Origin of the sequence: Citrobacter sp. MGH106 (assembly GCF_001037495.1) — a bacterium.
Lineage (GTDB): Bacteria > Pseudomonadota > Gammaproteobacteria > Enterobacterales > Enterobacteriaceae > Citrobacter > Citrobacter murliniae.
The window spans coordinates 1671767-1785921 of sequence record NZ_KQ089822.1 but is presented as its reverse complement, the minus strand read 5'-3'; the positions used below and the strand labels follow the sequence as shown (position 1 = coordinate 1785921).

Below are 114155 nucleotides of genomic sequence, written 5' to 3'. Positions count from 1 at the left end.
GGTAAGTTATTTATTACATCTTCAACTTATATTGATGATGACTATTAAAAAAGCCCCGGAAAAATATCTGGGGCTTTTTAACATGTCGAAAACTAGCCAGATCAGAATGGGTAGTCGTTATAACCCATTTGTTCTGAAATTTTACGCGCTGCTGTGTGCAACATCGCGACATACTCATGTAAGCGCTCTTCGGAGAAACGCAAGGTCGGGAATGAAATACTCAGTCCCGCAATCACGACACCGAAACGGTCAAACACTGGTACGCCGATGCAACGCAGACCTTCTTCCTGCTCTTCATTATCTTCGCCGTAGCCCTGCTCACGCACTTTATCTAACAACAACAGCAGCTCATCAGTATTGGTTATTGTGCGCTCAGTGCTGCGTTTGTACTCAATACCATCGAGGATCTGCTTCACTTCCTCACGGTCACGCCAGGCCAGCAGTACTTTACCAATAGCTGTACTGTACAATGGGTTACGGCGACCTACGCGAGAATACATGCGTAAATTGTACATCGAGTCGATTTTATGAATGTAGACAATGCTGTCTTCGTCCAGAGCCCCCAGATGCACAGTCTCTTTTGTCAGACGCGAAAGTTCGCGCATCTGAATGTCAGCGCTTCTAATCAAGTCAACGTTTTGCAACGCGCGAGCGCCCAACTCAAACAATTTCAGGGTCAGCGAATATTTCTCAGACTCCCCTTCTTGTGCCACATACCCCAGCGTTTTCATGGTCTGCAAAAAGCGATAAACGGTGCTTTTCGACATCATGACGCGTTGCGACAGTTCGGTAATACCAATTTCGCGCTCTTCACCCAGCGCCTGCAGGATGCCAAAAACCTTCAGCACGGAAGATACAGAATCGGGTTGTTTATCCAGATCTGCGATAGCCATTTATCACCTCATTACGAGTGTTTTATAAAAATCAGAACCGGTTTTTATTATAATTTCACGCAATGCCCCTCGCAATCCATCTTTGCTTACTTAGTTACAAATCTGCGACATAACGCCTGAATATCAATGCTAATATCATTATTCTCATCATCATACCCGACAACATTGACTTCCTATGGAAAGAATCCAGGCCGATGGCCTGCCATTGCCCCAGCGATATGGCGCAATTTTAACCATTATTATTGGTATCTCTATGGCAGTGCTGGATGGTGCAATTGCTAACGTTGCTCTTCCGACGATTGCCGCAGATCTTCAGGCCTCCGCAGCCAGTTCAATTTGGGTCGTTAACGCCTATCAAATTGCGATTGTCGTCTCACTCCTGTCACTCTCATTTTTGGGCGATATGTTTGGCTACCGACGTATTTATAAATGTGGGTTGGTCATTTTTCTGTTCGCTTCATTATTTTGTGCCTTATCAGATTCCTTACAAATGCTAACGCTGGCGCGAGTGGCTCAAGGTTTTGGCGGGGCAGCGCTAATGAGCGTTAATACGGCGCTGATAAGACTTATTTATCCCCAACGCCAGCTTGGCCGGGGGATGGGCATTAACTCCTTTATTGTGGCGGTCTCTTCAGCAGCCGGTCCTACAATTGCCGCGGCAATACTGTCCGTTGCGTCATGGAAATGGTTATTTTTGATTAACGTGCCGTTGGGGATTATTGCGTTACTACTGGCAATGCGTTTTTTACCGGCCAATGCTGCCCGGCAGTCAACACCACGTTTTGACTTACCGAGCGCGGTGATGAATGCCCTGACCTTCGGATTGCTGATTACCGCACTCAGTGGATTTGCGCAGGGACAGTCTTTGACGCTCATTGGTATAGAACTGGCGATGATGATCGTGGTCGGTTTTTTCTTTATTCGCCGTCAACTGTCATTGCCAGTCCCTCTGCTGCCGGTCGACTTGCTGCGTATCCCACTTTTCTCATTGTCTATCGGCACGTCTATCTGTTCTTTTTGCGCTCAGATGTTAGCTATGGTGTCACTCCCCTTTTACCTGCAAACCGTGTTGGGTCGCAGTGAAGTGGAAACAGGTTTGCTATTGACTCCCTGGCCGCTAGCCACCATGGTCATGGCCCCACTTGCTGGCTATTTAATTGAACGGGTACATGCCGGACTATTGGGGGCAATGGGGCTGGCGACAATGGCTGTTGGCCTTTTCTCGCTGATGCTACTACCCGCTTCACCGTCTGATTTTAATATCATCTGGCCGATGATACTTTGTGGCGCCGGATTTGGCCTTTTCCAGTCACCAAATAACCATACTATCATCATGTCGGCCCCCCGGGATCGTAGCGGAGGCGCAAGCGGTATGTTGGGGACGGCACGTTTGCTGGGACAAAGCAGCGGTGCGGCGTTAGTCGCGTTGATGCTGAATCAGTTTGGTGACAGCGGGACGCACATGTCGTTAATGACGGCAGGTATTCTGGCCACGGTAGCCGCGATTGTGAGTGGTTTACGTATTACGCAACCTCGGGTTCAGGGGTAAAAAAAAAGCGCGTCCAGGGACGCGCTTTTCTCTCATGCTTCCGCAGGTTATTTCAGGTATTCCCCACTGCGCAACGCTTCAATACGTTTATCCAACGGAGGGTGGGTCATAAACAACTCACTCAACGATTTAGATTTACCATTGATGCAGAACGCCATCATGCTGGTTGCTTCCTGTGGCTCATAGCTGGTTTTCAGACGCTGCAGTGCAGCAATCATTTTCTCACGACCAACCAGTTTTGCTGAACCCGCATCCGCATGGAATTCACGATGACGCGAGAACCACATGGTAATAATGCTCGCCAGAATACCAAACACCAGTTCCAGCACCGTCGCTACCGCAAAATAAATTAACGGGTTGCCGTTGCTGCCCTCACCTTCTTCACGGTTTCCGCCCATAAAACCAGCGGCAATCTGCGCGAGAATACGCGAGATAAAGATTACGAAGGTGTTCACCACGCCCTGAATCAGCGTCATGGTGACCATATCGCCATTGGCAATGTGGCTTATCTCATGTGCAATAACGGCTTCAGCTTCATCCGGGCTCATGTTTTGCAGCAAGCCCGTACTGACCGCCACCAGTGACGCATCACGGCGCGCACCAGTTGCAAACGCGTTAATATCTGGCGCATGGTAGATAGCAACCTGCGGCATAGCGATACCAGCCTGACGAGCCTGTGTGGCTACAGTATTCATCAGCCAGCGTTCTCTTTCATTACGGGGCTGTTCAATCACTTCCCCGCCAACGGACTTTAACGCCATCCATTTGGACATCAGCAGCGAAATGAAGGAACCACCAAAACCAAACAGCAGTGCCATGATCAACAAGCCTTGAACGCTGCTTGACTGGATCCCTGTCAGGCTCAATACCAGCCCGAAAACGACCATCACAGCCAGGTTCGTCAGCAGGAAGAGCGCGATTCGCATCATAATTTTCTTTTAACCTCAATTTAACAAAACGCACTATGCGATTACCCATATCGTATGGGTCTTACAGCTATTTTCAAGCATGCATACGTGCTAAGTCACCAGAAAGACACAACTTTACATTTTATCGTATCAGGCTGACGACTTCATGCGCTTGTTAAAAAAAACAGGCACAATTTCTTGTGCCTGTTTGTTTTTACTGACTTGTTGCGGGCTGTTCCGCTGGCTTATCTTTTTCCAGATGCGCCAGATCGAGCGCGATTTTAACCGTTTCATCCAGGTACGGATCCGGCTCCTGGTAATCCTTCGGCAGATCGTCCAGTTTCTTCAGCGGCGGCTTGCCTTCACGTTTAAAACGATCGTTTATGCGCGCCAGACGCATCGCGTCATCTTCGTTATTCTCTTTCTCACGCTGGGCGTAATTAAGAGAAGCGATGTTGCGCTTATCCTTCATTGCATTGAAACGGGCAATATCTTTCATGATGTACTGGAACTCAGGATCGTTCGCAATACGTGCATTATGCTCTTTCAGCAATTCAGGACCGAACGGCGTCAAATTATCCGACTTCGTATAGGTCGCCGCATCGATGCTATCCCAAGGCAAAGCGTTATCTTCAAACTTCTCACCGGTTTCTGTTTCTTCATTACCTGTCGGCATGATGATATCCGGCGTAACGCCCTTACGCTGCGTACTGCCACCGTTTACACGGTAGAACTTCTGAATAGTGTACTGAACTGAACCCAACGCAGGCCATTCCGGACGTAACATCTGATCGTAGATACGGTTCAGAGAACGGTACTGCTGTACCGTGCCTTTCCCGAAGGTCGGTTCACCGACAATCAACGCACGACCGTAGTCCTGCATTGCCGCAGCAAAAATCTCCGATGCCGAGGCACTGAAGCGGTCAACCAACACCACCAGCGGACCTTTGTAGTAAACAACGCCGTCGGTATCGCTGTCTTCGCGCACCTTACCGTTATTATCACGAACCTGAACAACCGGACCAGAAGGAATAAACAGACCGGAAAGCGAAACGGCTTCAGTAAGCGCCCCACCACCATTAGTACGCAGATCGATAATCACACTGCTGACATTCTGTTTTTCCAGCTTCTGCAGCTGAACTTTGACATCGTCCGTCAGACCAACATAGAAGCCTGGAATATCCAGTACGCCGACTTTTTCTTTGCCAACGGTTTTCACGGACATTTTAACAGCACGATCTTCCAGACGAATGCGTTCACGCGTCAGCGTTACAGTACGCGTCTTAGTGCCTTTACCGGCAGGCAGGATCTCAAGACGAACCTTGCTGCCTTTTGGTCCTTTGATCAGCGCTACAACGTCATCAAGACGCCAGCCAATGACATCAACCATGCCTTTACCCGACTGACCTACGCCGACAATGCGATCGCCTACGCTAATCGCCTTGCTCTTGGCCGCCGGGCCACCCGCAACCATAGAATTAATGACGGTATAGTCATCATCCATTTGCAGAACGGCACCAATACCTTCCAGAGACAAACTCATTTCGGTATTGAACTGTTCAGTGTTACGCGGGGACAAGTAGTTAGTATGCGGATCGATTTCGCGCGCAAAAGCGGTCATAGCCAGTGAGAACACGTCTTCACTGTTAGTCTGCGCCAGGCGGCGGATCGCAAATTTGTAACGACGCGTCAGCGTTTCACGAATTTCTGCATCGGTCTTGCCGGTCAGTTTCAGGCTAAGTTCATCGAATTTAACTTTGCCGTCCCACAGAACATTAAGCTCTGCTTCGCTTTTCGGCCACGGCGCTTTGCTGCGATCAAGATTAAAGGTGTCGTTACCGGTGAAATCCATTGGACGCGCCAGCACGCTTAATGCGTACTGATAGCGTTCAAATCGACGTTTTTGCGCCAGATTATAGAGGTCGTAAAACACATCCAGCTTGCCCGTACGCAGTTCATCAGCCAGGACGGCTTTCTTTTTGGCAAACTGCTCTATATCACTCGCCAACAGCACGTTATGGCTGTAGTCGAGCAAATTCAGATAGCGGTCAAAAATTTTTGCCGAAAACGCCTGATCCAGATCGAACTGGCGATAATGTGAACGCGTAAAGCGCGATGTTACACGTTCACTCACTGTCGCATGCTGCGTTTCTTCCTTTAAAACGGGGATTTGATCGGCACGCGTGATGTCTTCCACAGCGAATGCCTGGCCTGCTAATGCAAGCAGACCAGCTAACGCGGTAAGCCTAAAAAAAGTGTTCATGCCAGGCCAGGCCTCCGTTTCAGAACACCAGGTGTTCTGCGCGTACAATCAAAGACATACCCGAATTCAGCTGTACACGGACGCCATCTTTGGTGATTTCTAATACGGTGGCATCCATCGCATTATTTCCTGCTTTCACCTTCAAAGACTGCCCTACCTTCAGCACTGAAATATCAGAGACTGGGGTATGCTGTTCTTCACGAGGAGCACGCGGTGCCTGAGCAGCCGGTTTTTCAGCGCGAGGATTACGCGGAGCGGCATCTTTACGACGCGGAGCAGGACGCGGCTTACGCTCACGACGCGGTGCGTCCTCTTTTTCACCCGCAGCAGCGGCCGCTTCGCGTTTTTTCGCCTGTTGCTCTGCACGCTGCGCCTGAACGCGAGCTTTTGCTTCTTCAAGCTGTTTACGCGCATGCTCAACGTGCTGCTCATCCAGCTCACCACATGGGTTGCCGTCGAGATCAACACGCGTTGCGCCCAGCTTAACGCCATACAGATAGCGCCAGCTTGAAGTATATAGACGTAAGGCAGAACGAAGCTGAGTCTTGCTGAGATTCATTTCACCCTCAACACGCTCTACCAGATCCTGAAAAATGCCAATTTTCAGCGGGCGCGCTTCGCCTTCCGCACTAAAACACTGCGGGAAGCGTTCGGCCAGAAACGCGATGACTTCTTTACTACTATTCAACTTAGGTTGATTTTCCATGAAATTTCCTGATTACAACGGACGTAGCCAACAAGCGCAGGCATGAACAGGCGTCATTATAATGACGCCATCAGTAATTGCTACGTTATCCGTTGATTATCCTGCGACGGGAGCAAAGAATTTTTTGTAATCCGTCGTTGCAAGCACGGTTTCAAGCTGTGCCACGAGCGTACGCAGCCCCTGTTCATCTTCTTCAGTAAAGCGACCAAAAGCCGTGCTATCAATATCCAGCACGCCTATTATCTGATTTTCGACCGTTATCGGCAGTACAATTTCAGCGTTGCTGGCCGCATCGCAAGCGATATGCCCATCAAAAGCATGAACGTCTTCAATGCGCTGAACCTGGTTCTGCGCCACTGCGGTGCCGCATACCCCCCGACCAACCGGAATACGTACGCAGGCGATCTTGCCCTGGAAAGGGCCAAGCACCAGCGTGTCGTTTTCGAGCAGGTAAAAACCAGCCCAGTTCACTTCTGCAAGACGGTCGTACAACAAAGCGCTGGTATTCGCCAGCGTTGCCAGAAAACTGGTTTCACCTGCCATTAATGCGCGAAAATCACGGTTCAGATCCGTGTATAGCTCTATTTTGTTCATTATGTAATCACTTAGTTGTCTTACTCAAAACTGCAGCCTACTAAAATAAACATTAAATGCGTTAATGCTCAAGATCATTCCCGTCATGAGTTAAGATAACATTACTCTAACACTTTGATCTGCGATACATGGCCTTAAATACTCCGCGCACCAAGCCATCGAAAAAAATAGCGATCAGGTCCATCGGTGAGGCGCTACCCCGCGCACATTATCAGCGGTGCCCTGAATGTGACACGCTATTTAGCTTGCCGAAAATGCGTTCGCACCAAAGTGCATACTGCCCTCGCTGTCAGGCAAAAATCCGTGACGGACGCGACTGGTCATTGACGCGACTGGCGGCGATGGCCGTTACAATGTTGCTACTGATGCCCTTTGCCTGGGGAGAACCACTGTTACACATCTATTTATTGGGCATCCGTATTGACGCTAATGTGGTACAGGGTATCTGGCAAATGACCCGGCAAGGCGATCCGCTAACCGCATCCATCGTGCTATTTTGCGTAGCCGGCGCGCCGATAATACTCGTCTCCTCAATCGCATATCTGTGGTTTGGTAATATTCTCGGTATGAACCTGCGCCCGGTATTGCTGATGTTGGAAAGACTTAAAGAATGGGTCATGCTGGATATCTATCTGGTGGGTATTGGCGTCGCTTCAATCAAAGTGCAAGATTATGCTTTTCTGCAACCCGGCGTGGGGCTTTTTGCATTTATCGCGTTGGTGATCCTCAGTATTCTGACGCTATCGCACCTCAATGTTGAGCAACTGTGGGAACGTTTTTATCCGCAAAGACCAGCCCGTCGCCCTGATGAAAAGCTTCGCGTCTGCCTTGGCTGTCACTTTACAGGCTATCCCGATGCTCGCGGACGTTGCCCCCGTTGCCATATTCCGCTGCGCTGGCGCAGGAATCAGAGCATCCAAAAGTGCTGGGCTGCACTGTTAGCCTCGATTGTCTTTCTCCTGCCTGCTAATCTGCTGCCTATATCGGTCATATACGTTAACGGATCCCGGCAGGAAGACACTATTCTCTCGGGGATCATGTCTCTGGCCAACAGTAATGTCGGCGTCGCGGCAATCGTCTTTATCGCCAGTATCCTGGTGCCTTTCACCAAAGTGATTGTGATGTTTACTTTGTTGTTCAGCATCCACTTTAAATGTGAACAAGGATTACGCACGCGCATCTTATTACTGCGCATGGTGACCTGGATTGGCCGCTGGTCAATGCTGGATCTCTTTGTTATCGCCTTAACTATGTCGCTGATTAACCGCGATCAGATACTTGCTTTTACTATGGGACCGGCTGCGTTTTATTTCGGCGCAGCGGTAATATTGACTATTCTTGCTGTGGAATGGCTGGACAGCCGCTTACTTTGGGATGCACATGAGTCAGGAAACGCCCGCTTCGCAGACTGAAGCACAGATTAAAACAAAACGCCGCATTTCTCCGTTCTGGCTGCTGCCGATCATTGCATTGATGATCGCTGGATGGCTTATCTGGGGAAGCTATGAAGATCGCGGCAACACCGTAACCATCGACTTTATGTCTGCGGATGGCATTGTACCAGGCCGTACTCCCGTTCGTTACCAGGGTGTCGAAGTTGGTACAGTGCAGGATATCAGTCTCAGCAAAGATCTGCGTAAGATTGAGGTTCGGGTTAGCATCAAATCCAGCATGAAAGATGCTCTGCGTAAAGACACACAATTCTGGCTGGTGACGCCGAAAGCATCGCTGGCAGGCGTCTCTGGCCTTGATGCACTGGTTGGCGGTAACTATATCGGAATGATGCCCGGAACCGGTGAAGCAGAGGATCATTTTGTCGCGCTTGATACGCAACCAAAGTACCGCCTGAACAACGGCGATTTGATGCTTCATCTGCATGCGCCCGACCTCGGCTCCCTCAACAGTGGTTCATTGGTTTACTTCCGCAAGATACCGGTAGGCCGGGTGTATGACTACACCATAAATCCCAACAATCAGGGCGTGACTATCGACGTACTGATTGAGCGCCGATTTACCAATCTGGTGAAAAAAGGCAGCCGTTTCTGGAATGTTTCCGGTGTAAATGCGGATGTCAGCCTCAGCGGCGCGAAGGTCAAACTGGAAAGCCTCGCTGCACTGGTTAATGGCGCGATCGCCTTTGATTCACCGGAGGATTCGCAACCCGCCGTCGCAGACGATACGTTCGGTTTGTACCAGGACCTGGCACACAGCCAACGCGGCGTGATAGTGAAACTCGAACTCCCCAGTGGCGATGGTCTAAAAGCAGGCTCAACAGCACTGATGTACCAGGGGTTGGAGGTGGGCGAACTCACTAAACTGGATTTGAATCCAGGGGGTAAAGTCACCGGTGAGATGACGGTCGACCCCAGCGTCGTCACGCTGCTGCGGGAGAACACGCGTATCGAATTACACAGCCCCAAATTGTCGTTGAGCGATGTGAATCTCAGTTCACTGCTCACGGGTAAAACCTTCGAACTGGTGCCCGGTGAGGGCGAGCCTCGAAGCCAGTTTGTGGTTGTTCCCGGCGAGAAATCCTTGCTTCATGACCCGGGCGTGATGACGTTCACCCTGACGGCACCGGAAAGCTATGGCATTGATGCCGGGCAACCGTTGATCCTGCACGGTGTACAAGTCGGACAAGTTATTGAACGAACCCTATCCAGCAAAGGCGTCTCTTTTACCGTCGCCATCGAACCGCAACATCGCGACCTGGTGCTGGGTGACAGTAAATTTGTGGTCAATAGCCGGGTGGATGTCAAAGTAGGTATTGATGGCGTGGAGTTCCTCGGCGCCAGTGCCAGCGAATGGATTAGCGGAGGCATTCGCATTTTACCGGGTACGAAAGGTGAAATGAAAAGCAGCTATCCGCTGTATGCCAATCTGGAAAAAGCCATCGAAAACAGCCTGAGCGATCTACCGACCACCACGCTCAGCCTGCGTGCCGAAACGCTGCCGGATGTGCAAGCTGGCTCAGTGGTGTTATACCGTAAATTTGAGGTGGGCGAAGTTATTAGTGTACGTCCTCGTGCCGAGGCGTTTGACATCGATCTGCATATCAAACCTGAATATCGCAATCTGTTGACCAGCAACAGCGTGTTCTGGGCTGAAGGTGGCGCAAAAGTTCAACTCAACGGCAGCGGTTTGACCGTTCAGGCATCCCCTCTGTCGCGCGCGCTCAAGGGTGCGATTAGCTTCGATAACCTGAGCGGAGCCAGCGCCAGTCAGCGCAAAGGCGACAAACGTATCCTGTATGCCTCTGAAACCGCTGCGCGTGCTGTGGGGGGGCAAATTACCTTGCACGCATTTGATGCCGGTAAGCTCGCCGCGGGCATGCCGATTCGCTACCTGGGTATCGATATCGGTCAGATCCAGACTCTTGAACTGATCACTGCTCGTAACGAAGTTCAGGCGAAAGCGGTACTATACCCGGAGTATGTCCAGACTTTTGCACGTGCCGGCACCCGCTTCTCGGTCATTACTCCACAAATCTCCGCCGCAGGCGTGGAGCACCTGGATACAATCCTGCAACCTTACATTAATGTTGAACCAGGACGAGGCAATCCACGCCGCGATTTCGAACTACAAGAAGCCACTATTACTGATTCGCGTTACCTTGATGGCCTGAGCATCGTGGTGGAAGCATCAGAAGCTGGATCGCTGAATATCGGTACACCAGTCCTGTTCAGAGGGATTGAAGTGGGAACCGTCACCGGACTGACGCTGGGTTCACTTTCTGACCGCGTAATGATCGCCATGCGTATCAGCAAGCGCTATCAGCATCTGGTGCGTAATAATTCCGTGTTCTGGCTGGCCTCCGGTTACAACCTCGACTTCGGCCTGACTGGCGGCGTCGTGAAAACCGGTACCTTCAACCAATTCATTCGCGGCGGTATCGCCTTCGCTACCCCACCGGGTACTCCACTGGCTCCAAAAGCACAGGAGGGTAAACACTTCCTGTTGCTGGAGAGCGAACCGAAAGAATGGCGCGAATGGGGTACCGCCCTGCCGCGCTAATGTCCCCTGCTCCGGCGTACGCGCGCCGGAGCGTTTATACCCTTCATACTTCAAGTTGCAGGTGAGTTGGTTTCACTCGCTTACCGCGTTACTGGCCTGTGGCTTCGACCCTTAGCGGCCAGCGCAAGCGTTGTTGTCCTGCAACTCGAAATATTCAGGGTATATGCTAAACTGCGCACCTGTTTTTTTGCCGGTGCGACCAAGTGGCTTATTTTCCAGACGCCTTTCTGACTCAAATGCGTGAAGCAATGCCTTCCACGCTCTCTTTCGATGACTTTCTTGCCGCCTGCCAGCGTCCGTTACGCCGCAGCATTCGCGTGAATACACTAAAAATCTCCGTTGCCGATTTTCTCGACCTAACTGCACCTTACGGCTGGTCGCTCACGCCAGTTCCCTGGTGTGAGGAAGGTTTCTGGATCGAACGTGGTGATGAAGAGTCAGTGCCGCTGGGCAGCACCGCTGAGCATTTAAGCGGTCTTTTTTATATTCAGGAAGCCAGCTCAATGCTGCCGGTTGCCGCGCTGTTTGCCGAAGGTAATATGCCGGATCGTGTGATGGATGTCGCAGCAGCTCCTGGCTCTAAAACTACACAAATAGCGGCAAAAATGAATAACAAGGGCGCAATCCTGGCGAATGAGTTTTCCGCCAGTCGCGTTAAAGTGCTGCATGCCAATATCAGCCGCTGCGGGATCAGTAACGTCGCCTTAACCCACTTTGACGGGCGCGTGTTTGGCGCTGCTCTTCCGGAAACTTTTGATGCGATTTTACTGGATGCTCCGTGTTCAGGCGAAGGCGTGGTGCGTAAAGATCCCGATGCGCTGAAAAACTGGTCCGTTGAAAGTAATCTTGAGATTGCCGCCACGCAGCGCGAACTGCTCGACAGCGCATTTCACGCCTTACGTCCCGGTGGCACGCTGGTTTATTCAACGTGCACTTTAAACCGTGACGAAAACGAATCCATCATGCAGTGGCTGATAGAAACTTATCCAGATGCCGTCGAGTTTCTTCCATTGGGTGACTTATTTCCTGGAGCCGAACGTGCCCTCACGCCGGAGGGATTTCTACATGTATTCCCGCAAATTTACGACTGTGAAGGGTTCTTTGTCGCGCGTTTGCGCAAAACCGCCGCGATTCACGCCCTGCCAGCCCCAAAATACAAGGTTGGAAACTTTCCATTCAGTCCGCTGAAAGGACGTGAAACTGCGCAAATCACCGCCGCGGCGAATGCCTGTGCAATACAATGGGATAATAATCTGCGTCTCTGGCAACGTGATAAAGAGGTCTGGCTATTCCCCGTAGAAATTGAAGCGCTGATTGGTAAGGTCCGTTTTTCCCGTCTCGGGATCAAGCTGGCTGAAACCCATAATAAAGGATACCGCTGGCAGCATGAGGCAGTGATCGCCCTTGCTAATCCGAATCACAATAATGCGTTCGAACTGACCCTTGAGGAAGCGGAAGAGTGGTATCGCGGCAGAGATGTCTATCCGCAAACCTCACCGGCCACCGACGACGTGCTGGTCACATTCCAGCAGCAGCCAATTGGTCTGGCGAAGCGTATTGGTTCGCGATTAAAGAACAGTTATCCGCGCGATCTTGTCCGGGATGGCAAACTCTTTACCGGATAACGCACGTTTTTACTGGCGCTTTTGCTGACGTTGACTACGCTGAAAAATGGACGACCTAACTGGTCGTACCACAACCAGCAAATCAACGGAGAGCACGATGATGAAAACCAGTGTGCGCATTGGCGCTTTTGAAATCGACGACGCCGAGTTACATGGCGAATCGCCGGGAGACCGAACGTTAACCATTCCGTGCAAATCCGATCCGGATTTATGCATGCAACTGGATGCCTGGGACGCCGATACCAGCATCCCGGCACTCCTTAATGGGGAACATTCTGTTCTATTCCGTCAGCACTACGATCGTAAGTCAGATGCCTGGATCATGCGTTTTGCCTGATTCAAAAAGAACCCGTCGCCAGGCGGGTTATTTCTTTTCTTAATTTCCCCCTCGCTTCAACCTCTTCTACACTATCGGTACGGCAGTACAATTTGAGGATGTAATGTTCACGCTGGTTCTTTTTGTTTGCTACCTGGATGGCGGTTGTGAAGATATCGTGGTCGATGTCTACAATACGGAACAGCAGTGCCTTATTTCGATGGACGATCAGCGTATTCGCAACGGAGGATGTCTACCTGCGGATGGCTATATCGACAGTTTCTGGCGCCCGGCGCAGGAATACAGCGATTTTTGATTATTGTAACTGCACCAGCGTAAGCTCACCGCCAAACACCGCGCCGGTATCAATATAGTGCAGGTTATCGATATCCAGCCGATGGCGTAGCGGCGTATGGCCAAACCAAAAATTATCCGCCCCACGTATCCCCCCGCGTTTGCTCATCAACCTTTCGCGACCCCAAATAACACCTTGTAAATCAACATCTTTCTGCCACTGATAATTCTCATCAGGGTAATCAGCATGGGCAATAACATGTATACCGGTCTGACAGTGAAGTTCCAGAATCCAGGGTAATTGTTGACAGAATTCAAGTGCGATTCGCGCGCTCGGTTGTGGCGCACGGGTAAACCAGGATCCCCCATTCAGCAACCACAGCAGCTGCTCGCCCGTCGCCAGCGCATCCAGTGCCATCTGCTCGTGATTGCCTCTGACCGCCACAACCCAGGTTTTACGCAGTAATTTCAGGCAGCGGAGGCTGTCTGGCCCACGGTCAATAACATCCCCGACAGACACCAACAGATCCTGCCACGGGTCAAAACGGCACTGGCGCAATTTATCCACCAGCATGGAGAAACAGCCGTGGATATCCCCGACGACCCAGACATGACGCCAGCGTGTACCTTCCACTCTCTGGTAGATATTACCAGGCAGCCCCATTTGACCTCCTGCACAGAAAATTATCTACACATTCAGGAAAACCATGCGCGATACTCACATGAGCCTTCCCTTTCAACGCCTTCATGCAGTTAGCCTGTACGAATTTGTTCAGAAAATCTCTGACAATGTCCAGATTATCTGGCTCTAAATGTCCGCCACCATCCGGGTATTTGGATTATCTTCTCCAGCCAGGGAAAATCGTATTTATTCCCCAGAATAATCGACGTAGTTAGAGTATAGTAAAAGAAATCTGAACAAATTAACGAGACGGTTATTATTTTGTTTAAAAACCTCCACATCATTAATTAATGAGAGATTAAAAAACATATTTACAATCAACTTACACTATACGTTCGAGAAGTTACTTTTTTACTCCCCAGCTCCGTTTCGCAATGACCGAGATATATACGCAATGTCATCATCATGATGATAACATTCATCGAGCAGGAGTCTGCAGGTTGAATGGGCTTACAAACGGGAACTGGTCTGATCAGATTGAATAGACTAAGCTAATCATGCACACTACGCGCCCTCACAACTAACAAGAGGTTACTTTCCTGATGGATCAGGTTGCCATTCTCCAACAGATGTTCGAGCAAGTGAGAAAGGAGTTAAATTTTTCCTGGTTTTATTCTGAATTGAAACGACACAACATTGCGCATTATATCTACTATCTGGCTACAGATAACATCAGGATCGTCACGCATAATGACGACGTTTTGTTAATAAGAGGATACAGAAGCTTATTAAAAATCAGTACGATTAAGAACGTCGAACTTATAAAAGAAGCGGCACGGATTCATATCTCCGGGAAGTCAACATTTCGGGAGTACTGCATCACACTTGCCAGTGCTGGTGTTTTTCGCTGGGTAACCGATGTCAATGATAATAAACGTTGTTATTATTCTTTTGATAATTCACTTTTATATATTGAAGATATCGAGAACAATAAACCCCTCATATAATGCTTTGGGCCCTTGGTCTGGGGCCCTTAATGTAAACGGCAGAATGTAAAAAATCGCAGGTGCATTTTGCATCTGCGACTGTGAAAATACATCCTGATAGTCAGTTCTCTCAATACGCAGACGTCACCGAAGTTGTTCAGGCTTCGGCAACCTGCTAAGCGTATCAAGTGAGAGGAGGAATTACCCCACACCCGGTTCATGCGGTGATCTTAGAGCCTATCCCATTGGGCTATTTTATTTAATGTACTGCGCTTCGCGATAACAAATTAATAATGAGAACACCTGCACAAATTAGTGCCATTCCGATAATAGCGGGCAAATCCAGTCGTTGCCCATGTATAACCCAGGCAAGAAGACTGATCAGCACAATACCCACACCAGACCAGATAGCATATGCAATTCCTGTAGGTATATGCGCCAGCGTCTGGGAAAGCAGCCAGAATGAAGCACAGTAACACACAATCGTACCAACAGAAGGCCATAGCCGAGTGAACCCATCGGTAAACTTCATTAACGTTGTCCCGGTCACTTCAGCCAGAATAGCCGCACCAAGATAGATATAAGTATTCATAACCATTCATTTTTTAAACAAGACAAAGAAAGATTCTACTATATCTTCACCTTACATGATCTTTTCTTGCTGCAGCTTCTTTCTGTATACATATGTTGCGGTTTCGAAAGAACATGGAAATTCGGCTGTTTTCGAGATCCTGTGTGCTAAAACCGGGAGAGAGCTTCACGGTTAGCATGGTATTAAAAATTATGCTTCATACCTGCCATAGCACAGCTGTCCCTGTACCCCTTATTCCTCATCCGAGCTCTATGTGCTGATCTAATTTTCTGCGCAAATGAATTGTGATTGTTAAAAAACGTGTGGTATAACGAATGAACAGCAAAGATCAGAATTCGGACAGATTTCGGGCATAGAACCTTAAGTGTTTGAAATCAAAGTCTGATAAAAAGAGACCGAATAAAGCTTCACGAACAACAAGCCAGGAGTTGGAAGTGACGGTCGGAACAATTCAGTCAGATAAATTTCAGCTTGGATATAAGGTCATTGGCTCAGGGGCTGCGGCAATCATTGTTGGTAGCAACCTGTATTATTCCCGCACTTTCTCGACTGACCTGGCAAAGCGTTTTTGCCTATACTTTATCGATCATCGAGCCTATGCTCCGGCGAGCAAACCCGTTCAAGAGGATGATTTCTCCTTAGATAAGGTCGTTAGTGATATTGAATTGTCTCGTGTTGCCCTTGGCGTTGATAGAATGACGATCATCGGGCACTCTGGAAACGGATTCATGGCACTGGAATACGCACGTCTGTATCCTAGCCGGGTATCACATGTAATACTCATTAGCACTCCACCCAATTTGAGCGCCGATCTCAATGATAAATCGGAACAAAGATTCAAGACAGAAGCGTCTAAGCTCCGTCAGGAAATATACGATAAAGAAATATCCCTGCTTTCATCGGATGCAAAAAAGCACCCGCAGGAGCAATTCAAATATCTTCTCCTCCGAACCGGTCCCCGGTCTTGGTTAGACCCATTTTTTGACGCGGCTCCACTCTGGCGTGATGTTATCACGCACGATGTCGGATTTGACTTGCTCTGGGGAAAGGTATTTCCCGACTTCGATATGAAATGTGTTGCAGCAGCGATCAGCGCGCCCGTTTTCTTGGCCCTTGGTCGTCACGACTATATCAATCCACCTATCGAATCGTGGAAAGAGTATCAAGGCTATTTCAGAGACATTGAGATCGAAATTTTTGAGAAAAGCGGCCACACGCCGCAACTTGAAGAACCGGAGAGGTTCAACGAGGCCCTGATAAGATTCATTCAACGCCATCAATAGGGATTGTCGCGGAAATACTGATTATCTGACTGGATCGCCGCAATCTGATTTCGTTCAACAATTGCTATCGCAAAACCGTCCTTGCGGCGACGTCTCCATTCATCAGAGCGGGCGCTTTTTTCCGGCATGCCGCCTTTGTAAATCAGTAAACATCGACTCTCTGGCAGATAATTTCCGCGTACGTATCGATACTGTGCAGGATGTTGGCAGCGCCAAAGCACTCCGAACTGATATCGAAAGCGCGAAGGTTACGCTGGGTTCAGCCTTGTTCACCGAATTGAAGAACAAAGCAGTTAAGCGCTATTACCTGGTGGATGCACATAACAAGGTAGAAGCCGCGATCAACTCCCTGCCTACTCCGGACGAACCGGATGCAGCAGAACGGTTTGGGGAAGTTGAGCGAGTTCTTGTAACGGCGAAAAGTCACAGGGTGGCGAACTGCACGATCAGTTCAGCATCCTCCTGGCAGATATGAAATCGGTAATATGTGGGCTAACTGAGCTGGAATGGGTCGCCCTCCCCTTGAGGAGATGTAATGCGACTGATTAACCGAGGCAATCAGCAATCCCTGTTAGCGCGTCAGGCATGCGACATCAAGCTGGCCATTCATCACGCTCCGGAACTTCACGGTAAAGAATATAAGGTTCAGCCTGATGCCATCTGTGTGGATCCGAGCAAAACGAATCTTCGTCCCAAAAAATCGACAGGAAAGACGCTATTTCTCAGGCCATCGTGGTCAATAACTACATTGAAAGGAATCCGGCAGAGCCGACAAGAACGCCGACGCCCAAAGTGAAGCGTGAGCGTCTTTTGCTTGAGCAGTCCGAGATAATAAGGGATGCCGCAACCGCCCATTCCGAATGGGCTGCAAATGCATGTGGTCTGGCACTTGTCACCGGGCAAAGAAGAGAGGACGTATCGTTGTTCAGATTCAGCGATATCAGGGATTCTACAGAGTTAAAGTTTGGCCCCAACCCTCCTCCTTTCCATGAGATCAGGAGCTTGGCGAGCAGACTGTGTGAAAGGGAGCGTGGAGAGGATTTCGCACAGAGACTGCTGGGGCATAAAAATTTAACAATGACCAAAAAATACCTGGACGCACGCGGTGCAGAATATGTTATGGTTTAGACAGGATATGGAAATTTCGAGTAATTTTCGTGGGGTTTCGTGAAAGCACCGAGAAAACCCAACGAAAATAAGCTCATAAAAAGAGACCGAATACGATTCCTGTATTCGGTCCAGGGAAATGGCTCTTGGGAGAGAGCCGTGCGCTAAAAGTTGGCATTAATGCAGGCTAAGTTACCCTGCCATTTAAGAATAGATGACAGCGCCAGGTTTTCCAGTCCGTGACTAAAGTGGCCTGAAAAAAAGGACGATTGTCACCCGCAACAACGCAAAAACCGCAAGTTCTCCTGAGAGATCCTTGCGGTTTTTTATTGGAAATCAGAGAGGTATATCTGACAACTAACAGAGCTTTTCTGCACGTTCGATAAACGGCGCAAGGCTCATTTTTTCGCCTGGTTTCGCCGGATCATCAATCTGAATAATGTCGATCGGTTTTGCCGTCGTTTTACCGTTTTCAACCTGCTCTCTGGCAATATCATTCAGTGGGTATTGCACTAACGTGCTGGGATTAATGACATACAGTGCGTTGCCAGGCCGACAGGTCAACATCACCTCTTCACGATTAAACGCCCACTTATCTTTACCAACCTCAAAACGGCTGACGGTAATGACCTGTGGTGCAGCCAGTGCAGCTCCTGAACTTGTCAGGAGTAATAAAGAGATAACTATTTTTTTCATACGTTTGCCAGTCCATCAGAAAGGTTCAAGAGTTGCAAACAGGCTGACAATCGCCAGCACGACAGCCCCTATTCCCCATTCAAGCTTCGTCATCCAGATAAAGTAGAGAGTCATACAGCGGTTATCTTGCTGCATGCGTGGTACGAGAACATACCGATTCACGAGTGCAATCGCCACCATTAGCGCGACCAGGGCACATTTTAACAAAAGCAATTGCCCATACGCTGCGTGCCAGGGGACTGACAAACCGACAATAAACAACACATTCGCCATGCCGGTAAGCAATACGCCGATAACAAAAAGATGCCCGTAGCGGGAAAATCGCATCATAGTGCTAATAGCCTGCTGTCGCCAACGGCCCTTAGCCATCCTCATACAGTAAATAACTGGCAGCAGGCCGCCAAACCAGGCTGCAGCGCATATCAGATGTAACGCATGATTAAGCTGCTGTATAGCCCGCACGACGCCGTCATGTAGGGTTGCATGTCCGACACCAGCCAATAGGATAAACTGGGCAATTGTCATAATCAGCAACAACCGTGACATGCTGTGCGGCACAATGATAGTTACCACCAGCGTGACCAGCGCGAGAATAATCTGCCATAACCACACGCCACCAAACTGCGTTTGCAGAACCGCTCCCCATATTTCTACAGAGATAACATCCTGCCAGCCCGATCCCATTAATCCACCCTGGATCGCCAACATCAGCGTTGCGCTAATAAAACTCCATGTCGCGGCATGCCGTTGCAAACGCAAAAAGCGGCGCATCATCAAGCGACGGACTGAGACAGGAGCCAGCCATGCACCGTAAAGCGCACAGCCAAATACCAGCATTAAAGTGGTGAAATGGATAAAACGCAGAACGACCCAGGTAAGTGCCAGCATGGTTTATTTCACGCTAAAGGTATATTGCCCTTTCGTCTTGTGACCATCCACTGATACAACATGCCAGTCAACCGTATATTTCCCGGTATCCAGTGACTGAGCGAGCGGAATGATCAGTTGCGTCTTATCTTGTTCATTGCGCGTCGGCTTGCCGGTTTTGATCTGTGTCTGTTTTGGGCCTGTAAGCGTTGCGCCACTGAACGCAGGCTCAACGCCTTCAGAAAAATTAAGAGTCAACGCCTGGGGAGAGGCTATGATCTGCGCATCCGCCTCAGGACTTTGCGTTGTCAAATGCGCATGAGCCAGCGCTGCGGGGGTTGCCAGAGCGGAAGTCAGTGCGATGAGGGCATAGCGAAGTAAAGATGCAGTAGAAAGCATATCAACTATTCCTTTTTGTTATGTCTAATTTGTAGAGAATAACCTTCTACAATGATCGAGTCGAGAATCATCATTTCTGGCTTGCCATTAATGCACTCTCTTAGTAACTTTTGCGCGCCAATGAATAGAGATAAGGAGAAGCCCATGAACATCAACCTGGCTAAACTTGAACAAGATGAGATGGATAAGGTCAATGTTGATCTGGCCGCGGCAGGTGTCGCATTCAAAGAGCGCTATAACATGCCTGTCGTTGCAGAAGTCGTCGAGCGCGAGCAACCTGAACATCTACGCGACTGGTTTCGCGAGCGGCTGATCGCACACCGTTTGGCATCGGTTTCCCTCTCACGTTTACCTTACGAGCCGAAAGTTAAATAAACCTTATATTACGTTACAATTCCTTACATGGTGGCTGCTAAAGTATAAGCACATTCTTAATCTATAATTTAAGGATGATTGTAGACACTATGAAAAGGAAGTCATTATGTCACACTGGAAAATTGCCGCAGCACAGTACGAACCTCTACAGACAACGCTAACAGAACATGTCGCGCATCACCTGCAATTCATCAGAGCAGCTGCCAAATGTCAGTGTGAATTGCTGGTTTTCCCCTCCCTTTCGCTGTTGGGATGCGTCGATGGGGATGATTTTCTTCCGGCACCTCCTGATGAGGCTCTCCTGCAACCCCTGGCCCATGCCGCTGCGAGTTATCGCATGACCATTATTGCGGGGTTACCGGTTGAACATAACAACCAGTTTGTGAAGGGTATTGCCCTTTTTTCACCCGGGCTGGCGTCACCGTTAACATTTCATCAGAGCCATGGAGCCTGTATTGCCAGACAGCGAAACACCATAAGCGTTGTCGATACTCAGCCGGAGGGCATTGATATTGACCCTGAGTTTTCGCTGTTCACCACCAGTCAGTGTATCAGCGAACCTGAGCTTCTCTCCTCCACCTCGCGACTGCAAAGTTTTTCGCATAAATTCGCCATTGCAGTGCTGATGGCCAATGCGCGCGGCAGCAGCGCTTTATGGGATGAGCGCGGTCGTTTGATTGTGCGCGCCGACCGCGGTTCACTGCTCTTAACCGGTCAACGCACCTCTCAGGGTTGGCAAGGTGATATCATTCCATTACGCTAGTCGTTTTGGTCAGGAGCTTGGCATGTTGCGCATAATAGATACAGAAACCTGTGGCCTGCAGGGAGGCATTGTTGAGATTGCTTCTGTCGATGTAGTAGACGGACAGATTGTCAATCCAATGAGCCACCTGGTGCGCCCTGACCGTCCCATTAGTCCTCAGGCGATGGCAATTCACCGTATTACCGAATCCATGGTGGCGGATAAACCCTGGATTGAAGACGTCATCCCGCATTATTACGGCAGCGAGTGGTACGTAGCGCACAATGCGAGTTTTGACCGTCGTGTATTGCCAGACATGCCCGGAGAGTGGATTTGCACCATGAAGCTTTCCCGCCGTCTGTGGCCGGGAATTAAATACAGCAATATGGCACTCTATAAATCCCGCAAACTGAATGTACAGACGCCTTCCGGTCTGCATCATCACCGTGCCCTTTACGATTGCTACATCACTGCTGCATTGCTGATCGACATCATAAACACGTCGGGTTGGTCAGCAGAGCAAATGGCCGACATCACCGGTCGCCCGGCACTGTTGACCACATTTACCTTTGGCAAATACCGCGGCAAAGCGGTATCAGAAGTGGCTGAACGCGATCCGGGCTATTTGCGCTGGCTGTTTAATAACCTTGACAGTATGAGCCCGGAACTACGACTAACGCTTAAGCACTATCTCGATAACGCCTGAGTTGTTGCCTGCCCGGGTAGTGTCCCTTGCGCCAGTCCTATCAAAAAAGCGAACTCAAGGGCCACGCCTTCATACGATTTAAAGCGACCAGATTTGCCCCCGTGCCCGGAGTCCATATCCGTACACAGTAGCAGCAGGTGGTCATCCGTTTTCAGCTCCCGCAGTTTCGCTACCCACTTTGCCGGCTCCCAGTATTGCACCTGAGAATCATGTAGCCCGGTGGTGACCAACAGATGTGGATAGGCTTGCGCGGTGACATTATCGTACGGGCTGTAGCTTTTCATGTAAGCATAGTACTCCGCGTCCTGCGGATTACCCCACTCTTCAAATTCCCCGGTGGTCAGTGGAATTGACTCATCCAGCATCGTGGTCACGACATCGACGAACGGTACCTGTGCAATAACACCATGAAACAGCTGCGGGCGTTCGTTAATTGCAACCCCCATTAGCATCCCACCAGCGCTTCCCCCCATGCCATAACACAGTGAAGGTGCACCGTAACCCAGTTTTAATAGTGCCTCGCAAACATCGAGATAATCATTAAAGGTATTTTTCTTTTGCAGAAACTTACCATCTTCGTACCACTGCTGTCCCAGTTCACCGCCGCCCCGCACATGCGCGATGGCATAAACAAACCCCCGATCCAGCAGACTCAGGCGACTGCTGCTGAAATCTGCGTCCATGCTAGCGCCATAAGAGCCATAACCATAAACCAGTAAGGGATTTTTCCCTTTGCGAAAATGCTTTTGATGGTAAACCAGCGAGACAGGAACCTCCGTACCATCGCGCGCGGTGATCCACACATGCTCACTGCGGTAATCGGCCGCGTCGAATCCGGGGACATCCGTCTGTTTGAGTACACGTCGCTCTCCGGTGTCCATATCCAGTTCAAACAGGGTGTCCGGCGTCGTCATGGATGAATAGCCATAACGCAGGCGCGATGTCTCCGGCTCGGGATTGTACGCCAGCCACGTTACGTAAGCCGGATCGTCGAAAGCAATCCCGACCACTTCACGCGTTTTGCGGTTGATTTGTCGTAAACTGGTTAAACCGCGCTGACGCTCCTCCACCACCAGCCAGTCGGTAAACAGCGTAAATCCTTCCAGCATGACGCTATCACGCGGCGGGATCAGCACTTCCCAGGCCTGTTCATCACGCACGCGGGTGCGATACAAACCAAAGTTTTTCCCCTGACTGTTAGATCGCAGATAAAACGCGTGCTGATAGTGATCAAGGCTGTACTCATGGTCTTTACGCCGTGGCAAAAAAACCAGCGGCTCGGCATCGGCCAGCTCCGCATCAAGCAACAATACTTCGCTGGTTGTCGCGCTGGCGACATGGATAACAACATAATGCTGCGAGGTGGTTTTGTGCAAACTGACATAAAACATATCGTCAGCTTCTTCATACACCAGTTGATCATGAATGGATGGTGATCCAACGGTATGCCGCCATACCTGATACGGTAATAATGTTGTTTCATGTTTGCGAACATAATAAAAGGTCTGCGAATCGTTCGCCCAGACCAATTCCGGCTCAACATTATCCAGTACTTCCGGATACCAGTTCCCGGTTTGTAGATTGCGAAAACGAATGCCATATTGCCGACGAGACAGGTAATCCTCCGCCAGAGCCATAACGGTATTATCGGGTGATATTGCGAGTCCTCCCAGCGTATAGAATTCGCTGTGGGCTGCACGCTGGTTACCATCCAGCAAGGTATCCCATTCATCCCACTCTTCATTGAGAGCAGACTGACGCTGATAAATGGCATATTCACATCCCGGTTCATAAATATGCCGGTAGCGATAACCATTTTTCACATAAGGAGCAGAAACATCCTGAGGGGGAATACGGTCGATAATTTCTTTCAGCACACGATCCTGCAATGCCTGCTGGGAAGCCATAACCTGGCGGCCATATGCATTTTCTTGTTGCAGATAGTCCAGCACTTCTGGCTGCGAGCGGGTGTCATCTCGCAACCAGTAATAATTATCAACACGAGTATCGCCATGCTGCGTCATGGCATGTGGAATACGAGGAGCTTTTGGTAGCATGTCATTGTTCTTCTGCTTAAACATCCTATAAGGGTGGCAAAAGTCAGCAATGATGCAAGCGAAACGTGCTCCTCAAGCGTAACTATTTAACCCGGCAACGCCTGTTTTTGCTGTTTGAGATCCTGCTCGATACCCTCACGAACATCCTGTGGGATCTTCAGTGCATCACCCAGCGCATTCAGATAACTGCGCTCCATAAAGTGGTCGATATCAATAGCTGCACAGCTCAGGAAGTAAATTTCCAGCGCCTCTTCTTCGTTGCGGATCCCTTGAGCGAGGCGTTGAGGATCAAGCGGTTGTTCAATGGCCCGCTCAATCAGAACACGCCCTTGCTCTTCCACTCCCGCGTCACGCAGCTGTTGTTCGATAGCGGCTCGCTCTTTAGCATCAATATGACCATCGCTTTTAGCCGCAAATACCAGCGCCAGGATCAGACGTTCAGTACGTTCATCCAGCGGTGTACTCTGCGTGCCAAACTGAGGTTCATCCTGGTGCGCTGCGCGGACTTTATCTTTGTATTTATTCCATAAAACGCTACCGGCGATCGCACCGCCACCAACCAACAGTGCGCTGGTACCGTATTTAGTGAGTAATTTGCGTGAGGATTTGTTGGCGACTAGTAATCCTGCCAGACCGCCTAATGCACCGGGAACCAGCAGTTTGCTCAGTCCTTGTTCACCGGAAGATGAACCGGATGATCCTTTTTGCCCAAGAAGAGATTGAAGTTGATTCAGCCAGTTAGCCATTTTGCCCCTCAAGTACAGACGAATAATCATCAAAGCGTACCCGAGGGGATGTCAGGAAGTGTTCAGGTCATCAAAAGATGTGCAAATTCAGCTACTGCCGTTGCAGGTACTCCGCCGTGCCGGCTTTACAATCAAGCTTAACCTGATATTGAATATCGCTGCTTTTCCCACGAACGGTAAGAGGTACCGTCCATTGTCCGTCTTTACCAACAATATCCTGCGGGTTCACCCAGGCAACAGGATCAAGTTGCCCGAGCCTTTTTTGATCGTCGGCCCAACGTACAATACGGTTTTGCAGGTAGTCGCGTTTCACACTTGCCGCGATACCGTCAGCTTTCAAACCTTCACAGTTTGGAAAATTGACTGATTTACTCTCCGTATTAGCCGCAAAAACTGACACGCTGGCAGATAACAGCAGCAGGCTCAACAACGCTCTTGTTTTATTCATTCTTTTCTCCTTTATCCCCTTCGTCTTTCAGTCGCTATTAATGCAACGTGAAATCAGTTGGGTACAGCACAATGATTCAGGGAAAAGCATGGTACAAAACCTCAGGAGCGCAAGTCGGATCAGGCAGCCTGTGTATCATCCTCAGCAGAAGCATCGTTATCGACCACCTGTGGGGATGGCAGTTTGCCGTTTTTCAGGATCGCGCTCAGCACATCTTTTTGCTCAGCCAGCCACAGGGAAAGCGCTTCACGCTGCTCATCTTCCAGCGCGACCGGTGACTGCTCCAGCCACGTATCGAGCAGATCTGCCGTATCAAGCATTTTGTCATAAGCATCGGCTTCCTTTTTACTGGTAAACGACATTTTTTCCTCACCTTCCCGAATGACAACGTATTTAACTTCAACCGCCATTTTTGCAGCCTCATAAATTACCTGTATTTATGTACAGTATATTCTTTTTCACCCTTGAAATCAACCTGGTAATAAAGACAGACGCAAACGTTTTCGTATATACTGCGCCCAGATAAAACAGGGGATTAATTTATGACGTTATTAGGCACAGCGCTGCGTCCGGCAGCAACGCGAGTGATGTTATTAGGATCAGGTGAACTGGGTAAAGAAGTCGCGATTGAATGCCAACGCCTGGGTGTAGAAGTCATTGCCGTGGATCGTTACCCTGACGCACCAGCTATGCACGTTGCCCATCGCTCATACGTAATCAATATGCTGGATGGTGACGCTTTGCGTCAGGTTGTCGCGCACGAAAAACCACACTATATCGTTCCTGAGATTGAAGCCATTGCCACGAGTACGTTGGTAGCGCTGGAGCAGGAAGGTCTGAACGTCGTGCCTTGCGCGCGCGCGACCCAACTGACCATGAATCGTGAAGGTATCCGTCGCCTCGCCGCGGAAGAACTGTCCTTACCGACCTCATCATTCCGCTTTGCTGACAGCGAAACTCGCTTTCGCGAAGCCGTGGCCGAAATTGGATTCCCCTGCATCGTGAAGCCGGTGATGAGTTCCTCCGGAAAAGGACAGAGTTTTATCCGTTCAGCCGATCAGCTTGCCAGAGCCTGGGATTATGCCCAGCAGGGTGGCCGAGCGGGCGCAGGACGCGTTATCGTGGAAGGTGTGGTTAATTTCGACTTTGAAATCACCCTGTTGACCGTAAGCGCCGTCGATGGTGTGCACTTTTGTGCGCCGGTAGGCCATCGTCAAGAAGATGGCGACTATCGTGAATCCTGGCAGCCCCAGAAAATGAGCGAACTGGCGCTGGAACGTGCACAGGAAATCGCTCGCAAAGTGGTACTGGCGTTGGGCGGTTACGGATTGTTTGGCGTAGAGCTGTTTGTGTGCGGTGACGAGGTGATTTTCAGCGAGGTATCCCCTCGCCCACATGATACGGGTATGGTGACATTGATTTCACAGGATCTATCCGAGTTTGCCCTGCACGTTCGCGCATTCCTCGGGCTTCCGGTTGGCGCAATCCGCCAGTATGGGCCATCTGCATCAGCCGTTATCCTGCCACAACTTACCAGTCAGAATGTCACATTTGATAACGTTGACAGTGCCGTTGGTGCAGGGTTGCAACTCCGTCTGTTCGGTAAACCTGAAATCGACGGAACCCGTCGCTTAGGCGTCGTACTGACGACGGCAGACAACGTTGACGAGGCGGTTGAACGCGCGAAAAACGCCGCCGCACAGGTGAATGTAGCAGGATAAAAAAAACGGGCCCGATGGCCCATTTTAAAGTATTCGCAGGCCGGGTCAGTGCAGCACTGCCCGGCACAACAGATCTTACTGCTTCGCGCCTTCTACGGCTTCGCGAGCCAGTTTAGTGATGCGATCGTAATCACCCGCTTCCAGCGCGTCTGCCGGAACCAGCCAGGATCCACCGATGCACAGTACGCTTTTCAGCGCCAGGTAGTCACGGTAATTCGCCGGGGAGATACCACCGGTCGGGCAGAAACGTACCTGGGAGAACGGACCTGCAATCGCCTGCAACGCTTTAGTACCGCCGTTAGCTTCTGCCGGGAAGAATTTAAACTCTTTCAAACCATAGTCCATACCCAGCATCAGTTCAGAAACGGTGCTGATACCTGGGATCAACGGAATAGTTCCTTCAGTTGCGGCTTTCAACAGGGGCTCGGTCAGACCTGGGCTAATCGCAAACTGCGCGCCCGCTTCCGTTACTTCTGCCAGTTGCTGTGGATTCAGAACGGTACCTGCGCCGACAATCGCGTCCGGGACTTCTTTAGCAATCGCGCGAATGGCATCCATCGCACATGCGGTACGTAAGGTCACTTCCAGAACGCGCACGCCCCCTGCAACCAACGCTTTCGCCATCGGCACCGCGTGTTCCAGTTTATTTACCACGATAACCGGTACTACCGGGCCAGTGGTCAGGATTGCTTCTGCACTTGTCTTCCAGTTTTTCATCAGAGTTTTCTCTCGCCTGATTACAAAATTTGTCGTTTAAAAAGTGATACAGGTTGCGCCCTGCTCCGCACCGGACAGCTTTTCGCGCAACGCGCTGAACATCTCACGGCCTGTTCCCACACGCGAAGCGCTGAGGTCAGGAATATGAGGCTGACGAGAGGCAAGTTCCTCTTCATCCACCAGCAGCGTCAATTCACCTGTCTGTCCATTCACACGAATGATGTCGCCATCACGCACTTTAGCCAGCAGCCCGCCATCATAGGCTTCCGGGGTTACATGGATTGCTGAAGGCACTTTACCTGAAGCACCTGAAAGTCGTCCATCGGTAACTAACGCGATTTTGAAACAACGGTCCAATAATACACCAAGTGGCGGCATGAGTTTATGTAATTCTGGCATTCCATTCGCTTTTGGTCCCTGATGGCGCACAACCACCACGCAATCGCGGTCCAGCAAGCCAGCATCGAAAGCAGGTAACACATCATGCTGACTTTCAAAGACAATAGCCGGAGCCTCTATGACCTGGTTCTCTACCGGCACGGCTGATGTTTTCATCACCGCACGTCCCAGGTTACCACTCAACACTTTAGTACCGCCGTGATGCGAGAACGGCTTATCGAAAGTCGCGATCACATTGCTGTCGAGAGACTTCGTGGCACCTTCACGCCAGTCCAGCTCACCGTTGTTAAGCCATGGCTCAAGGGTGTAGCGAGATAAACCAAACCCGGCTACGGTGTTAACATCTTCGTGCAGCAGACCTGCATTAAGCAGTTCACGCATTAATACCGGTACACCACCTGCAGCCTGGAAGTGGTTGATATCCGCCGGACCATTCGGGTACAAGCGTGCCATCAGCGGCACGATATCGGACAGATCGGAGAAGTCATCCCAGTTGATCAAAATTCCGGCCGCGCGCGCCATCGCTACCAGATGCATCGTATGGTTGGTAGACCCCCCTGTCGCCAGCAGCGCTACGATCCCGTTGACCACCACTTTTTCATCGATCATTTTGCCGATCGGCATCCATTCGTTGCCATTTCCGGTAAGGCGCGTTACCTGACGAGCAGCAGCAGCTGTCAGTGCTTCACGTAACGGAGCATCCGGATGTACGAAAGAGGAGCCTGGCAGTTGCATCCCCATAAACTCAACGACCATCTGGTTGGTATTAGCGGTGCCGTAGAACGTACAGGTTCCTGGTGCGTGATAAGACGCAGCCTCGGATTCAAGCAGAGCCATACGGTCCACTTTTCCTTCTGCATACAGCTGACGAATACGCACTTTTTCTTTGTTCGCCAGACCGCTCGCCATCGGACCTGATGGGATAAAGACAGAAGGCAGATGACCAAAGGACAACGCCGCCATCGCCAGGCCCGGGACAATTTTATCGCACACGCCGAGGAACAATGCGCCGTCGAACATATTATGAGATAAACCCACCGCCGCAGACATCGCAATCACTTCGCGGCTTAGCAATGAAAGCTCCATCCCATCCTGCCCCTGGGTCACGCCATCACACATAGCAGGCACACCACCGGCAACCTGCCCTACCGCATTGGCTTCATGCAGTGCTTTGCGAATGATAGCCGGATAATGTTCATACGGCTGATGCGCGGAAAGCATGTCGTTATAGGAGGTAATGATCGCGATATTGTTACGCAACATGCTTTTCAGCGATGCTTTGTCGTCAGGCTGACAGGCAGCAAAACCGTGCGCCAGATTTCCGCATGCCAACTGTGAACGGTGAACAGTTGTCGTTTTAGCCTGTTCGATGCGCGAGAGGTAGGCGGAACGTGTCTCACGAGAACGTTCGATGATACGTTGTGTTACGCGTAACAAATTCGGATTCATAGAGGCTCCTAAAATTTATCTGTCAGAGCGGTCGGATTAACAATGCGTTTCAAGATAGTTAAATTATGCTGAATCGCTTACTAGCCGTAGCTCAGGGGCAAAATCGTTTCAGGCAGTGTAATAAAAAAAGCCTCGCGGGTGAATCCACGCGAGGCTTAAAAGTGCAAAAATTATTCTACAATCTGTGTTAGATCATGTTACCGGTAAAATAACACCTAATGATTAGGTGATATTTTATTCGAATTCATTCCAGGAACGACCGTCACGAGTGATCATCGCCACGGAGGCAACCGGTCCCCAGGTCCCCGCCTGGTATGGCTTCGGCGCGTCGTTATCCATCGCCCAGGCTTCGGTGATGGAGTCAACCCACTTCCACGCTTCTTCTACCTCATCACGGCGTACAAACAGCGCCTGAATACCACGCATGGTTTCCAGCAGCAAACGTTCGTAAGCATCGGCCAGATGCGTTTGATTGAAGGTTTCGGAGTAACTCAGATCCAGCTTGGTGATCTGCAGATTATGCTTGTGGTCCAGGCCCGGTACTTTGTTAAGCACCTGAATATCGACACCCTCATCAGGCTGCAAACGGATTGTCAGTTTGTTCTGCGGCAGATCCTGCCAGGATTCTTTAAACAGATTCAGCTCAGGCGTTTTGAAGTAGACAACAACTTCAGAGCATTTCGTCGGCAGGCGCTTACCGGTACGCAGGTAGAATGGAACACCCGCCCAGCGCCAGTTGTCGATATCCACGCGGATAGCAACAAAGGTTTCCGTATTGCTGCTCTTGTTCGCGCCTTCTTCTTCCAGATACCCCGGAACTTTTTTACCCTGAGCAAAACCAGTGGTGTACTGGCCACGAACCGTTTTTTCACGTACGTTCGAGCGATCGATACGGCGCAGTGATTTCAGTACCTTCACTTTTTCGTCACGGATGCTGTCAGCGCTCAGGTCGGACGGCGGCGACATCGCGATCATGCACAGGATCTGCAACAGGTGGTTCTGGATCATATCGCGCATTTGACCGGCCTGGTCAAAATAACCCCAACGACCTTCAATACCCACCTCTTCCGCCACGGTAATTTCTACGTGATCGATAGTGCGGTTATCCCAGTTGTTCACAAACAGGGAGTTGGCAAAACGCAGTGCCAACAGGTTCAGTACCGTCTCTTTGCCGAGATAGTGGTCGATACGGTAAACCTGGCACTCTTCGAAATACTCGCCCACCTGGTCGTTGATTTCGCGGGAGGTCGCCAGCGACGTCCCCAACGGTTTTTCCATTACCACACGAGCAGGTTTAGCGTTCAGTTTTGCTTCGCCCAAACCTTTGCAGATTGCGCCAAAGGTGCTTGGCGGCATAGCAAAATAGTTAATAGTGGTACGTGCTTTCTGATCCAGCATCTCGCCCAGACGGTTAAATGCCGCGGTATCATTAACGTCCAGATTACAAAACTCCAGGCGACCACTGAGGGTGTCCCACAAACCTTCATCAATCTTTTCTTTCATGAAGGTTTCGAGCGCTTCGCGTACAACCTTGGTATAGGCTGCTTTGTCCCAGTCGGCACGTCCTACCCCTATAATGCGGGTATCCGGGCTAATCTGACCGGCCTTTTCCAGTTGATACAGGGAAGGCAGCAATTTCCGTCGCGCAAGATCGCCCTTCGCACCGAAAATGACCAGGTCACATGCCTGGGCTGTTTGCGTTACCGCCATGTCATTCTCCTCAGTTAAGTGCCTGGTGCTTTTGCCAGACACTGGTTGTAATTTTATTACAGTGCACTGTACTGCTTTTACGTGATTCAGTGAACCGTAAACGCTTATCCAGCCGTGCTGTTACCGTAAACAACGGCTTTGTTGGCGTTTACCGCAGCAAAATGGATAAAAAAGTCGCTTTTTTTCGTAGCCATAAAGAACCAGGAAAACCCGACTCCGATCATGTAATGAAAAAAAACAACAACTTTTCTGTTCATTTTGCCCCGTTCCTTCCTTAGCAGGGGTACTATCTACCAAAATTATCTCTCGATTTCCTGTATCGTTGAAATCGTTTTTGCCCATGACCCATGAGTCCACCTACATCATGAATATGCTGGAAAAAATCCAGTTAAAACTGGAACATCTGAGCAAGTCAGAACGTAAAGTCGCCGACGTTATTCTTACTTCACCCGACCAGGCAATTCATTCAAGCATTGCCACGCTGGCCCTGGAAGCCAATGTCAGCGAACCGACCGTCAATCGATTCTGTCGCAGTATGGACACGCGTGGTTTTCCTGATTTTAAACTGCATCTGGCGCAAAGTCTGGCAAATGGTACCCCTTATGTTAATCGCAATGTGGACGAGGATGACAGCGTAGAATCCTACACGGGGAAAATCTTCGAATCGGCGATGGCTAGCCTGGATCATGTTCGTCAGTCGCTGGATAACTCGGCGGTAAATCGTGCAGTCGATCTATTAACCCAGGCGAAAAAAATTGCCTTTTTTGGGCTGGGTTCATCTGCAGCCGTGGCGCACGACGCCATGAATAAATTCTTCCGTTTTAACGTTCCAGTTATTTATTCAGACGACATAGTTCTGCAACGCATGAGTTGTATGAATTGTAGCGATGATGATGTCATTGTGCTCATTTCCCATACCGGAAGAACAAAGAGCCTGGTGGAGCTGGCTCAGTTGGCACGGGAAAACGATGCTATGGTAATCGCACTGACTTCTCCCGGAACGCCTCTGGCGCGAGAAGCTACGTTAGCTATTACCCTCGACGTACCGGAAGATACTGACATTTATATGCCCATGGTCTCTCGACTTGCTCAACTGACCGTGATAGATGTGCTGGCTACAGGATTTACTTTGCGCCGAGGGGCAAAATTTAGAGATAACTTGAAGCGTGTCAAGGAAGCGCTCAAGGAATCGCGTTTTGATAAAGAATTACTCATCAAGGGTAATGACCGCTAAAAGCAATAACAATGTTCTACCCTTTTATCATCCGGGTCGTTCATTTTTACCGTTAATTTTTGAGAACGGCCGGATCAATGTTCACGCAACACCTAGTTGTTTCAGTCAACGGAGTATTACATGTCCAGAAGGCTTCGCAGAACCAAAATCGTTACCACGTTAGGCCCGGCAACTGACCGCGATAACAACCTTGAAAAAATTATCGCTGCGGGTGCGAACGTCGTACGTATGAACTTTTCACACGGCTCTCCAGAAGATCACAAAATGCGTGCGGATAAGGTCCGTGAAATAGCCGCAAAACTGGGACGCCATGTAGCCATTTTGGGTGACCTGCAGGGGCCTAAAATCCGCGTATCCACCTTTAAAGAAGGTAAAGTATTTCTCAATGTTGGCGACAAGTTCCTGTTAGACGCCAACCTGGGTAAAGGTGAAGGCGACAAGGAAAAAGTTGGTATTGATTATAAAGGACTGCCAGCCGACGTCGTGCCAGGCGATATCCTGCTGCTGGACGATGGTCGCGTACAGCTAAAAGTACTGGAAGTTCAGGGCATGAAAGTCTTTACCGAAGTCACCGTCGGCGGCCCGCTCTCCAACAACAAAGGCATCAACAAACTGGGTGGTGGCCTCTCTGCTGAAGCGCTGACCGACAAAGACAAGGCCGACATTATTACTGCCGCACAGATAAGCGTCGACTATCTGGCGGTCTCCTTCCCACGCTGCGGCGAAGATCTTAACTATGCCCGCCGTCTGGCGCGCGATGCAGGTTGTGATGCGAAGATTGTCGCAAAAGTAGAACGTGCAGAAGCTGTCTGTGACCAGAATGCGATGGATGACATCATCCTTGCGTCTGACGTGGTCATGGTTGCTCGTGGTGATCTGGGCGTTGAGATTGGCGACCCGGAACTGGTGGGTATTCAGAAAGCGTTGATTCGTCGTGCTCGTCAGTTGAACCGTGCGGTCATTACCGCTACGCAGATGATGGAGTCGATGATCACCAACCCGATGCCAACCCGTGCGGAAGTCATGGACGTAGCTAACGCCGTGCTGGATGGCACTGACGCAGTGATGCTTTCGGCAGAAACAGCCGCAGGCCAGTACCCGGCTGAAACCGTCGCGGCAATGGCGCGCGTATGTCTGGGTGCTGAAAAAATCCCAAGTATTAATGTCTCTAAACACCGCCTCGACGTACAGTTTGATAACGTTGAAGAAGCGATTGCCATGTCCGCAATGTATGCCGCTAACCACCTGAAAGGGGTGACTGCTATTATCGCCATGACCGAATCAGGACGTACTGCGCTGATGACTTCGCGTATCAGTTCCGGTCTGCCGATTTTCGCCATGTCCCGTCATGAGCGTACGCTGAACCTGACATCTCTTTACCGTGGCGTCACGCCGGTTCATTTTGACAGCGAAACTGACGGCGTAGTTGCGGCCAGTGAGGCAGTTAACCTGCTGCGCGACAAAGGCTATCTGGTCTCCGGTGACCTGGTTATTGTGACGCAGGGCGATGTCATGAGCACCATTGGCTCCACTAACACCACGCGTATTCTGACCGTAGAATAGTGACGCATTTGTATGTAAAAAAGCCTCTCTGACGAGAGGCTTTTTTTTACTTTTTAGGGTAGAGATCTTTGCGTTTGTACGGCTCAATTTCGCCAGGTTTACGGGTCTTAAGCAACTTTAAAATCCAGGTATACTGTTCGAGGTGCGGAGCGACAAAAATCTCCACCTCTTCATTCATCCGTCTGGCAATGGTGTTGTCATCCGCCGTCAGAATGTCGTCCATGGGCGGGCGAACCTGAATCGTCAGACGGTGCGTTTTGCCATCATACACCGGGAAAAGCGGTACTACGCGAGCATGACATACCTTCATCAGGCGGCCAATCGCCGGCAATGTTGCTTTATAGGTGGCAAAGAAATCCACAAACTCGCTATGCTCGGGACCATGATCCTGATCCGGCAAATAGTATCCCCAGTATCCCTGACGAACCGACTGAATAAAGGGTTTGATACCATCATTACGCGCATGTAAACGACCGCCGAAACGACGGCGTACTGTGTTCCAGACATAATCAAATACCGGGTTTCCCTGGTTGTGGAACATCGCGGCCATTTTCTGCCCCTGAGACGCCATCAGCATCGCCGGGATGTCCACGCCCCAACCGTGAGGAACGAGAAAAATCACCTTCTCGTTGTTCTGGCGCATCTCATCAATGATATCCAGACCTTGCCAGTCTACCCGATGTTGAATTTTCTCCGGACCACGCAGCGCCAGCTCTGCCATCATGACCATCGCCTGAGGTGCGGTCGCAAACATCTCATCGACAATGGCTTCGCGCTCGGCTTCACTACGTTCAGGAAAGCAGAGAGATAAATTGATTAACGCTCTGCGGCGGGAGCTTTTCCCCAGACGACCAACAAGACGCCCCAGCTTCGCCAGAAGAGGATCGCGAAACGACGCAGGTGTTAATGCAATCCCGGCTATCGCCGCCACTCCCAGCCAGGCGCCCCAGTAGCGCGGATGACGAAATGATTTATGAAACTCCGGAATGTACTCAATATTCTTTTTTTTCGTTTCCATGCTCTTCCAGTATCTGGTGCCGCGAAAAGTAAATCTGCTGATAGTGTAGCGGCGCAGTGTGTCCCGTACAAAATAAAAAAAGCCGGCACGCATTGCGTGCCGGCTCCATCAGTATGTTTATTAATCGAAGCGCAGTTGAGGCAGAACCTCTTTCACCTGTGCCAGGTAATCGGTACGATCCGAGCCGGTCAACCCTTCCGTACGCGGCAGTTTTGCCGTCAGCGGATTCACGGCCTGCTGGTTAACCCATACTTCGTAGTGCAGATGTGGACCGGTTGAACGTCCGGTGTTGCCTGAAAGCGCAATACGGTCGCCACGTTTCACTTTCTGCCCCGGCTTAACCAACAGCTTACGCAGGTGCATATAGCGGGTGGTATAGGTACGGCCATGACGGATAGCTACATAGTAACCAGCAGCACCACTGCGTTTCGCGACAACCACTTCACCATCACCCACCGACAGTACCGGCGTCCCCTGCGGCATCGCAAAATCGACACCTTTATGCGGTGCAACGCGTCCGGTTACAGGATTCAGGCGGCGCGGGTTAAAGTTCGATGAGATACGGAATTGCTTCGCCGTAGGGAAGCGCATAAAACCTTTCGCAAGCCCCGTACCATTACGGTCATAGAATTTACCGTCTTCAGCGCGGATCGCGTAATAATCTTTGCCTTCAGAGCGTAAGCGTACGCCCAGCAACTGACTTTGTTCACGCTTCCCGTCCAGCATTTCGCGAGACATCAGAACCGAGAACTCATCGCCTTTTTTCAGTTTACGGAAGTCCATCTGCCACTGCATGGCCTTGATCACCGCACTGATTTCAGAACTGGTCAATCCGGCATCTCTTGCGCTGGCGACAAAACTCCCGCCCACGGTTCCTTTGATACGGCTGTTAACCCAGTCGCCCTGCTGCATTTCGCTGCTCATTTTGAAACCCGTCGCGGTGCGATCGTAAGTGCGGGTTTCACGACGAGAAACTTCCCAGGTCAAGCGCTGTAAATCACCTTCCGAACTCAGTGTCCAGGAAAGCTGCTGACCAATTTTCAGGTTTCGCAACTCTTTATCCGCAGCGGCAAGCTGGCTGATATCACCCATATCAATGCCATACTGATTCAGAATGCTGCTCAGCGTATCACCGGTAGAAACAACATATTCATGAACGCCAACCTCGCCAGAGGTTTTATCATCCAGCTCATCCTGTGGAATTGCTTCATCTTCCTGAGCGGCCTGATCGATAGGTTCGCTGGCCTCGGGCAACAGAGAACGGATCTCGCTTTTTTCCAGCTCGATGGTTTTAACAATTGGTGCAGATTCGGGGTGGTAAACATAAGGCCGCCAGACGGCGACGGCCAGTGTAAGAACGGTAAGCGACCCCAGCATAACGCGATGGGGTCGGGGCAGATTATTAAATGCCAGAGCGACAGAGCGGGCTATCTGTTGCACGTATTCACTTCCTCATTAATCTCCTTTCAGGCAGCTCGCATACTGGTTGGCTAATTGGTTCAGAAACGCTGAATAGCTTGTTTTACCCAGTTTGATATTTGTTCCGAGGGGATCCAACGTTCCCATTCGAACGGACGTCCCTCTCGCAACGGCTTCAACGACCGCTGGCCTGAACTGTGGCTCAGCAAAAACGCAGGTTGCTTTTTGCTCAACCAACTGTGTTCTTATTTCATGTAAACGCTGCGCACCAGGCTGAATCTCAGGGTTCACGGTAAAGTGACCAAGCGGTGTTAGTCCGTAGTGTTTTTCGTAGTAGCCGTAAGCATCATGAAAAACGAAATAACCTTTACCCTTGAGCGGCGCGAGCTCGTTACCTACCTGCTTATCGGTTGCGGCTAATTGTGCCTCAAAATCCTTCAGGTTGGCGTCAAGTTTGGCTCGACTTTGCGGCATAAGTTCCACTAATTTTTCATGGATTGCAACCGCTGAAGCCCGCGCTATCTCTGGGGAGAGCCAAAGATGCATGTTGTAATCACCATGATGGTGATGTTCGTCACTTTTTTCACCATGTGCATCACCGTGCCCATGATCGTCATCGTCATCGTCAGCCCCTTTCATGAGCAACGGTTTCACGTCGGAGAGCTGCGCAATCGTTACCTGTTTTCCATTAGGAATATTCTTGACGGATTTTTCCATAAACGCTTCCATTTCTGGGCCAATCCAGACAACTAAGTCCGCGCCCTGTAAGCGTTTTACGTCTGATGGACGTAATGAATAATCATGTTCGGATGCGCCATCAGGCAGGAGAACCTGGGTGTCTGTTACCCCATCAGCAATCGCTGAAGCGATGAAACCTAGTGGCTTGAGAGAGGCCACCACAGCGGCATTTGCAGCCTGTGTTGCACTACCCCAAAGAGCAGCGGATAATGCTGCGAAAAGAAGCGTATTTTTATGTAACATAATGCGACCAATCATCGTAATGAATGTGAGAAATGTGATATTATAACATTCTATAACTTCTGCAAGACTAAAATTGATATGACGACTTTGGTTTCACTGGAAAATGTCTCGGTCTCTTATGGTCAACGCCGCGTCCTTTCTGACGTATCGCTTGAGCTTCGACCCGGTAAAATTTTAACGCTCCTCGGCCCGAATGGCGCCGGGAAGTCTACGCTGGTGCGCGTTGTCCTGGGGCTGGTAGCGGCTGATGAAGGAGTTATCACGCGCAACGGACAGTTGCGAATTGGCTATGTGCCACAAAAACTATACCTCGACACCACGCTGCCACTAACGGTAAGCCGTTTTCTACGCTTACGTCCAGACACGCAAAAAGCAGATATTCTTCCTGCTCTCAAACGCGTTCAGGCCGGACACCTGATGAATGCGCCGATGCAAAAGCTGTCTGGCGGAGAAACACAGCGTGTTCTGCTGGCCCGCGCATTGCTAAACAAACCCCAGTTACTGGTGCTTGATGAGCCGACTCAAGGAGTCGATGTGAATGGTCAGGTCGCTTTGTACGACCTTATTGATCAACTGCGACGTGAACTGGACTGTGCCGTACTGATGGTTTCTCATGACCTGCATCTGGTGATGGCAAAAACAGATGAAGTACTGTGTCTGAACCATCACATTTGCTGCTCCGGCACGCCGGAAGTGGTTTCTATGCATCCGGAATTCATCTCTATGTTCGGGCAGCGCGGCGCCGAACAACTCGGAATATACCGCCACAACCATAATCATCGCCACGATTTACAGGGTCGTATCGTATTACGTCGGGGAAATGGTCACTCATGATTGAATTGTTATTGCCCGGTTGGTTAGCCGGGATCATGCTGGCCTGCGCTGCCGGCCCGCTCGGCTCGTTTGTTGTCTGGCGTCGTATGTCCTATTTTGGCGATACACTGGCGCATGCCTCACTGCTGGGTGTCGCCTTTGGCCTGCTGCTGGATGTTAATCCTTTCTATGCCGTCATTGCTGTCACGCTAATGCTGGCCGCTGGCCTGGTGTGGCTGGAGAAACGCCCTCACCTCGCGATCGATACTTTACTCGGCATTATGGCGCACAGTGCGTTGTCACTGGGTCTGGTTGTCGTTAGCCTGATGTCCAATATTCGCGTGGATCTGATGGCTTATCTGTTCGGTGATTTGCTGGCTGTTACGCCGGAGGATTTGATCTCCATTGCCATTGGCGTTGTGATTGTTCTGGCAATACTTTTTTGGCAGTGGCGCAACTTACTGTCGATGACCATCAGCCCGGACCTCGCATTTGTCGATGGCGTGAAGCTGCAGCGCGTTAAATTGCTGCTGATGCTGGTGACAGCGTTAACTATTGGTGTCGCGATGAAGTTCGTTGGGGCTCTGATTATTACCTCACTGCTGATAATCCCGGCAGCAACCGCACGTCGTTTCGCTCGTACGCCAGAGCAGATGGCAGGCGTTGCTGTTGGAGTGGGAATAATAGCGGTTACAGGCGGGTTAACGTTCTCAGCCTTCTATGATACGCCAGCAGGTCCTTCAGTAGTGCTGTGCGCTGCGCTGCTGTTTATCTTCAGCATGATGAAGAAGCAGGCTAGCTGAGTGCGCTGCATTAGCGAATAGTGATGCTGATGTATCTTATCCGGCCTACAGAATTGTAGGTCGGATAAACGTATAACGCTGACTCAGGGCATTGCAGGCGGTGTAATACCGAAATGGTTCCACGCGCGAACCGTCGCCATGCGTCCTCGCGGCGTACGTTGCAGAAACCCTTGTTGAATCAAATACGGTTCCAGCACGTCCTCAATGGTTTCGCGTTCTTCCCCAATCGCAGCGGCCAGGTTGTCCAGCCCCACTGGTCCACCAAAGAATTTATCGATCACTGCCAGCAACAGTTTGCGGTCCATGTAGTCGAACCCTTCGGCGTCAACATTGAGCATATCCAGCGCCTGGGCAGCAATATCCGCTGAGATTGTTCCGTCATGCTTCACTTCGGCAAAATCTCGCACGCGACGTAGCAAGCGGTTGGCTATACGCGGGGTGCCACGTGCACGACGAGCCACTTCCAGCGCCCCTTCGTCACTCATTTCCAGCCCCATGTAACGTGCGCTACGCCCGACAATGTGCTGAAGGTCCGCAACCTGATAGAACTCCAGTCGCTGCACAATACCAAAACGATCGCGCAATGGGGACGTTAACGACCCGGCACGGGTTGTCGCGCCGATCAACGTAAACGGTGGCAAATCAATCTTAATAGAACGCGCAGCCGGCCCTTCGCCAATCATGATATCCAGCTGATAATCTTCCATCGCCGGATACAGAACCTCTTCCACAACGGGCGATAAGCGATGAATTTCATCGATAAACAGGACATCGTGAGGTTCAAGGTTGGTGAGCATTGCTGCCAAATCGCCTGCTTTTTCCAGTACCGGGCCGGAAGTGGTACGCAGGTTTACCCCCATTTCATTGGCAACGATATTGGCAAGTGTCGTTTTTCCGAGACCGGGAGGCCCAAAGATCAGCAGGTGATCGAGGGCATCGCCGCGCAGTTTCGCTGCCTGGATAAAGATTTCCATTTGCGAGCGAACCTGAGGCTGGCCGATATACTCCTCCAGCAATTTGGGGCGGATCGCGCGATCCACCAGGTCTTCAGGCGTGGTGCTGGCAGCCGAAATCAGGCGATCTGCTTCAATCATCCTTTACCTCACAATGCAGCGCGGAGCGCTTCACGAATCAGGGTTTCACTGCTGGCATCAGGGCGGGCAATTTTGCTCACCATGCGACTGGCTTCCTGTGGTTTATAGCCTAACGCCACGAGCGCAGCAACCGCTTCCTGCTCAGCGTCATCCGTTTCCGGACCAGCAGGTGACGTCAGCACCAGATCGGCTGCCGGCGTGAAGAGATCGCCATGCAGACCCTTAAAGCGGTCCTTCATCTCGACAATCAGGCGTTCAGCGGTTTTCTTACCAATACCCGGTAGTTTGACCAGCGCGCCTAGCTCTTCGCGTTCAACGGCATTAACGAACTGCTGCGCAGACATACCCGAGAGAATAGCCAGTGCCAGCTTGGGTCCAACACCGTTGGTTTTTATTAACTCTTTAAACAGTGTACGTTCCTGTTTGTTATTAAAGCCGTACAGCAACTGTGCGTCTTCACGTACGACAAAATGCGTGAAAACAATGGCTTCTTTTCCTGACTCCGGCAGCTCATAGAAGCAGGTCATCGGCATGTGGACTTCATAGCCTACACCGCCTACTTCTAACAGTACCAGCGGGGGTTGTTTTTCGAGAATGATGCCTCTGAGTCTGCCAATCACGTGACGCTCCTGCGTTAAGGGCTAAAAGGTAATGCGCTATCATAAAAAAAGGCTGGATAGATATCCAGCCTCATTTATCACTAACGTAATCGACCACGCGCTAAATTCAGCCGGGTATCGCTCATTTGCATGGCGTTCTGGCTGACGTGGCAGTGGGTGATGGCAATAGCCAGCGCATCCGCAGCATCTGCCTGGGGGGTTGCCGGGAGTTTAAGTAACGTGCGCACCATGTGCTGTACCTGACTTTTCTCCGCGCTGCCTATCCCTACGACGGTTTGTTTCACCTGCCGCGCAGCATATTCAAACACCGGAAGGTCCTGGTTTACAGCAGCAACAATCGCTACTCCGCGCGCTTGCCCGAGCTTGAGCGCCGAGTCAGCGTTTTTCGCCATAAAGACCTGCTCTATCGCGAAATAATCTGGCTGAAACTGGGTGATGATTTCCGAAACGCCCGCATAAATCAGCTTCAGGCGAGACGGCAGATCGTCAACTTTAGTGCGAATACACCCACTACCGAGATAGGTTAGCTGTCTGCCAACCTGACGGATTACGCCATAACCGGTGATGCGCGATCCCGGGTCAATGCCGAGAATAATAGACATCACGCATCTCCTGTTAGTTTATGGCTTAACCACATCATTCTAACGTAGCGGCAACCTCATCAGAGATCTCACCGTTATGATAAACTTCCTGAACGTCGTCGCAGTCTTCCAGCATATCGATCAGACGCATCAGTTTCGGCGCAGTTTCTGCATCCATATCCGCTTTGGTTGACGGGATCATCGTCACTTCAGCGCTGTCTGCTTTCAGACCTGCAGCTTCCAGTGCATCACGCACTTTACCCATCTCTTCCCACGCGGTGTAAACGTCAATTGCACCGTCGTCGAAGGTTACAACGTCTTCAGCACCCGCTTCCAACGCCGCTTCCATGATGGTGTCTTCGTCACCCTGCTCGAAGGAAATCACGCCTTTTTTGCTGAACAGGTAAGCAACGGAACCGTCGGTGCCAAGGTTGCCACCGGTTTTGGTGAACGCATGGCGCACTTCCGCAACGGTACGGTTACGGTTATCAGACAGGCATTCAATCATGACCGCAGTGCCGCCAGGACCATAACCTTCATAGATGATGGTTTCCATGTTCGCATCATCATCACCGCCGACGCCACGCGCGATTGCACGGTTCAGGGTGTCACGCGTCATGTTGTTAGCCAGTGCTTTATCAACCGCTGCGCGCAGACGCGGGTTCGCATCCGGATCGCCGCCGCCAAGTTTGGCCGCCGTCACCAGCTCACGAATGATCTTGGTGAAGATTTTGCCACGCTTAGCATCCTGCGCTGCTTTACGATGTCTGGTGTTGGCCCATTTACTATGACCTGCCATAAATAATATCTCCAAAAAGCGTGCCTTCTCAGGCGACGTTAATTACAAATTCTTCAATCGCCTGCCGGTTACTCCACGACTTGGTTAACTGTGCAGCCTCTGCTGCATCAACCCAACGATAGGTCAGATGTTCGGTGAACACGATCTCTCGTTCAGAGGGAAGTGCCAGGCAAAACCAGGATTCCGTATTTCGTTCGATTCCCGGTGCGTAGCGATGACGTAAATGACTAAAAATCTCGAACTCCACCGTGCGCTGGCAGTCAATTAAGGTCAGTTGCTCGCAGGCAACATCAATGGTGACCTCTTCCTTTACTTCGCGCATGGCGGCTTGCGACGCGGTTTCACCTTCTTCAAGGCTGCCGGTGACCGACTGCCAGAAATCAGGATCGTCGCGTCGCTGTAACATCAGCACTCTCCCGGTGTCCTTTGCATAAATCACGACTAACACCGAGACAGGCTGTTTGTACTTCATATCAGTTATTCTCTGCCTTCTTCACAACCTGGATGCTCAGTTCCGCCAGCGCAGCTTCGTTGGCAAAACTTGGCGCTTCGGTCATCAGACACGCGGCAGCCGTCGTTTTCGGGAAGGCAATAACGTCACGAATGTTGTCGGTACCGGTCAACAGCATGGTCAGACGATCCAGACCAAATGCCAGACCCGCATGCGGCGGAGTACCGTATTTCAGCGCATCCAGCAGGAAGCCGAACTTCTCGCGCTGTTCTTGCTCATTAATACCCAGAATACCGAATACAGTCTGCTGCATGTCACCGTTGTGGATACGTACAGAACCGCCACCCACTTCATAACCGTTGATAACCATATCGTAAGCGTTGGCAACCGCATCTTCCGGCGCAGCTTTCAGCTCTGCGGCAGTCATATCTTTCGGTGCGGTAAACGGATGGTGCATCGCGGTCAGACCGCCTTCGCCGTCGTCTTCGAACATTGGGAAATCGATGACCCACAGCGGCGCCCATTTGGATTCATCTGTCAGGTTCAGGTCTTTACCCAGTTTCAGACGCAGTGCGCCCAGGGCATCAGCAACCACCTTCTTGTTGTCGGCACCAAAGAAAATCATATCGCCGTCTTGTGCGCCGGTACGTTCCAGAATCGCTTCTACGATTGAAGCATTCAGGAACTTAGCCACCGGACTGTTGATCCCTTCCAGACCTTTCGCACGCTCGGTGACTTTGATGTAAGCCAGACCTTTAGCGCCGTAGATCTTAATGAAGTTACCGTAGTCGTCGATCTGCTTACGACTCAGAGCGGCACCGCCAGGTACGCGCAGGGCAGCTACGCGGCCTTTCGGATCGTTAGCCGGGCCAGAGAACACAGCAAATTCGACAGATTTCAGCAGGTCAGCAACGTCGACCAGTTCCATCGGGTTACGCAGATCCGGCTTATCGGAACCGTAACGACGCTCAGCTTCGGCAAAGGTCATGATCGGGAAATCGCCCAGGTCCACACCTTTTACTTCCAGCCACAAATTACGCACCAGAGCTTCCATCACTTCACGCACCTGTGGTGCAGTCATGAAGGAAGTCTCAACATCGATCTGGGTAAATTCAGGCTGACGGTCAGCACGTAAATCTTCGTCACGGAAGCATTTGACGATCTGGTAGTAACGGTCGAAGCCGGACATCATCAGCAGCTGTTTAAACAACTGAGGAGACTGCGGCAGCGCGTAGAATTTACCTTTATGCACACGTGAAGGCACCAGATAGTCGCGCGCGCCTTCCGGTGTAGCTTTGGTCAACATCGGGGTTTCGATGTCGAGGAAGCCATGGTCATCCATAAAGCGACGCACCAGGCTGGTAATTTTAGCGCGGGTCTTCAGACGCTGCGCCATTTCCGGGCGACGCAGATCCAGATAGCGATACTTCAGACGCGCTTCTTCAGTATTTACATGGTTAGAGTCGAGCGGCAGTGAATCTGAACGGTTAATGATGGTCAGATCGGACGCCAGAACTTCAATTTCGCCGGTCGCCATATCGGCGTTGACGTTTTTCGCATCACGCGCACGTACAGTGCCCGTAACCTGAATGCAGAACTCATTACGCAGTTCGGAGGCCAGCTTTAACGCGTCCGCACGGTCCGGATCGAAAAACACCTGCACGATACCTTCGCGGTCGCGCATATCGATAAAGATCAGGCTACCAAGATCACGACGACGGTTGACCCAACCACACAGAGTCACCTGCTGCCCCTCGTGGGACAGGCGTAGCTGTCCGCAATATTCTGTACGCATGAGATATCCCTTAACTTTGCCGCAGGCGGATTGTCACCTGCTTTGCAGATGACGAAGTCGCAGCTTTAGCTGAATGTCACAACTGAATGAAAAAAGGCGGCTATTATACTGGAAATTCTGCCGCACGATAAGTCCGGTACTGACTGTACGCGTGTTTCCTACGCGGGTATTGCGTAATCTCACAAAAAATAACAAAAATTGTCGCCCCTTTCACACAGAATCGCGATTAAGGTGTAACGGAATTCTTTTTTTACTGGAGTCACCATGCTGGAACTGAACCCTAAAACTACCGCCCTTGTCGCAATTGACCTACAGGAAGGGATTTTGCCCTTTGCCGGTGGTCCTCACACAGCTAACGACGTTGTGGCCCGTGCGGCAAGCCTCGCGGAAAAATTTCGTGCTCACGGTTCGCCAGTAGTGTGGGTTCGCGTCGGCTGGTCTGATAATTATGCCGAAGCGTTGAAACAGCCGGTTGATGCACAGATCCCGGCAAAAGCATTACCCGACAACTGGTGGGATTACCCGCACGCTCTGGGCAAATGTGCCAGCGATCTGGAAGTTACCAAACGCCAGTGGGGAGCATTCTACGGCACTGACCTTGAGCTACAATTGCGCCGTCGCGGCATCGACACCATCGTCCTGTGCGGCATCTCCACCAATATCGGCGTCGAGTCAACGGCTCGGAACGCCTGGGAACTGGGTTTCAGCCTTATCATTGCGGAAGACGCCTGTAGCGCCGCCAGTGCCGATCAACATCAGGGCAGCATGACGCATATTTTCCCGCGTATTGCTCGCGTGCGCAGCGTTAACGAGATCCTGCAAGCGCTATGATCTATATCGGCTTACCGCAGTGGTCGCACCCGAAATGGGTGCGCCTGGGTATCACCAGTCTGGAAGAGTATGCCCGCCACTTTAACTGTGTGACGCGGGTATTTTAAAAATCACTAAAGAACGCCCAAGAGCATGAGTTTTCTTTAGTGTATTCAAGATATTAAAAAATGACATCTCATGAAATTCGGTAAACTTCATGTGTGCATTAATGTCCCATATATGCCCCATAATAGGCATTTTTGTCCCATCCTTGCCCCATAAGTCCACCGCCTGCCGCTTATAAATTCTATACTTTCTGTCTGTTATAAATTGGGAGGTTTCTATGTGTGGACGCTTTTCACAGTCAATGACGAGTGAAGACTACCTCGCCCTTCTCGCTGAAGAAGTCGAACGAGACATTCCATACAATCTCGAACCAACTAGTCAACTATATTCGGCACGAGATATTAAAGTTCAGCTGTTAAATTTATATGGTACACGGTTACACGTATCTTATATAAAATTAAACAATAAAAACAATGCAATACATATTAAACCCCATTAATATCATTTACTAACTTTGTCAATTTATCTATAGATAGTGGCTGTGAGTAATACCATCCTTGGACACCGCACTCAGGGAACATTTCAGTTAAATATTTCACCTGAGTTGATGTCTCGACACCTTCGAAAACGACTTTGTTAGTTATATCTTTAAAAATCTCCACCAATCCTGATACGATATTATTATTTACAGAGGGTTCACCAATAGAATCTGTAATTGACTTATCAATTTTAATTTCATCTATTTGTAAATTTGATAGCCAGTTTAAATTTGAATGACCAGTCCCGAAATCATCAATAGCTATTGATATACCTTTATTATTAAATAAAGAAATAACCTTTTGGAGGGAATTTATTTCCGCGCTCTGCCTTTCTGTTAACTCCATCATTATCATACCTGGTTTTATATTTGATTCATCAATCATCTGAAACACTTTTTCTTGAAATGATTCCGACAGAAGGTCTTGAGAACTAACATTAATGCTTATAAAAATATCAAATTCCTCAGAAAGAGACATGGTTTGCTTTACTACCATTCGAAATACAAAATCACTTATTCCCTGGATTAAACCATGCTTCTCTGCAATAGGGATAAAAATATCAGGAGGAATGCTACCAATATCATGATCATCCCATCTAATTAGTGCTTCCACACCAATAATTTTTCCGGTTTTTATTTTATAAATAGGTTGATACACAAGATATAATGATTCGCTTCTTATCGCATTTTTTAATCTTGAAACTAATGATTGCTTACGTGCAACTCTTTGATTATAAAAACCACCCAGAAGAACACCAGTTACAATAGATGTAAAGGAAATCAACAACATCGTTAACCAACTATCGAAACTCATCCACGGAAATTTAACTCCCCCCATGACACAGACATTATTATTTTTATTACAGCTTTGCGTGGTAATAAGTCCTAGTTGGTAGGATTTATCATGCTGAGCCTCTTCAAGAAGATCGACCTGCTCACCAAGTTTGAACAAATGAAGTGAATGATCTCTGTCACCTACAATTGCAGAAAACCCCTTCTCTTCATGGTCTGTAACAAATCTATTAAATGCAAATGGTGAAATCGTTATGGCTAATTTTTGATTGCTTAGCAAATCAGCTTTTACATTATTTTCCAGTAACACACCAAAAAACCAAGTTACATTGTCCTTTTCAACTTTTCTATCATAGATATTGAGAAGCAATGGTGCTGGCAACACTCCCCATAAAGCACTACATATGACTGCACCATTTGAAATAAATGATATATCTTTTATAAGAGCATAGGGCCATAAGGCCACTCTTAGAGCATGAAGTTGTAGTTCACTACAAGGACTATAAGCATTAAATATTTCATAACTATCATTTATTTTATCAATCTGTTGAATGAGACTAACGCTTCTATTCAAAACTCGTTCTGTATATGATGCAATCCTCTCCTTGTATATATAATACATTGAAATCTCAGACAATGAGAAAAAAATAAAAAATGAAAACGTGATTGATATCACATAAGGCTTAATTCGTTTTAAATTGTGGTTATTCTTCACACCGACCTCTTTATATGCCTGACCCTATGTAACAACATACATTCTACTATCTGTCGTGAATCAAATACATACAGTTAAAACAGATTATCGGCTAAAACAAATATATCTTTATGTTTTTTATTAGAAAAGAACGTTATAAAATAACACAAAACCACATCCAAGTTAGATTTGTGTTTGCATTTTAGCCAAATAAGTGGCACTTCATCTTGTATTCATAGGTCTAATGTAAAGGATGTAATTCTAAGGGAAATAAGTGTGAAACCGCGCCTTTTCCCGATACTGGTACTTAGGTAAAACCGATGATGACACTGCCGGCGATCAACACTGACACCAGCAAGCACGAGAAGGAACAGATTAGCCGTACTGTTCAGGAAATGTTTGAAGAGGCTGATATGCGGCTGGTTTCAGATTAAACGCCCTGAACCGTCATATTGCTTAAGTACAATCCGCTGCGACTGGCAATCATTCAATACTCGCACTATCGAACGTTCGCCAGTTCGCCGCCGCCCGCTCTTGCATACGACGTGACTGCGGCAATTCATATCACAAGAAAGGCATCACACACTGCTGTTCTGAAGTTCAGTAATTTGTTTCTGTAATGCCTGAATTGATAACGTCAGTTTGGCAATCATTGCTGTCTCATCCAGAGAATATGCGTCGGTAGTATCATTCTCATCATATCCATCTTCCAGACCTTTTCCCTTCACACACTCCGGGGACGTCACCACCAGGTCATTTGCGATAAATCCAAGCTTCGTTTCGCTCTCAGGAATAATACCTCGCTTCTTAAACCTGAACGTCGCGGGCTTCCACTCCATAACTTCATTCAGTGCTGTGGTAGCTGCGGACAACTCACCCATCACGTTTTTATCCGAGAGATATTTTATTTCTTTTTTAAGATGTATGTCGGATGTGGTTGTTAGCTGGAGTGCCCCCATTCGCGAATTATCAACCCATAAATCTACAGGCCCGCCAACGAAATTAAGGAAGGTTGAGTACATTTGCGGACCACCATAAATACCGGGCTGGCATAAAATGCCTCCGTTGGCGTAAAACACGGTACGCCTGTTCCCAACGGAATCAAGGTTCAGGATCACACGGTTAGTACCATCGGTAAAATCAGCACGTGACCCACGGAGTCTGGCCGCTTCCTGTCCGGGGATTACATCAAACCCCAGAGAGTGAGAGAAAACGCCATCCGTTCCCCATGCCAGATTCACACCACTATTAATTTGACCGCCGGTTTTACCATTTATGGTGTTCAGACGCGAATCATCACCACCTGCAACCGTTCCCACTGTCGTGCCAACGTTCCTAGTGGCGCTATCTCCTAAATCGAGGTTTGAGCGAGCGCCAGATGCAGTGGTAGAACCGGTGCCGCCCTGATCAACAGGTACAGCCCCGTCCGACTTTGTAGCCATATTGTCAGACAGATATTTCCATGATGGTCCTGTATATGAACTTCCATCCGGCAGTTTTACTGTGATATTTCCCGTACCACTGAATACCTGCTGCCAGTTTTGCTTGTCGTAGTTCAGGCCACGAAGTGCTTCAGCACTTTGGGTTACCAGCGCCGCGGTAACCATATTCAGCGCCACGCGGGGAACGGCAGACCAGGCCGCGCCGGATTGTGTTGGTCCAGTGAAATTGCTAACCAAAGTCAGCCCTGTACCACTTTCCACGGACTTAACCGGGAGCGTATAGGGAATACCACCGACAGTAACAACAATAAAATCTCCTGCCGCCACCTCAGTAGTAAACGCGGTCCCGCTGCCTGCGACCGCAGCAGAGTTATTCGTTAGGGTTAAGGTTCCTGCTGACATAGTTTTTCCTCAGTACATATTCGGAAGAATAAGAATGGGCATGGCGATATTTCTGTTTCGGGTCATATCCCATGCGCCAGAATTGCGGTCCGCAAATACTTTGTTGTAGGCTGACCTGACGCTACCGCCTGACATGACCACGCCTTTAGTTCTGATATTTCCCCATCCGCTGAGCATACGTACCTGAACGCCGGTATAGACTATCTGGCAAAACCCGCCGCCAATATCCTGAAAGGCATCGGTAATCTGGATTTGTCGGTCATATACAAAGGGGCGTTTCAGCGTGGAGAACGTGACCTGGCCTGCTGCGTTGGTCATCGTGATACCGTCGCCGCCGACTGGTGCTGTCTGATTGAATATCACCAGGTCAATCGTCGCCGTTCCGGCCACGTCGTCCCGCCCTGTGTAGGAAATATCGCGAACGATGATGTTGCCGCCATCAAACCCCACCGACACATTTGGGTTATCCCATTTACCAAAAGGAATACCGCCCACCGGAAGCGGAGCGCTGCCGTTAACCGTAATGCGCCCGGAATAAGCGCAGGTCATCAGCGCGGCCTGGTTGGATATGGCGGTGAAGTCAGTCGAGTTCGAAACCAGTAATCCTTCGTTATAAGTGGCTGCTGGCAGCAGCTCCATGACATAACCAGACCAGTCCGGTGTGAGGGCCTTACCCCCGATGGTTTCTGCACCAATGATGACCCCGGAGTCCCCGTTTCGGGTGACCCCCGTCATAATGGCCACATCAAATTCAGCAAAGGAATAGATGTAAATGGGATTGGTGGGCACCACGATGACCTGTGAACCGGGAACAAGTGGCGTATTGACCGGGTACTGCATTGACTGGGATGACCAGCCCGAGAAGGTTGTGCAAAAACTGGGGGCTCGCAGCCCTGCAGTAATTGCCATTACCGGACGTCCATCGTTATAGTCGATTAATATCCCTTCCGGCATTATGACCACCTCCCGACGACAACCCTGCCACCGCCAGAGAGATTTACAGTGATCCCATTGCCGTCAATGCGAGTAACGTTATTCACTCCGTTAAATGCAAATTCACCACTGTCAGCATAGAGTTTCCCATGGAATTCTGGGCTACCAGATTTCGGTAAATTCCATCCACGTCCACCACCACCGGGGACGAAGTTCGCAGACTGAAGTGAGTCGGTAATTTTCGCAAAATCGATGGATGCTTCCTGAATTAATGCGCTGCGAATAAATACCTGCCCGTTATAGACGAAAAATGCAGCCTGCCAGTTACCTGGATTGTTACCGGAATAAATACCGAACTGATCGGCGGCAAATACAACCGTGGATTTATAGCTGTTTCCATCAGGTTCGATGGACATACCGAAACCCGTGTTGTATTTAACACCATTTCTTACGATACCCATGTTCAGCGTGTAGGAGGCTTTGGCTGTTCCGTCGCTGTTCACCACCGCAGTCATTTTCTGGTTTACCGCAGAGGTCAGACTGCCATCAGGTCCTATTTGAGCCTGGACATAAGTGGATAAGTCAGCGAGCCCCTGCTCAGCAGTAGCCACCGTGGTTTTTACGACCAGAATATCAGCGCGTACCTCACCATATTGTTGATACTGATGCTCAACGGTTCCATGGTTCGCCAGCGCATTTTCCATAATGCCTTCCAGGTTAGTATCAACCCCATCCTTAATATTCTGAAAGGCATCAGAGTTCTGAATCTGGTCATCAATGATGTCAATCAGCCCGCCTGTGTCCATAGAGCACAACGCCGGAACTTCGATAAACCCGGATGCACCAAAGGCGTTAACCGTTCTGATGTACCAGTAGTAGGTATGTCCAACCTGTAGCTGATTGCTGGTCCAGGTCGTTCCCATCCCCTCGCGGCTGGCATTCCCTTCCACGGTTGCTGTTGAGGTATTTGGCAGTTTCGTTTCACCTGACGTCCAGAAATCGAACTGTGTGGAAACATTAGTAATTGCCGCCAGACGCGGGATCAGCGTGACGGAAAAGAAGCCCTGCTCAATATCAACATGGGAAGGTGCTGGCGGGGCTTCAATGCTGAATTCCAGATACCCTTCTGGCGACTCTGCCCCCATCTGGTTTACAGCAATAACGTGGGCTGTGTAGGTATTTTTCGGTAACCCGGTAAGACGCGTGAACGTCCCCGGAACCTGGACGGACATGACCATCTGACCATTACGGCGAATGATCACTTTGTTATAGACAACCTGCCCGATGTTCTGCCAGGACAAAATTCCCTGTACAACCTGACCGATTTCCTCCACGGTGTATTTCAGGTTCTGCGGCTGCGCCACTCCGCCGGATGGCAACTGAGTGAACGGCGGTCGCTCAATCGGTTTGCCAACGGCGTCGCCCCAGACATCTGCGGTTTCCTGCTTCAGTGTCAGTTGCACGCCATTCTGAACACCGAACTTCCAGTCAGTTACCCGCATCTCAACATTCACGATACCGATAGACGGGAAATTCACCTTCACATACATTCCCGGGCGGTAACGGTACCCGCTCAGGTTTAACGTAACGTTCATGGTTCTGGCGATGCGGGTGCGCTTTAACTTCACGTCTGCAAGACGCTGGGCCTGAAATTCAGATGTCACAAATCTCAGTTTCATATCCTGCGATATTTCCACGCCGTCTTCCGTCACCCATTCACTGACAGACACTGAGGGGAAATCCGCTTCGGTATAACCCTGCTGCGGATCGACAAATGTCCCCTTGATGGTGTTAACACGTTCCGCCTGAGAGACTTCCGGCATGATTTCGATATCACCTGCCAGCTGGCTTTCAGTGATCACCTCTGTCGCAGGACCATAATAGGCCCCGACCAGAAGACCATGTTTACCAGCGGTATACGTTACATCACCGGCGCATGCCGCCAGCATTCCTTCCAGAATACTGACTTTGTTTTCACTGAGATCGAACTCACCGTTAATCGTATAACGCTTCTCAACGGTATTACCGCCAGTAATCACATCCTCATCACAGATGTTCGCCGCTTCCTGAAACTGGTCCCAGAGAATATCGGTGTCGGGCACTTTCAGGTAATTGCGGTAATAGTCCAGGATAACCAGCGCCGCGTTATTGCTGTAACCCGTCAACCCGGTACGCGGGTCATAAACGGCACGCCCGTACTTTTCGATCTTGATATTCGGGATGCCTGACGGGAATTTTTCTGCGCTGAATTTGAGAGACACACGCAGCCAGGTGATCCCCTTTCCGATCATGTCTTCTTTCCATGACGGACAGTTTGCCAGCATGTACGGATCTACGGTCTGGCGATTGGTATGCAGTTCAAAAGACGCATGTTCCGGAAAACTGCTGATCGGTTCGTCACCCAGCCAGACGGTTCCAATACTTGATAATGAGTGACCTGCCAGAGCAACAGCCAGGTGTAGCATTTCACCGTCATCCTGTTGCCCCGACTCTTCTTCTGAAAAGAACAATGTTCCCGCTGTCGTGGTGTGACCATAAACAACCGTTTTGGCGCTGGCTGCGGCACGAAGGACCTGTTTACGTTCCGATGTGTCACGGTATGAATCCAGTGATGGTTTTTTGGTCAGTGCCTGAGTTGCCACCTGAGCGGCCACGGTGATAGCCATTGCAATCCCGTAATACTGATATGAGGCGGCAGCACCTGCAGCGACGGTCGCAATGATAGGAATAGCAGCAGGCATTAACGCACCCTCCAGACACTCAGCGGCTTAACCCGCAGACTGACAAGACCATTTTCGCCAGGCACCCATACAACGCCGGAATACACCACCCCGGCACACCGCGATCCCGCATTTTCAACAACGGCAACATCACCACGCTGCGCCAGCTTCACCGGTACTTCATCGAGATACCGGGCCAGCACCTTTTCAAGCGAGCCGCCACCGCACAATATCGCCTTTTTTGCCCCATGTTCGCTGTCGTAGGTTCCGCGCCAGGCCGCCGCAAAATCCTCGCCGCACATGGCCTGAGCACAGTCAGCCGCGAACAGGCAGCAGTCATGACTACCCCATAAAAAAGGCCGCTTTTCAGCGGCCCTTATCACGGTGATTAATCTGTTATGCCAGTCCGGATGCTTCATGCTTCCTCACTTATAGGTAAATCCTGGTGCATCTTTTTTATTGCCCCAGTAAATTGAACGTTCAGCCATCTGCGCCACATAACGGAATATGTGATCGCCGGGATAAGCGGCCTGTTGCGATTCATCGGTATAGCGATCGGGAAAAGGACGTTGCCAGTCTTCAAAAATATTACTGAGGGTGTATTGCAGGGCGTTCGTCTCTCCGGCTGTCGCCCCCGTACTGGACACCTTCCCCTTGAACAGGAGATCAGCAACCTGGACAACGCCGTTATCATCCATGGCCACCAGATAGATTTCAGCATTTCTACCCACACATCGCTCATTCAGCGTGGTGGCAAAGAGGGCCATATCCAGACCTGAGAGGGTCATTTTGACCTGAGTCGGGCTGGTCGTGCTGGTTTCACTGGCATCATCAACAGAACCCATGCGCCCCATGCCGTAATAGACATGACCACCAAGAACCAGTGTACCGGTACCGGAATGCACATAGACGGTGCCGGATTCAAACTGAATATTGGCGGCGATCGCGACCGTCACCCTGTCGCGGGATAACCAGTCCACCATCGAATCAGAAAAGGGGGAAAACAGCATTAAAATGCCTCCTCAAGTTCCAGGGTATAGCTGGTAAAAACACCCGGCACACGGTTACCGGCGCCCTGCTGGTTATCCTTCAGTTTGAAAATACCGTAGGGTTTCGCAACTTCAATGGCAGCATTAGCAGGTGGCGAGCTGCGCATCATCGGGGCAAATACAATTATTGCGGTACCGTTCGCCGCGCTCGTCACGTCGGCTGTAACCATCTTCAGTTCATCGTTAACAGTGAAATAATCGCCCTGTCTGAGCACAACTGTTCCCGGCGTCCAGCCCTTACTCTGAAGCTGGACTCCTGTCTGATTAGCACCATCAACAACGGGCGCACCAGCAGGCGCTCTGCCACTTCTCCCCCAGTCACGGACTTTTACCCTTCCATATTCGCCATCAAGGGAAGCCACCAGGGCATCAATACGCCTGGATTTTTCGTCAGTAAGGTTATTAAAAGTCAGGGAACATACCCAGCGAGTACCTGGGAAGCGTGCGGTTTGTGATGATCCATTGAAGGGGGAACGAAAGGTTTTGGTGTTACTCTCTGGTCGCCAGGTCAGCGATGCAGGACAGACATCTTCGGGCCATTCAAGTGCAGCCATACTTCACTCCCGTCTTATACACCAAGTAGTCGCCTACCCTGTCCACGATTAGAAAAATCTTCGAGCATTGCCTGACGAGCCTGTTTTGCGCCATCATTAGCTCCTTTTCTTGCCGCCTCTTCCATGGCTTGTTGAAGCGCAGCATCTCCATTACCTGAAATATTGAAATGCTGGGTGATGTGAATTTCTCCATTACCAGTCGCTGCTGGCTGACTGCCAACCATGCGAACCCCCAACGAACCATCAGCTGATCGTGTCAGTGGCATAATGGCTTCCGGCCCCGCCTCCCCCATAAGCCCAGCACCTTTTGCAAAAGCAAAATATGTCGGTGTGTTAACAATGCTGTTGCTGTAAGCGCTCAGACTTTCAGAGGCATATGCACCACCTTTTGCATTCAGCTTTATGCCAGATGCGGCAGAGTTATAAGCGCCAGAAGGAGTGCTGCCAGATGCAGCGCCAGCCCCCGCCCCAAACATGCCGCCGATCGAACTGAAAAAACCGCTGTTACTGGCTGAGCGCAAAGAATCCACCAGCATCGCATTGAGGATAATTTTCTGCATAGACTGAAGCACCGAACTAGCCCAGTCTTCCCAGTCAACCTTATTACCGGCCAGTGCATCAGAAATATTACCCACCAGCCCGGACATTGCGTTATTCACCAGGTCAGCGGACTGAGATGCGTAATCAGAAGCAGTGTCAGCCCAGTTCGCAAAACCTTCACGCATACCCGTTGTCCAGTCACTGCGCTGGGCATCAGAGGCTGAGTAGTAAGATTCCTGATCTCGTAACCTTTCATCGAGATAACGTTTATTCAGTGCAAGTTCCTGACGGTATAGATCTTCAGAAATATCACCTGACTGGTACTGCCGCTGCAGATCAACGTTCTTTTGCTGAAACTCTTCCCGGATACGCAGCATTTCCTGCATCCGTTCACGCATTCGGCTTCCCTGTCCATATCCGGTAAGTTCTGCTTGGTTAGATGCTCGCGCGCTGGCGTTTGAGTCAGCGAGGTTGGCTTCATACGCCGCTAATTGTTCGCGGATTTTCTGCTGATCAATCAACGCGGCATTCTGCAACAGGGTTTGTTTTTGCGCTTCCGTGAGGGAAGTAAGTTCACCCAGACTAACCTGATATTTCAGTTTTGCCAGTTCGGTATTCTGACCAGCCAGAGCGATTTGCTCTTTCTGCTGCTTAATGAGTTTGTCGTAAGTATCCGCTGTTTTTTCGGCTTCTGTTTTTCCACCTTTTGCTTTCGGCTTGTTAGCCTGATTATTCCGCCACTCTTCTAAGCCATTGTTAATTAACTCCTGACGGCTGGTCTGATAACGAGGGTCATTAGAAGCGAAGCCAAGATCATCAGCAGAATAACTTAATCGTAAGCGTTCTCTCTCCTCACCTTTACGGCGAGATAATTCAAGTTCACGCCTACTTTTTTCAATCGCATCCACCTGTTTAGTATTAAGGTCAGCCTGAGGTGATCTTAACGGAGAGTTAACCAGTCCCTGACGAGACATAAGCAGTGCATTTCCCAACCCTAGCAGACGGTTAAACTCTGTATGCTGGCCGTTCATAATTAATAATGACTGATAGGCTGAATTCTGTTCTGCTGCCTGCTGACGTATAAGCGCAATACGACGATGCTCTACCCCCTCAAGAACCTCCTGAATAGACTGCGATTTGGCCTGCATCTGTGCCAGGCGTTCTTGCTCAATAGCTAAAGCATTAGTGGCATCAGAAAGACCTCGAGTAGCATCATCTATGCTCTTAAGATGGTTAACCATGTAACCTGCAACTGTAGGACCAGGGTTAGCCAACATGTGCTGGTAACCGGAAATTTCTTCCCGTAACTGCCTAACCTTTTTTGCCTGCTCATCAATAAGTCGGTTTTGCTCGTCTAATGCCTGCCTGGTCTTGGCTTCATTATCTGAAGCCTCAGGTAATGACATGGTTTTTGTTTTAGAGCGTATCTGATCAATAGTATTTGCATAGTCTTGTGCGGATCGGCGAGCTTGCTCCTGATTCTGATACATGGTGTACCATGCACCAGCTCCCAGCATAACCAAACCAGGAATCCCGCCAACCAACCCAAGAGCGCCCCCCATCAACCGAGAGCCTAATGATGTCACATTATTTAGGGCTTCCTGCGCTGCGGTCCTTGCCGAAATATTTCTGGTTAATGATGCTTGAGCATCAGATAACCTTTTCTCCGCTGCTGCCTGAGCATCAGTTCCCCTGGTAGCAATTAAAGCTTGTTGTGCCCGATACACAGCTGCACGAGCGCGAGCCGTGGATATTTGAGTACCTCTAACTTGCGCTTCAGCAAGCGCAATCTCACTCTTTGCTGCATTTAATAACCCTGATGTTGCTGAAAACGCTCCTGATGCCATGTCTCCAAACCATCGCGCTGCGCCAACAGCAACAAGAACACCTGCGGCAGTTGCAACTTCATCAATATTATCTGCAATCCCATTTAATGCGCCTGTCAATGTCCGGCTAACACCACTTGCTTCATTTGCGCCGCCAACCCATGCCATAAAAGCGTTTTCAATTTTTGTTGTTGCCGCAGATACAGTCTGCGGCATTGCGTTGTATTCTTCACGAAGTGATCCGAGCTGGCTGATTAATGCCGGAACAACCTTGTCAGCAGTAAGTTGACCTGCATCAGCCATTGCTTTTAAGTCTTTTCTAGCGACCCCCATCCCAGAGGCAAGAGCCCTGATAACACGATCGCCATTCTCATTAACTGAGTTAAATTCCTCACCACGTAAAACCCCCTGAGATAGTGCCTGGCTGAATTGGGTAATAACAGAACTCGCCTCTGCTGTGCTTGCGCCAGAAAGCTTCAATCCGGTAGAAATAGCCTCAGTAACATTTAATACTTCTTCGGAGCTATAGCCGAATTCACGCATTGATGCAGCTGAGCGAGCAAACAGGTTTGCGTTATCTGAAAATGTGGTTCCTGTTCGCTGGCTAATATCCATCAGAGAGCGTTGTGACTGGTTGAAGTCATCAGTTGATTGAGAGGCCTGTTTCAATCGTGCATTAACCGAACTCCATTCATCCGCAAGGGATATCAGGTGCCCGGTGGCGTATGCACCAGCGAAAGCACCAGCAAGCCCCATCGCAGAGGATTTTGCAGAATTAAGTTGGTTTGTTACTTCTGCCAGAGCTCTCTGCGTCTCTCTTGATGCAGAGGCCGCCTGACGACCACCATTCTGCATGGTTTTGTAATAATCCTGCCCCATACGTGAAGCGCGAGAAATTTCTGTCTGGAAAGATTGTGAATTTGCGGATACTTTAATAATCAGTTCTCGCAAGGTAGCCATTATTCATTCTCCAGAAACAAAAAAACCGCCGAAGCGGTTTGTATTATTATTTTTCCCAGACTTTTCGTCGGGCTTCCTCAAGATATTCTTCATCGGTTTTTGTGGGATGATCACTTGATAACAAATCACTACCACAATGCTTGCATTTGATGGCTTCTTTTTTTATTAATTCAGCACAGAACGGGCATTTTTTCATACCATCAAATTCCAGCTTCTCTTTTTCTTCAAACTGTACATCTTTTTTAATAACTAAAGAGTGAACTAAGGCAACAATGAATAACAGAGCCCCATAAATCCACCACCCCAAAAAAGAGCGCCCCTTGCTACTTGCAATCAATGCAGGTATTAGACCAATAACAATTGAAATAAGTAAGATTTCCATGACCTTCCCCTAAACATCATCAATGAGGTAAATCCTATTATCTTACTGAATAAATGTCACTGAGTTGCTGCTGTTAATGCAGCCTCAAGCCCTGCAAACGGGTCCTTCGGTGCTGATTGTTCATCACCGCCCCAGCGCAGGATCGCATCGTCCAGCGGTACTTTCGCCCCCTGTGAGCCGTAGATAGCAGAGACGATCTGAGCTGCCTGAATATCACCACGAATATCGCCGATGGGGCTTTGTCTGTCGAATTCAATCCACATCAGAAGCTCACTTGCCGTCATGGTCTGCCGAAGCTCTGAGAGCGTGCGCCCCATGCGGAGCGCAAGCGCCATCAGAAACTTTACGCCGGGGGTTGCGACTTTTCCCGCGCTTCGTCCGCGCTGTTGATGAGGTCAAGCGCCTGTTTGAGAAGGCGTGAGTGAACGGGCCCGTAAATTTCACGAACCTGGTCTTCTTCATCGACGCTGAATACCGGTTGCTTGTTGGTATCGCAAAGGACATCAATGAACAGCACCACGTCAGCACAAAGATTACGGTGTGCTTTTTCTGATACAGACACCTCGCCTTCTTCATCTGCGCCAGATTTTGCAATTTCCTGCCAGCGTAGCCAACCTTCGCCAGAAGGTTCCCGTAGAACAACCTTCACACCATCCCATTCAGGGACCGTAATGATTTTATGACGAAAGCCTGACATTTTAGCCAGCGCCAGTTCTTTAAGACTCTTTGCCATTTTTTATCCCTGATTAAAGAAGATGAATTATGCTACCGTTACGACGCAGGTTGCTGAGGTGACTTTTCCAGCAGGTGTGGAGGCATCGGTAACTTCACAAACGTAATCACCGGCATCACCTGCAGCAGCGTTTGCCTTGTTGAACGTTGCTGTCGTCTGTCCACTAACCGCGCTGCCGCCTTTCTTCCAGACGTAGGAATAAGGTGCCGTTCCCCCGGCAGCTACGACCGTCAGTGACAAAGCCGCACCAGAGGTAACAGATTTGGTGTCAGGCAGGTCGGTGGTCAGGCGCAGCGCGTTATCAATTTTCGTCGGCTTACCTTTCAGGCGTAACGAGAACGTTGCAGCCACCACGCTGTTTGTCCCTGAAGACCAGGTGTGCTGACGAACTTCAGACAGGAACTGGAAGCCAATACCAGACGGGAAGACAATCCGAAAACCATACGTGGTGTCGTTATCGTAAGCATCACGCAGCGCATCCTGTGCCGGGTTAACATAAAAGTTACCGGACATAGAGATTTCTGACTGAGCGCCCAGGCCGTTGATGTTTTCCTGCTCGGTTGAGCACAGAGTTGTGACATCAATGTCCTGCTTCTGACCACCAGTAAACTGGACTTCTTTGATAGTACAGTGCAAATCCAGCCAGGTTGCGGCGCCAATCGTATCCAATGTCGCTGGCGCAGAGGTGATCTGAATTTTAGTACCCTGCGATTTTTCATACAGTGAGGACATATTTGTCTCCTGAAAATAGAAAACCCGCCGTAGCGGGTCTGTGAGTTAGTGGATTTGTCAGACAGTGACCTGAAATTCCAGCGTCGTCCGGTAATACCGGTTCTCTGGTTCATAACCAGGGGTTTTGCTTATATTGGTGGGATTGAGTGGCTTAACCACCTGAAGCGCCATATCACGAAGATTCCGCGCCTCTTTGAGAGTCAGTGAGTAAACATCCACCTGGACCGATATCCCTGATTCGGCCTGCCCACAAAGAACATCAGCGGTCACATCAGAAATAAGTGAAAAAATAACCCATGGCGGTGATATCGAGGGCTGGCCATCACTACCCAGCGGCGCAACGTAAGGATAAACTTGTCCACCGGCCAGAGGCTTCAGCAAAAGATAAAGGTCATCTTCCGTCATTTACTCAGCACCTCATCAATGGCCTGGTTCATGCGTTTCATAGCAACCTGCGTCGCCAGTTCTTCGCGGGTATCAAACGCAGGACGGACAAAAGGATGTGGGGGCATATTCACTGTGCCCATTTCGACAAATCGCCAGTAAAACGCGTTACGTCGATCGGAGGCTTTCATTGAATTATCGCTGTTACCCGTTCGCATGTTTCGACCACGAATATGAACACCGGATGAAATATCACCGCGTTTACGTGATCGCTGCGTCAGCACCACAACGTTTTTCTTCAGCTTGCCGGTTCGTTCAGGCGCTCTTACTATCACCTCATCTTTCAGAACCTCAGCACCAGCTCGAGTGGCATCACGCAGAACTTTGTTGTTTTCGGCGCGACTCAGTAATTCCAGATCGCGGGATATCTCTTCAAGGCCAGAAAAATCCAGACCGATATCAATCATTTTTCCGCTCCATTTTTACAGAGTATTTCCAGCCTGGTGGCTTTACTGTCAGGTATGGGGGGACTGATGATATTCAGTACCGCGCCTTTAAATGGTCCTGTGAGCACCTTTAATCTTGACGCAGCAGTCACATCACGCCGGAAACGGATCCACACCCGAATTGTTGCCTGTGCCGTTTCTGCTCCTGATTGCAACTGCTCACGACCACTGATACCCAGCACTTCCGCCCATATGATCTTTCCCTCCTGCCACTCTTCAACCGGCTGGCCTGTCGTATCGCGAAAAGAAGTAAAGTTCAGGATAGTAACGCGATGGCGTAATCGACCTGCCTGCATATACCCCCCTTATGTTCCCGGGTGCTTCCGGTGCGGCCCCAGGAGAGCCTGAACACCAAACGGCAATGTGCTTGTAATATTGCCAATATTTACCGGCTCTCTGTTCTCGTACCAGTGGCTGACAAGAAGCATTAACGCTAGCTTGATATCGTCGCTGATGATGATGCCATCAGGGTCACTGTCCGGGATGCTCGTATCGTATAGAGCCCTGTTTACAATTTTCTCAGCATGGGACTTTGCTGCACTGAGATATATCGCCAGTGTCTGATCTTCAGAAACATCATCGCTGTCTATCCGGCATTGCTGCCGTAATTCGGCAATAGACGGTTTCATTTGGTCTTCCCACGTTTTGTTTTCGGTGGTTCTGGCTCTGGCTCTGGCTCTGGCTCTGGCTCTGGCTCTGGCTCTGGCTCTGCAGGAACATGAACACCGCCACTACCAAATTTGATAATGCCTAGTTCGGCAGCAATTTCCTCAGCGCGGACAGGTAGCTCACCGTCCGAATACACCCCTGCGGGAATGGATTCGACAATACAACCATCTGGGGACCACTTAAGTTCACGCAATAATTCAGGCATAAATCACCTCGAAAAATCGGGGCCGAAGCCCCAGAGAATTAAGCGCCAGTGCCGATCTGCAGCAGTTTAATGGCCTGAGAATCCACCAGCATTCCCCCGGTTCGTTTGGTGGTGTAGAAACCAACGAATGGTTTTTTGGTGTAGGGGTCACGAAGAATGCGGGTGCCGATGCGGTCAACAATGGTGTAACCACGCTTGAAATTGCCAAATGCAATTGCTTTAGCATCAGCCGCGATATCCGGCATCTGTTCGTTCTCTGCCACACCGTACCCGGCCAGAGAGGAAGGCTGACCCAGTTCCAGACCAGGACGCCACAGGTAGTTGCCTTCTGAATCTTTCAGGATTCGGATAGCAAACAGACTGTTGTTGTTCATCATGAACTTAGCGCCATTACGATGCACTTTACGCAGCGTGTAGACCAGTTTGATGATCGCATCAGCCGTTACGCCTGCCGCAGCGCCAGAGAGAATGTGCTGGAGAGTACCAAATGCACGAGTCTTGTCCGGATCAAGCGTGGAAGCGTATGCCAGAAAACCTTTCGGCTTCTTCGTCCCGTTACCGCTGGTAAAGGCGATTTCTTCCTGCTCTGCAAACTCAATTGCCAGTTCGCTGTTGATCCAGTCTTCGACGTTGAAAAAGGCATCATCCAGCATGGTTTGAGTCGCCTGCGGGTTACCGTAAATTTCTCCCATGAACGGCTCAATCTGACCGAGTTTAGACGCATCGGTTTCCGGGCGGGCATCAGTTTCACCAACCCAGCCGGAAGCCGTACCGCCGAGATTAACCAGTTTTTTATAGTTAGCGCCGCCGACTGTGATGGTTGTCGCCTCCTGGCGCATCACCACTTCATCTTTCAGAAGATTAAGGATCGTGCGATCCAGCTCTTCCGGCACGGCATAGCCACCATCTTCATCCACACCGACCTGCAGAGCTTTGCGTTCAAGTTCGCGCAGCCCGTCATCTTTACCCTTGCGCATAAAGCCAATGAAAGCGGTTTTATGTTCGCTTGCGGCTTTGCTCTGAGGACCACCGGCTGGACGTTTAACCTGCTTCAGTTCCTCTTCCAGCGCAGATTTAAGCTCATCCAGTTCAGACAACTTGCCGTTTAAGGTTTCAACCTCCCCCGCCAGCTTGCCCTTTTCCTGTTCAACTGCTTCCAGGCGCTTATCGTTCTTTTCTTTGAACGCATCAAACTTCGCCTGCAGTTCCTGCGCGACCTGCTCTACGTCTTTAACGTCAACTGACATAATTAACTCCTGATTAAAATTTGATGTTTTTCAGTGCATCCAGTGCGGTACTCACCTCATCAACATCACGCTGTGAAAGTGAGCCATACCCCCCGGCCATGAATGCTTTAGCCTGGGTGCGTGAGAGCCCAACATCGCGCAGGACTCGTTCAATACTTTTTTGAGAAGGGATTTCTCCGCGGGAAAATGCGCTTTTGACATCACTTACCCGCGCTTCATCGTTCGACGGAAACGTGACGAGACTGACTTCCCACAGGTCAATCTCTTTGAGAAGGAACACGCCCTTAACGCGGTCGTACTCCCAGTCTTTCAGCATGTAACCAATAGAAAGGCCGGTTAAAGAACCGGCCTTCATGTGGGCGTGTGCGCGTTTCGAAAGGGGGTCGTCATCAATGAGTAACCGGCCTTTAACATAAAGGCCAACCTCATCCTCTTTCATCTCAGTGTAAATACCGATGGGTTCATCCATACGGTGCTGCCAGAGTAATGCAGGGAGAGCATTCTTTTCTTTCCATGCCTGAAGGGAGGCCGAAAAAGCGCCTGGCACAACAACATCATCGTAGCTGTCCTTTACGCCAAAAACAGAGCCATAGCCTTCAAACTCCCCGCTGTCGCTGACAGACTTTAGCTGTAGCGGAATATCCAGCCGCTGTTTAGTCATCGGCATTATGTTGTTCCTCGGTTGTTTTGTTCTTGCTGCTGTCTGACGGCTTCGTCGTCATGTTCATTGGCGTAAGGTAAATATCTCCGCCTGCGCGTGGGTTAAGTTCTTCAAGTTCCCGGCAGTCATTTGGTGAGTAAATACCCCAGTTAATTCCTGTTGAATACGCCTCAAATCGCGACTTCATATCCCCGCGCAGCAATGCGCCGGCATTGAATTTTGCGTAGTACACACCCTGCTTTGATTCCTTCACCAGCCCGATGTTGATTCGCTGCTCAATGCGGGTCATATACGGAACGAGTGAATAATTGATAAACCCCATGCCGAGGTTTTCAATATTGTTAAACGTCGAGCGGTCAGTGTTCTGCACCATATGCATCGGCACCCGGAACAGGCGGCATATTTCCTCCAGCTGGAATTTCCTGGTCTCAAGGAACTGACTGTCTTCCGCATTGAGCGCCATCGACTTCCAGTCCAGTCCCATTTCTAGAATCATTGGTCGGTGCGCGTTGCTCAGCCCGAGGTGACGGTCCTCAAAATCCTTTTTCAGCCTTGCGTAAGCAGCGTCAGTGAGCGTTTGCTCAGTGCGGAGTACGCCGGAGGTAACCGCGCCATTTGAGAACAACCGCGCCCCATGTTCCTCTGTTGCCATTCCCAGAGATATTGCTTCTCTTGCATAGGCTATAGGGTTCAGTCCCACCAGCCCGTCAAAGGTAAGCGTCCTGACATGCCAGATATCATCCTGCCCAAGCACGTCTGTTGAGCCATCGGGGAATGTTACCTGGTAAACCGGCTGCCACTGGCTGTTAAGCTTTGGTTCAACACACCCTGGGTCAATGGGAAGAAGCTCCACCACCTCGCCAAGCGCTTTAACTTTGTAGGCGTAAAAATTACCGCGAAGACAAAGACACACAATGACCAGTTCCCAGAACTCCTGGGGGGTCATGTAATCATTTGGCTTCATCGTCAGTAATTTATGCAGCCTTTCGGAAGTCGCTTTTTGTTTACTATTTCCGGTTATCTTGTACAGGTTACAGGGCAGCATGCCCATCGACTCAGCAAGAACCCTGATACAACCGAAAACCGCTGTAAGCCGCATGGCTTTCTGGCTGCTTACCCTTTTCCCTGTATAGGTGTCGTAAGTCATTCCCACTGCTTCAGCGAGTTCTGCCGGAGTAGTGACAGGGGCGTCACTTTTTTTGAACATTCCGGGGAAAAACATCAGTCAGTCCCCCCTCGCAATGTTTTCCCGGCCAGCGAAAGCGTGCGGGAAACCAGCCATGACCAGATAAGGCAAAGCATACCGGCACTGATTAAGCCTCCTGGCGGATAAATCATCCATACACCAAACGAAAGCAAAATAGCGCCCATCACCCCGATCAGTGGGGCGAGAATCATCAGGATCATAACTGCCTCTTTATAATGAACGGACGCCGTAACTTTCCAGATGGTCAGAGAGGCTGTCCTGTTGTTCGCCGCCGTTTACAAGCATGCGGCTCATTGCGGTAAACAAGGCGGCAGGCCCGTCTATTTTCGCTTCTGGCGTGGATTTGTTCGGAAAGATATTGTCGTTTTTGTCAGGCTTGACGGTAACGTTAGACATCATCCAGTTCATAACCGGATGATTGCTGTGATGAAAACGCCCACCGTAAACCAGAGACTCCACCTCTTTCATTGACTCAGAAAAGTTTCTGACCGTTTGCGGAACCTCCACCAGCGGCACACCCTCTTCTGCCAGAGCCAGGCTAAACTGCGTTGCGCTCCAGGGGTCGAACCCGGTTTCCTTCAGGTTTTCGCCGCTAATCCATTCCAGAAAATCAGCTTTAATCTGCGCATGATCGATAACATCACCGTCGGTCAGTTCCAGCTTCCCAAGCTCAGCCCATTTGCGATACATCTGCGCCATTTGAGCGGAACATTTTTCCAGCCTCCCTTCGGGTAACCAGAATTTAAAGTCTGCATGCGCGTGGCCGTTGTCTGCCCGCCAGAGTTTTACTGCTGCGCAAATATCAATCTTGTGGGCCAGATCCACACCAGCCCACATCGGGTAGGTTTTCAGCTCATGACGGGGGGCTATAAACTCACATTTTTCCCACTTAATCATGTCCATCCAGGCTGACTCAGCGGTCACCCAGATATTCATGTGTTTGGTGAAAAAGTTAACCCTGGCGGAAACCTGTTCTTTGGCCTTCTTTGCCAGGCGGCGAAGATCATCCCAGCGCTTACAGATACCCAGTCCGGGGTTAGCCTTTTGCCAGACCGTTTCATCAAACGGATCATCATCTTTATCCAGGGTGAAGATGATGGCGAAAAAGGTATCGTCTTTTACCGCGCCTTCCACTTCGCTGTTATAACCACGCAGCACCTTAATGGCATAATCGCGCAGCTCGTAACAAATCCCTTCTTTGTTAAAACCCGCTGTCGTTATGCCAAACAGAAGAGACTGCAATCGTGCGCCGGTTGCAGTCTCCAGAACGTCCCAGACATCACGGGTTTTATGCGCGTGAAGTTCGTCGACGATGCCACAATGGATATTGAGACCATCCAGATTGTTGGCATCAGAAGAAAGCGGTTCAAACTTTGATGCTGTCTGCTCCTGGTAGATCGCCAGTTTATTGAATTCAAACAGTCGCCCCAGTGTGAGTTTCGCTTTTTTAACCATGTTTTTCGCATCTTCAAAAACGATGCGAGCCTGATCCCGCGTTGTCGCTGCGGAATAAACCTCTGCCCCGCCCTCACCATCGGCGCCAGCCATATAGAGACCAACGCCAGAGGATAATGTCGACTTGGCGTTTTTACGGGCTACCTCGTTATATGCCGTGCGAAACCTGCGAACCATCACCGGACGACCACTGCCATCATTACGCAGAACAATTTCGCCTGTTTCTTCATTTACCAGGGGGATAACAAAACCGAAGATGTTGATCAGAATGAAAACATGCCAGTCCATCAACTCAATCGGCTGGCCTGCCAGTGCTCCTTTAACATGAGGCACGAATTTATAAAAATTGAGGATATGCTGTGCGCGGGGCTCACTGAAATAGATGCCACGTTCTTCACCGTGCCTCAGATCATCAAGAAATCGCTGGCAGGAAAGACGGACAAACTCACAGGCAATAACGTCCCCGGCAACGACGCGTTCGGCGTAACGTATGCCATCAGTAACTTTTGCCATCAGTCCCTCGAATTTAGAAATTGACTTAACAGATCATCATCGTCTGGTTTTTCTTTACTGACCTTAGACCTGCTGGAAGGAGTCATACCAAACTCCGCTAACATCGCGCGAAGTCGCTTCCAGGCATCAGCTTTCATCATGGCTGCCGGATGCGGCTTGATCATTCGAATTTCACGTTCTTTCCCTTCATCAGCATCATCATCGCTGTATACCGCATAGGTATAACCTTCCCGATCCAGCGTTTCACAATGATGGCGGTATTCCGTATATGCCTCTACCAGCAACTCCAGAGCCCTGGCATCCAACTGAGATATGACGCCAATGGCATCAAGTTCTTCGGCCATCCGCTTAAACCAGTACTTCCCCTGCTTGTCGAAATGCTTGGGAACTGGGGGTACCCCTTTAGGTGGCTGCGGCTCGTTTTTGTTGATAGGCCGTTTGGATGGGTTACCCCTCACCAAACGCAGATGGGTAGGGGTTTTCGGCGGTCCTGACATAATCGAAAACTCCTATTAATCATCGGCTGGGGGAACCCAAAAAAAGTTTTCTAACCTGCGGCGATGTGAAGAAAGGCTAGGCGGCGGTCCTTTTGGCGCCCGGCTACAGGGATTTGACCTCCCCCTCCCCTCCACATCCGTTGATGGTAATCATTATCATTTGAAGCGTTCACGCCCTGTTTTCGAGCGGTGGCAAGGCCAGCACAGGCTTTCAAGGTTCGAATCATCATCGGTACCCCCATGAGCCTTAGCCTTGATATGGTCAACGGTTGTGGCCGCGACAGCGCGTCCAGTACGCAGGCAGTTCTGACACAGATGGTTGTCACGCTTCAGGATACGGGCTCGTTTGATATCCCACTTACTGCCGTAGCCACGCTCATGGCGACTCTTACCCTGCTGGTGCTGTTGCCAGCCCTCATTGCGATGCTGCTCACAGTAGCCTGAACGGTCAGTAGTCGTACCGGGACAACCTCGCTTGCGACATGCGCGAGGGATTAACGCTGGCATGGTTCAATCCTCACGGAACCGTAAAGCGTGTGCCGCTTCACTTCACCGTTCTCTGCTACCATATAACCACGCTCATCGAGAACAGCAGCGATTACTTCGCCCTTTTCATCGTCAGCAGTGAAGACATGCTTAATCTCAATGCCATCGAGAAAAACAGCGTATCGCTCTACACCGAGATTAATCTTCCTGCCGGGATCGTCATCTAATACAGTTAGACGCATATGACCTCCTGCTATTTAAACCCCAAGAAGGCGACGGAGTTTACCGTTACTTCTGAAATCTCTTTCCACCGCAGCTAAAGCCTGCTGTACACCTTCGCTAGCAGCGTTCTTCATAGCATCGCGCAAGCGCTCAACTTCTTCGTTGGCTGCCAGAGCATTACGCAGAACTTCTTCGACGTTTGCATGGATACTTATTTCATTGGTGCTAATGGCTACCTTATTCCGCACCGGCTCATCACTCCGGATACCAAGGCTGATGTTGTAGATATTGGTCACCGGATGAGGTGTTTCGATTGCCGCTCCGTGGATAGCACCACTGGCGATAGTGGCGTCCTTGATGAATGACTCTCCATTGTGAAGAAGTTCGAAGGCGAGGGTGTTACGGTCAATGCGCTGGTATAGCTCGTCGATTGTCTTTTGTGCGGCAGAGGTATCAAGACCAACGTCAATCATCATCGAAGCGCAATATTGCTGCTTACCAAAGCGCGTATTGACCAGGTGTTCAACGGCAAATTTCTGCCCTTCTGATGTCAGAAAGGTAAAGTGATTTTCTTTCTGGTATTCAGTTGCTGTATGTCTGGTTTCAGCAAAACCCAGCTCGCGTAATTCAGCGGCACCAGATTTAGACGGCAGGTCACCTGACAGCAACGCGCCACGGAAAAAGAGTGCATACAGCACGTCAGTAGCAGCGCCAGACAGCGTAATGATTTTGTTACTCATGATACGTTTCCTTTTAGACGTGAGCCTGTCGCACGGCAATGCCGCCCGAGAGGTAAACGCAACCTAACGGCATCACCCAGGCTCACTACTGAAAGACTCTCTTTGATGTGCGCGTGCGAAGCGCAATAAAAAAAGCCCCGCGTTTGCAGGGCTTTATGTTTACTTTTTTGTTCGTGAGGCATTATTGCTCAAGGAGGCCATCGATTTTCTTTTGAACATATCCATCAAATAGACGCTTGGATACATCAACCAAAGTCCCAATGCTGGCATCTTTAAAACCGGTTTTAACCGTATTCCATACTTCTTTATTTCTCATGGTTTCAAGGAAGTCATGTCCATCAGCAGTAAGCCTCAAGGGCATTACAGCCCATGATCCACCTGAATCTGAAGCTTCTGAGAATCCAAACCCCATACCACCATTAGTTCGAGAAATTAAATATCTGTCTGCAAGCAAGCGCATATGGAACAAGAACTCAGGGGTTCGATAATCATATCCTTGTGCAAGCAACAGTTTTATGTTTGTTTGCGGTTCTCCTGAATCTTCAAAAGCCTCAAGAAGTCCTTTTAAATAATCATGGTCTATCTTCATGCCAACTCCTTCATGTGTGAAGGACTAATTTAGCATTATCACAGGCACTCAATGAATGCCTGCTGAATGCCACTAATCGTCGAGTTGCAATACACCGTGCTCAAGTGACTCTGAGTAGGCGATCATCCCTGTGTATTCAGGGATAATCTCGCCATCATCCGCTTCAAATTCCGGGATCGTGCCAGTGGTGATGGTGTATTGGGGCTGCCCATCTTCTTTCGCGAAGGCTGCCAGGTCTTCAATCTGCGTAGCTGTAAGAACTACTGTCATGCGCATACCTCAGTTGTTAAAAAGCCCCGCTATTGCGAGGCCTAGGGTTATTTGTATCGCGACCGACTACCTGTGAATGATAAAAAGCGATTTACACTTTGGGCAAAGTAATACCTGTTGCTGACGTACTTTCGTGGTCGACTGAGTAGATTTATGTCCACATATCGGACACGTGACAGTCATATTGGCTACAAGCCCAACACGCTGCATTGCGTAATCGAAGAATGACATGATGGCTGACCTTTTAATGAATGTGGTTTATCATACCGCATTCCGTTCAATTATTAACCAATTGCTGTCATCCAACTAGCAAATGTGGATGCATAATGTACTCATGCTCAACAGCCAGTACATGCTTATTCTCTTTCATCTGGCGACTGCTGATTGCGAAGCTCATTGTTGGCTATTTGACTCTCTCACCGAGTCATGAATCCGCTCACACGTCATTCCAGCGCGGTAGCTTTCGTCAGCTCGTCCAGCATAATATCGAGCTTCTTCTGCAAGGCGTCCGAGCATGTCGGCGAGCACTGCGGCGTCGGCTCCGGCTGTTTTGCTTCTGACGGCAGCGGCAAGATCTGCGGTGTGCTTTGCGGCGTCCAGGCGGGTGGCAAGTTTTGTTGCTTCGGCGCGCAGCTGGCTAACAGTGGCAGACAAACCAGCAGCAGTAGCGGCCGATTTAGCGGCTTGTGCTTGTGCATCTCTTACAGCCTCATCACGGGCAATAATACGCCCTTGTTCAATCATGCGGGCTGCGGTCTGTGCGTTCGCTGTTTGCGATGATTCCGCGCTATCACGTTCCGCCCACTTCTTTTCCCAACCACGGTTACTCCATACGTTTCCCGCGATGAATGCGACAGCCGTCAGCAGCGAAATGGCAATAAACCTATAGCGCAGGCTCACTGGTCTAACCCCCAGCACGCCAGCGCGCTTTCCTGGTCTCGCCTTTCTACCTGTCCGTAGCAGCCGCTTTTCTGGCCTTTGGTCAAACGACAGTCGCGGCCACCGTCTTTAATCCACCAGCGGATCGCTTCACAGGCACCTCTACGGTCGCCCGCATTAATTCGCTTATAAAACGTAGATGGGAAACATTTTCCGGGGCCGATGTTATACGGACAAAAAGATGCGATCCCAGCCTTCTGTGGTTCGGTCAGTGGCACCTTGATGTTTCGCTCAACCCACGCCAGCGCCTTGTCGCGTTCTATGGCGTTCACCTTGGAACATTTCTCAGCAGACAGCTTCATTCCATGAACTACTGGCTTACCATCAATCACCGTGGCACCACGGCAAATAGTCCATATTCCACCGCCGTCGCGATATGCTGTCAGTCTGTTACCCTCTTTCTCATCCAGAAACTGATCGAGAATCACGGGCGCGGAAGCCCCCGCAAGAATCAGACCAACGACCGCTGCGCTCAGCTTATTCCTCAGCTTTTGTGGCATAGCCATTGCGACGATCCTCCCGTTCTTTCCAGCGGAAATACCAGTTCACTGCACAGGTAATAACGGTGCATGCGATACCGACAATAATTGCCCAGTCGCTCAGGCTTAACCCTGCAATTCTGTCGGCCAACATCCAGGACACCTCTTTTGCTGTTTTGGCTGTTTCGGCATATGCCTTCGCTGATACACCGCAGCCGGTCAGCGTGGTTCCTGTTCCATATGAAAGTCTGCTGTAAATGGTGCTCATTCTGGTCATAGCCTCACCTCCGATTATTCGGATGGCGCTGTGTGTTTGAAAAGGGTCAGGCTTCACGGGCTGGATTTATCAACAAAGCACGTAGCGGATGATTCCCGTGAGCCTGAATACGAAAAAGGCCACGCAAATGCGCAGCCTGTAACCAGAAATCAATATTGTCTTTACATCAATTTTTCTTAAGGTTAAATTCTTCTGACAAGTTGATGAAAGACAACTTGAATATTAGCTATTTGTTCTCTGTTATGCCCGCAACCCAATGCGGGCTTTTTTTCGCCCTGCTAAAAGTTCCACCGTTGTGAGCCTTTTTGCTATGCAATAATGGATGCGTGGTGCCGGGTGTCTCCCGGTGATCCTTTGGCTGACAACCCATGCCTCAGGAACATTTCACAACGGGATATAGAAAAGGCCATGCATTTGCATAGCCCTGAAAGATGTTTATGCTTTATTAATTCGCTGGAATATCTGGCATGGCGCGATCCATAGAAGAGCTAATTAACGCCTTAATAGCGTTGCATACCTGATAAAATCCACCCAGCTGAGATGAGACAGAAAAACGGGAGACGTCGTCTCCTGAGCCTACTTCAGCATAAAATGATGAGTTCTCATACCAGAGTGAGATGCTTACGCCCTGCCTGTAGCCACCTGTTAGCGGAGAATCATCAAGAGTGGTTGCAATCACGAAATTCAAGTGGTAACGGCTGTCCATATTGAGTTGGGGGATTAAGACAGGAAAGAACTTCCCCTCCTCCTCCCAAATACCAATGTCCACATAAGGCCATCTTGTTCCGTCAGAACCAGTCCACTCACGAGATGTAAGATCAAGAGAACCTGAATACTCTCGTAGTAGTTCGCTCGCCTTCTCCTGAAGTTTATCCTGTAACTTCCATTGCGCCTCGACCAGTTTAGTGCGTTTTTCTTTCAGATCCTTAAATGTTAATTCCATGCCACTCTCCAGACAACTTTTGAAAGGAATCTGCATAGTAACTCACCCTGAAAGCACATGGTTATATTTCACTTACACTGAGTGCGAAAAGCAAAAACCCCGCCGAATGGCAGGGTTCCAATGATTAGGCTGTGTGTCGAAGTGACGCTCATTACGCTGCTAAACTGTGCTGTTCTTCAATCAGCGGCTGGCGATGATTGCGATCAAATACACCCTTTAGCGCCTCTTTGCGCTGCTCAAAGTCCCAGCCCATGCCAATGAAAACTGTATTGGCCCGCTGCAACTCAGTTACGCAGTGGATCTGCTCCGGCGTCAGGTAGTCACGGATGTTCTCTTTTTTGTCGAGGTCGTGGTAAACACGAAATTTTGCCGCCGTCATACCGAGCGCGATGCGGTTAATCAAATCGGCTTCGTTGCTGAAGTGGTAAGGCTTGATTTCTTTACCCTGCACTTCACGCTCATGCTTAATGGCATCGCTCATCGGGCGATATTCCAGACGGGCGGTGTTGCGATCCATTTTTTTGCCCGCCAGAGCGCCACGCATGCGGAAGAACTCAGCAACCAGTTTCTTTTTGAACTTGCGGACAACATCGTTATTACGCATGTAGGTGATCAGTAGAGTGGTTTGCTGTTCATTCAGTAGCGCCACTCGACGCTTTTGAAGACCACCGTCAGTTTGAATGGTTCGGATTTCAAATCCGACCCTTCCAAATTCTTCAAGATCAGCCTTGTTACGGTCCACTAACTTAATGACGGTGTCATGATCACGCCCAACCCCGTCAGCAATAGAGACAGTGCTGGTTACAAGGTCGAGTTTTTTAATTTCAACTAATTGCATGGCGTTTACCTTACTTTGAGATGAACCTTTGCCGCACAGGAAATCAGCCCGTCGAGGCTCGCCAGCGCTAACCGACTTCCTCAAAGGCTCATTTCAAATGGATTGGTTCGACGTGATGGATGCGCGGGCGGTGCGCAGGAAATGCGGATACAAAAAAACCCGCTCACTGGCGGGTTTATAAAACTTTGGCAACATATCAAATATGCTTCAAATATGGCTTATTTTGTTGCATTTTGCAAGCGCGTTTGAAGGAGATAGTGAAATTTACTTCTCATTTCTGCCACTTTGAGGGCTTCTTCTTCCTCATAGTATTCAAGAGCCATTGCCAACGCAGATTCATCAAGCTGGGTAAAAGCAGCCTTTAACCCAGCCCAGTGCCCTGAATAGACACGCAACCACGTTGAACGGTCAACGCTAACCATACGGGCCAGTGCCGCACCAGCGTAGTCTTTATAGGTTTCATTGTTTCGGGTTGCGGCAATTTCCTGCCCTGCCAGCCATACCAGACCTATCAGTTTCTTTACTACGCGCTCCTGAAGGGAATTATCACCCAGGCATTTCTGATAAGTTTTCCAGACGTATTCACACATCATCACCTGGTGCTTATAGCTAAGGTCAAAACCGTAGCAGTACCGCAACCAGGCCTGCTGGTATCCACTAAGCGCGGACACAGCCCTACGCCACGGCGCGGACTCAAATTCCGCATCTTTTATCGGCGGCATTGGCCTGCGGCGGCTGCGTGTTTCCAGTACATACAGTGGCGCGGAAAGCGAGTTAACAAAACGTGGCCCCTTCTCTCCTTCGAGTTCGACGAGATGAATTCCACGGCGCGGGGTGGCATTTTTGTCTGCTGGTGGGTGTTCACTGAAAGCCTCAAGCTGCCCTTTTGTTCCCCCAGAGAGGTCAGGTAGCGCGCGGCGCAATTCTATTCTTACAAAATTCAGGTCTTGCTGATTCATGCTTCTTTGCGCTCCATACACTTAAGCTTTCGCAATTACGCCGATCGCCAGCGCCCGATCCATAAAACGCAGTAGCAGCTCAAGCTGCGTACCATGCTTCTGCTCGAATGCCGGTACATCGGCGTGCAGCTCATCGTGGCACTCTCTGCACAGAGGGATCACGAAGAGGTCATGGGCTTTTGTTGCTGTACCACCCATACCGTGCCCTACGATATGGTGCGGATCATCTGCTGGCCGTCGGCAACACTCACAGGGTTGTGTTTTTACCCAGCGGGTGTAAGTCTCATTTATCCAGCGGCGTCGCTTTGGCCTGAGCATGAAAGATTCTGGAGACTCCGGATCAACAGAGAGAGTGAGGATCTTCTTCGCCTTCTCCTGCACGATGCTGGCTGCAGAAGCGGAAGGCACAATGTCGCTTTCCCTCATGACCGAGCGGATCTTCTCATCCGGAAGGCGTAGCCCCTTGTGCGCAACGCTTTCCGGAATAACATCAGCCAGGTCGTTTCTGACCATCCACCAGCACAGTTCCGGAAGCGTAAGGATATGCGACTCGGGAAAACCAGAATCACGCCGAATGACTTCCAGAATCCAGGATACCAGGTTTCCTGCCGCTATACCTGCAAGCTGTTCGGTATGCTGCCCCGACAAAGTGTGATCGCAATGCCAGCACAGGCGAATACTTCCTGGTGGGTGCCGCATTGTTGTGAAGTTCTTGTCGTGCCACGATGAATGTGGCCACTGGCATTCAAACCGATTACTCAACCATTGCTCAAGGGAAGGAAGCCCACCGGCACGTTGAATAACCCGATCATTCTCGAAGACCTGCCGCATTACCGGATCATCAGCCAGCGGCTGAATGGCGGCGGGAACAGCTCCTGTACTGAATGACGCCATTTCTTCTGGTTCAGGCTCGAGCAGAACGCGACCGCGCATAAAGAGGTGCATCAGTTCCGCGCCGGGACGAAACAACACAATCCCCATGCGATGGGCGACTTCAGGAGTTAACAAAGCCCTCACGCCGCCTGCCCCCCTGCAATATGTTCAGCCCACAAACCACCAATCCAGCGTACTCCCTTGGCAGTGAAACGCGTCTGGCTGAATGCGTGATTGGATGTGCTCGATGTTCCCGTCTTAACTTCAAATCTTCCCCCGGAAATGTGCTGCGCCATGGGGGTAAGTGTGCCGCCGAGTCGATACAGGATATTGCGTTCAATAAGGAACAGACGAAACTCAGTTTCTTTTGCGTTAAGCAATTTGGCTACCTGCCGGAATGACATGGAGCCTTTTGCAGAGCAATAACGATCAACAAACTCCACTTTTGGCGCCGCGGCTGCCAGCTGGATCGTCAGTTGCTCTTTCTGCTCGGCTAAATCAGCAGCCAGGCGAAGCGCTTCCGGTAATGAGCGGGGAACACTGACACTCTGTCCTTCTTCCAGTTCCTGCCAGCGATCGACGACCGCGGCGGTAAATTCAGGTGATAATCTGGCAACAATCACCAGAGAGTCGCGTTTGTTAAAACGATACTCCTGGTACACATTACCGTTATGCTCAAAATCGAACTGCGCCAATGGCGCGGTTAAAATTCCCGCAGCAACAAGACGCTCAGCCGAGCGTTTCACGTCACTGTGTTTACTCTGAACCAGATCCGCAATATCACGGCTGGACATTGTTACTACACCATTCACGATTAACTGGCTCATACTTTTCTCCATATCAGGCGGCTGCACCCGCCGGTTCATATCTGCTGATCGTTATCTCTACCCGACCTTTCGGCACTACGGGTCCCCATTCCACCAGCATGCGCTTAATCTGGCTGTCGTCTTCCCAGACACCCGCATGCGTCAGCGCGTCAAACAGGGCTTTGTTGTAATTATCGATATCCCGGCGGCGCGCATCCGGCGGGTACAGAGTGATTTCTACCGCTGCCAGTTCAGTCGATGGCTTCGGGAGACGTCGTAATTGCTCAATGATCGCCACGCAGGCAGCGCTCTGGTATTTACGGCCATCAGCGCTAATGAGGTGACGACCGGCCAGTGGCCCCTTGTTAGGGGCGCGCCAGTAAGTGTTTACGCTCGGAGGAAAAGGCAGGATCAGTTTCACGCGGCCTCTCCCCGCATATTGCGAACAAGTTCAGAAGCAGCAGTAATGATTTCGCTGGTGGCCGTACGTTCCAGCCAGAGTTGATTGATGTTGGCTTTCAGTTTGTTCTGCTGGGCCTCGCTCAATACATCAACGCCTTCCACTTGGTTAAACACCAGACCAACCTCGAGAGGCCAAATACGCGATTCAACTTCTGGTGATGTCAGCGGCGCAGGTGGCTGTACTGTTTCTGCCTGCTGGGCCTTGCAAGCGGCAAATGTGACCAGCGACATGAACGCCTTCCCTTTTTCTTCCAGTTCGGTACGGCTGATGTAGCTGAAATGCTCGCCGCGCCAGGACTTATCGAAGACAGCTATAGCACCGGCAAAAAACGCGCTGGTGGGCTTCTGTTTTTCGTCAGCAGGTACAAACCACACAGGCAGATCGAACCCAATGCGCCCGCGAATGAATACAATGTGATCGGCATCTTCCGGCCACCACGTTTCACTCGGCGCGGCTTTTATCAGGAATACATAGCGACCGCCCTTCTCGCGCTGGGCTGCTGCGTACTTCATGATGTGCGTCATACCAGTGATCGCCTGTTTCTCGTGGTACTGCGAACGGCTATACGGTGGGTTGCCATAACCTGCGCCGCCCAGTTCTGCCAGACGTTCAGACCAGTCCTGCGTCAGCGCGTTATCTTCGGCGGTGTACCAGACCGGGCACTTCGCGTTATCGTCGTCAGCAAACAGATCCAGCGTCAGGGGGCCGAACATCGCATTGATGCCCCAAAAAAGCAGATCTGGTGTTCGCCACTGATCGCCAACCTCTTTCAATTCATGGGCTGGTTTGCTGCGCAGTGCTGCCAGCGCCTGGCAATATTTATTTGGCATCATGAGCGGAACCCCGAATTTTCTGGCAGTGAGTAGTCAACATTTTGGAAGTTTGCGCGGCTGGCTGAGTTAGTCGCCCATTTACCGTTAACGCGTTCAGGTCGCCCAGCGGCAGACCATTTGGTCGCGCTTTGCAGGTAACCGGGGAAGTTTTTTGGAATAAACAGAGTTGCCGGGCGGAGGTATTGAGCCTGCTCGCTATCACGCCAATCAGCGTTTTTGTAATCCACCACAAGGCACAGATCATCAACCGTGAATTGTTCCCGAAGACGGGCGCGAATATTCTCCAGCGACGTGCTGCATACCTGGTAGCGTGAGCCAGTAGTCTGATTCAGGTAAGACAAAACCTGTCTGGCCTGATCAGTAATCACAACCTCAGGGTCGGGTTGCGCCGCAACCGGACAAGAGGGTTTTGAAGTTACTTGTGGATCTTGTTTTGATTTTACTGACGGATCCCCGCCAGATTCTGACGGGTCAAAACCTCCGTTTTTGCCAGATTTCGACGGGTCAGTTTTTGAGGCGTCATATTTTGATGCGTCAGATTTTGACGTGTCAGAATCTGACAGTTGAGAAAATGCGGCAGTCTGAAGTTTCGCCACATTCAGCCGATACACGTTCGAAGCATTACGGTTACCATTACGGCGCTGTGTACGTGTGAGCCAGCCATCTTTTTCAAGCTTTGCGATTGCTGTTCTGATAGTGCTCGGGCCTGCGCCAAGCTGGCGAGCAATAGTTTCAATTGACGGCCAGCACACACCTTCATCGCTGCTGAAGTCAGCAAGGCGAGCCATGATCGCAACACTAGACAACTTCATGCCCGACGCTGCGCAACCATCCCATACGTAGCCGGTTAATTTAGTGCTCATGATCGTCCGTTATCTCCCTGAACTTTTGCCTGAAATGCTCAAGTGGGCTGAAGCATTCGTGTGGATAGCCATCTCGCAGGTAGATAACGCGCTGCGTTTCTGGCTCCCAGCGGATAACACGGACTGGCACTCCGCGGTGATCTTTGAACCTTCGGTTAAGTTCGCGCACAGGCGTTTTGCCCTCCGATAGTAGACCCCCACAATTACGGCAGCCTGGCTGTGGTTACATGACACCCAGCGATTTGATACTTTGCATTCATACCGAAACAGCGGAAGACCCGGCACCGGGATCATTCGTAGTTGCGGTAAGTGAGGATTTACGATTAAATTGCTCATGCGGATTATTTCTCCATACTCGAAGAGTTGTTCGCCAAGGCGCCCGGAGCTGCACACTCGCGGGCGTCACTCTTTTCTGGAAGGCAATAGACTCGTGAAATCAGGTTCAGAAACGTCATAAGCGTTACCCGGAACTGGTAGGCGATTTCGTTCAGACTGTCCCACTCCCCTTTATCAACCACACCATCATCGATGTATCGACGATATGCGTTAACCAGGTCACCAAGCCTTCCCACCAGCTCAGCCAGCTTTAAGCCAATCTCTTCGTTCTCTGTTTCTGGTGCCGCGCCCGGGATATGGATCCCGTTATCTGTTTGACGAGAAAACGCGTCAGCTATGTAGCTAACACCGGCGGCTTTCTGTAATACCATCGCCCATCCCATAGGGAAGATCTGATCCCCGTCGACACGAAGGCGGTTAAACAATGCGTTCTCTGTCACGCCCAACCATTCCGCCGCCTCGGCATAACCACCAGGTAGATCGGTAATCGTTCTTTTAATCGCTACCACCAGCCAGGCTGGCTGGCGTTCAACTTTCCAAATAGGTTCGTTACCCACGGTTAACCCCTTATTCCTGTGGTTTTATGTCTGTACTCGCGCCTGTACAGTTCGAATAGCGATGTGGGTAAAGAATTTCTAGCTCATTGATTTTTCCCGAGAAGAAACGGACTAGACGTTCAGCAATATCTAGGGAAGCAATTTGCTGCCCTCGCTCTATCCGACTTAGATTTCCCGGGTCGATATCAACCCCTTTTGCTACACAGGAAAGAGTCATACCTTGCGATTTACGCAAGATTCGTAACGGTGATTGCATATACCCTCCTTTAATTGCGTAATACGCATATTAATTGGAACGTACGACTTGCGCAAGTTGCTTTGCACATCACGCAAAAAAAACATGTAATAGACGCATGAACATAGGAAACCGCATAAGAGAACTTCGCACAGCGAAGGGTCTAAAAATCGCTGATCTTGCTGAAGCCGTTGGTGTCGACGGAGCTAACATCTCGCGCGTAGAAACCGGCAAACAGAAGTCATTTACTGAACAATCACTTAGCAAATATGCTCAAGCTTTAGGCGTTAGCGTTGCTGATCTATTTACTCCAGGCGGAAATAAAACTACTGTATGTGAACACAGTGGTAGTAACCCACATTCTGGAGATGGATCTGTGTTTAGAGTGGAGATTCTTGATGTAAGTGCCAGCGCTGGTGGTGGCTTTATTCAAGGCAGCGATATTATTGATGTCATCAGGTCAATCGAATACAACAATGAACGTGCGCTAGCGATGTTCGGCGGAAGAACGGCAGATCAAGTAAAAGTAATCAACGTTCGAGGCGACAGTATGGCTGAGACTATCGAACCTGGTGATCTTCTCTTCGTTGATATCTCTATTCATGAATTCGATGGTGATGGAATATATGTATTTGGTTTTGATGATAAAATTTACGTCAAACGATTACAGATGATACCTGATAAGTTGTTGGTGATATCGGATAACCCAAAATATAGAGAATGGTCTGTGGATGAGACAAACGAACACCGTTTTTACATTTTTGGGAAGGTAATGATAAGCCAATCTCAATCATTCAAACGCCACGCCTGACACTACATATCAATGTTGAAACCGCCTTTACGGCGGTTTTTTTACGCCTCGATATTGCGCAAATCGCAATTTAATACTTGCGTTATTCGCAATTTAATTTTATTGTCTACTCCATAGCGAACAGGCAGGACGCCCACGAAGTAGCCGCCCGGGGCATATGAAGGCCGGGATGATTAGCTAACACATAAATTCTCAAGGGGTTTAAGGATGAAAGAGAACGAACCACATATTTATGCTGGTAGCATGAACAACGAAGAGCTTTATCAGTGGCTGTGTAAGAAGGTTGAAGCAATGGCGCATCTTCGTCAGTTACATATGGATAAAGCCTCCTGTGTGCGGAGGCTTGAAGAAGTGGATTCAATGATCACTGAAGCTACCCTTGAATCTCAATTAGAAATTTCTCGGACAGCTCAGGGTCCCATTCAGCGTCCAAATAATCAGGGAAGTTAACTGGGTAATTTGAGTGAGTAATGCGCGAGAGATATTCACTTGCTGGCTCCGGAAGAGCAGAGAACTGGATTTCATCGTGCAGGGCAAGCAGCGCATCAGTAAGTGTTAAATCTCGAATTACTGACAGCGGCCATTTGTATTTGAGAAGCAACTTGTGGTGAAGAGCCTGTTTTCCGTTAAGTCCATTGAGTTGATTCCCGTACTTTTTACGGTGCTCATAGAGAATGATGTCGAGAGCACAGATTAGCACAGCGCGGTTTGTGACACAGGAAACTTCAGAGCTATCAACATAGCCACTGATTTGGATACCGCGAAGTTGAGCAATATTGCTTTTGATCTGCGTAAAGAGGTGAGCGATTCCATTAATCATTTTGATTCCTTCGGGGTTGTAGGGACTTTGAAGGATACCACCACGCCTGATGTGGTTAAAAGCAGGCCAAAGCAATAACAAGTAACTCCCTGTTCTGGCGGCCCGGTGTTTTCCCACTTGTCCGGTAACCGCCAGCCTTTTTCAGGGCACAACAGAAAAGGGCATCACCGGGCGACGGGCTCATAACCCAATCCACCCGGGCAAAAGAAAGCGGTCTCTGCAAGCCGCCGACCAATGCAGGTGCCCTTCTCTGTTGTGTATGGAGAAATTTCGGCGGTTGCAGCCGCCTTAACGAGGGTAAAACCATGAGTAATGACCGCATGACCGTAGTGCCAGATTTTCTTGGCGAACTGGATGCCGGCGTGTTCATGAACAAAATCGCGGCAGCACTTAATACCACCGCGCTTGGCGTTCTGAACAATGGCAACAAAGGCAAAGTAGTCCTCACCTTTGATTTTGAGCGCATGGGTAATTCCGTTGAAGAGAAGCGCGTCAAGATCAAGCACAAGCTGAACTACAGCACCCCAACACCACGTGGTAAAGCCTCCGAAGAGGACACAACCGAAACCCCGATGTGGGTCAATAAAGGCGGGAAGCTCACCATCCTGCAGGAAGATCAGGGTCAGCTGTTCGGGATCACTGGCGCGGTGGATGGAAAGCTTAAAGCGGCTCAGTGATCCGCAACAACAAACTCACTGATACCACTTTGATCATCAGTTAATAAGGAATTTTTATGTCTCAGTTAGACAGCGGTACCTTCAAGCAGGTCAAAGACCTGGTTCTTTCCGGTTATCACCTGAATGATATTCATGGCCTGGCTTGCCCGACCGCATTACTGCCAGAGGGTACTGGCATTGAAAGCCTCGAGCGATTTTCTCTGGAGCGTTTCCGCTTTCGTGGCGCAATGACCACAACCAGTATTGACGACTTCGCACGTTATTCTAAAGGTTACGCCAGCGACAGTGAGCCAGCTCGTTGCTTCATTGACGCCGACAACATGACCGCCCGTTCAGTGTTCAACATCGGCACCCTGGATAATCCCGGTCACGCCGATAACGTTGCTTCAATCACCCTGAAGAAAACCGCCCCGTTCCGTGCGCTACTGCAGATCGACGGTCAACGTCTGAAGCAAAAGCAAATCGCTGAATGGCTGGAAGACTGGAGCGATTATCTGCTGGCGTTTGATGCTGATGGCAATACGATGCAGATTTCCCAGGCAGCTCAGGCTGTGCGTCGTATCACTATTCAACAGGCAACCCAGCAGGACCATGAAACTGGTGATTTCGCCGGTAAAAAATCGCTGATGCAAAGCGTTGAAGCAAGCAGCAAAGACGTAATGCCTGTGGCATTCGAGTTCAAATGTGTGCCGTATGAAGGTCTGGACGAACGCCGCTTTAGCTTGCGTAACAGCCTGCTGACCAGCGATGAACCCTGCTTTGTTCTGCGCATCGTCCAACTTGAAGCCCAGGAAGAAGAGATTGCCAACGAATTCCGCGATTTGCTGATCAGCAAGTTCGAAGGTGAATCAGTGGAAACTTTCATCGGTAACTTTAAAGCCTAATTGCTCTGCATTAAATCCCCGGCGCCGCGGGGATTTATTGAAGCGTAATTCCATTAATTATCGCCAACCGGCGAGGGATTCGTGCAACCAAAATCTGCGCGGTGCAGCGCGCCAATATGGAGAAAACCATGAGCTACATTCAGACATTATCCGGCAAAAAATTTAACTACCTGACCGCCACTATCGACGATATCGATGTTGAGGATATCGCTACTGCTCTTTCCAACATCTGTCGATTCGCTGGGCATCTCCCAGAGTTCTACAGCGTGGCCCAGCACTCTGTGCTTGTAAGCCAAATTGTGCCGCCAGAGTTCGCCTTTGAAGCGCTGATGCACGACGCTGCGGAGGCATATTGCCAAGATATTCCTGCCCCGCTCAAAGCCTTGCTGCCTGACTACCAGCGCATGGAAACTTATATTGATGGTCTTATCCGCTTTAAATTCGGTATCTCACTTGAACAAGCTGCTGTCGTGAAATATGCCGATCTAACCATGTTAGCCACCGAGCGCCGTGATCTGGAAATCGATTACGGTTCGAAGTGGGAAATTCTCGAAGGTATTCCCTGCTCTGATCTCGTTCAGGTTATCCCTCTCCGTCCTGGTCAAGCCTATGGCCTGTTCATGAATCGCTTTAACGAACTGGTGGAGCTGCGCCAATGCGCCGCATGAAGGTAAAAGAGCTCGTAGCGGAGGCTTTTGCCTCCGTTACTGAATTGCCACCAAAGCATGCACCGCTTATGCGCGAAGTCGCCACCAGACTGGACGCTACGTTCGCAGCATTAAAAGAGTCCCTGGTGCAACTGGAACAGGAACGTAAAGGTAAAACGCCATGACCGTATTTGAATATCTCCAGGCTCATCCGAATACCACCAGCGGTGAAATAGCTAAAGGGATGAATAAAAAGACGCCTGTGGTCGCCGGTGCATTATCGCAACTCTATGGTACTGGCCGGATCGTGAAGTCTGGTGTTCGCAAAGGCATTCCAACATACCGTGTTAACGATATGCCGTTTGGGTGCAGTAACAGCCTAACCATGATGTTTAACCAGCTATTGAATAGCGCCAGACAGGGAGCATCCCAATGACAGCACTCAACAAACAGGCGCTGCTAATCGAAAACGGTCAACTTGTTGCCGATACGCTACGCCACTTAGCCGATAACGAAATCGATTCTGATTATTTTGCTATCACCTCAACGAATGAGAACGGCACTGAAATTGATCACGAGCTGGTTATCACTGATTACGCTCTACAGGCTGCCGGAACGGTAGACGAATTGGTTAGGGCGCTGGAAGCCGCAGAGAAGCGCATAGCAGAGCATAACTTTGAAAATCGGTTACTGGCTAATGCTGATCGCGATATCAAAGCATTACGACAGCGCATAGCAGAACTGGAGGCGCGGACAGTTTGCCTTCCTAAACTTCCAGTTCTCGGCTCTAACGCTGAGTGGTACGAGGGATTTGCTGCTGGCGCATCCGGTATGAGAAATGAATGCGCCGACGCAATCCGCGCCGCTGGCATTGGTGTGAAGGGGGAGTGAGATATGTGGCGAGGAACGAATCGCGGCGGTAGCCAGATGATACTCACTGCCTACGAATACGACCCAGAAACCAAAAAATCAAAGTCAGTTTACCTGCTACGGCATCACAGCAAAGTTAAGCAGACCACGCTTGAGCAAAAACTTGTTGTTGAGAACGATGCGTTTGGTCGGTTTAAACCGATGGTCGAGCTTACCGACTTTCCAGAAAGATTAAGCGAACGAGAAGCGATGCTGAAGCTGGCCGACTGGCTACACCGACTTGGCGTGGCGATTGAAGATAACTGGAGCACACCATGACAACTAACCACCCGGCGCACGGTCCTGTATCACTCGATCGCCTGCACCAGATACGCGAAATACTCAGCAAAGCAGCAGCACAAAGCGACGGCGGTAATCTCGGCTACGCAATGGCTGATGCTGTGAAGGTGATTGATGGGGTGATGGCGGCGTTTGGTGCGAAGCTTGATGAAAATGGTCTTCTTCCATGCCCGCTCTGCGGAGGAGGCGCTGAGTTTGATTATGATGACGATAATCTCAACTGGATATCTTGCAGCGTTTGTGGAATTTCGACCGATACCGTATATCACACAGATATAGATGCGAGAGATAAGTTGCGTGAGGTATGGAACCGCCGCGCCGCCATGCTTCAGGCTGGCAACTCTCTTGTAACTCATGATGGTTACGTACTGGTTCCGAAGAAACTAACCGCTGAGAACGGCGCAAAGAGTGTGCTGACCGGTGAGTTTTCAGAAACGAAATTTATAAACTGCCCAGAGTGTTTTGGTGATGATGAATGCGAAACATGCGACGGCAGCGGTCGAATTGAGATAACAGTGCCAGTCAGTTGGACGAACATCAAGGCCATTTGGGCTAAAGGTGTCGAGCATTTCGAAGCAGCACCTCAGCAGGAGAATATATAACGTGAACAATTTAATGATCGACCTCGAATCCATGGGCAAAAAACCGAATGCCCCTATCGTCTCCATTGGTGCCGTGTTCTTCGATCCGCAAAGCGGTGAACTGGGTCAGGAGTTTTACACCGCCGTTAACCTTGAAAGCGCTATGGAGCAGGGAGCGGTACCGGATGGTGACACTATTCTGTGGTGGTTAAGACAAAGCTCAGAAGCGCGATCAGCAATCTGTGTTGATGATGCGATGCCGATATCATCTGCCCTATCTGAACTGAGCCATTTCATTAATCGGCATTCTGATAACCCTAAATATTTAAAAGTTTGGGGCAATGGAGCTACTTTCGACAACGTTATATTGCGCGGCGCATATGAGCGTGCCGGCCAGGTTTGCCCGTGGCAATTTTGGAATGATCACGACGTCAGAACCATCGTCACATTGGGCAGAGTTGTAGGTTTCGATCCTAAGCGTGATATGCCATTTGATGGGGTTGCACATAACGCACTGGCTGATGCCCGCCACCAGGCGAAATATGTTTCAGAGATTTGGCAGAAACTAATCCCAACCACCAGCAACAGCTAAAGTTTTCCCCGGGTGCAGCCGGGATAATGGAGAAATAATTATGAGCAATATTTTCCAGTTAGCTCCCAACGATTGGGTTTGTGAAAGCGTTCTGATCGCGGTTACCGGGCTCAAACCCGGAACCATCCTCCGTGCCAGAAAAGAGTGCTGGATGGTTGGGAGGGAATATATCCACGTCTCGCCTGACGGGAATCCAAAACCGTCCAGTGAGTGCATGTATAACAGAAAGGCTGTAGATGCCTGGGTCGCTTCAATGAAATGCAAGCAGCCAGGGTGATTTGATGCCATGAAAAAGGTAAGCTCGTATCGCTCTTGGGCGTCTGGAGGTAACACCAATGGATAAAGTCACATATCCAACAGGCGTCGAAAACCACGGTGGCACTTTACGCATCTGGTTTAATTTTAAAGGTAAGCGTGTCAGGGAAAGTCTCGGTGTCCCTGACACCGCTAAGAACAGGAAGATAGCCGGGGAACTGCGGACATCAGTATGTTTTGCCATCCGCACAGGAACCTTTGATTATGCAACCCAGTTTCCTGACTCCCCTAACCTCAAGGCTTTTGGTGTAAGTAAAAAAGACATTACAGTGAAAGAACTTGAAGAAAAATGGCTGGACCTGAAACGGATGGAAATCTGCGCGAACGCATTCAATCGCTATGAGTCTGTCGCAAGGAATATGGTGCCGAGGATCAGAGGTAATCGCCTGGTGTCAGCAGTAACCAAAGAGGAATTGCTGTATCTCAGGAAAGATTTGCTAACTGGTTACCAGAATCCGACGAAAAACAAAGCCCCGGCAAAAGGGCGAAGCGTTGTTACTGTGAACTATTACATGACGACAATGGCCGGAATGTTTCAGTTTGCTGCGGATCACGGTTACTTAGAGGTGAACCCATTCGAGGGAATTAAGCCTCTGAAAAAAGCCAGGGCAGAACCAGATCCTCTGTCTCGTGATGAATTTATTCGCCTGATAGATGCATGCCGGCATCAGCAGACGAAAAACCTGTGGTCATTAGCAGTGTACACAGGAATGCGTCACGGGGAACTGGTCTCCCTGGCCTGGGAAGATATCGATCTGAAAGCTGGAACAATTACCATCAGGCGTAATTATACGAAACTTGGTGAGTTCACTCTACCAAAAACAGAGGCAAGCACAGATCGAGTGGTGCATCTTATCCAGCCAGCAATCAGTATCCTGAAAAATCAGGCTGAAATGACAAGGCTGGGCAGGCCATATCACATTGAAGTGCAGTTACGTGAGTACGGCCGTTCGGTAAACCATGAGTGTACATTCGTCTTTAACCCGCATATGGTCAGACGCAGTAAGCAGGTCGGATTTATCTACCGGGTCGATTCTGTAGGCGACTCATGGGAAGCGGCATTAAAGCGTGCAGGGATCAGACACAGAAAGGCGTACCAGTCACGGCATACCTATGCGTGCTGGTCATTATCTGCTGGTGCAAACCCGAGTTTTATTGCCAGTCAGATGGGGCACGCTAGTGCGCAAATGGTTTTCAATGTGTACGGCGCATGGATGGCAGACAATAACGCAGAGCAGATCGCAATGCTGAATCAGAAGCTGGGTGATTTTGCCCCATTGATGCCCCATAGACCACAAACTAGCAGTAGAGGATTATTAAAATCAGCAAGTTAACCACTAACGCCCGTCATGTTAACTGTGTGGAAGGCAATACTACTCTGTACGCGCTGCCGAAAGTCGATATCGTTTCTCGCTGGCATGCTCAAACCACAGACGCGTTTCGGTTCTGCTTTAAGTTTCCAGCCACAATTTCGCATCAGGCCGCGCTGCGTAACTGCGACGATTTAGTGCAGGAATTTTTAACGCGGATGTCCCCGCTGGAAGCACGGATTGGGCAATACTGGCTACAGTTACCCGCGACTTTTGGCCCGAGTGACCTCAATGCCTTGTGGCATTTTCTCGATACGCTCCCCGCAACCTTTACCTACGGCGTTGAAGTGCGTCATCCCGCGTTTTTTGCCAAAGGCGAGGAAGAGAAACAACTTAATCGCGGTCTGCATGAGCGTGGGGTCAATCGGGTCGTTTTAGATAGCCGCCCGGTACACGCGGCAATCCCTCATACTGAAGCCATACGCGATGCGCAACGTAAGAAACCGAAGGTGCCGGTTCATGCCGTAGTGACAGCAAACAATCCGATGGTACGGTTTATCGGTAGCGATGATATGCCGCAAAATCAGCAATTTTTTGCCGTCTGGCTGGCAAAGCTATCGCTCTGGCGGCAGACCTCAACGCCATATCTGTTCTTGCATACGCCCGACATCGCACAAGCGCCACAACTGGTGGATACGCTATGGAGCGATCTGCGCACCGTGCTGCCAGAGATCGGATCAGCGCCATCTATTCCACAGCAATCTTCTCTTTTCTGAAAATGCCACCTATCATAGACAGTGCCATCAGCCATTTTAAAGGGAGTTTGTATGGTAAGCGCGCTTTATGCCGTATTAGGTGCGTTATTGTTGATAAAGTTCTCCTTTGACGTCGTTCGCCTGCGTATGCAGTATCGCGTTGCCTATGGCGACGGCGGCTTTAGTGAACTGCAAAGTGCTATCCGCATTCATGGTAATGCAGTGGAATATATTCCTGTCGCATTAGTGCTGCTGTTATTTATGGAAATGAACGGCGCAGAAACGTGGATGGTGCATATTTGCGGGCTTATTTTGATTGCCGGTCGACTGATGCATTATTACGGATTCCACCACCGCCTGTTTCGCTGGCGTCGTTCTGGCATGAGCGCCACCTGGTGTTCACTGTTGCTAATGGTGCTGGCGAATCTTTGGTATATGCCCTGGGAGTTGGTTTTCTCCCTGCATTAGCGCACAATACGCCACTTTATTTTTCCCGGATTTTTACGTTATGTCTCACCGCGACACGCTTTTTTCTGCGCCTATCGCCAGTCTGGGTGACTGGACCTTTGATGAACGGGTAGCTGAAGTCTTCCCGGACATGATCCAGCGTTCCGTTCCCGGCTACTCAAACATCATTTCAATGATTGGTATGCTGGCCGAACGTTTCGTGCAACCCCACTCACAGATCTATGATTTGGGCTGCTCTCTGGGCGCTGCGACGCTCTCGGTGCGTCGCAATATTCATCATGATAATTGCAAAATTATCGCCGTCGATAATTCCCCGGCGATGGTCGAACGTTGCCGCCGCCATATTGATGCCTATAAAGCACCGACTCCGGTCGAGATTGTCGAGGGAGATATTCGCAACATCACTATTGAAAACGCCTCTATGGTGGTGCTGAATTTTACCCTGCAATTCCTTGAGCCAGCTGAGCGCCAGGCATTGTTGGATAAGATTTATCAGGGGCTGAATCCCGGCGGCGCACTAGTGCTGTCAGAGAAATTCAGCTTCGAAGATACCCACGTTGGCGAACTGCTGTTCAACATGCACCACGACTTCAAACGGGCAAATGGCTACAGCGAACTGGAAATCAGCCAGAAGCGCAGCATGCTGGAAAACGTGATGCTGACCGACTCTGTTGAAACTCACAAAGCGCGTCTGCGCAAGGCCGGCTTTGAACACAGCGAACTGTGGTTCCAGTGCTTCAATTTTGGTTCTCTGGTAGCGCTGAAAGCTGAGGTTTCTGCATGATCGACTTTGGTAACTTTTATCAGCTAATCGCCAAGAATCATCTTTCTCATTGGCTGGAAACACTACCGGCGCAAATTGCCGCCTGGCAGCGAGATCAACATGGCTTGTTTAAGCAGTGGTCGAACGCGGTCGAGTTTTTACCGGAGCTGACGCCACATCGTCTGGATTTACTGCACAGCGTGACCGCCGAAAGTGCAGAGCCACTGAGTGAAGGGCAGCGCAAACGCATCGATACCCTGATGCGTAACTTGATGCCGTGGCGTAAAGGGCCCTACTCGCTGTACGGTGTGAATATCGATACCGAATGGCGCTCTGACTGGAAATGGGATCGCGTTTTGCCGCATCTGTCTGATCTAACCGGGCGAACCATTCTTGATGTTGGCTGTGGCAGCGGATACCACATGTGGCGCATGATTGGCGCAGGTGCGCATCTGGCGGTAGGGATTGATCCGACACAGCTGTTCCTGTGTCAGTTTGAAGCGGTACGTAAGCTTTTAGGCAACGACCAACGCGCACACCTGCTGCCGCTGGGTATTGAGCAGCTTCCGGCGCTAAAAGCATTTGATACCGTTTTCTCGATGGGCGTGCTTTATCACCGCCGTTCTCCGCTGGAACATCTCTGGCAGTTGAAAGATCAACTGGTACAAGATGGTGAACTGGTGCTGGAAACGCTGGTGGTCGAAGGTGACGAAAACACCGTGCTGGTGCCGGGTGACCGCTACGCGCAAATGCGTAACGTCTATTTTATTCCTTCTGCGCTGGCGCTTAAAAACTGGCTGGAAAAATGTGGATTTGTCGATGTGCGTATCGCTGACGTGAGTGTTACCAGCACAGAAGAACAGCGCCGTACCGAGTGGATGATTACCGAATCACTGGCCGACTTCCTTGACCCGAACGACCACAGCAAAACGGTTGAAGGCTACCCCGCCCCATTACGTGCGGTTTTGATTGCGCGTAAACCGTAATGGATTGCCAGATAGCTGTTACGTATAGCACCACTTCTCCAAAATAGTTCAAGTTGCAGCAAGGCAGCCAACACCGCTGCGGCTTGGAATATGAAGGAGAAAAAAAGGCCCCTGTTGAAATTGCAGGGGCCTGGTACGAGCAAGCATCATATTGGGCGACATGATGCAACGGTAAAAATCAGCTGGCCTGATGGCATGCAATGATTGCTTTCATTTCAGCAACCGCCGCCCCGTCTACCGCATAGCGGGAATATTCATCCGCTTGTGCATCCGAAGACATCGACAACCCCGAATTGCGATAACGCATGGGTGAAGCCAGCCATACTCCGGCAGAACTGTGGACTTCCTGCACTCCGGCGTCGAGGAACTGCGACAAATTCGCGGCGCGAACCCCCGCTCCGGCCATAATGATTGGAGCACCCTCCTGCGCAATAAGTTCCATTATTTTTGTTAAACCTTGCTGTGCGTCTGATTTTTGACCAGAAGTCAGTACTCTTGCGATGCCCAATTGAGATAAATTTTTCAGTGCATTTAATGGGTTAGAACACATATCAAAGGCCCGGTGAAAGGTGACGCTTAACGGGCCGGCGGCAGCCATTATTTTTTCCATACGCGGCATATCGATATTGCCATCGACATCTAATACGCCGGTAACCACCCCTGAGAACCCCAACTCTTTGACCATAGCGATATCATCAAGCATCGCGGCAAATTCCCCATCGGTATAACAAAAATCCCCCCCACGCGGACGGATAATTGGGTTAACAGGGATGGAAACGTGCTGACGTACTGACCGCAATACGCCCAGAGACGGCGTTAAGCCTCCCTCCTTGGGGGCAGAGCAAAGTTCTATGCGATCCGCGCCATATTGCTGCGCTGTGCGCGCACACTCCATGCTGTAACAGCAGATTTCCAGCAATGCCATACTCACTCCTGTTGTTCGCTTGCCACAATCGCTTCAATTGACCACGGATGAAACTTGATGGTCACATTACCATCGCTAACCGCCAGCGTCGGATTCGGTAAACGCTCACGCTCTCCTTTCGGCGAACTGGTCTTGACGAATATTCCCGGCTGACTTAATCCCTCATCACACAGCAGTGCCAGTGCCCGGGTATTAAGTAATTCCGGGTCGCCAGGCAGAACGATTTCAATATGCTCCCAACCCTCGTGCGGGTAACGCTTCTCACCCGGCCATGGCAACTCGACAACTGTAAACTGCCAGTGTGCTACACAAACCGGCTCATTCAGTTTGAACAGGCAAATGGGTCTGCCGTTAATGATATTTTCCGACAGCAGTTCGCCACACTGTTCGAATCCCCGGCGCCAGCGCTCTGCGGTAGTATTTTGATGACAGCGCAGAGAAATGTGATCGGCTTCAAGCGATGAGATATCCAGACCAAGACGGGTGGAAAGCTCCGTTAACGCCTGAGTGAAATGCGGTAAATCTGCGGAAATATCATGCAGTTCTTCAACAGTCTGCCAGTTAGCCATATTGAATGCTCATATCCATATTCAAAGCCGCTAATTTACTCTGTTGCGCAGCCCCATCCAACTGCTGATTTTTTCAGATACAACATGAATAATTATACGTAATTACATTGTTTATATTTCAGTCAGCCGGCGACACTCGCAATGCTGACGGCAACGGCCATTTGCAGTATACTCCCGCCCTAAATTCTTAAACTGGTGCGGTGTACATCAACCCGCTTCATAAATGTAAGGTATTCCGGTGAATATTCAGGCTCTTCTCTCAGAAAAAGTCAGTCAGGCCATGATTGCTGCAGGCGCGCCTGCAGATTGCGAACCACAGGTTCGTCAGTCAGCAAAAGTACAGTTCGGCGACTATCAGGCCAACGGCATGATGGCAGTTGCTAAAAAACTGGGTATGGCGCCGCGACAACTTGCAGAGCAGGTGCTGACTCATCTGGATCTCAACGGGATTGCCAGCAAAGTTGAAATCGCTGGCCCGGGCTTTATCAACATTTTTCTCGATCCGGCATTTCTGGCGCAACACGTCCAGCAGGCGCTGACTTCCGAGCGTTTGGGCGTCACCCAGCCCGCTAAACAAACCGTTGTCGTCGACTACTCTGCGCCTAACGTGGCGAAAGAGATGCACGTTGGTCACCTGCGCTCTACCATCATCGGTGACGCGGCGGTACGTACACTGGAGTTCCTTGGTCATAATGTGATTCGCGCGAACCACGTCGGTGACTGGGGTACGCAGTTCGGTATGCTCATCGCGTGGCTGGAAAAACAACAGCAGGAAAATGCCGGAGAGATGGCGCTGGCCGATCTTGAAGGTTTCTACCGCGATGCAAAAAAACATTACGACGAAGATGAAGAATTCGCCGAGCGCGCCCGTAGCTATGTGGTGAAATTGCAAGGTGGCGATGCCTATTTCCGCGAGATGTGGCGCAAGCTGGTGGACATCACCATGTCGCAGAACCAGTTAACCTACGATCGTCTGAACGTCACTCTGACGCGCGATGACGTGATGGGTGAAAGCCTGTACAACCCAATGCTGCCTGGCATTGTTGCTGACCTGAAAGCCAAAGGTCTGGCCGTTGAGAGTGAAGGCGCAACCGTTGTATTCCTTGATGAGTATAAAAACAAGGAAGGCGAACCGATGGGCGTTATCATTCAGAAGAAAGATGGCGGCTATCTCTACACCACGACTGATATCGCTTGTGCGAAGTATCGTTATGAAACGCTGCACGCCGATCGTGTACTGTATTACATCGACTCCCGCCAGCATCAGCATTTAATGCAGGCATGGACTATCGTGCGTAAAGCAGGTTACGTGCCAGACTCCGTACCACTGGAACACCACATGTTCGGTATGATGCTCGGTAAAGACGGTAAACCGTTCAAAACGCGTGCCGGCGGTACGGTAAAACTGGCCGATCTGCTGGATGAAGCGCTGGAGCGCGCACGTCGCCTGGTGGCTGAAAAGAACCCGGACATGCCTGCCGACGAACTGGAAAAACTGGCGAATGCGGTCGGTATCGGCGCGGTGAAATATGCAGATCTGTCAAAAAACCGTACTACCGACTACATCTTCGACTGGGACAACATGCTCGCCTTTGAAGGCAATACCGCACCGTATATGCAGTATGCCTACACCCGTGTGCTGTCAGTTTTCCGTAAAGCGGATATCGATGAAAGCGCGCTTGCCAGTGCGCAGGTCATTATCAGCGAAGATCGCGAAGCCCAGTTGGCGGCCCGCCTGCTGCAGTTTGAAGAAACACTGACCGTTGTTGCGCGCGAAGGTACGCCGCACGTGATGTGTGCCTACCTGTACGACGTTGCCGGTCTGTTCTCTGGCTTCTACGAACATTGTCCAATCCTCAGCGCTGAAAACGAAGAGATCCGTAACAGCCGCCTGAAACTGGCACAGTTAACGGCGAAAACGCTGAAACTGGGTCTGGATACACTGGGTATCGAAACCGTAGAACGCATGTAAGCATATTAAAAAATACCAGGCCTGAGTTCGTAATCCGGACTCAGGCCTTTTTTATTTCCGGACATGCTGGTCTGAAACAATTCACAAGGAATGACACATTTCCATCGAGAGATGGAACATCTTTTGTCTGTTATCCCGTTTCAGCCTCCGTATCATTAGGCGGCGAATTAATCGGGTACGGGTCAATGACATTCAGAGATTTTGCAGCGGAAGAGAAACTCTTTCAGCGACGGGTAATGGTGGCCTTTGGCCTGGTGGTCATCTGTTTTGGCATCCTTGTCTATAACCTCTACAACTTACAAATTCGCGAGCACCAGTATTACACCACCCGCTCGAATGCCAATGACATCAAAATGCTGCCTGTCGCCCCAACACGCGGCATCATTTACGATCGCAACGGTATCCCACTGGTACGCAACGTCACCTGGTACGATATTTCAGTTACCCCTTATAAGATCAACGACATGGATACACTGCTAAAACAGTTAACGCCAATTGTTGACCTTACTGCGGATGATATTGACCAGTTTCGCCATGATCTGAAATCCAGCAGCCGCTATCGCCCTGTGGTGCTTAAAAATGCGCTGACCGATGTGGAGATCGCCCGCTTCTCGGTTAACCAGTTTCATTTCAGCGGCGTCACCATCAACAGCTATGAAGATCGCCAGTACCCTTATGGTGCAGAGCTGGCGCATGTACTCGGCTATGTCTCTAAAATCAACGACAGCGATCTAAAAGCGCTGGATAAAAAAGGGCTGGCAGAAAATTATGCCGCCGACCATAACATCGGCAAACAGGGAATTGAGCACTACTATGAAAACGATCTGCACGGTAAAACCGGGTATCAGGAAGTTGAAGTGGATAACCACGGACGCATCGTGCGCTTGCTAAAAGATGTACCGCCTGTCGCCGGTAAGGATGTTCATCTGACGCTGGATTTACACTTACAGGAATATATTGAGAGCCTGTTGGCAGGTCAGCGTGCCGCCGTACTGGTTGAAGATCCGCACGACGGCTCAGTGCTGGCCATGGTGTCGAATCCCAGCTACGACCCGAATCCGTTTGTAAAAGGCATTAGCTACCAGGACTATAACAAGCTACTACAGGATAAAGACCTGCCGCTGATAAACCGCGTCACGCAGGGGTTGTATCCCCCCGCCTCAACCGTAAAACCATACATGGCAATGTCAGCCTTATTGAGCGGAGTAATCACGCCACAAACCAGCTTCTTCGGCGCCCCGACCTGGACGCTACCCGGCACTGAACGCCATTACCGTGACTGGAAAAAAACCGGTCACGGTATGCTGGATGTGACCAAAGCAATAGAAGAATCTGCCGATACATTCTTCTATCAGGTGGCATATATGATGGGCATAGACCGGATACACAACACGCTCAGTCAGTTTGGCTACGGTAAACCCACCGGCATCGATCTCGATGAAGAGTACGACGGTCTGTTACCAAGCCGCGACTGGAAACAGCGGGTACATAAAAAAGCCTGGTATCAGGGTGATACGATTTCAGTCGGCATTGGTCAGGGTTACTGGATAGCCACGCCGATCCAGATGGTGAAAGCCATGGTGGCGCTGATTAACAATGGGAAAGTGATCTCCCCTCACCTGTTACAAGATGAAGAAAGCGGCAAATCCGTCACACCTTATCAGGCACCAAAAACGTCAACACAAATTGCCTCTGCCGCATCTCCCTATTGGGGGCTGGTGCGTCAGGCGATGTTTGGCATGGCGAATGAACCGAACGGCACGGGTTACAAATTTTTCCACACCGCGCCCTACGGTATTGCCGCTAAAAGTGGCACATCACAGGTTTTTAGTTTGAAGGAAAACCAGACCTACAATGCGAAGATGATCCCCATCCGCTTGCGGGATCATGTGTTCTATACCGCTTTTGCTCCGTATAAAAACCCGAAAGTCGCAGTGGCGTTGATTCTCGAGAACGGCGGCAGCGACGGTGTTACCGCCGCACCGATAATGCGTCAAATCATGGATCATCTGTTTGCGCCGCAGGAGAGCAACACACCATCAGATGCCACAGCAACACCAGGCCCGATCATTGCGGCGTCATCGGGCCTCGCCATCAAAAATACTTACGCAAGTATTCGGTAAGACACAACATCGCCATCGCCTGTCCATAAGGCATCGAGGTCAGCGGGATATGGCGATAAAAATCGAGGTTGTGCCCCATCCCGGTACCAAAGGAGGTTTGCAGCAGTTCACCTTCCGGCGAAATATGTTTCACAATGCCTCTGATGGCCTTCTCCGCCACAGCCGCGTATTCCTGACCGACATAGCGTTTACGCACTGCTTTCAGGATCCCATAAGCAAACCCCGCAGTGGCCGAGGATTCCAGATAAGAGTGCGGATCGTCCAACAACGTATGCCATAAACCACTCTCATCCTGACATTTCGCCAGAGCTGCAATCTGCGCGTTCAACACCTGTGCCAGATAGCGGCGAACCGCATTATTTTCCGGTAAATCTACCAGTTCGAGGAAGTCAGGAATAACGATAGTTAACCAGCTGTTCCCGCGCGCCCAGCGCGCGTTGGCGAAGTTATGATGCCCTTCATAGTTCCAGCCGTGAAACCACAGCCCCGTTTCTTTATCCATCAGGTTTTGTACATGCAACAGGAACTGATACGTCGCTTCTTCGACATATTCTGGTCGGTTGAGCAATTGACCAATCTTCGCCAACGGTAAAACCGTCATCATCAGCGTGTCATCCCACATCTGCTGATGATTCTCTTCCGCCAGCGTAATGTGCTGCATGCCGCCGAAGTCAGTACGCGGCATTTCATACATTGCCCACTCAGCCCAGGAATCAAGCCACGGTAAATAAGCGGGATTACGCGTTTCTTCATAGCGATACGCCAGCGTCAAAAACGGTGCCATGGTGTTGACGTTTTTGGTGGTAGCCCCTTCAGCAAAGCGGTCGGCAAACCAGCTGTCGATGGTATCGCGCATCGTTTCATCGCCAGTTTGCTGATAATACTGATACATTCCGTACAAGCCGACACCGTGCGTCCACTCCCATCCAGCCCATCCTTTGGTATCAATGACGCGTCCATCGTCCAGTCGCAACAAGAACTCACCTGTTTGATCATTGATATTGATAAGGTTATGGGTCACCTTCTTAATAAGGTTTTTTAATTCATCTCTGGCAATAAAATGTTCTGGCTGACGCAACAACGGACTGTGTTTCACCGGGTAAACAATCATCTACTTAACCTCTGTGCAATGTCGAATTCAATGCTGTGCCATGTTCCAGCCGTGACGCAGCAGGTTTATTACGATTCAGGTAACCAATATTGTTATTACCCCAAAGCGATTCATACGGCATGCCCGACAGCATCTCTACGGTAGCGCGAACCTGTGGCGTGAGCGTTTCCGGCATCGCCCGACCCGACTCACGCATTTTCGCAGTCTCTTCACGCAGGATGCTATGCGTTTGCAGGTTTAGCTTGAAACGCAGGGAAACGAGGAATCCAAGCGCCAGAACAATCAGCGTCCCGCAACTCAGGATTAACAAGATGGTATGGCTGACCGCCGCAGGTTGCGTGCTTTGACCTGATACAAATCCAGACATCTGCATGACAATCCCCACCAGCATGACGGCTCCCGCCTGTGAGGCTTTGCGCGTTAGCGTCATAATGCCCGCGAAGATCCCTTCGCGACGCTGACCCGTAATCACCTCATCAACATCGGCAATATAAGTGTAGGTATTCCACGGTACGTAATTGATGCCGCCACGCCCCAGACCAGCCATGGCGGAAACCAGCAACAATAAGGTATAAATATCGCTCAACCCGGAGTAATACAGCACTGCGTAAGAGAGTGAACTCAAACCAAACAGCACAACCACCATTCGGTAAGACGGCGCAGGTCCAAAGCGGATGCACAGCGGTATCATGGCGATAACCGCAATAAACTGGAAGATAGCCATCGTCCCCAGCAGATTCGAGGCCATTGAGGCATCCTGCATCAGCACGAAAACAACGTAATAAGTAAAGACTGCATTAAAGACGTCCTGCGCGATGTAGCCACCCAGATACATGCCCAAATGTTGGCGGAAAATCCTGACCCGCAGCGTCGAACTTAGCTCGACAAACAGACGGTTCATACTCTGACCAAAGCTCAGGCTTTTCTTCTCTTCTTCAGCCCGAAGCGCTGCTTCGGTCCATTCCTCACGCGGGCGCTCCCAGGTAAAAAACCATACGAAGGTTAGCATCAGCGCACACAGCACCGAAAACACCAGACTCGCATAGAAAAATGAAACAGGGTTGTCTTTACCAAACAGAGTGAGCAGCACTCCCGGTAAGAACGAGGCAAGAATGGCTGACATTTGCGCCATTGAAATGCGTGCGCCAGAAAACTTGGTTTTCTGTTTAAAGTCATCCGTCATTTCCGGTACCAGTGTTTCATAAGGCACCAGAATCATGGTGTAGACCACATCAAACAGCAGATAAGTCAGCAGGTAATACCAGAACCCCATATCGCCAACCCACATTAGTGAGTAGCTAAAAACACAGGGAATACCCAGAAGAATAAAGAATTTACGGCGGCCAAAACGCTTGCCAAGCCAGGTCGAACCAAAATTATCCGTTAAAAAACCCATTAACGGACTAACCACCGCATCCAGCACCCTGGCGGTGGCAAAAATAAACGTCGCCTCGATAGGTGTCAGTCCACAGAAGGTAGTGTAGAAATAGAGTAACCATGCGGCGGTTAGCGCCGTTGTCCCCGCTCCTAAAAAGTCACCTGAACCGTAAGCAAAATAATTTACCAGACTAATTTTACGCGTGTTCATTGCCGTTACCCCTGCAAATTAATGGGAGGCCCCGCAATCCTCGTTTTGACATTGGGCATCCTTACAGGGTCACAGTAAAAGCTAACAGTAAGTGAAACCTTTCTATTTCTGCCAGCAATTCTGACGAAATGGCAACAGCACAAAGAGTCCGGCAACGTACGTCACCTATTTTATAAAACAGCGTTTCTTTTTAATCAAAGAGGTAGGTCAAAATTGCGAGGAAGCCAGCAGTTTCATCTGCTGGCTGATATAACGAAGGGAATTAACGGTAGTTCACAATCACCTGGTTACTTTGAACCTGCAAAGCCGGGATCAGACGTCCGCCACCGGGGACTTCCCAGACAAAATGCATCGGCTCAACGGCGGGAACATTGTTAAACCCGTGAGTCGTCCCGCTTTGCCCGTCAAGCTCGACACAGCGGGACTGAGAACATAAACGTACCCGTAATCCCGCAGGTGTTGGACCATTCAGCTCGTAACGCCAGGCTACCAGAGTCATCAACCCGGAAACTGGCTGGCTGGAGACAAGCGGTGCTGATGAGGCTGACTCACCACGATAATTTAAGGTAATGCCCATACCGCTTGCCTGCCAGGCGCCTTCTCCGGCGGCCTGCACCGCCAGAGGAAAGAGTAACAGCCAAAGAAACTTGCGCATTATTTACCCCCAATGGTCGCAGTCATGCGGATATGGCGGTTATCGGACAGCTCCATGTTCGACAGCACCACCAGTTGCGGTATGCTGCGACGTAGAAAGCGGGCCAGTAACGGACGCAATGCATGATTAACCAGCAGTACCGGCGGCGCCCCCAGCATCTCCTGACGTGATAATGCTTCCTGAGTCTGCGCCAGAAGTCGGTCTGCCAGCCCTGGCTCCAGACCACCACCGCCCTGTAATGCTTGCAACAGCAAACGCTCAAGTGGCGTATCAAGGCCAATAACCTGAACTTCTTCGTTACCCGGGAACCACTGCTGAGTGATCGCCCGCCCCAGCGCAACACGCACCACAGCGGTAAGTTCATGCGGATCGTTCTGTAAAGGCGCGTGCTCAGCCAGCGTTTCGAGAATGGTGCGCATATCTCGAATGGGCACTTTTTCATCCAACAAATTCTGCAGAACTTTATGCAGCGTGGTCAGCGTCACGACGCCTGGCACTAAATCTTCAGTCAGTTTTGGCATCTCCTGCGAAACGCGATCCAGCAGCTGTTGCGCCTCCTGACGACCAAACAGCTCGGCGGCGAACTGACCAATCAAGTGATTAAGGTGGGTGGCGACGACGGTACTGGCTTCCACAACCGTAAAGCCCTGAATTTGTGCCTGTTCTTTTAGCGCGCTTTCAATCCAGATAGCATCCAGACCGAAGGCCGGGTCGACCGTTTTTTCGCCTGGCAGCGACCCGGCTGCCGTACCAGGGTTGATTGCCAGCCAGCGCCCCGGATAGGCGTCACCGCTGCCAATCTCAACGCCTTTCATCAGAATGCGATAGCGGGCGGGTTGCAGATCCATATTGTCGCGGATGTGTACCACCGGCGGCAGGAAGCCCATATCCTGGGCAAACTTCTTGCGAATGCTGCGAATTCGCCCCAGTAGCTCGCCATCCTGCTGAAAGTCCACCATCGGGATCAGGCGATAACCAACCTCCATTCCCAGAGAATCTTCCAGTTGCACATCGTTCCATGTGGCTTCCACCACCGAGTTATTTTCCGGCATCTTCACCGACTGAGGTTCCTCTGGCGCTTTTTTCTCACGACCGCGCAACCACCAGGCAAGCCCCAGCAACGCTGCGGTAAACATCAGGAATACCAGATTGGGCATCCCCGGAACCAGACCCAATAAGCCGAGTACCGCAGCACTGAGCAACATGACGCTGGGGTTACTGAACAGCTGGGTAACCATCTGTTCACCGACGTCCTGATCGGTACTCACGCGGGTTACGATAACGCCCGCCGCTGTAGAGATAACCAGAGCAGGGATTTGCGCAACCAGCCCGTCACCAATAGTCAACAGGGTATAACTTTCTGCCGCGCTTCCCATGCTCATGCCATGTTGCAATACCCCTACCAGCAAACCGCCGATCACGTTGATAACCATGATCAAAATACCGGCGATGGCATCTCCGCGCACGAATTTACTCGCACCGTCCATTGAGCCGTAAAAATCCGCTTCCTGCGTCACTTCTGAACGACGTTTTTTAGCCTCGTCTTCACCAATAAGTCCGGCATTCAGATCGGCGTCAATTGCCATCTGTTTGCCCGGCATCCCGTCCAGCACAAAGCGCGCGCCGACCTCGGCAATACGCCCGGCACCTTTGGTGATAACCATAAAGTTGATAATGACGAGAATAACGAAGACCACGATACCGATAGCAAAGTTACCGCCAACCAGAAAGTGACCAAAGGCCTCCACTACCTTTCCCGCCGCTGCCGAGCCGGTATGACCTTCCATCAAAATAATACGTGTAGATGCAACGTTCAGCGCAAGGCGTAACAATGTAGTGAACAGCAAAATCGTCGGGAAGGCGGCAAATTCCAGCGTACGCTGGGTAAACATAGCCACCAGCAGTACCATGATCGACAGCGCAATGTTAAAGGTAAACAATAAGTCGAGGATGAAAGCCGGCAGCGGCAGCACCATCATCGACAGGATCAGCAGGATGAGGATCGGCCCGGCAAGAATTTGCCATTGCGTGGATTTCAGATTGTTGGGCAGACGCAGCATCGCGACCAGATTAGCCATCAGTATTCTTCTCGTTCATGAAATCCAGTGCTTCTGGCACTGGAAGATTTCCAGGTTGTGGTGGACGCGTTCCGCCGGCCAGACGCCAGCGTTTTAGCTGCCATACCCAGGCCAGTACTTCTGCGACGGCCGCATACAATTGGCCAGGTATTTGCTGACCAATATCAGCATGGCGATATAGCGCACGCGCCAGCGGCGGTGCTTCTAAAGTGGGAATACGATGCTCAGCGCCAATTTCACGAATACGCAAGGCCACCAGCCCTGCGCCTTTGGCAATGACTCTTGGCGCACTCATTTTATTTTCGTCATACTGCAAGGCGACCGAGTAGTGCGTGGGGTTGGTCACGATAACATCCGCTTTCGGCACATCCGCCATCATGCGACGCTGCGCTGCGGCACGCTGCATTTGGCGAATTTTTCCCTTCACATGCGGATCACCTTCACTTTCTTTAAACTCATCGCGAATATCCTGGCGTGACATCCGCAGCTTTTTAATGTGGCTATAAATCTGGAAAAAGACGTCAAACCCCACCATCGGAATGACCCCAAGCACCACCAGGAGTGCGCACATACCGACTAAATCCAGGGCATTACCCATCGCCGTCACCGGCGACTCGGCCATCAGACGCATCATCTCCGGCCAGTTATGCCAGAGATAAAATCCGGTTACGCTGCCAACCAGCGTGGATTTCAATATCGCTTTTAACAACTCCGCCCCGGTTTGCGCTGAAAACATGCGCTTAATACCCGGCAGCGGATTTAACTTCGAGAATTTGGGTTGCAGCGATTTACCACTGAAGATCAAGCCTCCCAGCATCACCGGAGAGATCAAAGCCACCAGAACCACGCCGGTAATCAGCGGTAACAGCGCAACCATGGCATCTTTAATCAGCAGGATGATTTGGCTGAGGATCAAGTTAGGGTCATTGACCATACTGTGATCAAAGCGCAGACCGGCAGACAACATTCCGGCCAGTTTACGGGCAAGCGACTCCCCACCGATCCAGATAATGCACACGCCCACCAGCAAAATAAGCAGTGAGGTAAGCTCTTTGGAACGGGGGATCTGCCCCTCTTCCCGCGCTTTTTCAAGTCGGTGGGGTGTGGGGGCTTCTGTTTTGTCGTCGTCGCTTTCTTCTGCCACGCATCAGACCCTGGATCGAGAGATAGGCGAGAATGATGCCAGAACAGTAATCCAGCAATGGGAAGAGTAAGCGGTAAAAAAGATGGGATTTATAGCTTTAACGCCAATTAGCAGCTCCGGCCTACATGCAAGTGTAGGCCGGATAAGATGCACGGACATCTCCATCCGGCAAATACGTATCAGAATCCGAGACTATCCAGCAGGTCGTCCACCTGATCCTGGCTTGCCACCACGCCGGCTTTCGAAGTATCAACCTGTGGGCCGTTGAGCAAGCTTTCGTTTTCGCGTTTTGGACGAGCGCCCTGCTCCGGAATATTCTCCAGCAGCACCATCAGCAGTTGACGCTCAATTTCCTGAATAACATCCATCATACGCTTGATAACCTGACCGGTCAGATCCTGGAAATCCTGCGCCATCATGATGTCCAGCAATTGGGCGTTGGTAAAGCTGGTATGACCGGGGACATCGCCCAGGAACTGTCGGGTGTCAGTGACCAGTTCACGGGCATCGGACAGCTCAATAGGATTTTCGAACCATTCATCCCAGCGTTTGGTCAGGGCTTTGGCCCCTTTTTCCATCGCATCCTGGTGCGGCTGCGAGGCTTCCACGCTGTTCAGTGCGCGCTCTGCCGCTTGCGCGGTCATCTGTACAACATAATCCAGACGATCGCGCGCATCGGGAATCGCTTCCGCCGCTTCTGCAATCGCCTGATCCAGCCCCAGTTCACGCAGGCTGTCACGCAGCATTCGGGTTAAACTACCGATGCGCGCGATGATATCCCCTGCTGAATGTTCATCAACAGGTTTAATTTGTGGTTGCATCATCATCACACCCTCACATGCCCAGTTTCTCAAAGATTTTATTGAGTTTCTCTTCCAGCGTAGCTGCCGTGAAAGGCTTCACAACATAACCACTGGCGCCAGCCTGTGCTGCCGCAATGATGTTTTCTTTCTTCGCTTCAGCTGTCACCATCAGCACCGGCAGGGAGGACATGCCACCATCTGCACGAATAGTTTTCAGCAGTTCCAGACCGTCCATATTGGGCATATTCCAGTCGGAAATAACAAAACCAAACCCACCCGCCTGCAGCTTGTTCAGCGCATCCACGCCGTCCTCAGCTTCTTCAACATTGTTGAATCCCAGCTCTTTAAGCAGGTTACGCACAATGCGACGCATGGTGGAAAAGTCATCCACAACCAAAAATCTCAGCTCTTTATCCGCCATAAAATACTGCTCCTCATTAAATACGTATTGCCTGTCCGGCACTGATTTTCGCCAGCATCTGCTGGCTTACCTGGCTAAGATCGACCACTTCGCTCACGCCACCCATATTGATGGCCTCGCGCGGCATGCCGAACACCACACAACTTGCTTCGTTTTGCGCGATAGTCCAGGCGCCAGCCTGGTGCATCGCTAACATTCCGGCTGCGCCATCGTTACCCATCCCCGTGAGGATCACTCCCACGGCATTGCGCCCCGCGTGTTTTGCTACCGAATGAAACAGCACATCCACAGAAGGCCGGTGCCGGTTCACCGGCGGGCCATCATGAATTTTGATCTGATAGTTGGCTCCGCTGCGGGCCAGCTCCATATGTTTGTCGCCAGGTGCGATATACGCATGCCCGGGTAAGACGCGCTCCCCGTCTTCTGCCTCTTTCACGCTGATCTGACACAACTTGTTCAGACGTTCGGCAAACGACCGGGTAAACCCAGGCGGCATATGCTGCGTGATAATCACCGCCGGGCTGGAAAGCGGCAGTGGTTGCAGTACATGGCGTATAGCTTCCGTTCCCCCGGTCGATGCGCCAATGGCGATCAGTTTTTCAGAACTGAGCAGCGGCACAGCTTTCAGCGTCGCCGGCGCAGAAATCGGCTTATGCGCCGCCAGACGCGCGCGCGATGCGGTACGAACTTTCTCCGCAATCATCTCGCTATAGGCCAGCATCCCTTCACGGATCCCCAACTGTGGCTTGGTGACAAAATCAATAGCACCCAGCTCCAGCGCCCGCAGCGTCACTTCAGAGCCTTTTCCGGTCAAAGAAGAGACCATCACCACCGGCATCGGGCGCAAGCGCATGAGTTTCTCGAGAAAATCGAGACCGTCCATGCGCGGCATTTCCACATCCAGGGTCAGGACATCGGGATTGAATTTTTTGATCAAATCCCGGGCTACCAGCGGATCCGGCGCAGTTGCGACCATTTCCATATCACTGTGGCTGTTAATAATCTCGGTCATGATTTGACGCATCAATGCGGAGTCATCGACCGACAATACCCTGATTTTACTCATGCTTTATCCTTACCTAGCGCATACACCGTCTGTCCGCGCAGGCTAAACTCGCGCACGAGGTTGCTAAAGTTTTCTGAATGACCGGCAAATAACAGTCCGTCAGGTTTAAGGAGTGGAACAAAACGGTGCAAAATGTCCTGTTGAGTCGTTTTATCAAAATAGATCATGACGTTACGACAAAATATGGCGTCGAATGGACCGGGCACGTTGTATTTTTTATCCAACAAATTCACACTGGAAAACTCAACATGACTCGCCAGTTCTTGTCGTACACGGACCAGTCCTTCATGTGGCCCGGTACCGCGCATGAAATAACGCTGCAGCTGCTGTGGCGACAGGGTTTTCAGTTCATCAAGGCGATAAATTCCGTTTCTGGCCTTTTCCAGCACTTCAGTATCAATATCGCTGGCAAAAACGCGCCAGCGCCCCGGCGCCATACCTAAGGTATCAGCCAGCGTAATTGCAATACTGTAGGGTTCTTCCCCTGTAGACGCCGCCGCGCTCCAGACGCGGTATTCACCGTTGCGTCGACGAGCGTGATCAGACAGCACCGGAAAATGATGCCCTTCGCGAAAAAAAGCGGTCAGATTGGTGGTCAGGGAGTTAATAAAGGCCTGCCACTCAGCACTGTTCTGGTTAGCTTCCAGCATGCTGAGATAACGACCAAAATCATCCAGTTCCAGAGTACGTAACCGACGAACCAGGCGGTTATAAACCATGTCCCGCTTGTGGTCGGCCAACACGATCCCCGCGCGCTGGTAGATTAATTGACATATCCGACGAAAATGCGCGTCAGACAGCGCGAGGCGCTGTGTCATCTGTAACAATAATGACGTTTGCCCGGAGGGCAGAGATGATGTCATAGCGCCTTCTCAATCACATTCAGGATACAACAGGTACAACCTTTGGCTGCGCCAGTTCTCGTTGTACTACGGTTTGCTCTTCAAGCTTAAAAAACGCGACGCAAGCTGAGAGATGATCGGCCTGATCGGCCAGTTGCCCGGTAGCAGCGGCTGCCTCTTCGACCAGTCCGGCGTTTTGCTGCGTCACCGAGTCCATTTGGCTGACGGCCTGCGCCACCTGCTCAATTCCTCTACGTTGTTCATCGGAGGCCGAGGCAATCTCCCCCATAATGTCGTTAACCCGGGTAACCGAGCTGACAATCTCTGTCATAGTGCGCGCCGCCATATCCACCAGTTGCGATCCCTGATGCACACGGGTGACGGACTCCTCAATCAGTCCTTTGATTTCTTTCGCAGCCTGCGCGCTGCGGCTGGCCAGATTACGAACTTCCCCAGCCACCACGGCAAAGCCACGCCCCTGTTCACCTGCACGGGCGGCTTCTACTGCGGCGTTGAGTGCCAGAATGTTGGTCTGAAAAGCAATGCTGTCAATCACGCCGATAATGTCGCCTATCTTTTGCGAACTGGCTGTAATCTCATGCATCGTACTGGCGACTTTAGCCGTCTGTTCACCACCTTTGTGCGCAGTGTCTGCGGCACTTTTCGCTATTCCGGATGCCTGGCGCGCATTATCGGCATTCTGTCCAACGGTGGCGGTAAGCTGTTCCATACTGGCTGCTGTTTGAGCCAGCGATGCAGCCTGCTGCTCGGTACGCGAAGACAAATCGTTATTGCCCATCGCTATCTCCGAGATCCCGGTATGCATCGCGGAACTGCCCTGGCGAACATCATTCACCGTTGTGCGCAGCGCCTGTTGCATCGACTTCAGGCTGGCAAAAATAGCTGATATTTCATTACGGCCATACACCGCAACCGGTCGTGCGAGGTTCCCCGCCGCGATGCTGTCGAAATGACTACCAATAATAGCCAGCGGCTGCACAATCATTTTGCGTGACCAGAACAATCCCGCGGTTGTTAACAGTACTGCCAGCACCAGCATGCTGGCGAAAATCACCGCCGACATATGGTAATTACGCTGGCTATGTTCCCCTGCCGTCTGCAAAACACGGTCAATGTTGCTCTGCCATGCGTTAACGTTCTTATCAAAATCGTCCTGAGACGCCTGCACTGGCGCAGTCAAAAAATCTGACAACTGATTACTTTCAAGCCAGGTCGCCTGATGCTCCAGATCGCTATGCCACTGGATGAAACTTTTCTCCGTCGCGTTTTGTAGCGCGTTCCCTTCTCCCGCATTCTGAGTCGTCGCCATAAAACGTTTAAACAGCAATCCAGACTGCGCCAGGCTATCTCGCGCAAGGATCATCAGCGCTTTAATCTCCTCTGGCGGATAGCTAAGAGCAGTCAGCGTCCCGGCCTTGTTTAACGCTGTACTGGCCTGTAATAACACAGCGCGGGTTTGCGCCAACGCAGCGCGTTGCTGATTACTCTGTTCGACCTGATTGAGACTCTGAAAACCGTCCCGAAATGCCCAGAAAGACAAGCCATTACTGCCAATCTGCAAAACACCGCAGAGGATTAAAATCAAAAACAGCGTGGTCGAAATTCGAATACGATTAAACATCAACGCTCCCATCAGGCGGCGCGGGCCGCGGTTCAACTATCAGTCAAAATGTTTCCCAATTAGTGTCTTGTTCGGTAGCCGTCTGTCGCGGATGCGACGCCGGAGCCGTTGTTGCAGAAGGCCGGGTATCACGCAATTTAGCCGACACTGGACGTGATGCCAGGCGGAAGGTTGATACGGACTGGGTTAAGCGACTGGCCTGTTCTTCCAGTGCTGCTGCAGCGGCGGCGGACTCCTGTACCAGCGAGGCGTTCTGTTGCGTCACGCGGTCCATCTCAGATACGGCAAGCGCAACCTGGTCTATCCCGCGACTTTGTTCATCAGAAGCCGAAGCAATTTCACCCATAATGTCAGTGACGCGCGTCACTGCATTGACGATGTCATTCATGGTTTCTCCGGCGCTTTCTACCAGAACAGAACCGGTATCGACCCGCGAGACAGAATCTTCAATTAAGGCTTTAATCTCTTTCGCCGCCTGCGCGCTACGGCTCGCCAGGTTACGCACTTCTCCCGCCACCACCGCAAAACCACGGCCCTGCTCACCTGCACGGGCGGCTTCTACCGCTGCGTTCAACGCAAGAATGTTGGTCTGGAATGCGATACCGTCAATGACGCTGATGATGTCGGCAATTTTCTTCGAACTGTCGGCTATTTCGTGCATGGTGTTAACCACACCATCAACCACTTTGCCGCCATGTTGGGCCGTATCGGAGGCGCTTTTCGCCAGTTGAGATGCCTGACGCGCGTTATCCGCGTTTTGCTTAACAGTTGCCGTAAGCTGCTCCATGCTGGCTGCGGTTTCTTCCAGCGCAGAAGCCTGCTGCTCAGTACGGGATGAAAGGTCAGTGTTGCCACTGGCAATTTCACTGGTGCCGGAATAAATCGCATCGGATCCTTCACGCACCAGCGTTACCGTTTCAATCAGCGAACGCTGCATATGATCGACAGTGCTTGCCAGTTCGCCGATTTCATTACGCCCGCTGACGGTCAGCGATGTTGTTAAATTACCGCTGGCAATCTCACGAATATGGGCAATAACGCGGGACAACGGGTTGAGCAAGGTATGACGTATGCCGTACCAGACCACCACCAGAATCAGCACCAGTACCACGGCCAGAATACCGAGCTGCCACTGGGCAAAGTGGTAATCCCGTGCACTTTCATCAAAAGCATGCAGGTAGAGTTTTTCGCTAACGCTGGCATATTTTCCTAACGCTTCACCGAGGGCGTTTTGCATCCCCTGAGTAGGCTGAGCGAAATATGCATCCATATTGCCGCTTTCCAGGAACTGAACCAGCTCCGCTAACGCCGCATGATACTGCTGATATTTCTCATCAACGTTGCCGCTGGCTTCTGCCATATCAGGCAAAGGTGTGATGTTTTTAAAGTTTGCGTAATGCGCTTCTGCTTGCGCCAATGTGCCTTTCGCATTCTTCAGCAGATCGTTTTTCGCGCTGCTCTGCTGATTAGATGCGTCCATCATCATGCGCGCCGATGAACGGCTCAGGTTAATGCGCGTTTGCAGCATTAAGTCCCATGTTGAGGTGAGTTCACTTTGCTGCTGTCGAAGATCGTTTGAAATAACAAAACTTTGCTGGTTCTGTTGCAATGACGAGAACAACAGACCACCGGAAACAAGCTGTAGCAGTGCGAAAACCCCCAGCACCATCATCAGCATTGTTACAACGCGGATACGGTTAAACATAAGGCACCTTCCTGAAAACGAGTTATCAACGTTATCGGCACTCACTGAGATAACTTTACGTTTGCGAAAAGGAAAACCTGGGGGAAATGAACGGCTGAGGCTGATGTGAATACATTAACGTGCTGACGCCACAAATCGCCAACAAATAAACACCATAATTATCATGTGTATAACACGAGAAAACGGTTATTACGACGACTAACTGACCATCACTGAATGCCACTATGTGATTCCGATCACATAATCACGCCTCAAATACCACAACAAAATGGATAAAAAATTAAAAAAAGTTGTATCCGAGTACGCTTTAATTCAATTTATATGATGAATATTTCGTTACCACTTAATAAGTATAAAAAATGAGTAACCGATCAATAAATGTTAAATCCTGAGAGGGCTTTTTAGTGGCAAGTGCAAACAAACTCACGTTGTTTATCGTGATCTTCATGCTGGCGGGGATCCTGTCGGGCGCGGTGATCCACTCCTATGCCTCCCCAGGTGTCGTTACCACCTGGGCTGATAATATTACACTGCTTACCGACATCTTCTTGCGGCTGATTAAAATGGTCATCGCACCTTTAGTCTTTAGCACGCTGACTGTCGGTATCATGCGCCTGGGAGAAACGTCGACTATCGGGCGCGTTGGCGGTAAAGCGATGATCTGGTTTATCAGTTCCTCTGTACTGTCTATTCTGGTAGGCCTTTTCGTTGTCTCCCTTGAGCAACCGGGAAGCGGGCTGAACCTGGCGATTCCGCTGGAAGCAACGGATACCGGTCTGGCCGTCGGTGGTATGAGCCTGAAAGGTTTTCTGTCTCATACCATCCCAACCAGCATTGCCGACGCCATGGCAAACAATGAGATCCTGCAAATCGTCGTGTTCTCAATGTTCTTCGGTATCGGTGGGGCATCGCTGGGTGAGAAATTTAACGCGCCGCTGGTCGCTGCGCTGGACGTGGTTTCCCACATTATGTTGAAGGTGACGGGTTATGTTATGTACGTCGCGCCGCTGGCTATCTTCGCCGCTATCTCTTCCGTCATTGCCACGCAGGGATTGGGTATTCTGCTCAACTACGCCTCATTTATTGGCGGCTATTACGTCGCCATCCTGCTGACCTGTCTGGTATTGCTGGCTGTAGGTTACATCGTGCTGAAGAAAGAGGTGTTCCGGCTGGTCAGCATGCTGAAAGATCCGGTGTTGGTCGCCTTCACTACCAGCAGCTCAGAGGCAGCCTATCCGAAAACACTGGAACAGTTAACGACGTTTGGCTGCTCCCGCAATATTGTGTCGTTTGTGCTACCCATCGGCTATTCGTTTAACCTGGTCGGCTCGATGGTGTATTGCTCATTTGCCTCAATGTTTATCGCTCAGGCCTATAACATCCACCTCTCATTCGCGGAAATTACCGTACTGATGCTAACGCTGATGTTGGCTTCAAAAGGGATTGCAGGTGTGCCACGCTCAGCGCTGGTGGTACTGGCTGCGACCATTCCGAACTTCAATATTCCGGTTGCAGGGATCCTGTTACTGATGGGTATTGACCACTTCCTCGATATGGGACGTTCGGCGATTAACGTTTTAGGCAACGGGATCGCTACGGCAATGCTGGCGAAGGATGAAGGTTTACTACAGGAAGAACCCGAACTGGTTGAGCAGAAAGTGTAAGGAGTAAAAAAGCCGGGTATCGCTAACGCTTACCCGGCCCTTTGAAATATGCCACTGTGTTCCGGCTTTATTTATGCCACGTGATTAGCCGCAATATCCAACAACGCCATCTCTTCGCTGTTAAGCAACTTCTCAATATTTACCAGAATCAGCATCCGATCGCCCAGCGCGCCCAGTCCGGTCAGGTATTCCGTTGACAGCGTGACCGCAAATTCCGGCGCAGGACGGATTTGATCTGTAGTCAGCGACAACACATCAGAAACACCATCAACCACAATACCCACCACACGTTGTCCCAGATTCAGTACAATCACTACGGTGTTCTCGTTGTAATCAACATCGCTCTGGCTGAACTTCACACGCAGGTCAACGATCGGCACAATCACACCGCGCAGGTTAGTGACCCCTTTAATAAAAGAAGGTGTATTGGCGATACGCGTGACCTGATCGTAGCCACGAATTTCCTGCACTTTCAGGATATCGATACCGTACTCTTCATCCCCCAGCGTGAACACGAGGAATTCCTGACCTGACGGTTCGCCGGCCAGTTTAGTTACATTACTCATACCGGTCATATTATTCCCTTTCTTACTCAATCAGGCGGCTGTGATCGCCACACGTTGTTCGCGGTTTAACCCCTGCAATGCAGAAACATCGACAATCAGCGCGACGCTACCGTCGCCGAGGATCGTTGCAGCAGAGATGCCAGGCACTTTGCGGTAGTTGCTTTCCAGGTTTTTTACCACCACCTGGTGTTGACCAATTAACTGATCAACCAACAGCGCGTATCGACGCCCCGCGCTTTGCAAAATCACCACGATGCCCTGAGTCGCTTCGGTTTTTGCAGCTTCGACTTCAAAGACTTTCCACAACTCAACCAGCGGTAGATATTCGCCGCGCACTTCCAGAACACGTTCTCCCCCGGCCAGCGGATGGAGATCTTCTTCGCGGGGTTGCAGTGATTCCATGACGGCATTCAGCGGCAGAATAAACACCTCATCCGCCACGCGGACGGACATGCCATCAAGGATAGCCAGCGTTAGCGGCAGCAAAATCCTGATAGTCGTACCTTGGCCTTGTTTTGACTGGATCTCAACATGTCCTCCCATCTCCTGGATATTACGCTTCACCACATCCATACCGACACCACGGCCGGAAACATCCGTTACCTGTTCGGCGGTCGAGAAACCAGGCGCGAAGATCAGCATGCCGACTTCGTCATCGCTCATGTTGTCGTGGATTGGCATCCCCTGGGAGATAGCTTTCGCCAGGATACGCTCACGGTTCAAGCCTGCGCCGTCGTCGGTAACTTCGATACAGATATTCCCGCCCTGGTGTTCAGCAGAAAGCGTCAAATTACCGATCGGACTTTTCCCGGACTCGAGGCGTTTTTCCGGCAGTTCAATACCGTGATCAAGGCTGTTACGCACCAGGTGCGTCAGCGGATCGATAATGCGCTCAATCAGACTCTTGTCGAGTTCAGTAGAGCTACCAATCTGCGTCAGCTCGACCTGTTTACCCAGTTTGCCCGCCAGATCGCGAACCAGACGAGGGAAACGGCTGAAGACGTACTCCATAGGCATCATACGAATCGACATCACCGATTCTTGCAAATCGCGGGCGTTACGTTGTAACTGACCCATGCTGGTGATGAGATCGCCGTGATTTACCGGATCCAATTCGTTAGAACGTTGGGCCAGCATCGACTGCGTAATCACCAATTCACCGACCAGGTTAATCAACTGATCGACTTTCTCTACCGCTACGCGAATGCTGGTTGACTCACTCGCACGAGCAGGTTTTTCACGTTCCGCACGTCCATGTTGCGGTTCACTGGCGGCCACTTTAACCGCTGGCACCGGGGCAACCGGCTGCGGCTCGTCGACGACGGCAACCGCTGCAACTTCCGCTTCAGCAGGTGCTGAAGTGACGGTTTCAAATTCAATCTGATCGGCTTCGATCACGAAGCAGAGCACGGCGATAATGTCATCTTCTGCGAGGTCACCATCGAGCGTTGCCGACAGCGAATCGCTTCCCTTTACCACATCCGTCAAGGTCGCCAGATTCCCCAGTTCCTCTTCCAGTAAATCTACTTCACTGGTTTTCAGACGCGAGAGAACAATACGTTTTTTGACCTCTTCACCTGCTGTCGGGGCGTCTGGTGCCATCGCCTCTTCCTGCATCGCCGCACTGTCAACAACGCTCAGTTTGGCGGAGTTGACGACCGCCGGTGCGGTTTCGCCTTTGGCTTCGAGCGCTAACTGTCGTAACGCATTACAAATGTACTCAAAGCTGGCGGCATCCGGCTCCTCTGAGTTTTTATAGGCGTCGAGCTGTTCCTGCATAATATCTTTCGTTTCCAAAAACAGGTTGATAATGTCGGCATTGAGCTGCATCTCGCCACGCCGCGCTTCATCCAGCAGGTTTTCCATTAAATGGGTCGTTTCCTGCAAAATAGTAAAGCCGAAGGTGCCCGCGCCGCCTTTAATCGAGTGCGCTGCACGAAAAATGGCATTCAGTTGTTCGGAATCCGGGGCTTCAGGAACCAAATCAAGCAGGTGCTGCTCCATGTCGGCCAACAGTTCGTCAGCTTCATCAAAAAAGGTCTGATAAAAATCGCTAATATCCATGCTCACGCTATCACCTCGGATTGGCTGGTGGCGATGTGGGAACGCTTGCCGACGGCATTGCCGCAGGCTGTTGTAATACACTTACCGGCTCATTCTGGCTTTCAGCGTTTTCATGCAAAATGGCCTCTTCCGCCTGCTTATTGAGTACCAGCAGACTTATACGGCGGTTGATGGCGTCCTCAGGACCGCGATCGCTCAGACGCATCGTGGCGGCCATGCCTACCACCCGTAATACTTTTCCCGTGTCCAGGCCTCCGCTGACCAGCTCGCGACGCGATGCATTGGCGCGATCGGCAGACAACTCCCAGTTGCTGTACCCTTTCTCGCCGTTGGCATAAGGATAATCATCCGTATGGCCGGAGAGACTGATGCGGTTAGGGATCCCATTCAGGACAGGTGCAATGGCTCGCAGGATATCGCGCATGTAAGGCTCAACCTCGGCGCTGCCAGTCTTAAACATCGGGCGGTTCTGGCTGTCGATAATCTGAATCCGCAGCCCTTCCTGAACTAAATCAATCTTCAAATGCGGACGTAGCGCACGCAGTTTAGGATCGGACTCGATTAACTGGTCCAGATCACCGCGTAATTTACTCAAGCGACTCTGCTCCATGCGCTTTCTCAGGTCATCGATATTCGGCTGCTTATTCACTTCACCCTGTTGCTGGGTGTAATCGTCCCCGCCGCCAGGTATTGGGCTTTGGCTATTCGAAATACGATTTCCACCGGTCACCGCAGTGGCCAGAGGGGTACGAAAATACTCTGCAATCTGGATCAACTCTTTCGGGCTGGAAATGGAAATCAGCCACATCACCAGAAAGAAGGCCATCATCGCAGTCATAAAATCGGCGTAGGCAATTTTCCATGAACCATGCGCCCCACCGCCGTGATTTTTATGTTTTCGTCGTTTTACGACGATAATAGGATGGGCCTGATTTTTCATGCGTCCTCGGTCGTTTGCTGCGGAGTCGGGTTTCTCACCGCACGAACATGTTCTTCCAGTTCGATAAACGAAGGACGCTCACTGGAATACAGCGTTTTACGACCAAATTCGACGGCAATAGGAGGGGCATAGCCATTCAGGTTTGAGAGCAGAGTGATCTTCACGCACTGCATCATTTTGGTCGTTTCAGCACTCTTCTGGCGCAGTACGCTGGCAAGCGGAGAAATGAATCCATAGGCCAGTAAAATACCGAGGAAGGTTCCTACCATGGCGTGCGCAATCAGCGCGCCCAGTTCAGCCGCCGGACGATCGGCTGAGGCCAGTGCATGCACAACGCCCATAACTGCCGCCACGATACCGAATGCGGGTAAAGAATCACCGACCATCGCCAGGCTGTTGGCCGGGACTTCAGATTCACTCTCATGAGTCTCAATTTCTTCGTCCATCAGCGCTTCAATTTCAAACGTATTCATATTGCCGCTGATAATCAGGCGCAGGTAATCGACGATAAAATCAAGCATGATGGCATCCGCGAGGATGCGCGGATAACTGGCGAAAATTTCACTTTCTTTTGGGTTTTCAATATCGCGCTCGAGCGAGAACATGCCCTGCTGACGAGACTTGGCCATCAGGCGATAAAGCAGTGCCAGCAGATCCATATACATGGCTTTGGTGTATTTCGAGCGACGAAAAAGCAACGGGATCGCTTTCATCGTCCCTTTGATGGCTTTGCCGTTATTGCCGACGATGAATGCCCCAATACCCGCACCACCGATGATCACCAGCTCAGCCGGTTGATAGAGTGCCCCAAGGTGTCCGCCGGTCATCATATAACCGCCGAAAACTGTACCAATAACAACCAGGTAACCTAATAAGATAAGCACGACATCATCCTTTCGCAATTGACTATGACAGGATGCGCAGTCGGGCAGTTAACTCAGAGGTCAGGACAAAAAAAAGCAGCGGTAATCTCTTACCGCTGCTGGAGTGTTTATCCACACCGTATCAGTTAAACAGCCTGTTCGATCTGTTCATCCAGCAGTTGTGGAATAATATCGGCAGCATTCTGGGAAAGTTTACGTCTTTTTACGGCCCGCGATGGCGGCTGGCATAAACTGCATGCAAAGCTGCCCACTGGTTGATGCGCGTGAGTAATAAAATTCCCGCCGCAGCAGTTGCAGGTGGACAGTTCCAGCAAGCCACTGTCGACAAAGCGCACAAGAGTCCACGCGCGTGTTAACGCCAGCAAGGGTCCTTCCTCAGGCTGCGGACACTGTTC

Annotated in this window: 125 protein-coding genes and 4 pseudogenes (1 of these 129 cut by a window edge); 41 read left to right on the top strand and 88 right to left on the bottom strand. The window is 50.4% G+C overall.

All coding sequences use genetic code 11. The features are described 5' to 3' along the window. Positions 1 to 101: 101 nt before the first annotated feature. Positions 102 to 893 carry a DNA-binding transcriptional regulator KdgR gene (gene kdgR / locus SK36_RS08550; RefSeq protein WP_045444008.1) on the bottom strand — a complete coding sequence of 264 codons (792 nt, stop codon included), beginning with the start codon at positions 891 to 893 and terminating at the stop codon, positions 102 to 104. A gap of 175 nt (positions 894 to 1068) precedes the next feature. Between kdgR and SK36_RS08545 the strand changes: the two genes are divergently transcribed. Further along, positions 1069 to 2442 (top strand): MFS transporter, encoded by a 1374-nt coding sequence (locus SK36_RS08545; RefSeq protein WP_045444011.1) that lies wholly within the window; start codon positions 1069 to 1071, stop codon positions 2440 to 2442. 47 nt (positions 2443 to 2489) lie between these two features. Here the strand turns inward: SK36_RS08545 and htpX are convergent, their stop codons facing one another. From htpX to SK36_RS08525, 4 genes are all read right to left on the bottom strand, one after another. Beyond that, positions 2490 to 3371 (bottom strand): protease HtpX, encoded by an 882-nt coding sequence (gene htpX, locus SK36_RS08540; protein ID WP_045444014.1) that lies wholly within the window; start codon positions 3369 to 3371, stop codon positions 2490 to 2492. A gap of 193 nt (positions 3372 to 3564) precedes the next feature. After that, positions 3565 to 5613, bottom strand: a complete 2049-nt coding sequence (gene prc, locus SK36_RS08535; RefSeq protein ID WP_048221308.1) for a carboxy terminal-processing peptidase — start codon at positions 5611 to 5613, stop codon at positions 3565 to 3567. A 19-nt stretch (positions 5614 to 5632) separates the two neighbouring features. Beyond that, positions 5633 to 6319, bottom strand: a complete 687-nt coding sequence (gene proQ, locus SK36_RS08530; RefSeq protein ID WP_045444020.1) for an RNA chaperone ProQ — start codon at positions 6317 to 6319, stop codon at positions 5633 to 5635. A gap of 96 nt (positions 6320 to 6415) precedes the next feature. Next, positions 6416 to 6913 carry a GAF domain-containing protein gene (locus tag SK36_RS08525; RefSeq protein ID WP_048221307.1) on the bottom strand — a complete coding sequence of 166 codons (498 nt, stop codon included), beginning with the start codon at positions 6911 to 6913 and terminating at the stop codon, positions 6416 to 6418. A gap of 128 nt (positions 6914 to 7041) precedes the next feature. Here SK36_RS08525 and yebS point away from each other — a divergent pair, with 128 nt between their 5' ends. From yebS to SK36_RS08500, 5 genes are all read left to right on the top strand, one after another. After that, positions 7042 to 8325: a membrane integrity lipid transport subunit YebS gene (yebS, locus tag SK36_RS08520; RefSeq protein WP_045444026.1), complete on the top strand. Its 1284-nt coding sequence runs from the start codon at positions 7042 to 7044 to the stop codon at positions 8323 to 8325. After that, positions 8294 to 10927: a PqiB family protein gene (locus tag SK36_RS08515; RefSeq protein ID WP_045444028.1), complete on the top strand. Its 2634-nt coding sequence runs from the start codon at positions 8294 to 8296 to the stop codon at positions 10925 to 10927. The genes yebS and SK36_RS08515 overlap by 32 nt, the downstream gene beginning before the upstream one ends. A 203-nt stretch (positions 10928 to 11130) precedes the next feature. Next, a complete protein-coding gene (gene rsmF, locus SK36_RS08510; protein ID WP_075261767.1) occupies positions 11131 to 12552 on the top strand; it encodes a 16S rRNA (cytosine(1407)-C(5))-methyltransferase RsmF in 1422 nt (473 codons plus the stop codon). A 100-nt stretch (positions 12553 to 12652) separates the two neighbouring features. Next, positions 12653 to 12889 (top strand): YebV family protein, encoded by a 237-nt coding sequence (locus SK36_RS08505; RefSeq protein WP_167493956.1) that lies wholly within the window; start codon positions 12653 to 12655, stop codon positions 12887 to 12889. Between the two features lie 103 nt (positions 12890 to 12992). Further along, positions 12993 to 13184, top strand: coding sequence for a YdfD/YebW family protein (locus SK36_RS08500; RefSeq protein ID WP_045444034.1), 192 nt, complete (start codon positions 12993 to 12995; stop codon positions 13182 to 13184). Here SK36_RS08500 and pphA read toward each other — a convergent pair whose 3' ends face one another. Beyond that, positions 13185 to 13826: a protein-serine/threonine phosphatase gene (gene pphA, locus SK36_RS08495; RefSeq protein WP_048221306.1), complete on the bottom strand. Its 642-nt coding sequence runs from the start codon at positions 13824 to 13826 to the stop codon at positions 13185 to 13187. Between the two features lie 560 nt (positions 13827 to 14386). Between pphA and SK36_RS08490 the strand changes: the two genes are divergently transcribed. Further along, positions 14387 to 14791, top strand: coding sequence for a DUF1398 domain-containing protein (locus tag SK36_RS08490; protein WP_048221305.1), 405 nt, complete (start codon positions 14387 to 14389; stop codon positions 14789 to 14791). A 238-nt stretch (positions 14792 to 15029) separates the two neighbouring features. Here SK36_RS08490 and SK36_RS08485 read toward each other — a convergent pair whose 3' ends face one another. Beyond that, the gene (locus tag SK36_RS08485) at positions 15030 to 15362 is read right to left on the bottom strand and encodes an EmrE family multidrug efflux SMR transporter (RefSeq protein ID WP_045444043.1); all 333 of its coding nucleotides are present in this window, start codon (positions 15360 to 15362) and stop codon (positions 15030 to 15032) included. Between the two features lie 434 nt (positions 15363 to 15796). Here SK36_RS08485 and SK36_RS08480 point away from each other — a divergent pair, with 434 nt between their 5' ends. The 4 genes and pseudogenes from SK36_RS08480 (at position 15797) to SK36_RS24860 (ending at position 17773) form a co-directional block, all read left to right on the top strand. Further along, the gene (locus SK36_RS08480; RefSeq protein WP_048221304.1) at positions 15797 to 16645 is read left to right on the top strand and encodes an alpha/beta fold hydrolase; all 849 of its coding nucleotides are present in this window, start codon (positions 15797 to 15799) and stop codon (positions 16643 to 16645) included. A gap of 142 nt (positions 16646 to 16787) precedes the next feature. Beyond that, positions 16788 to 17194 (top strand): annotated as a pseudogene (locus SK36_RS08475) (hypothetical protein); the annotation flags it as partial. After that, the gene (locus SK36_RS25220; protein ID WP_048221302.1) at positions 17181 to 17441 is read left to right on the top strand and encodes a hypothetical protein; all 261 of its coding nucleotides are present in this window, start codon (positions 17181 to 17183) and stop codon (positions 17439 to 17441) included. The pseudogene SK36_RS08475 and the gene SK36_RS25220, both read left to right, overlap by 14 nt. Continuing rightward, positions 17378 to 17773: a tyrosine-type recombinase/integrase gene (locus SK36_RS24860; protein WP_331456575.1), complete on the top strand. Its 396-nt coding sequence runs from the start codon at positions 17378 to 17380 to the stop codon at positions 17771 to 17773. Before SK36_RS25220 ends, SK36_RS24860 begins: the two co-directional genes overlap by 64 nt. Positions 17774 to 18109: 336 nt before the next feature. Here the strand turns inward: SK36_RS24860 and SK36_RS08460 are convergent, their stop codons facing one another. The 3 genes from SK36_RS08460 to yobA are packed head-to-tail and all read right to left on the bottom strand — an operon-like array spanning position 18110 to position 19714. After that, complete coding sequence (locus SK36_RS08460; RefSeq protein ID WP_045444052.1) at positions 18110 to 18448, bottom strand: YebY family protein; 339 nt, start codon at positions 18446 to 18448, stop codon at positions 18110 to 18112. 15 nt (positions 18449 to 18463) lie between these two features. After that, on the bottom strand, positions 18464 to 19336 hold the full coding sequence (gene copD / locus SK36_RS08455) for a copper homeostasis membrane protein CopD (RefSeq protein WP_048221301.1): 873 nt from the start codon (positions 19334 to 19336) through the stop codon (positions 18464 to 18466). Positions 19337 to 19339: 3 nt separating this feature from the next. Continuing rightward, positions 19340 to 19714: a CopC domain-containing protein YobA gene (yobA, locus tag SK36_RS08450; protein ID WP_045444057.1), complete on the bottom strand. Its 375-nt coding sequence runs from the start codon at positions 19712 to 19714 to the stop codon at positions 19340 to 19342. A gap of 144 nt (positions 19715 to 19858) precedes the next feature. On the opposite strand from yobA, the gene SK36_RS08445 reads away from it, so the two are divergent. From SK36_RS08445 to exoX, 3 genes are all read left to right on the top strand, one after another. Next, positions 19859 to 20089 (top strand): DNA polymerase III subunit theta, encoded by a 231-nt coding sequence (locus SK36_RS08445; RefSeq protein WP_045444060.1) that lies wholly within the window; start codon positions 19859 to 19861, stop codon positions 20087 to 20089. Positions 20090 to 20195: 106 nt separating this feature from the next. After that, positions 20196 to 20852, top strand: a complete 657-nt coding sequence (locus tag SK36_RS08440) for a carbon-nitrogen hydrolase family protein (RefSeq protein WP_045444063.1) — start codon at positions 20196 to 20198, stop codon at positions 20850 to 20852. Positions 20853 to 20874: 22 nt separating this feature from the next. Beyond that, a complete protein-coding gene (gene exoX / locus SK36_RS08435) occupies positions 20875 to 21537 on the top strand; it encodes an exodeoxyribonuclease X (protein ID WP_045444066.1) in 663 nt (220 codons plus the stop codon). Here exoX and ptrB read toward each other — a convergent pair. From ptrB to yebG, 4 genes are all read right to left on the bottom strand, one after another. Further along, positions 21519 to 23594, bottom strand: a complete 2076-nt coding sequence (gene ptrB, locus SK36_RS08430; protein WP_197086124.1) for an oligopeptidase B — start codon at positions 23592 to 23594, stop codon at positions 21519 to 21521. The genes exoX and ptrB overlap by 19 nt on opposite strands. A gap of 86 nt (positions 23595 to 23680) precedes the next feature. After that, entirely contained in the window at positions 23681 to 24340 is a 660-nt protein-coding gene (locus SK36_RS08425) for a tellurite resistance TerB family protein (RefSeq protein ID WP_045444076.1), read from the bottom strand. Positions 24341 to 24431: 91 nt separating this feature from the next. After that, complete coding sequence (gene yebF, locus SK36_RS08420) at positions 24432 to 24788, bottom strand: protein YebF (RefSeq protein WP_045444079.1); 357 nt, start codon at positions 24786 to 24788, stop codon at positions 24432 to 24434. Positions 24789 to 24907: 119 nt separating this feature from the next. Next, positions 24908 to 25198 (bottom strand): DNA damage-inducible protein YebG, encoded by a 291-nt coding sequence (yebG, locus tag SK36_RS08415; RefSeq protein ID WP_045444082.1) that lies wholly within the window; start codon positions 25196 to 25198, stop codon positions 24908 to 24910. A gap of 132 nt (positions 25199 to 25330) precedes the next feature. Here yebG and purT point away from each other — a divergent pair, with 132 nt between their 5' ends. Beyond that, positions 25331 to 26509 carry a formate-dependent phosphoribosylglycinamide formyltransferase gene (gene purT, locus SK36_RS08410; RefSeq protein ID WP_048221299.1) on the top strand — a complete coding sequence of 393 codons (1179 nt, stop codon included), beginning with the start codon at positions 25331 to 25333 and terminating at the stop codon, positions 26507 to 26509. 75 nt (positions 26510 to 26584) lie between these two features. On the opposite strand, the gene kdgA is transcribed toward purT, so the two are convergent. The 3 genes from kdgA to zwf all read right to left on the bottom strand — a co-directional run bounded on the left by kdgA (position 26585) and on the right by zwf (position 30784). After that, positions 26585 to 27226: a bifunctional 4-hydroxy-2-oxoglutarate aldolase/2-dehydro-3-deoxy-phosphogluconate aldolase gene (gene kdgA / locus SK36_RS08405; RefSeq protein ID WP_003034901.1), complete on the bottom strand. Its 642-nt coding sequence runs from the start codon at positions 27224 to 27226 to the stop codon at positions 26585 to 26587. 36 nt (positions 27227 to 27262) lie between these two features. Continuing rightward, positions 27263 to 29074, bottom strand: a complete 1812-nt coding sequence (gene edd, locus SK36_RS08400) for a phosphogluconate dehydratase (protein WP_045444097.1) — start codon at positions 29072 to 29074, stop codon at positions 27263 to 27265. A 234-nt stretch (positions 29075 to 29308) separates the two neighbouring features. Then, complete coding sequence (gene zwf, locus SK36_RS08395; protein ID WP_045444100.1) at positions 29309 to 30784, bottom strand: glucose-6-phosphate dehydrogenase; 1476 nt, start codon at positions 30782 to 30784, stop codon at positions 29309 to 29311. A 364-nt stretch (positions 30785 to 31148) separates the two neighbouring features. Here zwf and SK36_RS08390 point away from each other — a divergent pair, with 364 nt between their 5' ends. Further along, positions 31149 to 32018 (top strand): MurR/RpiR family transcriptional regulator, encoded by an 870-nt coding sequence (locus SK36_RS08390; RefSeq protein ID WP_045444103.1) that lies wholly within the window; start codon positions 31149 to 31151, stop codon positions 32016 to 32018. 120 nt (positions 32019 to 32138) lie between these two features. Further along, positions 32139 to 33581, top strand: a complete 1443-nt coding sequence (pyk, locus tag SK36_RS08385) for a pyruvate kinase (protein ID WP_045444106.1) — start codon at positions 32139 to 32141, stop codon at positions 33579 to 33581. 46 nt (positions 33582 to 33627) lie between these two features. Here pyk and lpxM read toward each other — a convergent pair whose 3' ends face one another. From lpxM to znuA, 3 genes are all read right to left on the bottom strand, one after another. Beyond that, positions 33628 to 34599: a lauroyl-Kdo(2)-lipid IV(A) myristoyltransferase gene (lpxM, locus tag SK36_RS08380; RefSeq protein ID WP_048222649.1), complete on the bottom strand. Its 972-nt coding sequence runs from the start codon at positions 34597 to 34599 to the stop codon at positions 33628 to 33630. Positions 34600 to 34719: 120 nt separating this feature from the next. After that, on the bottom strand, positions 34720 to 36039 hold the full coding sequence (mepM, locus tag SK36_RS08375; RefSeq protein ID WP_071828974.1) for a murein DD-endopeptidase MepM: 1320 nt from the start codon (positions 36037 to 36039) through the stop codon (positions 34720 to 34722). Between the two features lie 15 nt (positions 36040 to 36054). Beyond that, a complete protein-coding gene (znuA, locus tag SK36_RS08370) occupies positions 36055 to 36999 on the bottom strand; it encodes a zinc ABC transporter substrate-binding protein ZnuA (RefSeq protein WP_045449673.1) in 945 nt (314 codons plus the stop codon). A 78-nt stretch (positions 37000 to 37077) separates the two neighbouring features. Here znuA and znuC point away from each other — a divergent pair, with 78 nt between their 5' ends. Together znuC and znuB are read left to right on the top strand one after the other, a co-directional pair. Continuing rightward, the gene (gene znuC / locus SK36_RS08365) at positions 37078 to 37833 is read left to right on the top strand and encodes a zinc ABC transporter ATP-binding protein ZnuC (protein WP_045444112.1); all 756 of its coding nucleotides are present in this window, start codon (positions 37078 to 37080) and stop codon (positions 37831 to 37833) included. Further along, positions 37830 to 38615, top strand: a complete 786-nt coding sequence (gene znuB, locus SK36_RS08360) for a zinc ABC transporter permease subunit ZnuB (RefSeq protein ID WP_048221298.1) — start codon at positions 37830 to 37832, stop codon at positions 38613 to 38615. Before znuC ends, znuB begins: the two co-directional genes overlap by 4 nt. An 83-nt stretch (positions 38616 to 38698) precedes the next feature. Here the strand turns inward: znuB and ruvB are convergent, their stop codons facing one another. From ruvB to aspS, 6 genes are all read right to left on the bottom strand, one after another. Next, positions 38699 to 39709 (bottom strand): Holliday junction branch migration DNA helicase RuvB, encoded by a 1011-nt coding sequence (gene ruvB / locus SK36_RS08355; protein WP_045444118.1) that lies wholly within the window; start codon positions 39707 to 39709, stop codon positions 38699 to 38701. 8 nt (positions 39710 to 39717) lie between these two features. After that, positions 39718 to 40329, bottom strand: coding sequence for a Holliday junction branch migration protein RuvA (ruvA, locus tag SK36_RS08350; protein ID WP_045444121.1), 612 nt, complete (start codon positions 40327 to 40329; stop codon positions 39718 to 39720). 80 nt (positions 40330 to 40409) lie between these two features. Further along, positions 40410 to 40931 carry a crossover junction endodeoxyribonuclease RuvC gene (gene ruvC, locus SK36_RS08345; protein WP_048221297.1) on the bottom strand — a complete coding sequence of 174 codons (522 nt, stop codon included), beginning with the start codon at positions 40929 to 40931 and terminating at the stop codon, positions 40410 to 40412. Positions 40932 to 40965: 34 nt separating this feature from the next. After that, a complete protein-coding gene (locus tag SK36_RS08340) occupies positions 40966 to 41709 on the bottom strand; it encodes a YebC/PmpR family DNA-binding transcriptional regulator (RefSeq protein ID WP_045444127.1) in 744 nt (247 codons plus the stop codon). A 28-nt stretch (positions 41710 to 41737) separates the two neighbouring features. Beyond that, complete coding sequence (nudB, locus tag SK36_RS08335) at positions 41738 to 42181, bottom strand: dihydroneopterin triphosphate diphosphatase (RefSeq protein ID WP_045444130.1); 444 nt, start codon at positions 42179 to 42181, stop codon at positions 41738 to 41740. A gap of 1 nt (position 42182) precedes the next feature. After that, positions 42183 to 43955, bottom strand: a complete 1773-nt coding sequence (gene aspS / locus SK36_RS08330; protein ID WP_045444133.1) for an aspartate--tRNA ligase — start codon at positions 43953 to 43955, stop codon at positions 42183 to 42185. Between the two features lie 264 nt (positions 43956 to 44219). Here aspS and SK36_RS08325 point away from each other — a divergent pair, with 264 nt between their 5' ends. Both SK36_RS08325 and SK36_RS25000 read left to right on the top strand, forming a co-directional pair. Beyond that, a complete protein-coding gene (locus SK36_RS08325) occupies positions 44220 to 44786 on the top strand; it encodes a hydrolase (RefSeq protein WP_048221296.1) in 567 nt (188 codons plus the stop codon). Next, positions 44783 to 44878: pseudogene (locus SK36_RS25000) on the top strand (hypothetical protein); the annotation flags it as partial. The gene SK36_RS08325 and the pseudogene SK36_RS25000, both read left to right, overlap by 4 nt. Positions 44879 to 45316: 438 nt before the next feature. Here SK36_RS25000 and SK36_RS08320 read toward each other — a convergent pair. After that, positions 45317 to 46837: an EAL domain-containing protein gene (locus SK36_RS08320; protein ID WP_269429442.1), complete on the bottom strand. Its 1521-nt coding sequence runs from the start codon at positions 46835 to 46837 to the stop codon at positions 45317 to 45319. Between the two features lie 329 nt (positions 46838 to 47166). On the opposite strand from SK36_RS08320, the pseudogene SK36_RS23505 reads away from it, so the two are divergent. Then, positions 47167 to 47289 (top strand): annotated as a pseudogene (locus tag SK36_RS23505) (DinI-like family protein); the annotation flags it as partial. A 144-nt stretch (positions 47290 to 47433) separates the two neighbouring features. Here SK36_RS23505 and SK36_RS24320 read toward each other — a convergent pair. The 42 genes from SK36_RS24320 to SK36_RS08105 all read right to left on the bottom strand — a co-directional run bounded on the left by SK36_RS24320 (position 47434) and on the right by SK36_RS08105 (position 78201). Then, positions 47434 to 48699, bottom strand: a complete 1266-nt coding sequence (locus tag SK36_RS24320; protein ID WP_048221294.1) for a tail fiber domain-containing protein — start codon at positions 48697 to 48699, stop codon at positions 47434 to 47436. 9 nt (positions 48700 to 48708) lie between these two features. Next, complete coding sequence (locus SK36_RS08305) at positions 48709 to 49653, bottom strand: DUF6453 family protein (RefSeq protein WP_048221293.1); 945 nt, start codon at positions 49651 to 49653, stop codon at positions 48709 to 48711. Beyond that, on the bottom strand, positions 49653 to 52373 hold the full coding sequence (locus tag SK36_RS08300) for a phage tail tip protein J-related protein (RefSeq protein ID WP_048221292.1): 2721 nt from the start codon (positions 52371 to 52373) through the stop codon (positions 49653 to 49655). The genes SK36_RS08305 and SK36_RS08300 overlap by 1 nt, the downstream gene beginning before the upstream one ends. Beyond that, on the bottom strand, positions 52373 to 52771 hold the full coding sequence (locus SK36_RS08295; protein ID WP_048221291.1) for a DUF6950 family protein: 399 nt from the start codon (positions 52769 to 52771) through the stop codon (positions 52373 to 52375). Before SK36_RS08295 ends, SK36_RS08300 begins: the two co-directional genes overlap by 1 nt. A 6-nt stretch (positions 52772 to 52777) precedes the next feature. Next, positions 52778 to 53362 (bottom strand): hypothetical protein, encoded by a 585-nt coding sequence (locus SK36_RS08290; protein WP_048221290.1) that lies wholly within the window; start codon positions 53360 to 53362, stop codon positions 52778 to 52780. Next, complete coding sequence (locus SK36_RS08285; RefSeq protein ID WP_048221289.1) at positions 53362 to 53955, bottom strand: hypothetical protein; 594 nt, start codon at positions 53953 to 53955, stop codon at positions 53362 to 53364. The genes SK36_RS08290 and SK36_RS08285 overlap by 1 nt, the downstream gene beginning before the upstream one ends. 14 nt (positions 53956 to 53969) lie before the next feature. Beyond that, positions 53970 to 57281, bottom strand: a complete 3312-nt coding sequence (locus tag SK36_RS08280) for a phage tail tape measure protein (RefSeq protein WP_048221288.1) — start codon at positions 57279 to 57281, stop codon at positions 53970 to 53972. Positions 57282 to 57327: 46 nt separating this feature from the next. Continuing rightward, on the bottom strand, positions 57328 to 57663 hold the full coding sequence (locus tag SK36_RS08275; RefSeq protein WP_016150476.1) for a zinc ribbon domain-containing protein: 336 nt from the start codon (positions 57661 to 57663) through the stop codon (positions 57328 to 57330). A 56-nt stretch (positions 57664 to 57719) separates the two neighbouring features. Beyond that, complete coding sequence (locus SK36_RS08270) at positions 57720 to 57998, bottom strand: phage tail assembly protein T (RefSeq protein WP_016150477.1); 279 nt, start codon at positions 57996 to 57998, stop codon at positions 57720 to 57722. Between the two features lie 8 nt (positions 57999 to 58006). Then, a complete protein-coding gene (locus tag SK36_RS08265; protein WP_048221287.1) occupies positions 58007 to 58396 on the bottom strand; it encodes a phage tail assembly chaperone in 390 nt (129 codons plus the stop codon). Positions 58397 to 58423: 27 nt separating this feature from the next. Beyond that, on the bottom strand, positions 58424 to 59128 hold the full coding sequence (locus SK36_RS08260) for an immunoglobulin domain-containing protein (protein WP_038642094.1): 705 nt from the start codon (positions 59126 to 59128) through the stop codon (positions 58424 to 58426). A gap of 57 nt (positions 59129 to 59185) precedes the next feature. Then, a complete protein-coding gene (gene gp17 / locus SK36_RS08255; RefSeq protein WP_048221286.1) occupies positions 59186 to 59533 on the bottom strand; it encodes a tail completion protein gp17 in 348 nt (115 codons plus the stop codon). Beyond that, the gene (locus tag SK36_RS08250; protein WP_048221285.1) at positions 59530 to 59979 is read right to left on the bottom strand and encodes an HK97-gp10 family putative phage morphogenesis protein; all 450 of its coding nucleotides are present in this window, start codon (positions 59977 to 59979) and stop codon (positions 59530 to 59532) included. The genes gp17 and SK36_RS08250 overlap by 4 nt, the downstream gene beginning before the upstream one ends. Next, on the bottom strand, positions 59976 to 60314 hold the full coding sequence (locus tag SK36_RS08245) for a phage head closure protein (protein WP_048221284.1): 339 nt from the start codon (positions 60312 to 60314) through the stop codon (positions 59976 to 59978). Before SK36_RS08245 ends, SK36_RS08250 begins: the two co-directional genes overlap by 4 nt. 9 nt (positions 60315 to 60323) lie before the next feature. Next, positions 60324 to 60647, bottom strand: a complete 324-nt coding sequence (locus SK36_RS08240; RefSeq protein ID WP_048221283.1) for a head-tail connector protein — start codon at positions 60645 to 60647, stop codon at positions 60324 to 60326. Further along, positions 60644 to 60892 (bottom strand): hypothetical protein, encoded by a 249-nt coding sequence (locus SK36_RS24850; protein ID WP_048221282.1) that lies wholly within the window; start codon positions 60890 to 60892, stop codon positions 60644 to 60646. The genes SK36_RS08240 and SK36_RS24850 overlap by 4 nt, the downstream gene beginning before the upstream one ends. Positions 60893 to 60930: 38 nt before the next feature. Next, a complete protein-coding gene (locus tag SK36_RS08230) occupies positions 60931 to 62139 on the bottom strand; it encodes a phage major capsid protein (RefSeq protein ID WP_016150485.1) in 1209 nt (402 codons plus the stop codon). 13 nt (positions 62140 to 62152) lie between these two features. Then, the gene (locus SK36_RS08225; protein WP_016240219.1) at positions 62153 to 62806 is read right to left on the bottom strand and encodes an HK97 family phage prohead protease; all 654 of its coding nucleotides are present in this window, start codon (positions 62804 to 62806) and stop codon (positions 62153 to 62155) included. After that, a complete protein-coding gene (locus SK36_RS08220; protein ID WP_016240220.1) occupies positions 62793 to 64022 on the bottom strand; it encodes a phage portal protein in 1230 nt (409 codons plus the stop codon). Before SK36_RS08220 ends, SK36_RS08225 begins: the two co-directional genes overlap by 14 nt. Next, the gene (locus tag SK36_RS08215; RefSeq protein WP_008323320.1) at positions 64022 to 64207 is read right to left on the bottom strand and encodes a hypothetical protein; all 186 of its coding nucleotides are present in this window, start codon (positions 64205 to 64207) and stop codon (positions 64022 to 64024) included. Before SK36_RS08215 ends, SK36_RS08220 begins: the two co-directional genes overlap by 1 nt. Before the next feature lie 10 nt (positions 64208 to 64217). Continuing rightward, positions 64218 to 65975 (bottom strand): terminase large subunit, encoded by a 1758-nt coding sequence (locus SK36_RS08210; protein WP_044701276.1) that lies wholly within the window; start codon positions 65973 to 65975, stop codon positions 64218 to 64220. Next, the gene (locus SK36_RS08205; protein ID WP_044701278.1) at positions 65975 to 66472 is read right to left on the bottom strand and encodes a phage terminase small subunit P27 family; all 498 of its coding nucleotides are present in this window, start codon (positions 66470 to 66472) and stop codon (positions 65975 to 65977) included. Before SK36_RS08205 ends, SK36_RS08210 begins: the two co-directional genes overlap by 1 nt. Positions 66473 to 66628: 156 nt before the next feature. Then, entirely contained in the window at positions 66629 to 66979 is a 351-nt protein-coding gene (locus SK36_RS23485; RefSeq protein WP_048217952.1) for an HNH endonuclease, read from the bottom strand. Further along, a complete protein-coding gene (locus tag SK36_RS08190) occupies positions 66967 to 67200 on the bottom strand; it encodes a hypothetical protein (protein WP_048221279.1) in 234 nt (77 codons plus the stop codon). The genes SK36_RS23485 and SK36_RS08190 overlap by 13 nt, the downstream gene beginning before the upstream one ends. Positions 67201 to 67215: 15 nt before the next feature. Beyond that, complete coding sequence (locus tag SK36_RS24995) at positions 67216 to 67920, bottom strand: Fur-regulated protein (protein WP_231593076.1); 705 nt, start codon at positions 67918 to 67920, stop codon at positions 67216 to 67218. A gap of 181 nt (positions 67921 to 68101) precedes the next feature. Continuing rightward, the gene (locus SK36_RS08180) at positions 68102 to 68509 is read right to left on the bottom strand and encodes a DUF2513 domain-containing protein (protein ID WP_048221278.1); all 408 of its coding nucleotides are present in this window, start codon (positions 68507 to 68509) and stop codon (positions 68102 to 68104) included. A 72-nt stretch (positions 68510 to 68581) separates the two neighbouring features. Beyond that, on the bottom strand, positions 68582 to 68779 hold the full coding sequence (locus SK36_RS08175; RefSeq protein WP_048221277.1) for a hypothetical protein: 198 nt from the start codon (positions 68777 to 68779) through the stop codon (positions 68582 to 68584). 66 nt (positions 68780 to 68845) lie between these two features. After that, positions 68846 to 69010, bottom strand: coding sequence for a YnfU family zinc-binding protein (locus tag SK36_RS24990; RefSeq protein WP_215532526.1), 165 nt, complete (start codon positions 69008 to 69010; stop codon positions 68846 to 68848). A gap of 162 nt (positions 69011 to 69172) precedes the next feature. Beyond that, entirely contained in the window at positions 69173 to 69679 is a 507-nt protein-coding gene (locus SK36_RS08170; protein ID WP_048221276.1) for a DUF2514 domain-containing protein, read from the bottom strand. Next, the gene (locus tag SK36_RS08165; protein WP_048221275.1) at positions 69676 to 70224 is read right to left on the bottom strand and encodes a lysozyme; all 549 of its coding nucleotides are present in this window, start codon (positions 70222 to 70224) and stop codon (positions 69676 to 69678) included. Before SK36_RS08165 ends, SK36_RS08170 begins: the two co-directional genes overlap by 4 nt. Next, positions 70196 to 70474, bottom strand: a complete 279-nt coding sequence (locus tag SK36_RS08160; protein WP_001568784.1) for a phage holin — start codon at positions 70472 to 70474, stop codon at positions 70196 to 70198. The genes SK36_RS08165 and SK36_RS08160 overlap by 29 nt, the downstream gene beginning before the upstream one ends. A gap of 445 nt (positions 70475 to 70919) precedes the next feature. Next, a complete protein-coding gene (locus SK36_RS08155) occupies positions 70920 to 71417 on the bottom strand; it encodes a hypothetical protein (RefSeq protein ID WP_000423994.1) in 498 nt (165 codons plus the stop codon). A gap of 151 nt (positions 71418 to 71568) precedes the next feature. Continuing rightward, a complete protein-coding gene (locus SK36_RS08150) occupies positions 71569 to 72255 on the bottom strand; it encodes a Rha family transcriptional regulator (RefSeq protein ID WP_003839229.1) in 687 nt (228 codons plus the stop codon). A gap of 218 nt (positions 72256 to 72473) precedes the next feature. Then, positions 72474 to 73214, bottom strand: a complete 741-nt coding sequence (locus tag SK36_RS08145) for a bacteriophage antitermination protein Q (protein ID WP_048221274.1) — start codon at positions 73212 to 73214, stop codon at positions 72474 to 72476. Positions 73215 to 73235: 21 nt separating this feature from the next. Continuing rightward, a complete protein-coding gene (locus SK36_RS08140; protein ID WP_048221273.1) occupies positions 73236 to 74231 on the bottom strand; it encodes a DUF968 domain-containing protein in 996 nt (331 codons plus the stop codon). Beyond that, positions 74228 to 74914: a phage antirepressor KilAC domain-containing protein gene (locus SK36_RS08135; protein ID WP_048221272.1), complete on the bottom strand. Its 687-nt coding sequence runs from the start codon at positions 74912 to 74914 to the stop codon at positions 74228 to 74230. The genes SK36_RS08140 and SK36_RS08135 overlap by 4 nt, the downstream gene beginning before the upstream one ends. Positions 74915 to 74927: 13 nt before the next feature. Next, the gene (locus tag SK36_RS08130; protein ID WP_000767088.1) at positions 74928 to 75314 is read right to left on the bottom strand and encodes a RusA family crossover junction endodeoxyribonuclease; all 387 of its coding nucleotides are present in this window, start codon (positions 75312 to 75314) and stop codon (positions 74928 to 74930) included. Next, positions 75311 to 76186: a phage N-6-adenine-methyltransferase gene (locus SK36_RS08125; protein ID WP_197086138.1), complete on the bottom strand. Its 876-nt coding sequence runs from the start codon at positions 76184 to 76186 to the stop codon at positions 75311 to 75313. Before SK36_RS08125 ends, SK36_RS08130 begins: the two co-directional genes overlap by 4 nt. Then, positions 76186 to 77052 carry a conserved phage C-terminal domain-containing protein gene (locus SK36_RS08120; protein WP_048221270.1) on the bottom strand — a complete coding sequence of 289 codons (867 nt, stop codon included), beginning with the start codon at positions 77050 to 77052 and terminating at the stop codon, positions 76186 to 76188. The genes SK36_RS08125 and SK36_RS08120 overlap by 1 nt, the downstream gene beginning before the upstream one ends. Next, positions 77042 to 77221 carry a DUF4222 domain-containing protein gene (locus SK36_RS23480; protein ID WP_003034732.1) on the bottom strand — a complete coding sequence of 60 codons (180 nt, stop codon included), beginning with the start codon at positions 77219 to 77221 and terminating at the stop codon, positions 77042 to 77044. Before SK36_RS23480 ends, SK36_RS08120 begins: the two co-directional genes overlap by 11 nt. A gap of 172 nt (positions 77222 to 77393) precedes the next feature. Continuing rightward, on the bottom strand, positions 77394 to 77945 hold the full coding sequence (locus tag SK36_RS08110) for a YmfL family putative regulatory protein (protein ID WP_048221268.1): 552 nt from the start codon (positions 77943 to 77945) through the stop codon (positions 77394 to 77396). 10 nt (positions 77946 to 77955) lie between these two features. Continuing rightward, positions 77956 to 78201: a helix-turn-helix domain-containing protein gene (locus tag SK36_RS08105; protein WP_048221267.1), complete on the bottom strand. Its 246-nt coding sequence runs from the start codon at positions 78199 to 78201 to the stop codon at positions 77956 to 77958. Positions 78202 to 78298: 97 nt separating this feature from the next. On the opposite strand from SK36_RS08105, the gene SK36_RS08100 reads away from it, so the two are divergent. Continuing rightward, positions 78299 to 78991: an XRE family transcriptional regulator gene (locus tag SK36_RS08100; RefSeq protein ID WP_048221266.1), complete on the top strand. Its 693-nt coding sequence runs from the start codon at positions 78299 to 78301 to the stop codon at positions 78989 to 78991. Positions 78992 to 79364: 373 nt separating this feature from the next. On the opposite strand, the gene SK36_RS08095 is transcribed toward SK36_RS08100, so the two are convergent. Continuing rightward, positions 79365 to 79811: an ECs1072 family phage-associated protein gene (locus SK36_RS08095; protein WP_053069233.1), complete on the bottom strand. Its 447-nt coding sequence runs from the start codon at positions 79809 to 79811 to the stop codon at positions 79365 to 79367. 305 nt (positions 79812 to 80116) lie between these two features. On the opposite strand from SK36_RS08095, the gene SK36_RS08090 reads away from it, so the two are divergent. The 15 genes and pseudogenes from SK36_RS08090 (at position 80117) to cmoB (ending at position 88998) form a co-directional block, all read left to right on the top strand. Continuing rightward, positions 80117 to 80488 carry a hypothetical protein gene (locus SK36_RS08090; RefSeq protein ID WP_001515608.1) on the top strand — a complete coding sequence of 124 codons (372 nt, stop codon included), beginning with the start codon at positions 80117 to 80119 and terminating at the stop codon, positions 80486 to 80488. A gap of 56 nt (positions 80489 to 80544) precedes the next feature. After that, positions 80545 to 81372 carry a YfdQ family protein gene (locus SK36_RS08085; RefSeq protein ID WP_048221265.1) on the top strand — a complete coding sequence of 276 codons (828 nt, stop codon included), beginning with the start codon at positions 80545 to 80547 and terminating at the stop codon, positions 81370 to 81372. Positions 81373 to 81500: 128 nt separating this feature from the next. Continuing rightward, positions 81501 to 82040 (top strand): hypothetical protein, encoded by a 540-nt coding sequence (locus SK36_RS08080; protein WP_048221264.1) that lies wholly within the window; start codon positions 81501 to 81503, stop codon positions 82038 to 82040. After that, complete coding sequence (locus SK36_RS24845; RefSeq protein WP_196406181.1) at positions 82028 to 82204, top strand: hypothetical protein; 177 nt, start codon at positions 82028 to 82030, stop codon at positions 82202 to 82204. The genes SK36_RS08080 and SK36_RS24845 overlap by 13 nt, the downstream gene beginning before the upstream one ends. Then, positions 82201 to 82455 (top strand): hypothetical protein, encoded by a 255-nt coding sequence (locus SK36_RS08075; RefSeq protein WP_048221263.1) that lies wholly within the window; start codon positions 82201 to 82203, stop codon positions 82453 to 82455. Before SK36_RS24845 ends, SK36_RS08075 begins: the two co-directional genes overlap by 4 nt. 2 nt (positions 82456 to 82457) lie before the next feature. Next, a pseudogene (locus tag SK36_RS23100) lies at positions 82458 to 82910 on the top strand (ead/Ea22-like family protein); the annotation flags it as partial. Positions 82911 to 82913: 3 nt separating this feature from the next. After that, positions 82914 to 83207, top strand: coding sequence for a hypothetical protein (locus SK36_RS08065; protein ID WP_048221262.1), 294 nt, complete (start codon positions 82914 to 82916; stop codon positions 83205 to 83207). Continuing rightward, positions 83204 to 83830: a Lar family restriction alleviation protein gene (locus SK36_RS08060; protein ID WP_048221261.1), complete on the top strand. Its 627-nt coding sequence runs from the start codon at positions 83204 to 83206 to the stop codon at positions 83828 to 83830. The genes SK36_RS08065 and SK36_RS08060 overlap by 4 nt, the downstream gene beginning before the upstream one ends. Position 83831: 1 nt before the next feature. Then, a complete protein-coding gene (locus SK36_RS08055) occupies positions 83832 to 84401 on the top strand; it encodes a 3'-5' exonuclease (protein WP_048221260.1) in 570 nt (189 codons plus the stop codon). 40 nt (positions 84402 to 84441) lie between these two features. Beyond that, on the top strand, positions 84442 to 84678 hold the full coding sequence (locus SK36_RS08050) for an excisionase family protein (RefSeq protein ID WP_046669980.1): 237 nt from the start codon (positions 84442 to 84444) through the stop codon (positions 84676 to 84678). A 58-nt stretch (positions 84679 to 84736) separates the two neighbouring features. Beyond that, on the top strand, positions 84737 to 86050 hold the full coding sequence (locus tag SK36_RS08045; RefSeq protein WP_048221259.1) for a tyrosine-type recombinase/integrase: 1314 nt from the start codon (positions 84737 to 84739) through the stop codon (positions 86048 to 86050). Beyond that, complete coding sequence (locus tag SK36_RS08040) at positions 86029 to 86802, top strand: DUF72 domain-containing protein (RefSeq protein WP_048221258.1); 774 nt, start codon at positions 86029 to 86031, stop codon at positions 86800 to 86802. Before SK36_RS08045 ends, SK36_RS08040 begins: the two co-directional genes overlap by 22 nt. A gap of 51 nt (positions 86803 to 86853) precedes the next feature. Then, complete coding sequence (locus tag SK36_RS08035; RefSeq protein WP_016153418.1) at positions 86854 to 87249, top strand: MAPEG family protein; 396 nt, start codon at positions 86854 to 86856, stop codon at positions 87247 to 87249. A gap of 40 nt (positions 87250 to 87289) precedes the next feature. Next, a complete protein-coding gene (gene cmoA / locus SK36_RS08030) occupies positions 87290 to 88033 on the top strand; it encodes a carboxy-S-adenosyl-L-methionine synthase CmoA (RefSeq protein WP_045444142.1) in 744 nt (247 codons plus the stop codon). Continuing rightward, complete coding sequence (cmoB, locus tag SK36_RS08025; RefSeq protein ID WP_045444145.1) at positions 88030 to 88998, top strand: tRNA 5-methoxyuridine(34)/uridine 5-oxyacetic acid(34) synthase CmoB; 969 nt, start codon at positions 88030 to 88032, stop codon at positions 88996 to 88998. Before cmoA ends, cmoB begins: the two co-directional genes overlap by 4 nt. Before the next feature lie 178 nt (positions 88999 to 89176). Here cmoB and cutC read toward each other — a convergent pair whose 3' ends face one another. Continuing rightward, positions 89177 to 89923, bottom strand: coding sequence for a copper homeostasis protein CutC (gene cutC / locus SK36_RS08020; RefSeq protein WP_045444147.1), 747 nt, complete (start codon positions 89921 to 89923; stop codon positions 89177 to 89179). Positions 89924 to 89925: 2 nt separating this feature from the next. Next, positions 89926 to 90492 (bottom strand): VOC family protein, encoded by a 567-nt coding sequence (locus SK36_RS08015; RefSeq protein ID WP_045444150.1) that lies wholly within the window; start codon positions 90490 to 90492, stop codon positions 89926 to 89928. 238 nt (positions 90493 to 90730) lie between these two features. Between SK36_RS08015 and argS the strand changes: the two genes are divergently transcribed. Both argS and mrdA read left to right on the top strand, forming a co-directional pair. Beyond that, entirely contained in the window at positions 90731 to 92464 is a 1734-nt protein-coding gene (gene argS, locus SK36_RS08010) for an arginine--tRNA ligase (RefSeq protein WP_048221257.1), read from the top strand. A gap of 185 nt (positions 92465 to 92649) precedes the next feature. Beyond that, complete coding sequence (gene mrdA / locus SK36_RS08005; protein ID WP_048221256.1) at positions 92650 to 94587, top strand: penicillin-binding protein 2; 1938 nt, start codon at positions 92650 to 92652, stop codon at positions 94585 to 94587. Here mrdA and bglB read toward each other — a convergent pair. The 11 genes from bglB to tar form a co-directional block, all read right to left on the bottom strand. Continuing rightward, a complete protein-coding gene (gene bglB / locus SK36_RS08000; protein WP_048221255.1) occupies positions 94559 to 95698 on the bottom strand; it encodes a beta-galactosidase BglB in 1140 nt (379 codons plus the stop codon). The two genes, mrdA and bglB, sit on opposite strands and share 29 nt — an antisense overlap. A gap of 4 nt (positions 95699 to 95702) precedes the next feature. Beyond that, positions 95703 to 97286 carry an MFS transporter gene (locus SK36_RS07995; RefSeq protein ID WP_048221254.1) on the bottom strand — a complete coding sequence of 528 codons (1584 nt, stop codon included), beginning with the start codon at positions 97284 to 97286 and terminating at the stop codon, positions 95703 to 95705. 262 nt (positions 97287 to 97548) lie between these two features. Beyond that, positions 97549 to 97941, bottom strand: a complete 393-nt coding sequence (flhE, locus tag SK36_RS07990; RefSeq protein ID WP_045444162.1) for a flagellar protein FlhE — start codon at positions 97939 to 97941, stop codon at positions 97549 to 97551. Continuing rightward, positions 97941 to 100019 carry a flagellar biosynthesis protein FlhA gene (gene flhA, locus SK36_RS07985; protein ID WP_045444164.1) on the bottom strand — a complete coding sequence of 693 codons (2079 nt, stop codon included), beginning with the start codon at positions 100017 to 100019 and terminating at the stop codon, positions 97941 to 97943. Before flhA ends, flhE begins: the two co-directional genes overlap by 1 nt. After that, a complete protein-coding gene (gene flhB / locus SK36_RS07980; protein ID WP_045444166.1) occupies positions 100012 to 101163 on the bottom strand; it encodes a flagellar biosynthesis protein FlhB in 1152 nt (383 codons plus the stop codon). Before flhB ends, flhA begins: the two co-directional genes overlap by 8 nt. A gap of 179 nt (positions 101164 to 101342) precedes the next feature. Continuing rightward, positions 101343 to 101987, bottom strand: a complete 645-nt coding sequence (gene cheZ / locus SK36_RS07975) for a protein phosphatase CheZ (protein WP_045444169.1) — start codon at positions 101985 to 101987, stop codon at positions 101343 to 101345. Between the two features lie 10 nt (positions 101988 to 101997). Then, positions 101998 to 102387, bottom strand: a complete 390-nt coding sequence (cheY, locus tag SK36_RS07970) for a chemotaxis response regulator CheY (RefSeq protein WP_045444172.1) — start codon at positions 102385 to 102387, stop codon at positions 101998 to 102000. 16 nt (positions 102388 to 102403) lie between these two features. After that, the gene (gene cheB / locus SK36_RS07965; RefSeq protein ID WP_045444175.1) at positions 102404 to 103453 is read right to left on the bottom strand and encodes a protein-glutamate methylesterase/protein glutamine deamidase; all 1050 of its coding nucleotides are present in this window, start codon (positions 103451 to 103453) and stop codon (positions 102404 to 102406) included. Then, entirely contained in the window at positions 103450 to 104316 is an 867-nt protein-coding gene (gene cheR, locus SK36_RS07960; protein ID WP_045444179.1) for a protein-glutamate O-methyltransferase CheR, read from the bottom strand. Before cheR ends, cheB begins: the two co-directional genes overlap by 4 nt. 19 nt (positions 104317 to 104335) lie before the next feature. Beyond that, positions 104336 to 105937 (bottom strand): methyl-accepting chemotaxis protein IV, encoded by a 1602-nt coding sequence (gene tap, locus SK36_RS07955; protein WP_048221253.1) that lies wholly within the window; start codon positions 105935 to 105937, stop codon positions 104336 to 104338. A 43-nt stretch (positions 105938 to 105980) separates the two neighbouring features. Continuing rightward, positions 105981 to 107642, bottom strand: coding sequence for a methyl-accepting chemotaxis protein II (gene tar, locus SK36_RS07950; RefSeq protein WP_045444183.1), 1662 nt, complete (start codon positions 107640 to 107642; stop codon positions 105981 to 105983). A gap of 404 nt (positions 107643 to 108046) precedes the next feature. Here tar and SK36_RS07945 point away from each other — a divergent pair, with 404 nt between their 5' ends. Further along, the gene (locus SK36_RS07945) at positions 108047 to 109306 is read left to right on the top strand and encodes a dicarboxylate/amino acid:cation symporter (protein WP_045444186.1); all 1260 of its coding nucleotides are present in this window, start codon (positions 108047 to 108049) and stop codon (positions 109304 to 109306) included. 71 nt (positions 109307 to 109377) lie between these two features. On the opposite strand, the gene cheW is transcribed toward SK36_RS07945, so the two are convergent. The 5 genes from cheW to flhC form a co-directional block, all read right to left on the bottom strand. Next, positions 109378 to 109881, bottom strand: coding sequence for a chemotaxis protein CheW (gene cheW / locus SK36_RS07940; protein WP_045444189.1), 504 nt, complete (start codon positions 109879 to 109881; stop codon positions 109378 to 109380). A 21-nt stretch (positions 109882 to 109902) separates the two neighbouring features. Further along, positions 109903 to 111936, bottom strand: coding sequence for a chemotaxis protein CheA (gene cheA / locus SK36_RS07935; RefSeq protein WP_197086137.1), 2034 nt, complete (start codon positions 111934 to 111936; stop codon positions 109903 to 109905). A gap of 10 nt (positions 111937 to 111946) precedes the next feature. Continuing rightward, positions 111947 to 112876: a flagellar motor protein MotB gene (gene motB, locus SK36_RS07930; protein WP_045444198.1), complete on the bottom strand. Its 930-nt coding sequence runs from the start codon at positions 112874 to 112876 to the stop codon at positions 111947 to 111949. Continuing rightward, the gene (gene motA / locus SK36_RS07925) at positions 112873 to 113760 is read right to left on the bottom strand and encodes a flagellar motor stator protein MotA (RefSeq protein ID WP_048221249.1); all 888 of its coding nucleotides are present in this window, start codon (positions 113758 to 113760) and stop codon (positions 112873 to 112875) included. The genes motB and motA overlap by 4 nt, the downstream gene beginning before the upstream one ends. Before the next feature lie 125 nt (positions 113761 to 113885). Beyond that, positions 113886 to 114155 carry the end of a flagellar transcriptional regulator FlhC gene (flhC, locus tag SK36_RS07920; RefSeq protein WP_045449675.1) on the bottom strand. It continues 309 nt past the right edge of the window, so 270 of the gene's 579 nt are visible here — the last part of the coding sequence; its start codon lies off the right edge, out of view; it ends in the stop codon at positions 113886 to 113888.

Coding starts and splice junctions, on each gene's coding strand:
- ptrB (WP_197086124.1), bottom strand. CDS start 23,594: ATGCTACCAAAAGCTCCTCGTATTCCACATGCCATGACGCAGCATGGC.
- znuA (WP_045449673.1), bottom strand. CDS start 36,999: ATGTTACATAAAAATACGCTTCTTTTCGCAGCATTATCCGCTGCTCTT.
- SK36_RS08220 (WP_016240220.1), bottom strand. CDS start 64,022: ATGTTTTTCCCCGGAATGTTCAAAAAAAGTGACGCCCCTGTCACTACT.
- SK36_RS08295 (WP_048221291.1), bottom strand. CDS start 52,771: ATGAAGCATCCGGACTGGCATAACAGATTAATCACCGTGATAAGGGCC.
- SK36_RS24990 (WP_215532526.1), bottom strand. CDS start 69,010: ATGTCATTCTTCGATTACGCAATGCAGCGTGTTGGGCTTGTAGCCAAT.
- yebF (WP_045444079.1), bottom strand. CDS start 24,788: ATGAATAAAACAAGAGCGTTGTTGAGCCTGCTGCTGTTATCTGCCAGC.
- SK36_RS08120 (WP_048221270.1), bottom strand. CDS start 77,052: ATGAGCACTAAATTAACCGGCTACGTATGGGATGGTTGCGCAGCGTCG.
- SK36_RS08260 (WP_038642094.1), bottom strand. CDS start 59,128: ATGTCCTCACTGTATGAAAAATCGCAGGGTACTAAAATTCAGATCACC.
- SK36_RS23485 (WP_048217952.1), bottom strand. CDS start 66,979: ATGCCAGCGTTAATCCCTCGCGCATGTCGCAAGCGAGGTTGTCCCGGT.
- pyk (WP_045444106.1), top strand. CDS start 32,139: ATGTCCAGAAGGCTTCGCAGAACCAAAATCGTTACCACGTTAGGCCCG.
- SK36_RS08160 (WP_001568784.1), bottom strand. CDS start 70,474: ATGACCAGAATGAGCACCATTTACAGCAGACTTTCATATGGAACAGGA.
- SK36_RS08445 (WP_045444060.1), top strand. CDS start 19,859: ATGAACATCAACCTGGCTAAACTTGAACAAGATGAGATGGATAAGGTC.
- SK36_RS08290 (WP_048221290.1), bottom strand. CDS start 53,362: ATGCTGTTTTCCCCCTTTTCTGATTCGATGGTGGACTGGTTATCCCGC.
- bglB (WP_048221255.1), bottom strand. CDS start 95,698: ATGATTGTTTACCCGGTGAAACACAGTCCGTTGTTGCGTCAGCCAGAA.
- SK36_RS08545 (WP_045444011.1), top strand. CDS start 1,069: ATGGAAAGAATCCAGGCCGATGGCCTGCCATTGCCCCAGCGATATGGC.
- SK36_RS08525 (WP_048221307.1), bottom strand. CDS start 6,913: ATGAACAAAATAGAGCTATACACGGATCTGAACCGTGATTTTCGCGCA.
- edd (WP_045444097.1), bottom strand. CDS start 29,074: ATGAATCCGAATTTGTTACGCGTAACACAACGTATCATCGAACGTTCT.
- aspS (WP_045444133.1), bottom strand. CDS start 43,955: ATGCGTACAGAATATTGCGGACAGCTACGCCTGTCCCACGAGGGGCAG.
- SK36_RS08085 (WP_048221265.1), top strand. CDS start 80,545: ATGTCTCAGTTAGACAGCGGTACCTTCAAGCAGGTCAAAGACCTGGTT.
- mrdA (WP_048221256.1), top strand. CDS start 92,650: ATGACATTCAGAGATTTTGCAGCGGAAGAGAAACTCTTTCAGCGACGG.
- gp17 (WP_048221286.1), bottom strand. CDS start 59,533: ATGACGGAAGATGACCTTTATCTTTTGCTGAAGCCTCTGGCCGGTGGA.
- cheZ (WP_045444169.1), bottom strand. CDS start 101,987: ATGATGCAACCACAAATTAAACCTGTTGATGAACATTCAGCAGGGGAT.
- cheR (WP_045444179.1), bottom strand. CDS start 104,316: ATGACATCATCTCTGCCCTCCGGGCAAACGTCATTATTGTTACAGATG.
- cmoA (WP_045444142.1), top strand. CDS start 87,290: ATGTCTCACCGCGACACGCTTTTTTCTGCGCCTATCGCCAGTCTGGGT.
- SK36_RS08075 (WP_048221263.1), top strand. CDS start 82,201: ATGACCGTATTTGAATATCTCCAGGCTCATCCGAATACCACCAGCGGT.
- kdgA (WP_003034901.1), bottom strand. CDS start 27,226: ATGAAAAACTGGAAGACAAGTGCAGAAGCAATCCTGACCACTGGCCCG.
- lpxM (WP_048222649.1), bottom strand. CDS start 34,599: ATGGAAACGAAAAAAAAGAATATTGAGTACATTCCGGAGTTTCATAAA.
- SK36_RS08145 (WP_048221274.1), bottom strand. CDS start 73,214: ATGAATCAGCAAGACCTGAATTTTGTAAGAATAGAATTGCGCCGCGCG.
- SK36_RS08015 (WP_045444150.1), bottom strand. CDS start 90,492: ATGGCTAACTGGCAGACTGTTGAAGAACTGCATGATATTTCCGCAGAT.
- proQ (WP_045444020.1), bottom strand. CDS start 6,319: ATGGAAAATCAACCTAAGTTGAATAGTAGTAAAGAAGTCATCGCGTTT.
- SK36_RS08225 (WP_016240219.1), bottom strand. CDS start 62,806: ATGCCGATGACTAAACAGCGGCTGGATATTCCGCTACAGCTAAAGTCT.
- SK36_RS08390 (WP_045444103.1), top strand. CDS start 31,149: ATGAATATGCTGGAAAAAATCCAGTTAAAACTGGAACATCTGAGCAAG.
- SK36_RS08340 (WP_045444127.1), bottom strand. CDS start 41,709: ATGGCAGGTCATAGTAAATGGGCCAACACCAGACATCGTAAAGCAGCG.
- SK36_RS24850 (WP_048221282.1), bottom strand. CDS start 60,892: ATGCCTGAATTATTGCGTGAACTTAAGTGGTCCCCAGATGGTTGTATT.
- prc (WP_048221308.1), bottom strand. CDS start 5,613: ATGAACACTTTTTTTAGGCTTACCGCGTTAGCTGGTCTGCTTGCATTA.
- copD (WP_048221301.1), bottom strand. CDS start 19,336: ATGCTGGCACTTACCTGGGTCGTTCTGCGTTTTATCCATTTCACCACT.
- SK36_RS08440 (WP_045444063.1), top strand. CDS start 20,196: ATGTCACACTGGAAAATTGCCGCAGCACAGTACGAACCTCTACAGACA.
- htpX (WP_045444014.1), bottom strand. CDS start 3,371: ATGATGCGAATCGCGCTCTTCCTGCTGACGAACCTGGCTGTGATGGTC.
- SK36_RS08280 (WP_048221288.1), bottom strand. CDS start 57,281: ATGGCTACCTTGCGAGAACTGATTATTAAAGTATCCGCAAATTCACAA.
- SK36_RS08490 (WP_048221305.1), top strand. CDS start 14,387: ATGGATCAGGTTGCCATTCTCCAACAGATGTTCGAGCAAGTGAGAAAG.
- flhE (WP_045444162.1), bottom strand. CDS start 97,941: ATGCGCAAGTTTCTTTGGCTGTTACTCTTTCCTCTGGCGGTGCAGGCC.
- SK36_RS08175 (WP_048221277.1), bottom strand. CDS start 68,779: ATGACAGTAGTTCTTACAGCTACGCAGATTGAAGACCTGGCAGCCTTC.
- SK36_RS08060 (WP_048221261.1), top strand. CDS start 83,204: ATGACAACTAACCACCCGGCGCACGGTCCTGTATCACTCGATCGCCTG.
- SK36_RS08165 (WP_048221275.1), bottom strand. CDS start 70,224: ATGGCTATGCCACAAAAGCTGAGGAATAAGCTGAGCGCAGCGGTCGTT.
- cutC (WP_045444147.1), bottom strand. CDS start 89,923: ATGGCATTGCTGGAAATCTGCTGTTACAGCATGGAGTGTGCGCGCACA.
- exoX (WP_045444066.1), top strand. CDS start 20,875: ATGTTGCGCATAATAGATACAGAAACCTGTGGCCTGCAGGGAGGCATT.
- SK36_RS08305 (WP_048221293.1), bottom strand. CDS start 49,653: ATGCCGGAAGGGATATTAATCGACTATAACGATGGACGTCCGGTAATG.
- SK36_RS08065 (WP_048221262.1), top strand. CDS start 82,914: ATGTGGCGAGGAACGAATCGCGGCGGTAGCCAGATGATACTCACTGCC.
- SK36_RS25220 (WP_048221302.1), top strand. CDS start 17,181: ATGCGACTGATTAACCGAGGCAATCAGCAATCCCTGTTAGCGCGTCAG.
- SK36_RS08135 (WP_048221272.1), bottom strand. CDS start 74,914: ATGAGCCAGTTAATCGTGAATGGTGTAGTAACAATGTCCAGCCGTGAT.
- SK36_RS08050 (WP_046669980.1), top strand. CDS start 84,442: ATGAGCAATATTTTCCAGTTAGCTCCCAACGATTGGGTTTGTGAAAGC.
- ruvC (WP_048221297.1), bottom strand. CDS start 40,931: ATGTCTATTATTCTCGGCATTGACCCGGGATCGCGCATCACCGGTTAT.
- SK36_RS08215 (WP_008323320.1), bottom strand. CDS start 64,207: ATGATCCTGATGATTCTCGCCCCACTGATCGGGGTGATGGGCGCTATT.
- SK36_RS08485 (WP_045444043.1), bottom strand. CDS start 15,362: ATGAATACTTATATCTATCTTGGTGCGGCTATTCTGGCTGAAGTGACC.
- cheB (WP_045444175.1), bottom strand. CDS start 103,453: ATGAGTAAAATCAGGGTATTGTCGGTCGATGACTCCGCATTGATGCGT.
- flhA (WP_045444164.1), bottom strand. CDS start 100,019: ATGGCTAATCTGGTCGCGATGCTGCGTCTGCCCAACAATCTGAAATCC.
- yobA (WP_045444057.1), bottom strand. CDS start 19,714: ATGCTTTCTACTGCATCTTTACTTCGCTATGCCCTCATCGCACTGACT.
- SK36_RS08155 (WP_000423994.1), bottom strand. CDS start 71,417: ATGGAATTAACATTTAAGGATCTGAAAGAAAAACGCACTAAACTGGTC.
- znuC (WP_045444112.1), top strand. CDS start 37,078: ATGACGACTTTGGTTTCACTGGAAAATGTCTCGGTCTCTTATGGTCAA.
- SK36_RS08205 (WP_044701278.1), bottom strand. CDS start 66,472: ATGTCAGGACCGCCGAAAACCCCTACCCATCTGCGTTTGGTGAGGGGT.
- SK36_RS08265 (WP_048221287.1), bottom strand. CDS start 58,396: ATGGCAAAGAGTCTTAAAGAACTGGCGCTGGCTAAAATGTCAGGCTTT.
- SK36_RS08190 (WP_048221279.1), bottom strand. CDS start 67,200: ATGCGTCTAACTGTATTAGATGACGATCCCGGCAGGAAGATTAATCTC.
- purT (WP_048221299.1), top strand. CDS start 25,331: ATGACGTTATTAGGCACAGCGCTGCGTCCGGCAGCAACGCGAGTGATG.
- SK36_RS08180 (WP_048221278.1), bottom strand. CDS start 68,509: ATGAAGATAGACCATGATTATTTAAAAGGACTTCTTGAGGCTTTTGAA.
- zwf (WP_045444100.1), bottom strand. CDS start 30,784: ATGGCGGTAACGCAAACAGCCCAGGCATGTGACCTGGTCATTTTCGGT.
- SK36_RS08460 (WP_045444052.1), bottom strand. CDS start 18,448: ATGAAAAAAATAGTTATCTCTTTATTACTCCTGACAAGTTCAGGAGCT.
- motB (WP_045444198.1), bottom strand. CDS start 112,876: ATGAAAAATCAGGCCCATCCTATTATCGTCGTAAAACGACGAAAACAT.
- SK36_RS08505 (WP_167493956.1), top strand. CDS start 12,653: ATGAAAACCAGTGTGCGCATTGGCGCTTTTGAAATCGACGACGCCGAG.
- SK36_RS08210 (WP_044701276.1), bottom strand. CDS start 65,975: ATGGCAAAAGTTACTGATGGCATACGTTACGCCGAACGCGTCGTTGCC.
- SK36_RS08240 (WP_048221283.1), bottom strand. CDS start 60,647: ATGAAACCGTCTATTGCCGAATTACGGCAGCAATGCCGGATAGACAGC.
- SK36_RS08100 (WP_048221266.1), top strand. CDS start 78,299: ATGAACATAGGAAACCGCATAAGAGAACTTCGCACAGCGAAGGGTCTA.
- pphA (WP_048221306.1), bottom strand. CDS start 13,826: ATGGGGCTGCCTGGTAATATCTACCAGAGAGTGGAAGGTACACGCTGG.
- SK36_RS08300 (WP_048221292.1), bottom strand. CDS start 52,373: ATGCCTGCTGCTATTCCTATCATTGCGACCGTCGCTGCAGGTGCTGCC.
- SK36_RS08425 (WP_045444076.1), bottom strand. CDS start 24,340: ATGGCTAACTGGCTGAATCAACTTCAATCTCTTCTTGGGCAAAAAGGA.
- cheY (WP_045444172.1), bottom strand. CDS start 102,387: ATGGCGGATAAAGAGCTGAGATTTTTGGTTGTGGATGACTTTTCCACC.
- SK36_RS08270 (WP_016150477.1), bottom strand. CDS start 57,998: ATGGCGCTTGCGCTCCGCATGGGGCGCACGCTCTCAGAGCTTCGGCAG.
- SK36_RS08515 (WP_045444028.1), top strand. CDS start 8,294: ATGAGTCAGGAAACGCCCGCTTCGCAGACTGAAGCACAGATTAAAACA.
- SK36_RS08245 (WP_048221284.1), bottom strand. CDS start 60,314: ATGCAGGCAGGTCGATTACGCCATCGCGTTACTATCCTGAACTTTACT.
- yebS (WP_045444026.1), top strand. CDS start 7,042: ATGGCCTTAAATACTCCGCGCACCAAGCCATCGAAAAAAATAGCGATC.
- SK36_RS08125 (WP_197086138.1), bottom strand. CDS start 76,186: ATGCCAAATAAATATTGCCAGGCGCTGGCAGCACTGCGCAGCAAACCA.
- SK36_RS07995 (WP_048221254.1), bottom strand. CDS start 97,286: ATGAACACGCGTAAAATTAGTCTGGTAAATTATTTTGCTTACGGTTCA.
- SK36_RS08285 (WP_048221289.1), bottom strand. CDS start 53,955: ATGGCTGCACTTGAATGGCCCGAAGATGTCTGTCCTGCATCGCTGACC.
- SK36_RS08325 (WP_048221296.1), top strand. CDS start 44,220: ATGCTGGAACTGAACCCTAAAACTACCGCCCTTGTCGCAATTGACCTA.
- tar (WP_045444183.1), bottom strand. CDS start 107,642: ATGTTTAACCGTATCCGCGTTGTAACAATGCTGATGATGGTGCTGGGG.
- nudB (WP_045444130.1), bottom strand. CDS start 42,181: ATGAAGTACAAACAGCCTGTCTCGGTGTTAGTCGTGATTTATGCAAAG.
- SK36_RS08230 (WP_016150485.1), bottom strand. CDS start 62,139: ATGTCAGTTGACGTTAAAGACGTAGAGCAGGTCGCGCAGGAACTGCAG.
- cmoB (WP_045444145.1), top strand. CDS start 88,030: ATGATCGACTTTGGTAACTTTTATCAGCTAATCGCCAAGAATCATCTT.
- cheA (WP_197086137.1), bottom strand. CDS start 111,936: ATGGATATTAGCGATTTTTATCAGACCTTTTTTGATGAAGCTGACGAA.
- tap (WP_048221253.1), bottom strand. CDS start 105,937: ATGTTTAATCGTATTCGAATTTCGACCACGCTGTTTTTGATTTTAATC.
- SK36_RS08045 (WP_048221259.1), top strand. CDS start 84,737: ATGGATAAAGTCACATATCCAACAGGCGTCGAAAACCACGGTGGCACT.
- yebG (WP_045444082.1), bottom strand. CDS start 25,198: ATGGCGGTTGAAGTTAAATACGTTGTCATTCGGGAAGGTGAGGAAAAA.
- SK36_RS08500 (WP_045444034.1), top strand. CDS start 12,993: ATGTTCACGCTGGTTCTTTTTGTTTGCTACCTGGATGGCGGTTGTGAA.
- SK36_RS08150 (WP_003839229.1), bottom strand. CDS start 72,255: ATGCAATTAGTTGAAATTAAAAAACTCGACCTTGTAACCAGCACTGTC.
- SK36_RS08105 (WP_048221267.1), bottom strand. CDS start 78,201: ATGCAATCACCGTTACGAATCTTGCGTAAATCGCAAGGTATGACTCTT.
- SK36_RS08095 (WP_053069233.1), bottom strand. CDS start 79,811: ATGATTAATGGAATCGCTCACCTCTTTACGCAGATCAAAAGCAATATT.
- SK36_RS08250 (WP_048221285.1), bottom strand. CDS start 59,979: ATGATTGATATCGGTCTGGATTTTTCTGGCCTTGAAGAGATATCCCGC.
- znuB (WP_048221298.1), top strand. CDS start 37,830: ATGATTGAATTGTTATTGCCCGGTTGGTTAGCCGGGATCATGCTGGCC.
- kdgR (WP_045444008.1), bottom strand. CDS start 893: ATGGCTATCGCAGATCTGGATAAACAACCCGATTCTGTATCTTCCGTG.
- cheW (WP_045444189.1), bottom strand. CDS start 109,881: ATGACCGGTATGAGTAATGTAACTAAACTGGCCGGCGAACCGTCAGGT.
- SK36_RS08035 (WP_016153418.1), top strand. CDS start 86,854: ATGGTAAGCGCGCTTTATGCCGTATTAGGTGCGTTATTGTTGATAAAG.
- SK36_RS24320 (WP_048221294.1), bottom strand. CDS start 48,699: ATGTCAGCAGGAACCTTAACCCTAACGAATAACTCTGCTGCGGTCGCA.
- SK36_RS08080 (WP_048221264.1), top strand. CDS start 81,501: ATGAGCTACATTCAGACATTATCCGGCAAAAAATTTAACTACCTGACC.
- ruvB (WP_045444118.1), bottom strand. CDS start 39,709: ATGATTGAAGCAGATCGCCTGATTTCGGCTGCCAGCACCACGCCTGAA.
- SK36_RS24845 (WP_196406181.1), top strand. CDS start 82,028: ATGCGCCGCATGAAGGTAAAAGAGCTCGTAGCGGAGGCTTTTGCCTCC.
- SK36_RS24995 (WP_231593076.1), bottom strand. CDS start 67,920: ATGAGTAACAAAATCATTACGCTGTCTGGCGCTGCTACTGACGTGCTG.
- SK36_RS08275 (WP_016150476.1), bottom strand. CDS start 57,663: ATGGAAATCTTACTTATTTCAATTGTTATTGGTCTAATACCTGCATTG.
- SK36_RS08090 (WP_001515608.1), top strand. CDS start 80,117: ATGAGTAATGACCGCATGACCGTAGTGCCAGATTTTCTTGGCGAACTG.